Source organism: Pseudomonas viridiflava (assembly GCF_003702045.1).
Lineage (GTDB): Bacteria > Pseudomonadota > Gammaproteobacteria > Pseudomonadales > Pseudomonadaceae > Aquipseudomonas > Aquipseudomonas viridiflava_C.
In genome coordinates this window covers 113,572-228,914 of the sequence record NZ_RBTP01000076.1, presented here as the reverse complement: position 1 = coordinate 228,914, position 115,343 = coordinate 113,572, and the positions used below count along the sequence as shown (strand labels likewise).

General features: G+C 59.8%; 94 protein-coding genes, 2 tRNA genes, 1 pseudogene and 1 riboswitch (2 of these 98 only partly in view). Of the genes and pseudogenes, 62 read left to right on the top strand and 35 right to left on the bottom strand.

Going from position 1 to position 115,343, the window contains the following annotated elements; translation table 11 throughout:
- Positions 1 to 4,616, bottom strand: the 5' portion of a protein-coding gene (locus ALP40_RS23950) for a membrane-targeted effector domain-containing toxin (protein ID WP_122210611.1). The gene continues 1,447 nt to the left of window position 1, outside the view; only the first 4,616 of its 6,063 coding nucleotides appear in the window; the start codon lies at positions 4,614 to 4,616; the stop codon falls past the left edge of the window.
- Positions 4,617 to 4,924: 308 nt separating this feature from the next.
- Here ALP40_RS23950 and ALP40_RS23945 point away from each other — a divergent pair, with 308 nt between their 5' ends.
- Genes ALP40_RS23945 through ALP40_RS23915 form a run of 7 tightly spaced genes read left to right on the top strand, consistent with a single transcriptional unit; the run spans position 4,925 to position 13,043 of the window.
- Positions 4,925 to 6,682 carry a carbamoyltransferase gene (locus ALP40_RS23945; protein ID WP_083184104.1) on the top strand — a complete coding sequence of 586 codons (1,758 nt, stop codon included), beginning with the start codon at positions 4,925 to 4,927 and terminating at the stop codon, positions 6,680 to 6,682.
- Positions 6,666 to 7,796 (top strand): glycosyltransferase, encoded by a 1,131-nt coding sequence (locus ALP40_RS23940; RefSeq protein ID WP_122210610.1) that lies wholly within the window; start codon positions 6,666 to 6,668, stop codon positions 7,794 to 7,796. The genes ALP40_RS23945 and ALP40_RS23940 overlap by 17 nt, the downstream gene beginning before the upstream one ends.
- A complete protein-coding gene (locus ALP40_RS23935; RefSeq protein WP_122210609.1) occupies positions 7,796 to 8,692 on the top strand; it encodes an antimicrobial resistance protein Mig-14 in 897 nt (298 codons plus the stop codon). The genes ALP40_RS23940 and ALP40_RS23935 overlap by 1 nt, the downstream gene beginning before the upstream one ends.
- Complete coding sequence (locus tag ALP40_RS23930) at positions 8,689 to 10,098, top strand: PIG-L deacetylase family protein (RefSeq protein WP_122210608.1); 1,410 nt, start codon at positions 8,689 to 8,691, stop codon at positions 10,096 to 10,098. Before ALP40_RS23935 ends, ALP40_RS23930 begins: the two co-directional genes overlap by 4 nt.
- A 30-nt stretch (positions 10,099 to 10,128) precedes the next feature.
- Complete coding sequence (locus ALP40_RS23925) at positions 10,129 to 11,085, top strand: glycosyltransferase (RefSeq protein ID WP_122210607.1); 957 nt, start codon at positions 10,129 to 10,131, stop codon at positions 11,083 to 11,085.
- A gap of 31 nt (positions 11,086 to 11,116) precedes the next feature.
- The gene (locus tag ALP40_RS23920; protein ID WP_122210606.1) at positions 11,117 to 11,890 is read left to right on the top strand and encodes a glycosyltransferase family 2 protein; all 774 of its coding nucleotides are present in this window, start codon (positions 11,117 to 11,119) and stop codon (positions 11,888 to 11,890) included.
- Positions 11,880 to 13,043 carry an O-antigen ligase gene (locus ALP40_RS23915; protein WP_122210605.1) on the top strand — a complete coding sequence of 388 codons (1,164 nt, stop codon included), beginning with the start codon at positions 11,880 to 11,882 and terminating at the stop codon, positions 13,041 to 13,043. The genes ALP40_RS23920 and ALP40_RS23915 overlap by 11 nt, the downstream gene beginning before the upstream one ends.
- A 41-nt stretch (positions 13,044 to 13,084) precedes the next feature.
- Here the strand turns inward: ALP40_RS23915 and ALP40_RS23910 are convergent, their stop codons facing one another.
- Entirely contained in the window at positions 13,085 to 13,723 is a 639-nt protein-coding gene (locus ALP40_RS23910; protein WP_122210604.1) for a toluene tolerance protein, read from the bottom strand.
- Between the two features lie 116 nt (positions 13,724 to 13,839).
- Between ALP40_RS23910 and msbA the strand changes: the two genes are divergently transcribed.
- On the top strand, positions 13,840 to 15,642 hold the full coding sequence (gene msbA / locus ALP40_RS23905) for a lipid A export permease/ATP-binding protein MsbA (RefSeq protein ID WP_122210603.1): 1,803 nt from the start codon (positions 13,840 to 13,842) through the stop codon (positions 15,640 to 15,642).
- 182 nt (positions 15,643 to 15,824) lie between these two features.
- Entirely contained in the window at positions 15,825 to 17,246 is a 1,422-nt protein-coding gene (gene hldE, locus ALP40_RS23900) for a bifunctional D-glycero-beta-D-manno-heptose-7-phosphate kinase/D-glycero-beta-D-manno-heptose 1-phosphate adenylyltransferase HldE (RefSeq protein WP_122210602.1), read from the top strand.
- A gap of 38 nt (positions 17,247 to 17,284) precedes the next feature.
- On the opposite strand, the gene ALP40_RS23895 is transcribed toward hldE, so the two are convergent.
- From ALP40_RS23895 to ALP40_RS23880, 4 genes are read right to left on the bottom strand one after another with little or no spacing between them, the layout of a single operon-like run.
- Entirely contained in the window at positions 17,285 to 18,247 is a 963-nt protein-coding gene (locus ALP40_RS23895) for a metal ABC transporter ATPase (RefSeq protein WP_122210601.1), read from the bottom strand.
- 36 nt (positions 18,248 to 18,283) lie between these two features.
- Positions 18,284 to 19,099: an aldo/keto reductase gene (locus tag ALP40_RS23890; protein WP_122210600.1), complete on the bottom strand. Its 816-nt coding sequence runs from the start codon at positions 19,097 to 19,099 to the stop codon at positions 18,284 to 18,286.
- A complete protein-coding gene (locus ALP40_RS23885; RefSeq protein WP_122210599.1) occupies positions 19,096 to 20,271 on the bottom strand; it encodes an FAD-binding oxidoreductase in 1,176 nt (391 codons plus the stop codon). The genes ALP40_RS23890 and ALP40_RS23885 overlap by 4 nt, the downstream gene beginning before the upstream one ends.
- Positions 20,272 to 20,319: 48 nt before the next feature.
- Positions 20,320 to 20,652 (bottom strand): SMR family transporter, encoded by a 333-nt coding sequence (locus ALP40_RS23880; RefSeq protein ID WP_025993090.1) that lies wholly within the window; start codon positions 20,650 to 20,652, stop codon positions 20,320 to 20,322.
- A gap of 137 nt (positions 20,653 to 20,789) precedes the next feature.
- Between ALP40_RS23880 and waaA the strand changes: the two genes are divergently transcribed.
- Complete coding sequence (gene waaA / locus ALP40_RS23875) at positions 20,790 to 22,070, top strand: lipid IV(A) 3-deoxy-D-manno-octulosonic acid transferase (RefSeq protein ID WP_122210598.1); 1,281 nt, start codon at positions 20,790 to 20,792, stop codon at positions 22,068 to 22,070.
- Between the two features lie 97 nt (positions 22,071 to 22,167).
- Here waaA and ALP40_RS23870 read toward each other — a convergent pair whose 3' ends face one another.
- Positions 22,168 to 23,607, bottom strand: a complete 1,440-nt coding sequence (locus tag ALP40_RS23870; RefSeq protein WP_122210597.1) for a TolC family outer membrane protein — start codon at positions 23,605 to 23,607, stop codon at positions 22,168 to 22,170.
- A 163-nt stretch (positions 23,608 to 23,770) separates the two neighbouring features.
- Positions 23,771 to 23,875: riboswitch (TPP riboswitch) on the top strand.
- 152 nt (positions 23,876 to 24,027) lie between these two features.
- Between ALP40_RS23870 and thiC the strand changes: the two genes are divergently transcribed.
- Positions 24,028 to 25,917: a phosphomethylpyrimidine synthase ThiC gene (gene thiC / locus ALP40_RS23865; protein WP_122210596.1), complete on the top strand. Its 1,890-nt coding sequence runs from the start codon at positions 24,028 to 24,030 to the stop codon at positions 25,915 to 25,917.
- 216 nt (positions 25,918 to 26,133) lie between these two features.
- A complete protein-coding gene (cytX, locus tag ALP40_RS23860) occupies positions 26,134 to 27,423 on the top strand; it encodes a putative hydroxymethylpyrimidine transporter CytX (protein WP_122210595.1) in 1,290 nt (429 codons plus the stop codon).
- Here the strand turns inward: cytX and ALP40_RS23855 are convergent.
- On the bottom strand, positions 27,392 to 28,138 hold the full coding sequence (locus tag ALP40_RS23855) for an RsiV family protein (protein ID WP_122210594.1): 747 nt from the start codon (positions 28,136 to 28,138) through the stop codon (positions 27,392 to 27,394). The genes cytX and ALP40_RS23855 overlap by 32 nt on opposite strands.
- A gap of 208 nt (positions 28,139 to 28,346) precedes the next feature.
- Here ALP40_RS23855 and ALP40_RS23850 point away from each other — a divergent pair, with 208 nt between their 5' ends.
- The 9 genes from ALP40_RS23850 to ALP40_RS23810 all read left to right on the top strand — a co-directional run bounded on the left by ALP40_RS23850 (position 28,347) and on the right by ALP40_RS23810 (position 37,980).
- Positions 28,347 to 28,964 carry an NUDIX domain-containing protein gene (locus ALP40_RS23850; protein WP_122210593.1) on the top strand — a complete coding sequence of 206 codons (618 nt, stop codon included), beginning with the start codon at positions 28,347 to 28,349 and terminating at the stop codon, positions 28,962 to 28,964.
- Positions 28,955 to 29,407, top strand: a complete 453-nt coding sequence (locus ALP40_RS23845) for a DUF1249 domain-containing protein (protein WP_122210592.1) — start codon at positions 28,955 to 28,957, stop codon at positions 29,405 to 29,407. The genes ALP40_RS23850 and ALP40_RS23845 overlap by 10 nt, the downstream gene beginning before the upstream one ends.
- A gap of 444 nt (positions 29,408 to 29,851) precedes the next feature.
- Positions 29,852 to 30,658 carry a 3',5'-cyclic-AMP phosphodiesterase gene (gene cpdA, locus ALP40_RS23840; protein WP_122210591.1) on the top strand — a complete coding sequence of 269 codons (807 nt, stop codon included), beginning with the start codon at positions 29,852 to 29,854 and terminating at the stop codon, positions 30,656 to 30,658.
- Between the two features lie 87 nt (positions 30,659 to 30,745).
- Positions 30,746 to 31,363, top strand: a complete 618-nt coding sequence (locus ALP40_RS23835) for a YqiA/YcfP family alpha/beta fold hydrolase (protein WP_122210590.1) — start codon at positions 30,746 to 30,748, stop codon at positions 31,361 to 31,363.
- A gap of 75 nt (positions 31,364 to 31,438) precedes the next feature.
- Positions 31,439 to 33,343: a DNA topoisomerase IV subunit B gene (gene parE / locus ALP40_RS23830; protein ID WP_122210589.1), complete on the top strand. Its 1,905-nt coding sequence runs from the start codon at positions 31,439 to 31,441 to the stop codon at positions 33,341 to 33,343.
- Positions 33,340 to 34,317, top strand: coding sequence for an esterase-like activity of phytase family protein (locus ALP40_RS23825; protein ID WP_122210588.1), 978 nt, complete (start codon positions 33,340 to 33,342; stop codon positions 34,315 to 34,317). The genes parE and ALP40_RS23825 overlap by 4 nt, the downstream gene beginning before the upstream one ends.
- A gap of 38 nt (positions 34,318 to 34,355) precedes the next feature.
- Positions 34,356 to 34,835 (top strand): TIGR02281 family clan AA aspartic protease, encoded by a 480-nt coding sequence (locus tag ALP40_RS23820; protein WP_181114598.1) that lies wholly within the window; start codon positions 34,356 to 34,358, stop codon positions 34,833 to 34,835.
- Positions 34,836 to 34,845: 10 nt separating this feature from the next.
- Positions 34,846 to 37,101 carry a DNA topoisomerase IV subunit A gene (gene parC, locus ALP40_RS23815; RefSeq protein ID WP_122210586.1) on the top strand — a complete coding sequence of 752 codons (2,256 nt, stop codon included), beginning with the start codon at positions 34,846 to 34,848 and terminating at the stop codon, positions 37,099 to 37,101.
- A 183-nt stretch (positions 37,102 to 37,284) separates the two neighbouring features.
- The gene (locus ALP40_RS23810) at positions 37,285 to 37,980 is read left to right on the top strand and encodes a membrane integrity-associated transporter subunit PqiC (RefSeq protein ID WP_122210585.1); all 696 of its coding nucleotides are present in this window, start codon (positions 37,285 to 37,287) and stop codon (positions 37,978 to 37,980) included.
- A gap of 178 nt (positions 37,981 to 38,158) precedes the next feature.
- Here ALP40_RS23810 and ALP40_RS23805 read toward each other — a convergent pair whose 3' ends face one another.
- The gene (locus ALP40_RS23805) at positions 38,159 to 39,712 is read right to left on the bottom strand and encodes a HAMP domain-containing protein (protein WP_122210584.1); all 1,554 of its coding nucleotides are present in this window, start codon (positions 39,710 to 39,712) and stop codon (positions 38,159 to 38,161) included.
- A 130-nt stretch (positions 39,713 to 39,842) separates the two neighbouring features.
- On the opposite strand from ALP40_RS23805, the gene serB reads away from it, so the two are divergent.
- A complete protein-coding gene (serB, locus tag ALP40_RS23800; protein ID WP_122210583.1) occupies positions 39,843 to 41,057 on the top strand; it encodes a phosphoserine phosphatase SerB in 1,215 nt (404 codons plus the stop codon).
- Between the two features lie 42 nt (positions 41,058 to 41,099).
- On the opposite strand, the gene ALP40_RS23795 is transcribed toward serB, so the two are convergent.
- From ALP40_RS23795 to ALP40_RS23780, 4 genes are all read right to left on the bottom strand, one after another.
- Entirely contained in the window at positions 41,100 to 42,884 is a 1,785-nt protein-coding gene (locus ALP40_RS23795; RefSeq protein ID WP_122210762.1) for a molecular chaperone, read from the bottom strand.
- Between the two features lie 179 nt (positions 42,885 to 43,063).
- Positions 43,064 to 43,936 (bottom strand): archaetidylserine decarboxylase, encoded by an 873-nt coding sequence (asd, locus tag ALP40_RS23790; protein ID WP_122210582.1) that lies wholly within the window; start codon positions 43,934 to 43,936, stop codon positions 43,064 to 43,066.
- A 61-nt stretch (positions 43,937 to 43,997) separates the two neighbouring features.
- The gene (gene rhdA, locus ALP40_RS23785; RefSeq protein ID WP_122210581.1) at positions 43,998 to 44,813 is read right to left on the bottom strand and encodes a thiosulfate sulfurtransferase; all 816 of its coding nucleotides are present in this window, start codon (positions 44,811 to 44,813) and stop codon (positions 43,998 to 44,000) included.
- A gap of 45 nt (positions 44,814 to 44,858) precedes the next feature.
- Positions 44,859 to 46,391, bottom strand: coding sequence for an HDOD domain-containing protein (locus ALP40_RS23780; RefSeq protein ID WP_122210580.1), 1,533 nt, complete (start codon positions 46,389 to 46,391; stop codon positions 44,859 to 44,861).
- 207 nt (positions 46,392 to 46,598) lie between these two features.
- Between ALP40_RS23780 and motA the strand changes: the two genes are divergently transcribed.
- Both motA and motB read left to right on the top strand, forming a co-directional pair.
- On the top strand, positions 46,599 to 47,450 hold the full coding sequence (gene motA / locus ALP40_RS23775) for a flagellar motor stator protein MotA (RefSeq protein ID WP_004883544.1): 852 nt from the start codon (positions 46,599 to 46,601) through the stop codon (positions 47,448 to 47,450).
- A 3-nt stretch (positions 47,451 to 47,453) separates the two neighbouring features.
- The gene (gene motB, locus ALP40_RS23770; RefSeq protein ID WP_122210579.1) at positions 47,454 to 48,485 is read left to right on the top strand and encodes a flagellar motor protein MotB; all 1,032 of its coding nucleotides are present in this window, start codon (positions 47,454 to 47,456) and stop codon (positions 48,483 to 48,485) included.
- A gap of 74 nt (positions 48,486 to 48,559) precedes the next feature.
- On the opposite strand, the gene rsgA is transcribed toward motB, so the two are convergent.
- Positions 48,560 to 49,591, bottom strand: a complete 1,032-nt coding sequence (gene rsgA / locus ALP40_RS23765) for a small ribosomal subunit biogenesis GTPase RsgA (RefSeq protein ID WP_122210578.1) — start codon at positions 49,589 to 49,591, stop codon at positions 48,560 to 48,562.
- 108 nt (positions 49,592 to 49,699) lie between these two features.
- Between rsgA and orn the strand changes: the two genes are divergently transcribed.
- Together orn and ALP40_RS23755 are read left to right on the top strand one after the other, a co-directional pair.
- Positions 49,700 to 50,233: an oligoribonuclease gene (gene orn / locus ALP40_RS23760; protein ID WP_004883550.1), complete on the top strand. Its 534-nt coding sequence runs from the start codon at positions 49,700 to 49,702 to the stop codon at positions 50,231 to 50,233.
- 112 nt (positions 50,234 to 50,345) lie between these two features.
- A complete protein-coding gene (locus ALP40_RS23755; protein ID WP_122210577.1) occupies positions 50,346 to 50,957 on the top strand; it encodes a trimeric intracellular cation channel family protein in 612 nt (203 codons plus the stop codon).
- 224 nt (positions 50,958 to 51,181) lie between these two features.
- Here the strand turns inward: ALP40_RS23755 and queG are convergent, their stop codons facing one another.
- Positions 51,182 to 52,261 (bottom strand): tRNA epoxyqueuosine(34) reductase QueG, encoded by a 1,080-nt coding sequence (queG, locus tag ALP40_RS23750; RefSeq protein WP_122210576.1) that lies wholly within the window; start codon positions 52,259 to 52,261, stop codon positions 51,182 to 51,184.
- Between the two features lie 63 nt (positions 52,262 to 52,324).
- On the opposite strand from queG, the gene ALP40_RS23745 reads away from it, so the two are divergent.
- From ALP40_RS23745 to ALP40_RS23690, 12 genes are all read left to right on the top strand, one after another.
- Entirely contained in the window at positions 52,325 to 53,815 is a 1,491-nt protein-coding gene (locus ALP40_RS23745; RefSeq protein ID WP_122210575.1) for an NAD(P)H-hydrate dehydratase, read from the top strand.
- On the top strand, positions 53,803 to 54,273 hold the full coding sequence (gene tsaE, locus ALP40_RS23740; RefSeq protein WP_183136082.1) for a tRNA (adenosine(37)-N6)-threonylcarbamoyltransferase complex ATPase subunit type 1 TsaE: 471 nt from the start codon (positions 53,803 to 53,805) through the stop codon (positions 54,271 to 54,273). Before ALP40_RS23745 ends, tsaE begins: the two co-directional genes overlap by 13 nt.
- Positions 54,274 to 54,287: 14 nt before the next feature.
- Positions 54,288 to 55,712, top strand: a complete 1,425-nt coding sequence (locus tag ALP40_RS23735; protein ID WP_122210574.1) for an N-acetylmuramoyl-L-alanine amidase — start codon at positions 54,288 to 54,290, stop codon at positions 55,710 to 55,712.
- Between the two features lie 62 nt (positions 55,713 to 55,774).
- On the top strand, positions 55,775 to 57,679 hold the full coding sequence (gene mutL, locus ALP40_RS23730; RefSeq protein ID WP_122210760.1) for a DNA mismatch repair endonuclease MutL: 1,905 nt from the start codon (positions 55,775 to 55,777) through the stop codon (positions 57,677 to 57,679).
- Complete coding sequence (gene miaA, locus ALP40_RS23725) at positions 57,680 to 58,651, top strand: tRNA (adenosine(37)-N6)-dimethylallyltransferase MiaA (RefSeq protein ID WP_122210573.1); 972 nt, start codon at positions 57,680 to 57,682, stop codon at positions 58,649 to 58,651. It abuts the gene before it with no gap.
- Between the two features lie 90 nt (positions 58,652 to 58,741).
- Entirely contained in the window at positions 58,742 to 59,002 is a 261-nt protein-coding gene (hfq, locus tag ALP40_RS23720; RefSeq protein ID WP_122210572.1) for an RNA chaperone Hfq, read from the top strand.
- A 12-nt stretch (positions 59,003 to 59,014) separates the two neighbouring features.
- Complete coding sequence (hflX, locus tag ALP40_RS23715; protein WP_122210571.1) at positions 59,015 to 60,316, top strand: ribosome rescue GTPase HflX; 1,302 nt, start codon at positions 59,015 to 59,017, stop codon at positions 60,314 to 60,316.
- 96 nt (positions 60,317 to 60,412) lie between these two features.
- A complete protein-coding gene (gene hflK / locus ALP40_RS23710; RefSeq protein ID WP_122210570.1) occupies positions 60,413 to 61,588 on the top strand; it encodes an FtsH protease activity modulator HflK in 1,176 nt (391 codons plus the stop codon).
- A complete protein-coding gene (gene hflC, locus ALP40_RS23705; protein WP_122210569.1) occupies positions 61,588 to 62,457 on the top strand; it encodes a protease modulator HflC in 870 nt (289 codons plus the stop codon). The genes hflK and hflC overlap by 1 nt, the downstream gene beginning before the upstream one ends.
- A gap of 283 nt (positions 62,458 to 62,740) precedes the next feature.
- Positions 62,741 to 63,928, top strand: coding sequence for an ATP phosphoribosyltransferase regulatory subunit (locus ALP40_RS23700; protein ID WP_122210568.1), 1,188 nt, complete (start codon positions 62,741 to 62,743; stop codon positions 63,926 to 63,928).
- 54 nt (positions 63,929 to 63,982) lie between these two features.
- Positions 63,983 to 65,275 carry an adenylosuccinate synthase gene (locus ALP40_RS23695; RefSeq protein WP_122210567.1) on the top strand — a complete coding sequence of 431 codons (1,293 nt, stop codon included), beginning with the start codon at positions 63,983 to 63,985 and terminating at the stop codon, positions 65,273 to 65,275.
- 296 nt (positions 65,276 to 65,571) lie between these two features.
- Complete coding sequence (locus ALP40_RS23690; protein WP_122210566.1) at positions 65,572 to 67,506, top strand: methyl-accepting chemotaxis protein; 1,935 nt, start codon at positions 65,572 to 65,574, stop codon at positions 67,504 to 67,506.
- A 160-nt stretch (positions 67,507 to 67,666) separates the two neighbouring features.
- Here ALP40_RS23690 and ALP40_RS23685 read toward each other — a convergent pair.
- Together ALP40_RS23685 and ALP40_RS23680 are read right to left on the bottom strand one after the other, a co-directional pair.
- Positions 67,667 to 67,753 (bottom strand) — tRNA-Leu (locus ALP40_RS23685).
- 161 nt (positions 67,754 to 67,914) lie between these two features.
- Positions 67,915 to 68,001: transfer RNA gene (locus ALP40_RS23680), tRNA-Leu, on the bottom strand.
- 224 nt (positions 68,002 to 68,225) lie between these two features.
- Between ALP40_RS23680 and rnr the strand changes: the two genes are divergently transcribed.
- The 12 genes from rnr to azu all read left to right on the top strand — a co-directional run bounded on the left by rnr (position 68,226) and on the right by azu (position 86,037).
- The gene (rnr, locus tag ALP40_RS23675; protein WP_122210565.1) at positions 68,226 to 70,862 is read left to right on the top strand and encodes a ribonuclease R; all 2,637 of its coding nucleotides are present in this window, start codon (positions 68,226 to 68,228) and stop codon (positions 70,860 to 70,862) included.
- Complete coding sequence (gene rlmB / locus ALP40_RS23670; RefSeq protein WP_122210564.1) at positions 70,859 to 71,620, top strand: 23S rRNA (guanosine(2251)-2'-O)-methyltransferase RlmB; 762 nt, start codon at positions 70,859 to 70,861, stop codon at positions 71,618 to 71,620. Before rnr ends, rlmB begins: the two co-directional genes overlap by 4 nt.
- Positions 71,621 to 71,947: 327 nt before the next feature.
- Entirely contained in the window at positions 71,948 to 72,373 is a 426-nt protein-coding gene (rpsF, locus tag ALP40_RS23665; protein WP_004883583.1) for a 30S ribosomal protein S6, read from the top strand.
- 28 nt (positions 72,374 to 72,401) lie between these two features.
- On the top strand, positions 72,402 to 72,632 hold the full coding sequence (rpsR, locus tag ALP40_RS23660; protein WP_002551829.1) for a 30S ribosomal protein S18: 231 nt from the start codon (positions 72,402 to 72,404) through the stop codon (positions 72,630 to 72,632).
- A 39-nt stretch (positions 72,633 to 72,671) separates the two neighbouring features.
- Positions 72,672 to 73,568, top strand: a complete 897-nt coding sequence (locus ALP40_RS23655; protein WP_122210563.1) for a hypothetical protein — start codon at positions 72,672 to 72,674, stop codon at positions 73,566 to 73,568.
- Positions 73,569 to 73,587: 19 nt separating this feature from the next.
- Positions 73,588 to 74,034: a 50S ribosomal protein L9 gene (gene rplI, locus ALP40_RS23650; RefSeq protein WP_004883587.1), complete on the top strand. Its 447-nt coding sequence runs from the start codon at positions 73,588 to 73,590 to the stop codon at positions 74,032 to 74,034.
- 123 nt (positions 74,035 to 74,157) lie between these two features.
- Positions 74,158 to 75,552 carry a replicative DNA helicase gene (dnaB, locus tag ALP40_RS23645; RefSeq protein ID WP_004883590.1) on the top strand — a complete coding sequence of 465 codons (1,395 nt, stop codon included), beginning with the start codon at positions 74,158 to 74,160 and terminating at the stop codon, positions 75,550 to 75,552.
- Positions 75,553 to 75,805: 253 nt separating this feature from the next.
- On the top strand, positions 75,806 to 78,121 hold the full coding sequence (locus ALP40_RS23635; protein WP_122210561.1) for a YgiQ family radical SAM protein: 2,316 nt from the start codon (positions 75,806 to 75,808) through the stop codon (positions 78,119 to 78,121).
- Between the two features lie 357 nt (positions 78,122 to 78,478).
- Entirely contained in the window at positions 78,479 to 81,757 is a 3,279-nt protein-coding gene (locus ALP40_RS23630; protein WP_122210560.1) for a DUF2126 domain-containing protein, read from the top strand.
- A 90-nt stretch (positions 81,758 to 81,847) separates the two neighbouring features.
- Positions 81,848 to 84,355, top strand: a complete 2,508-nt coding sequence (locus ALP40_RS23625) for a circularly permuted type 2 ATP-grasp protein (RefSeq protein WP_122210559.1) — start codon at positions 81,848 to 81,850, stop codon at positions 84,353 to 84,355.
- Positions 84,355 to 85,245 carry a transglutaminase family protein gene (locus ALP40_RS23620; protein ID WP_122210558.1) on the top strand — a complete coding sequence of 297 codons (891 nt, stop codon included), beginning with the start codon at positions 84,355 to 84,357 and terminating at the stop codon, positions 85,243 to 85,245. The genes ALP40_RS23625 and ALP40_RS23620 overlap by 1 nt, the downstream gene beginning before the upstream one ends.
- 345 nt (positions 85,246 to 85,590) lie before the next feature.
- Entirely contained in the window at positions 85,591 to 86,037 is a 447-nt protein-coding gene (gene azu / locus ALP40_RS23615; protein ID WP_122210557.1) for an azurin, read from the top strand.
- A 202-nt stretch (positions 86,038 to 86,239) separates the two neighbouring features.
- Here azu and nadE read toward each other — a convergent pair whose 3' ends face one another.
- The 3 genes from nadE to ALP40_RS23600 form a co-directional block, all read right to left on the bottom strand.
- Positions 86,240 to 87,067, bottom strand: a complete 828-nt coding sequence (nadE, locus tag ALP40_RS23610; protein WP_122210556.1) for an ammonia-dependent NAD(+) synthetase — start codon at positions 87,065 to 87,067, stop codon at positions 86,240 to 86,242.
- A gap of 26 nt (positions 87,068 to 87,093) precedes the next feature.
- A complete protein-coding gene (pncB, locus tag ALP40_RS23605) occupies positions 87,094 to 88,317 on the bottom strand; it encodes a nicotinate phosphoribosyltransferase (RefSeq protein WP_122210555.1) in 1,224 nt (407 codons plus the stop codon).
- A 98-nt stretch (positions 88,318 to 88,415) separates the two neighbouring features.
- Entirely contained in the window at positions 88,416 to 89,321 is a 906-nt protein-coding gene (locus ALP40_RS23600) for a LysR substrate-binding domain-containing protein (RefSeq protein ID WP_122210554.1), read from the bottom strand.
- A gap of 502 nt (positions 89,322 to 89,823) precedes the next feature.
- Here ALP40_RS23600 and ALP40_RS23595 point away from each other — a divergent pair.
- The 6 genes from ALP40_RS23595 to ALP40_RS23570 all read left to right on the top strand — a co-directional run bounded on the left by ALP40_RS23595 (position 89,824) and on the right by ALP40_RS23570 (position 96,453).
- The gene (locus tag ALP40_RS23595) at positions 89,824 to 90,960 is read left to right on the top strand and encodes an ABC transporter substrate-binding protein (RefSeq protein WP_122210553.1); all 1,137 of its coding nucleotides are present in this window, start codon (positions 89,824 to 89,826) and stop codon (positions 90,958 to 90,960) included.
- Positions 90,961 to 91,131: 171 nt separating this feature from the next.
- Positions 91,132 to 92,046, top strand: a complete 915-nt coding sequence (locus ALP40_RS23590) for an ABC transporter permease subunit (protein WP_122210552.1) — start codon at positions 91,132 to 91,134, stop codon at positions 92,044 to 92,046.
- Positions 92,047 to 92,048: 2 nt separating this feature from the next.
- Positions 92,049 to 93,350 (top strand): high-affinity branched-chain amino acid ABC transporter permease LivM, encoded by a 1,302-nt coding sequence (gene livM / locus ALP40_RS23585; protein ID WP_122210551.1) that lies wholly within the window; start codon positions 92,049 to 92,051, stop codon positions 93,348 to 93,350.
- Complete coding sequence (locus ALP40_RS23580; RefSeq protein ID WP_004883618.1) at positions 93,347 to 94,222, top strand: ABC transporter ATP-binding protein; 876 nt, start codon at positions 93,347 to 93,349, stop codon at positions 94,220 to 94,222. Before livM ends, ALP40_RS23580 begins: the two co-directional genes overlap by 4 nt.
- Positions 94,219 to 94,935, top strand: coding sequence for an ABC transporter ATP-binding protein (locus ALP40_RS23575; RefSeq protein ID WP_122210550.1), 717 nt, complete (start codon positions 94,219 to 94,221; stop codon positions 94,933 to 94,935). Before ALP40_RS23580 ends, ALP40_RS23575 begins: the two co-directional genes overlap by 4 nt.
- Positions 94,936 to 95,688: 753 nt before the next feature.
- Positions 95,689 to 96,453, top strand: coding sequence for an SDR family oxidoreductase (locus ALP40_RS23570; RefSeq protein WP_122210549.1), 765 nt, complete (start codon positions 95,689 to 95,691; stop codon positions 96,451 to 96,453).
- Here the strand turns inward: ALP40_RS23570 and ALP40_RS23565 are convergent, their stop codons facing one another.
- The 7 genes from ALP40_RS23565 to ALP40_RS25640 all read right to left on the bottom strand — a co-directional run bounded on the left by ALP40_RS23565 (position 96,454) and on the right by ALP40_RS25640 (position 101,346).
- Positions 96,454 to 97,668: an AGE family epimerase/isomerase gene (locus ALP40_RS23565; protein WP_122210548.1), complete on the bottom strand. Its 1,215-nt coding sequence runs from the start codon at positions 97,666 to 97,668 to the stop codon at positions 96,454 to 96,456.
- A gap of 141 nt (positions 97,669 to 97,809) precedes the next feature.
- Complete coding sequence (locus ALP40_RS23560; protein WP_122210547.1) at positions 97,810 to 98,382, bottom strand: HupE/UreJ family protein; 573 nt, start codon at positions 98,380 to 98,382, stop codon at positions 97,810 to 97,812.
- Between the two features lie 22 nt (positions 98,383 to 98,404).
- Entirely contained in the window at positions 98,405 to 99,022 is a 618-nt protein-coding gene (ureG, locus tag ALP40_RS23555) for an urease accessory protein UreG (RefSeq protein ID WP_003347890.1), read from the bottom strand.
- A gap of 21 nt (positions 99,023 to 99,043) precedes the next feature.
- On the bottom strand, positions 99,044 to 99,718 hold the full coding sequence (locus tag ALP40_RS23550; protein ID WP_122210546.1) for an urease accessory protein UreF: 675 nt from the start codon (positions 99,716 to 99,718) through the stop codon (positions 99,044 to 99,046).
- On the bottom strand, positions 99,715 to 100,215 hold the full coding sequence (ureE, locus tag ALP40_RS23545; protein ID WP_004883631.1) for an urease accessory protein UreE: 501 nt from the start codon (positions 100,213 to 100,215) through the stop codon (positions 99,715 to 99,717). Before ureE ends, ALP40_RS23550 begins: the two co-directional genes overlap by 4 nt.
- Before the next feature lie 272 nt (positions 100,216 to 100,487).
- Positions 100,488 to 101,120: a TetR family transcriptional regulator gene (locus ALP40_RS23540; RefSeq protein WP_122210545.1), complete on the bottom strand. Its 633-nt coding sequence runs from the start codon at positions 101,118 to 101,120 to the stop codon at positions 100,488 to 100,490.
- 88 nt (positions 101,121 to 101,208) lie between these two features.
- Complete coding sequence (locus tag ALP40_RS25640) at positions 101,209 to 101,346, bottom strand: hypothetical protein (protein ID WP_183136081.1); 138 nt, start codon at positions 101,344 to 101,346, stop codon at positions 101,209 to 101,211.
- A 244-nt stretch (positions 101,347 to 101,590) separates the two neighbouring features.
- On the opposite strand from ALP40_RS25640, the gene ALP40_RS23535 reads away from it, so the two are divergent.
- Positions 101,591 to 103,657 (top strand): AsmA family protein, encoded by a 2,067-nt coding sequence (locus ALP40_RS23535; protein ID WP_122210544.1) that lies wholly within the window; start codon positions 101,591 to 101,593, stop codon positions 103,655 to 103,657.
- A 184-nt stretch (positions 103,658 to 103,841) separates the two neighbouring features.
- Here ALP40_RS23535 and ALP40_RS23530 read toward each other — a convergent pair whose 3' ends face one another.
- Both ALP40_RS23530 and osmE read right to left on the bottom strand, forming a co-directional pair.
- Positions 103,842 to 104,375 carry a bacterioferritin gene (locus tag ALP40_RS23530; protein ID WP_083181042.1) on the bottom strand — a complete coding sequence of 178 codons (534 nt, stop codon included), beginning with the start codon at positions 104,373 to 104,375 and terminating at the stop codon, positions 103,842 to 103,844.
- A 361-nt stretch (positions 104,376 to 104,736) separates the two neighbouring features.
- Positions 104,737 to 105,075 (bottom strand): osmotically-inducible lipoprotein OsmE, encoded by a 339-nt coding sequence (gene osmE, locus ALP40_RS23525; protein ID WP_083181043.1) that lies wholly within the window; start codon positions 105,073 to 105,075, stop codon positions 104,737 to 104,739.
- A gap of 272 nt (positions 105,076 to 105,347) precedes the next feature.
- Between osmE and ALP40_RS23520 the strand changes: the two are divergent.
- Positions 105,348 to 105,800, top strand: a pseudogene (locus ALP40_RS23520) (triacylglycerol lipase); the annotation flags it as partial.
- A 59-nt stretch (positions 105,801 to 105,859) separates the two neighbouring features.
- Positions 105,860 to 106,087 (top strand): hypothetical protein, encoded by a 228-nt coding sequence (locus ALP40_RS23515; protein ID WP_122210543.1) that lies wholly within the window; start codon positions 105,860 to 105,862, stop codon positions 106,085 to 106,087.
- Here ALP40_RS23515 and ALP40_RS23510 read toward each other — a convergent pair.
- The gene (locus ALP40_RS23510) at positions 106,084 to 106,965 is read right to left on the bottom strand and encodes a DMT family transporter (RefSeq protein ID WP_122210542.1); all 882 of its coding nucleotides are present in this window, start codon (positions 106,963 to 106,965) and stop codon (positions 106,084 to 106,086) included. The two genes, ALP40_RS23515 and ALP40_RS23510, sit on opposite strands and share 4 nt — an antisense overlap.
- A gap of 153 nt (positions 106,966 to 107,118) precedes the next feature.
- Between ALP40_RS23510 and ALP40_RS23505 the strand changes: the two genes are divergently transcribed.
- Together ALP40_RS23505 and ALP40_RS23500 are read left to right on the top strand one after the other, a co-directional pair.
- Positions 107,119 to 107,409, top strand: a complete 291-nt coding sequence (locus ALP40_RS23505; protein ID WP_122210541.1) for a PsiF family protein — start codon at positions 107,119 to 107,121, stop codon at positions 107,407 to 107,409.
- A gap of 187 nt (positions 107,410 to 107,596) precedes the next feature.
- Entirely contained in the window at positions 107,597 to 108,607 is a 1,011-nt protein-coding gene (locus tag ALP40_RS23500; protein WP_122210540.1) for an AI-2E family transporter, read from the top strand.
- A 176-nt stretch (positions 108,608 to 108,783) separates the two neighbouring features.
- Here ALP40_RS23500 and ALP40_RS23495 read toward each other — a convergent pair whose 3' ends face one another.
- The gene (locus tag ALP40_RS23495; protein ID WP_122210539.1) at positions 108,784 to 110,049 is read right to left on the bottom strand and encodes an Hsp70 family protein; all 1,266 of its coding nucleotides are present in this window, start codon (positions 110,047 to 110,049) and stop codon (positions 108,784 to 108,786) included.
- A gap of 311 nt (positions 110,050 to 110,360) precedes the next feature.
- On the opposite strand from ALP40_RS23495, the gene cbpA reads away from it, so the two are divergent.
- Complete coding sequence (gene cbpA / locus ALP40_RS23490) at positions 110,361 to 111,302, top strand: curved DNA-binding protein (RefSeq protein WP_122210538.1); 942 nt, start codon at positions 110,361 to 110,363, stop codon at positions 111,300 to 111,302.
- 152 nt (positions 111,303 to 111,454) lie between these two features.
- On the opposite strand, the gene ALP40_RS23485 is transcribed toward cbpA, so the two are convergent.
- The 4 genes from ALP40_RS23485 to ALP40_RS23470 all read right to left on the bottom strand — a co-directional run.
- Positions 111,455 to 112,585: a sensor histidine kinase KdpD gene (locus tag ALP40_RS23485; protein ID WP_122210537.1), complete on the bottom strand. Its 1,131-nt coding sequence runs from the start codon at positions 112,583 to 112,585 to the stop codon at positions 111,455 to 111,457.
- A 143-nt stretch (positions 112,586 to 112,728) separates the two neighbouring features.
- Entirely contained in the window at positions 112,729 to 114,429 is a 1,701-nt protein-coding gene (gene ureC / locus ALP40_RS23480; protein WP_122210536.1) for an urease subunit alpha, read from the bottom strand.
- 136 nt (positions 114,430 to 114,565) lie between these two features.
- Complete coding sequence (locus ALP40_RS23475; protein ID WP_122210535.1) at positions 114,566 to 114,874, bottom strand: urease subunit beta; 309 nt, start codon at positions 114,872 to 114,874, stop codon at positions 114,566 to 114,568.
- Positions 114,871 to 115,343, bottom strand: partial view of a GNAT family N-acetyltransferase gene (locus tag ALP40_RS23470; RefSeq protein ID WP_122210534.1) — the 3' portion only. The gene runs 61 nt beyond the window's last position; only the last 473 of its 534 coding nucleotides appear in the window; its start codon lies off the right edge, out of view; its stop codon occupies positions 114,871 to 114,873. The genes ALP40_RS23475 and ALP40_RS23470 overlap by 4 nt, the downstream gene beginning before the upstream one ends.

Sequence of the window (115,343 nt, the reverse complement as noted above, 5' to 3'; positions counted from 1 at the left end):
ACGCCGCTGGCCCCCTTGGTCACGCGAGTCGGACGGCCAGCGGGGATATCCCTGACGTGAATGCTGACGACGCCTTGCAGTTCAGCCATTCCGGGTAACTGGTGGTGAGTGGTGGCCAGTTGCTGATTAAGCAGCGCCACCCAGCGTCGTGTCGGATCCGTCACCGCGTCACTGCTAATCAGGGTATGGCCGAAGAAGTTGCTCATTTTCTGAGCCGCCGTCGGGTCGTTGGCAGCGCTTGCGACCGGGTGTACGTCAAACGGATAGCTGATCGACGAACTGAACGGACGTACTTCGATACCGTGACGGTGGGCTGCCTTGATCAGGTGGTAATAATCATAGTCAGTGCTGGCATTGTTCAGCGCGCCGCCGTTGACCCCGCTGAGGTAATACTTCAGTTCGTGGGAGCCCGATCGGCTCTTTTTACCCAGTTGACGATACCTCGCCAGTTTTTGCATGTGTTTGTCGGTCAGCAGGTGTTCGATGTAAATGACTTCAACGCGCTGCTCGACCAGCAGCGGCATGTTGAGCAACAGCAAGCGCTTGCTGGCGACCGATTTGGGCGCCTCGCTCAGCACCAGACCGTTGCTGTGCCTGAAGATGTGTTCGATCAGTGTATCGACGGTAATGGGTGTGCTCAGCCCCGGCAGTTGCGGCGCGGGTGGTGGGGTGAATCGGGTGAAGAAGTCGTGTGCGTCCTGATACAGCTTCTCTCGACGGGCAGTGAACGTCTGCCGCAGCTCTATGAAATAGCTTTCGAAATACGCTTCCATGCCCATGCCGGTAGGGTCGAAAAGTTCGTTGCTCAGGACCACGTCCAGGCGTGGACGCATCGCGTCGGGCATCTCGTATTCACTCAATGCGTCCGTCGTTGCGCCTTGCGGGGGCACAGGAGTGTAGTCATCGGGGTTTCCCGGCCTGCCACCGCGCAGGCGATGGGGGTCGATAACCTGCCACTGGCCCTGTTCGTCGAGCCGTACCGGTCGTTTGCCGAAGAACGCGAACGGGTTGTCGGGATCGATGATCTGCCAGCAGCGCAGCTGTGCGTCGTACTGGACGTGAAACGTACTGCCAGCCATTTCGATGCAGTAATGGCCATCGACCAGGCAGACGCCTTGCGCATGACCCTCGGTGATGCGTGGCACATCATGTAACGAGCGCTTGATCGCGGCAGGGGCGCGCGACGGTGCCAGCGGCTGCCATGCGCCGTCAGCGTTCGCGATGGCGAACTGGCCGGTCGCCTGCGCGTGTGTCGATGAGGCGCTGAGGTCATGAAAGACCGGGGCGTAGCCGTTTGCATCGGGTTTGCCGAGCAGAAACATCCGCTCTTGCAGTTCTGCTGGAAACAGGTCCGAGTAACGCGGCAGCGAAGATTGTCGCTGCAGGGCACGCAACACCGGTGTCGCTTGTGTTTGCGTGTCGAGGCGATGAAAGGCCGCGCCGAAGCCCTTCAGCCCGACCAGTAAATCGCTGCCAGCCCCAATGCCATTGAACAGGGCAGATACGATGTAGACGCCGGCACGCTGACTGTCGCCGTCGGTCAGCGCCTCCAGGGCTCGTGCGCTGTCCAGAAGCGAAATCAGGCTGCCCACGGCAAAGCTGGCAGGAGGGAACGGCAGGGTCAGCGCCGTAACGATGATCTCGACGCTGGTCCAGATCAGGCTGTTCAGCATGTCATTGCGGCCCCGGGTCGTCTCTTCGACATTTTGCAGCCTGCGTTCGAGCGGACGGTTGAAACAGACGTCGGCGAAGTCGGAAATGGCTGTTGCCGGGATGACCGGTGGCTTGTTGGCGTTGCCGCGTTGCATGTCACGCAGGAAGAACGACAGGGTACGGCCGGCCTTGATCCGGCATCGGTCCTTGTAATAATCGATCATGCCGTCAGCGTCGAGCGAGCGAACGAAGTCACTGAACAGTCGAAACTCGATGCCGTCGGGTGCCTGCGGTGTGTAAAGCAGCGCCGAGAGGCGGATCCGGGTTGGCAACAGCACTGAGCAGCCCAGCACGGTTTCGGTAAGGGTCAGCTGCGAGGCCGGAATGATCAGGTCATCGACGCCGTCCAGGCCTGATGCGATAAACGGCTTGTCGACATGCAGGTGTAACGGATAAAGCGCGCAGTCCGCTTGCGCGGTCGAGTCGTTCAGGTGAAGCCTGTCCAGGGCCGGTTTCAGCCAGGCGTAGTGCTGCGCATTGATGTCGCCTTTGAGTGCGCTGCGCAAGGCCGCCGCTTTCATGTGCAGTTGGGTGATGTAAACGCTGGCCTGGCGACGGTCGTCGTAACCGTCGCTTTGCGGGTCGAGCAAAGTGCGCCTGATCAGCGCAATGTAATCGTCCGCCAGCCATTTGCCACGCACCGAACCTGCAACGGTCTTGGGGGAAAGCGCGCTCAGGTCCACGTTCGGCGGGCCGACGAAGGTCGCCTGGGTGTCGGCGCTGGTGAGGATCGGGTTAATGCTGTCGTCATAACCGTTGAGCAGCATGTCGGTGTACGTCAGGGTTTCACGCTCGCTGGTGATCACGATCATGTCGGGATCTACCGTACCGACAGGCACGTTGAGCAGTGTGCAGAACTGTTCGCTGGCACGTTGATGCACGTAGACCTTGAACGACTGAATCCCGGTCGGATGGATGGCCTGATGGTTGCCGAGCGCACCACTGATAGCTTCTTCCAGCTCGAGCAGTTCCTGACGCTGCGTCCGGCTGGCGCGCAGATACCAGTCCGGTGTGTGGCGAGCCTGTTCGGAAAAGGTCACCTTGAGTTGTTCTTCGATAACGCCGTGCAAGGCAGCGTCGTTGTCAGGCTGATCGATCAGTTGAAGGAAGCCGGCCGATGGATAAGGCTTGAGCTTGAGGGCCAATAATTGCTGCTCCAGTTCCGGGCGCTCACCGACCTCGATCTGGTCGAGCACGTAGGCACACAAAGCGGGATTGCCTGTCCATCGCACCAGTTCGTGAAGCAGCTGAGTCTCGTTGTTGAAGGCCATGACGCACTGCGGCACGGGGGCGTCCAGCGCCACCAGAATCAGACGCTCCATTTCGCCTTCGCCATCTTCCTTGCGGTACACCAACAGCCTGGCCATCAGGTGGCGCTCGTTGAGCCTGATCAATTGCAGGCGTGCAGCAGCGTCATCGCAAACGCCTGTTGTCGCACATGCGGTCGCTTGGATGACAGCGCAGTCTTCGGGCCGGATATGACCTTGCATACTTGCCGTCCAGGCCAGCGCCGCGATACGGGTTTGAGCAAGGACACGCAATAGCTGTTTGCTGTGCTCCTGCTCAAGGGCGTTGCGTTGAAACGCGCCAAAGACCGCACGCAGGTCGAGTTCGTTGATCAGCCGGGCCAGATAGGCCGGGGTCAAGGCTGCATAAGCGGCGTCCAGGGGGGCGTCATCGAGCCGGATGACGGTCTGGTCGAGGAAGTCCGAGCCGGGAGCCGTGTCGTTCGGGTGCAAGCCGTAGAGCGCCAGGTCCGTCAGCGAGTGCTTCACGCTGTAGGTGTCGCTGGACGACGGCAATCGGCGGCAGGTTTCGATCATCAAGGCTCGCGGATCCAGGTCGTAGCCCAGGTCATCTGCCAGTCGCGTGCGCATGTGCAGCGTGGCGAATTGCTCAGGCGACGACGCGGCGCCCAGCACGCTCAACGCCGCACTTTGGGCGTCGTCGCACTGGCGCAGGTGCCTGGCGTAGATGTCCAGATCGTCTTGGCTGGCCATCTTGAGCCAGTCAGGCAAGCGGCGCCGATAGCGCTGGGCGCTCAGGCCCAGCTCTCGCAGTTGAAGCGTGGTCGCAGGGCCGATCAGGCCGGATAGGGTGATCGATTCCTGAATTCGGCTCCTCTGTGTCTGGCGATCAGCGTTGCCGGTTTGCCCGCAAGCGTAACGAATATCGGTGCGCTGTTTATTTAGCAAGCTGTCGAGCGCATGGGTAAAGGGCGACCCGGTAATCGACTGCAGCAGCACGTGATCGGTCCCGAACGGCTCAAGGTAAAGGTCGGGGTCTGCGTTCAGGTGCGCCACCAGATCCTGCTGCTGCAACGGCAGGCAGGCGAGTACCGTGTGTTGAGTGGCAGGTGTGTTGAGCCAATGTGCCAGGGTTGCTCGCAGTTCTGTTTGGGTGGCAAAACCCGTTATACCCAAACCCGGCAGCATCAGCAGTGTGCGCGCCTGATGAATCGACAGGGCCAATGCGCCGGCGATTTCTACCGGTTGCTCGTCGTTGAACTGCACGTGAACGGACATGCACGTAATCGACGGATCGTTCGCGTCGGGCAGGCAGGCAGCGTAGTCGCGGTCCAGGTCGTGCTCGTGGATCTTGAGCTGCACTTCGTCGTGCAGCATCTGTTGCAAAGCCATTGCGAGCGCATCATGTCGGCTTCCTCCGCCTTCACGGGGCTCTATCCAGTAGTCATCGATCCGTTGCAGCAGGGTGAAGGTTTCCAGTTCGCGTTCGGCAGCCTGCGACTCAGTCAGCGTGGCCAGCAACGCCTCATGAGCGGCAGGCAGCTTGTCCAGTTCTGCTGCCAGGGCGGCGGTCTGTCTGGCGAGTCGTTGCAGGGCGGCGGAGGCTGAGGGCCAGGTCTCTGTTGGCGTCAACGCCACAGGGGTGTGTGTTTGCATGATGTGTGTGCGTTCCGTTTAGCGCTTCAGCGCTGAGGATGGGGCGAAGGCCGTCGCGGCCCACGGTCATGGGCCCTAGTTCATCGGAAACGCTGGGCGGTGGGTCATAGATATATATTGCAGGCACGATGAAGGAGATTTCCTACACGTCTTGCGGGCACCTCTGGGTGACATTTCAGCCCCCCGAGCCAAATCCCCAGTCATTACGCTATAATCCCGCCCTTTAGCTGTCCCCAGCCCACTGTGCGGGGGCACACCTTTTCTCGGGCGCGCTGCGCCTGTATGCAGACTAAAGAGGCTAGACCCTAGTGGCATTGACGATCCTTGGCCTGTCCGGCGCCCTTAGCCATGATCCTTCCGCGGCGCTCTACATCGACGGCAAGCTGATCGCAGCGGCCGAAGAAGAGCGCTTCGTTCGCGACAAGCACGCAAAGAACCGCATGCCCTACGAGTCGGCGAAGTTCTGTCTGGAACAGGCGGGCATCAAGCCGTCCGACGTCGACGTGGTCGCGATTCCGTTTGCTCCTATCAGCCTGTTCGGCAAGGCACGCTGGCACTACGCCAAGCGTTACTGGTACGCGCCGGACCGTGCGCTTGACGCGCTGTTGATGGGCAATCGTCGTTACAAGCGCTATCGCAACAAGATTGTCTGGTGCCTTGAGCAGTTGGGCTTCGATCCGAAAAAGATCAAGATCGAGCCGGTCGAGCACCACTTGGCCCACGCTTCCAGCGCTTACCATTGCTCCGGTTTCACCGAGAAAACCGCGATCATGGGTATCGACGGCAAGGGCGAGTACGCCACGACCTTCTTTGGCTATGGTGAAAACGGCAAGATCCACAAGATCAAGGAATTCTTCGATCCGGATTCGTTGGGCGGCCTGTACGGCGCGATCACCGAATTCCTGGGTTTCGAAATGCTGGACGGCGAGTTCAAGGTCATGGGCATGGCACCGTACGGCGACGCCAGCAAATACGACTTCTCGCGCCTGGCCACGTTCGAGAACGGTGAGCTGATCATCAACACCGAGCTGGCCAACGTGATCGGCCTGCGCCGTTACAAAGAGAACGGCAAGGGCTTCTACTTCTCGCCGAAACTGATCGAATGGCTCGGTCCCAAGCGCGTCGGCGATGTGGCGGACGAGCCGTACATCCACTACGCGGCCAGCATGCAGGCGCTGTTCGAAAAACTCGCGCTGCAGATGATGGACCACTACCTGGGCGACATCCTCAAGGAAACCGGCAAGATTGCCTTCGCCGGTGGCTGTGCGCTGAACGTCAAGCTGAACCAGCGCATCATCGCCCGCCCCGAGGTCAAGGAGCTGTTCGTCCAGCCTGCGTCCGGTGATGCCGGTACGGCGGTTGGCGCAGCGGCTTATGTGTCCCATGCTCGCGGCGTGCCGGTCGAGAAGATGGAGCACGTCTACCTCGGCCCTGCTTACAGCAACGAAGATGTGATCGCTGCGTGCGCCCGTCACCCGAGCAAACCGGTGTGGCGTCAGATCGAAAACACGCCTGAGCGGATCGCCGAAATCATGGTCAAGGGCAACCCGGTGGCCTGGTTCCAGGGCCGCATGGAGTTCGGTCCGCGTGCGTTGGGTGGTCGTTCGATCATCGGCTGCCCGAGCGTGACCGGCGTGGCTGACCGTATCAACCATCAGATCAAGTTCCGCGAGCGCTGGAGGCCTTTCTGCCCGTCGATGCTCGACACTGTCGCGCCGCAGATGATCAAGATCGATCACCCGGCGCCGTTTATGACCTTCACGTTCGAAGTCGCTGAAGAGTGGAAAACCCGCGTGCCGGAAGTCGTCCATGAAGACGGCACTTCGCGTGCCCAGGTGCTCAAGCGCGAATACAACCCGCGCTACTACGACATGATGAAGGCGCTGGAAAACCTGACTGGCAACGGCGTATCGCTGAATACCTCGCTCAACCGCCGTGGCGAGCCGATGATCTGCTCGCCGACCGACGCGCTGAATATGTTCTTTGGCTCCGACCTCGAGTATTTGATCATGGAAGACATTCTGGTGGTCAAAGAGGGCGTCGAGACTTATGACACGCTCGGCTGAACGTCACGTGCTGCAGTTCTGCCACGGCTATGACGGGCCGTTTCTGGACTGCGCCCGTCAATACGCGAGCCTGTTCGCAGGCAAGGGCTATCGGGTCACCACTGTGTTTCTGACCGGTGCGGCCGACCCTGGAGTGGTCGCCGATTGCGGGTCCGATGAAGTGTTGTTCATGGAGTACAGTTCCAAGGCCATTCGTGGCTTGAAGCTGGGTGCCATCCGCGAACTGCGCAGCATCGTCGCCTCGCGCCATTTCAGCTTCTGCATCGCCCATCGATTCAAGCCTGTGTATATCGCGCTGTTGGCGACACGTTTGCCGGTGATCGGCGTGCATCATGCGTTTGGCGATTATCAGCGCCGCAGCCGCAAGCTGTTCGCCAACCTGTTTCGTAAGCGCCTCAGCCTGCTGGGGGTATCGGACTCGGTGCGTGATGACATGCGCAAGAGCCTGACCGCCTGGCCGGCCGAGCGTATCGAGACGTTGTATAACCGCATCGATGTCGAGCAATTGCAGGGCAGCCAGTTTTCCGCCGAAGACGCCCGCGTCGAGTTGGGGTTGTCTCCTTCTGCGTGGATCGTTGGCAATGTGGGGCGTCTGCACCCGGACAAGGATCAGGCGACCCTATTGCGCGGCTTTGCCCTGGCGTTGCCGAGCTTGCCTGAGCACAGTCAGTTGGTGATTCTGGGCAAGGGCCGGCTCGAAGACTCGCTCAAGGCGCTTGCCCGTGAACTGGGCATTGGTGCCAACGTGCTGTTCATGGGGCAGGTCGCCGATGCACGCCGTTACTTCAAGGCGTTCGACGTATTTGCCCTGAGCTCGGATCACGAACCGTTCGGCATGGTGTTGCTGGAGGCGATGGTGGCGGGTGTTCCTGTGGTCGCGACCTCCTGTGGCGGCGCACGCGAAGTGGTTGAAGACGTCGGCCTGATGTTTCCGCTGGGGGACGAGCAGCGTCTGGCCCAAGGCCTGATCCACCTGGCCGGGCTGGATGCCGACCAGCGCCAGGACTGCGCCGAACGAATGCTCCTGCGTCTGCGCGAGCGCTTTTCCGATCATGCGGTACGTAACGTCTTCTGGCGCTTGCCGCAAGTCACCCGCCTGGTTGCGGAGTCCTGATGCTCAACCGATTCAAAGGCTGGCGTGAACGTGGCTGGACCGAAATCGATGCCGCTGCCTATGCGCAGGCGTGGCACCGGTTTGGCGGTAGCGTGGCCACTCATCCTCAGGTTGTCGAACGGCTGTCCGTTTTCGCTGCCATTGCCGTGCGCTATTTGGGCTGGGAGCAGGACGGCGAGATCAAGGCGGCCATCGCCACTTGGGGGCGCTCGCTGGCGCTGTCCAAGGACGAACTCAAGCGCAACGGCAAAAAAGGCCTGTTCGATCTGGGCAATGCCGAGCTGATTCTGCCGATAGGCCAAGGTGTTCAGGTGCCCGTGCGTCATAAAGGACGTTATCTCTCGTCACTGAACGAAGGCCGTATCAGCACCTTCAAGCCACAAGCAGAATCACTGGCGATGGCGCGCACACCGGAAGAGCTGTCCAAGAAGTTCCGCTACAACCAGCGCCGAGAACTGCGTCTTCTGGAAGAGGCGGGTGGCACGGTCCGGCCGGTCAGCGAGTTCGGCAGCGCTGAACTGGCGCGCATGTATTGCGAACTGTTCCAGCGCCGTTGGGGCTTTGAGGCAACCGGTGCTGCGCACAAGGCCGAGGTGATTGAGCTGTTGCGCGACCTGCTGATCGGTTCGGTGGTGTTTCTCAACGATGCGCCCATCGCGATTCAACTGGTGTACCGCGTCGAAGCGCCCGAGTGGGTCAGCATCGAATACGTCAATGGCGGTGTCGACCCTGAAACCCGTGATTTCAGCCCCGGCAGCGTACTGAGCTTCGTCAACACGCAAAGCGCCTGGGAAGATGCAAGGGCGCTGGGCAAGTCGCTGCGCTTCTCGTTCGGCCGTGCCGACCGGGAATACAAGGATCGTTGGTGCAACCCTGTGCCGGTGTTCCGGATTTGAGCCGCAAGCAGGAGTTGCTCAAGCGCCATCGCCGTAACAAGCGGCTGGCGCTGCTGGGTGGGCTGTTGCTGCTGATTGCCCTTGGCGTGGCAGTCGCGTGGTGGTTGATGCCGGTTCTGGCGGTCGTTGCCTGGATCGCCCACGAAGCGTGGTTCGCTGATCATCTGTTCTATTCGCCGTCGGATGACTATCAATACCGCTTCGCTGCTGAAAACGAAGTGCCCGGGGTAACGTTTGAGAGTGGCCGACTGACGCTCGCTGAGCCATTGGCGCTGGCAGGTGGCGAAACGCTGGTGCTGGCGCTGAATGTCAAAAGCAGCTGGCTGGGACGTTTTCTGGACCCGGTCGTCGAGTTGCAAGGTGCGGGGCTTGTTGATCGCCAGGCATTCGAGCGTGGCGTGCGTGGCATGCGTTACCTGAACCTGACGGGGCTGGGTGAGCCGCTCGCTGCCAATGCGTTGAGCCTGCGTGGACGTTTCTGCGCTTTGACCGGCCAGCCACGGTTGTGGGTGTTTCGTCAGCCGGATCCGCGCCAGCAACGTGTGATGGTGATCGCGCCGCATGCCGATGACGCCGAACTGGCCGCGTTCGGGCTGTACAGCCAGGCCAGTGATGCGTGGATCGTGACCCTGACTGCCGGTGAGGTCGAGGCCGACCACTATCGGCAAATGGGTCTGGACACCGCTGAGGCGGCACGTATGAAAGGCCGGCTGCGTGCCTGGGACAGCATCGCCGTCGCCCGTTGGGGCGGCGTGCCGGAATCGCAGTGCGTGCAGTTGGGCTATTTCTGCCTGCAACTGCCCGCCATGCAGGCCGCGCCAGACACACCGGTGGGTTCTCGCGAGGCCGACCTGCTGGATACCCGGTTGTTCCGGCAGTTCAATACCCTGGCGCTGCCGGGCGATGATGGCCAGCCGACCTGGAACAATCTGCTGGCGGATCTGCGCGCCTTGATCCTCAAGGCCAGGCCGCAGGTGCTGGTCATGCCGCACCCGGCCATCGATCCGCACCCCGATCACATCTGCGCCCAAGCTGCGGTGCGTGAAGCGCTGGTGGGGCTGGAATGGCAGCCCCAAGTCATCCTCGGTTACGCCAATCATTTGCATGACAACGACCGTTGGCCGATGGGCGATGCCTACACCGGTATCAGCCTGCCACCGGTCTTCGATGCCGAATTGAAGCTTGAGCCCTACAGCCTTGAGGTGTCGGTGCCGACACAGCGAGACAAAGCGATGGCGCTGGGCATGATGCACGACCTGCAACCGCCGATGCCGCTCAAGCGGCGCGTGCGTCGCTGGCTGCAGCAGGTGTTGGCGGGGCGGCGATGGCCAGTTGAAGGCGAGAACGAATTTTTCCGAAAGGCTGTACGTCGACACGAGTTGTTCTGGCGCAGCCGTGATTTCTGATTCAGCAGGCGCAGTACTGCAAGGAAAACAATGAAAGTCCTACTTCTGGTTCAGAAAGAGCAGCGCGCGATTCTGGATCGTCTTTATGACGGCATCGCGGCGAGCTGCGAGTGCGACCTGCGCTGGCTGGACTCCAATGATCAGCGCAACCTGCGCAGCTACTTTCGACGCGAAGTCGATGTGAACCGCTACGACCGGATCGTTTTCTTTCTGCGCTTCAAGCAGGAGGTGCGTCAGGTGGCTTTCATTCGCACGATTCCCAACCTGGTCATCCTCGAACACGACGCCTACCAGAACTACATTGCCTGCAAGTACACCGGCAAGTTCAGCGCCCATTACCGCAAACTGCCGTGGGTGCGGGTGCTGTGCTCAGGATTCATGGTCAGCGAACGGCTGCGTGAAGAAGGGTTCGACGCGGTGTTCGTGCCCAAGGGGTACGATCAGACCCTGTTGCAGGGGCAGAACCGTGAGCGAGACATCGAACTGGCCTTCGTCGGCAGCACCAACAGCGTGGCCTACAGCGGCCGCAAGGCGTTGCTCGACGAGCTGGGCCAGCAGGAAAACCTGCTGGTCACGCGCACCAAGTCCGGCGAGGAATACTGTGACACGCTGAACCGCATTCGCTTTTTCGTCAGTGCCGACGTCGGCATGGGCGAATACATGATCAAGAACTTCGAGGCGATGGCCTGCGGTTGCGTGCTGCTGGCCTACGACCAGGGCGCTGAAGAGAATCGTGCCCTGGGCTTCGTGGACATGCACAACCTGGTGCTGTACCGAGACATCCCCCAGCTTCGCGAGAAGCTTGCGCAACTGCGCGCAAACCCCGCGCTGGCCGACGAGATCTCCCGTAACGGTCGGGCGCTGGTCGAAGAACGCTACACATTCCATGCCTTGGGCAACGCCATTGTCGAACACATGCGCCCGCCGCTGCGGCCTATGCCAGCTTTCAGCTGGGTTGACCGCCTGCGCTCACGCTGGTCGTGGTAATGCTTTTTGAACCTTTAATGATTGAGAACACATGATGGTATTCAGCGAAAATAGCGACATCACGCTGGTAGTGACCAGCTGTGGGCGATTCGACCTGTTGAAGCGCACCCTGGACACCTTCGACCGTTTCAACACTGCCGCCATCCGCCATGTACTGATCACTGAAGATTCAGGAGACGTTCAGGTCGAGGCCTGTATTCCTGAGCACTGGCGCGCGCATACCCGTTTCCTCATCAACAATCCCAAGCTGGGACAGATGCGTTCGGTAGACGCCGCTTATGCGCTGATCGAGACGTCTTGGGTGTTCCATTGCGAAGATGACTGGGAATTTTACCGCCCACACTTCATCGAAGAGTCGGTGATCCTGCTGGAGAATGACCCGCAGGCGCTGCAGGTCTGGTTACGCAGCTTCAATCATGATCTGCAGATTCACAGCCCGTACGTCTTTTTGAATGAGCGCGAAGTGGTTCAGGGCATTCCCTTCTACAAGTTGGGTTCGCACAAGCCTGAGTGGCAGGGCTTTTCGTTCAATCCGGGGCTGCGCCGTCTGGCCGACTATAAACAGCACGCGCCGTATGCCGGCCACGGTGGAGAGAAGAAGCTTTCACAATTGTTTGCATCGCAAAACCGGTACGCGCTGATTCTGGAAAACGATGCCGTGCTGCATACCGGTTTCGGTGAACATGTTGTATTGCCGCAGGAGCGGCTCGACAAACAGCGTCGCAAACGTCGTGACCGCATCAAGTTGCTTGTCGCGGTAATCATTGGGCTGGTAACAGGCTGGTTGCTTAATAATGTCAGTTGACCGAACCGGTATGCCTTCAAGCAAGGCACAGATCTATTTTGGTGCGATGCTTGTCGTCTTTTTGCTGAGTTTCATCCTGAACTCTTCTGCCAAGACGACCAATAATCTGTTCTACGCCCTGACAGCACTGCCGGGGTTGTTTTTCCTGATCAAATACCGTGGCGCCAGCGTGTTTGCGCAGCCGCTGGGTGTGGCCTGGGCCGTGTTCATGGCCTGGTTTCTGGTGCCCGCCTTCTACGGGCAGGACTTCCAGTTCTACAAACATGTGGCATACGTCAGCCTGTTCGTCTTTGTCGTGGCTGGGCTGATGGACAACGAATTCTTCCGGCAGGGCCGGTTCATCCGCAGCTTTTTCTGGGCGATATGCGCGTACATTCTGGTGGCCAGCATTCATAGCTGGATGACCGGACAGTTTGCCTTCGGCAAGCGCGTCGAGATATTGCCTGCGCGCATGGCCAACGTGATCTACGCCAGTGCCTGGCTGGTCTGCTGCCTGGCCCTTGCCTTGCCGGTCTGGCTCAAGGAGCGGCGCTGGATGGAAGCTGTCTGCGGGGTTGTTCTGACCCTTGTCGTCGCGGCCTTCATCGTGCAGACACGTACGGCTCTGGTAGGGGCGATCTTTCTTTTCGCGGCCATTACGCTGTATTCGGTGTATCGCTTTCCGAAGCGCACTCTGCTGACGTTGCTGGTACTGGCGATCGTCTGCGCGGCGGCGTTCTGGATAGTCAAAGATGAGGAGTGGATCAGGCTGCTGATGGTGCGCGGCGACTCTTACCGCATCGAGCTGTTCGAGATCATGACGGGCGAGTGGCGCAACTGCGGATGGATGCTGGGCTGTGGCGTTGATTTCTACACCACCAAGACCCTGACCGGGGGCATGGCGATTCAGCACCCGCACAACATCTATGTGTCGATGGGGCTGTATACCGGCGCAGTGTCGCTGGTGCTGTTTCTGGTCGTGATGGCGATGACGCTGTGGCACGCCTTGCGCCTTCGCGATGGCTGGGGGCTCTATCTGGCGTGCGCGCTGGTGATGCTCAATTTCGACGGTGCGAAGCTGGTGGGCAATCCTGACGAACTCTGGGTACTGGTGTTGCTGCCTGCGGCGATGGTGCTGGGACGGGTGGTTCAGGAACATCGGCTCAAGCAGTAAGCATCGATTGCTGAAATGGCCGCCTGCAAGCGGCCATTTTTTCAATTCATGGCTTGGGTCAGTTCGGCTGCGGTGCAAACGCTCTGGCCGCTCAGGTAGCCATTGAGGAACGCAGGGTTGGCGTCGCCCAGCAGCCACTGCCGGTCTTCCAGATAGCGCAGCATGTGCTTGAAGTTGCGCAGTCGCAGGTTTTTACGCAACGGTCGGCGGTAGGTTTTCAGGTCGGCAATGTCGATAAGGCCAAGGTGACCTTCCGGGGTGAGGATGACGTTGCCCAGATGCGCTGAGCGAAAATAGATGCCTTTTTCATGCAGGTTGGCGATGAAGCGCCCCAGTTGCATGCGAAGGTCATCATCGCTGGCGGCGTTGCCCAGCAATTGACGCAAGGTGTGACCAGCCAGTGGATCGTAATGCACCGCGTCGCGTGCGATCTCGGCAATCCGGTAGACCGTGCGAACATGCGGGCAGGGAATGGCGCGTTTGGCCAGGGTCAGGCAATTGTCAGCGAAGCGTTTTGCATAGGGATACCAGGCTGCAGAACTGATCAGCCGCTTGCGTCGAAACAGCTTCAACATTGAACCGTCATTCAGACGTAGTACTTTATCGCCCGTGCCGTCAGCTTCAAGCACTTCGGCACCTTGAACCAAGGCAAGGTAGTGGGCGTGGTCGAGCGCTTGCATCGATACTCCGGATTCTGCGCCCCAAGGGCTGTACGGGCCGCCTATGTTACCGCAGCAGGCCGTCGCGAAAACGGCTTGTGATACAATTCCGCTTCTTTTTAACACGACGGATTCTCATGACAACCTCCGAATCGTCCGCCACTTCCAGCGTGAAAATCTATTTCCGCCTGTTGTCCTATGTGCGTCCGTATGTGGGCATTTTCCTGCTCAGCATCCTTGGTTTCGTGATCTTTGCCTCCACCCAGCCCATGCTGGCGGGCATCTTGAAATACTTTGTCGATGGGCTGAGCAATCCGGAGGCGGTGCTGTTTCCCAACGTGCCTTACCTTCGGGACCTGCAACTGCTGCAGGCGGTGCCGCTGTTGATCGTGCTGATCGCCGCCTGGCAGGGACTGGGCTCGTTTCTCGGCAACTATTTTCTGGCCAAGGTTTCGCTGGGGCTGGTGCATGACCTGCGCGTAGAGCTGTTCAACAAGCTGCTGGTACTGCCCAACCGCTACTTCGACACCACTAACTCAGGTCATCTGATCTCGCGCATCACCTTCAACGTCACGATGGTGACGGGTGCCGCAACGGATGCCATCAAGGTGGTGATTCGTGAAGGGCTGACGGTGGTCTTCCTGTTCATCTACCTGCTGTGGATGAACTGGCAACTGACGCTGGTCATGCTCGCCATTCTGCCTGTGATCGCCATCATGGTCGGCACCGCCAGCAAGAAATTCCGCAAGCAGAGCAAGAAAATCCAGGTGGCGATGGGCGACGTGACCCACGTTGCCTCCGAAACCATCCAGGGCTATCGCGTGGTCCGCAGCTTCGGCGGTGAAGAATACGAGCAGGATCGCTTTGCGCGTGCCAGCAACAGCAACACCAAAAAGCAGCTGCGCATGACCAAGACCGGCGCGATCTACACGCCGATGCTGCAACTTGTCATCTACACCGCGATGGCCGTGCTGATGTTCCTGGTGCTGTTCCTGCGTGGCGATGCGACGGCGGGCGATCTGGTGGCCTACATCACGGCGGCGGGCTTGTTGCCCAAGCCGATTCGTCAGCTTTCGGAAGTCAGCTCCACTATCCAGAAAGGTGTGGCTGGTGCTGAAAGCATCTTCGAACAGCTGGATGTCGAGCAGGAAATCGACACCGGCACGATAGAACGGGATCGTGTTTCGGGACGTCTTGAAGTGAAGAACCTCAGCTTCTTCTATCCCGAAACCGAACGTCAGGTGCTGAACGACATCAGTTTCTCGGCAGCGCCAGGGCAGATGATCGCACTGGTCGGTCGCTCGGGCAGCGGCAAGTCAACCCTGGCCAACCTGATTCCTCGTTTTTATACCCACGAACGGGGTGAGATCCTGCTGGATGACGTCGAGATCAACGATTATCGCCTGCGTAACCTGCGCAAGCACATCGCTCAGGTCAATCAGAACGTCACGCTGTTCAATGACACCATCGCCAATAACATTGCCTACGGTGATCTGGCTGGCGCGCCGCGTGCCGACATCGAGGCTGCGGCTGCCGATGCCTACGCCAAGGAGTTCATTGACCAGTTGCCGCAAGGGTTCGACACGCCTGTAGGCGAGAACGGGGTGCTGCTGTCCGGTGGCCAGCGTCAGCGTCTGGCCATTGCCCGTGCGTTGCTCAAGAACGCGCCGGTGCTGATACTCGATGAAGCCACCTCTGCACTGGACACCGAGTCGGAGCGCCATATTCAGGCAGCGCTTGATCAGGTCATGAAGGGCCGTACGACGCTGGTCATTGCCCACCGTCTGTCGACCATCGAAAAAGCCGATCTGATTCTGGTCATGGATGCCGGTCAGATTGTGGAACGCGGTACGCACTCGGAGCTGCTGGCGAAGAACGGCTATTACGCCAGGCTTCATGCGATGGGGCTCGACGAGCCAGCGCCCGTCGGCGCCATCTGATCAAAGAGTCGCGCTGTGCTTTCGGCACCGCGCGACCCTTTGTCAGCGTTTGAATACACGCCTGTTTATACCGCTGGAATCGCTCGTTTTCGGCATCAGGGTTGAGGTTCTGAACAGCCTGTCTGTTAAAACCCCCTGTGCTAAGATTCCGCCCTTGTTCATTTTCTAGTACGGGTTGTTCGATGAAGTTATCCATGCCGCGCTTTGATCAGGCCCCTGTCCTGGTGGTTGGCGATGTCATGCTCGACAGATACTGGCATGGTGGTACATCGCGTATTTCCCCCGAAGCGCCGGTGCCTGTCGTCAAGGTCGACCAGATCGAAGACCGTCCCGGCGGCGCTGCCAACGTGGCATTGAACATCGCGGCATTGGGAGCGCCTGCCTCATTGGTAGGCGTTACCGGTGAAGACGAAGCGGCAGAAAGCCTGAGCAACAGCCTCAAGGCGGCCGGCGTACTGGCCCGCTTCCAGCGCATCGCCAGCCAGCCGACCATCGTCAAGCTGCGCGTCATGAGTCGCCATCAGCAATTGCTGCGCATCGACTTCGAAGAGCCTTTTGCTACCGACGCGCTGGCCCTGAGCGCAGAGGTCGAAGGCCTGCTCGATGGCGTCAAGGTGCTGGTGCTTTCCGACTACGGCAAGGGTGCCCTGAAAAACCATCAGGCGCTGATCCAGGCCGCCCGCGCACGCGGCATTCCAGTGCTGGCCGACCCTAAAGGCAAGGACTTTGCGATCTATCGTGGTGCGAGCCTTATCACGCCGAACCTCAGCGAGTTCGAAGCCATCGTCGGCCATTGTGTCGACGAGGCCGATCTGGTTGCCAAAGGCGCTCAGCTGATGAGTGACCTGGACCTGGGTGCATTGCTGGTGACCCGTGGCGAGCATGGCATGACCCTGCTGCGTCCCGATCAACAGGCGCTCCACTTGCCAGCCCGTGCGCGTGAAGTGTTCGACGTCACTGGCGCGGGCGATACGGTCATTTCCACCCTGGCTGCCGCCATTGCTGCGGGTGAAGAATTACCCCACGCCGTCGCGCTGGCCAACCTGGCCGCTGGTATCGTAGTTGGCAAGCTGGGTACGGCCGCGATCAGCGCGCCTGAACTGCGTCGCGCCATTCAGCGTGAAGAAGGTTCGGAGCGCGGCGTCTTGGTGCTGGAGCAACTGCTACTGGCCGTTGATGACGCGCGGGCGCACAAGGAAAAGATCGTGTTCACCAACGGTTGCTTCGATATCCTGCATGCAGGCCATGTGACCTACCTGGAGCAGGCGCGTGCTCAGGGTGATCGTCTGATCGTCGCTGTCAATGACGATGCCTCTGTCAGCCGTTTGAAGGGCCCTGGCCGTCCGATCAACAGCGTTGATCGTCGCATGGCGGTGCTGGCCGGTCTTGGCGCTGTGGACTGGGTGATCAGCTTCCCTGAGGGCACGCCCGAGAATCTGCTGACTCACGTCAAACCCGACGTGCTGGTCAAAGGTGGCGACTATGGCGTCGATCAAGTGGTCGGTGCCGAGATCGTTCAGGCGTATGGCGGCGAAGTGAAGGTGTTGGGCCTGGTCGAGAACAGCTCGACAACGGCCATCGTCGAGAAGATTCGCGGACAGTAATAGCGTGTTGCGTGCCCGGAGCGTTCCGGGCAAGCCTGCTACTTACTCAAACTGCCCCGTGCCAACCCCAACAATTCCTTGGCCTTGCTGGTCAATCGCTTGAAGCCTGTCTTTTTCGGCGCAGGGGTCAAACCTTGCTGCCGCAACCAGTCCTTCCACCGAATACGCTCTTCGCGCACCACCCAGCCATCCTGAGCCGCAAAGCTTTCTGCGAGATACAGCCCGCGTGTGCTTGCCGGGCTCAGCTTGTCGCGCTTGAGGGTGTAAAGCTCCGGCAGCGGCGATCCGTTCTCCAGCGGCATCAGGTACAGATCCGGCTTGCTCCGGTTCAGGCGAGCCACCAACTGGTCGTTTTCCAGCATTTCATCCACATGGAACAGGCTGATCGGACGCGCCTCCTTGGGGATCTCCAGGCGCATGTCGTAAATCAGTTGCAGCGAGGCGGTCGGCAGATGCACGTAGGCCCTTGGGCGTTCGAGCAGGGTAAGGTTGCCGGCTCGAACGGGTCTGGCTGCACCTGACAGCGGGCTCAGGTTGAACGGCATGGCCTCGCGATAATGCAGGGCCGCAGCGTAAGGTGCGGGTAGCCAGGTGTCCTTGAACAGCCCGCTCAGCCAGCCTTGTGGCGTCTCGATCATGCACTCCTCGGCCACCTCCTGAATGGCTGTGTGCAGCGGCAGCGTCAGTTCGTGGGCCGGGACGTAGCCGGAAATCAGCTTGAGCACCACGTCCCCACGGTCCTGGCGGCGCTGGCGGACCAACACCCAGTAGTCCCGATTCTGCCAACTGATGGTCAGGCGTACGGAGACGCCCAGATTGGCCAGTTCGGTGTCGAATCGTTCGGTGTCCGGCACCTCAATCTTGCGACGTCGCTGCAAGGTCTGGCTGAAGTTCATCGGCATGCCGACGCTCTGATAGCTGAGGCTTTCAGGCGTGGCTTCGACGAACAGCGGCAGGGTCTTGAAGTTGCTGGGGTTCTTGCGAATCAATGTGCGCGGCATATCGGCTCCTTCTTGCGTTGGGGTCGGCCGCCCAAATCAGGCTTGACGGCAAATCACGGCAGCAGCAGTGGCGACGTTGTGCGCCAGGTGCATGGGATTAATGGTCCCGACAATAGCACTGGCGACGCCCGGATGTTCAAACAGTAACTGGAAGCTGGCCTGGACCGGGTCGACCCCTGGTGTCAGGCAGACATGCCCGCTGGCCAGTGCTTTCTTGACCAGAATGCCCTTGCCGTTGGCGGCCGCGAAATCCAGCACCGGCTTTTCGCCCTGTTCATCGAGATTGTAGGTGACCATCGCGCAGTCCCCGTCACGCAGGGCCAAGAGCCCGCCCTCGACGGTTTTGCCGGAGAAACCGTAGCCTCGAATCTTGCCTTCTCGTTTGAGTTCGGCAAGCGTCTCGTACACCGCCGTATCGTTGAGAATCGCCAGATCGTTGCCATCTGAATGCACCAGTACAAGGTCGAGAAAGTCGGTTTCAAGACGTTTCAGGCTGCGCTCGACGGACAGGCGGGTATGCTCGGCGCTGAAGTCGTGGCTCGACCGCCCGTCCACGAATTCTTCGCCCACTTTGCTGACGATCACCCAATCCTGGCGCTGGCCGCGCAGCAGTGGGCCGAGACGTTCCTCGCTGGTGCCGTAGGCCGGGGCCGTGTCGATCAGGTTGATGCCCATGTCACGGGACATCTTCAGCAGCATCTGCGCTTGCTGGTCGTCCGGGATCTTGAACCCGTTGGGGTATTTCACCCCTTGATCGCGCCCCAGTTTGACGGTGCCCAGCCCCAGCGGCGAGACGATCAAGCCGGTGCTGCCGAGCGGGCGATGCAGGTCGTGCAGGGTTTTCAGGCTCATGGCAGCAATTGATCCCAGACAGGAACGGCGAGAGGCGGTTTGGGCACATCCGCCAGCGGTGGTTGCGGCGTCGGGTGGATGCCTTCTTTGGACAGGACTGACAGTACGCGGTCGGCAAAATCCGGTGCCAGCGCCAGTTTGGTCGGCCAACCCACCATCAGGCGTTTCTGGCTGTCCAGAAAGGCGTTGTCGGGGCGTACCAGACCCGATTGTGCAGGCTCGGCACGATCGACGCGCAAGGTCGCCCACTGCGCCTGGCTCAGGTCGACCCAAGGCAGCAGCGCTTCGAGTTCCTTGCGGGCGACGGCGATCTGCGCCGCTGGCTCGCGGGCTACACCGTCAGCCTCGGCCAGATCGCCACCCAGGTACCAGACCCATTGCCCATCCGCTGCCGGGTGTGTGGTCACGGTGATGCGCGGCTTGGTGCCACCCCCCAGGCAGTGAGCGTAAAGCGGCTTGAGGGTCGGCCCCTTGACCAGCACCATGTGCAACGGACGACGCTGCATCTGCGGTTGCGAGATGCCTACTGCATTCAGCAGATCGGCATTGCCACCGCCCGCGCTGAGCACGATGCGCTGGGCATGAATATCGCGGCCATCGACCCGAAGGCCAATCAGTTCGTCACCTTCGTACAGCGGTTCGATCTGTTGCCCGGCGAGCAAGCTGTCACCGGCCAGTTCTGCCAGGCGCTGAATCAGGCTTGGCACATCGACCACCAGTTCCGCCAGGCGGTAGACCTTGCCTTTGAATTTGGGGTTTTGCAGGGCGGGCGGGAGCTGCTCGCCCTTGACCTGATCCACGCGCCCACGCACGGCTTTGCTGGCGAAGAAGCTGGTGAGGTTGCCGGCGAGGGTGCCTGGCGACCAGAGATAATGGGCGTCCGACAACAGGCGCACGCCGGACAGGTCCAGTTCGCCCTTGCCGTCGAGGGCTTCACGCCAGCGACGCGGCATGTCGGCGATGGCTTCCGAAGCACCCGACAACGCGCCATGCAGCGCGTATTTGGCACCGCCGTGAATGATCCCTTGAGACTTCAGGCTTTGTCCGCCACCCAGGCTTGAGCTTTCTACCAGCACTGTCGAGAACCCTTGACGACGCAACCGGGCATTGAGCCAGAGGCCGGCAATGCCAGCCCCGACAATCAGGACGTCAGTGGAAATAACAGATGGCATGGGCACCTCAGTGAGTAAAGATTGCGGCCATTATAAGGGAACGGACTTTCAATGCCCGGCGGTTTTCGAGAACACCTGAATGACCACTACACCCGCCACGATCATGCCCATGCCCAGCAGCGCGGGCAGGTCGAGTTTCTGACCGTAGACCAGGAATGCTGCAATACTCACCATGACGATGCCCATGCCCGACCAGATGGCATAGGTAATGCCGACCGGTATAGTGCGCATCACCAGAATCAGCATCCAGAACGCAATCGCGTAGCCGCCGATGACCAGCAACAGGGGAAGTGGAGTGCTGAAGCCTTTTACTGCCTTCATCGAGGTGGTAGCGATAACTTCGGCGCAGATCGCGACGCCCAGCAGGTAATACGGATTCATGATGGTTTCCTTGTGTGGGACCGCGCATTCTAACGAGCGCCGGTGGCAGGCCTGATGATTTACACGCCGTCCGTCATCGTGTCTGCGTCTTCAGGTTGTTGTGGCATTGCGCAGGCGGGCTGATAAACTCCGCGCCCATGAATAGAACCCTCTACACCCTCCTGTTTCATCTCGGCCTGCCGCTGGTTGCCCTGCGCTTGTGGTTACGTGCGCGCAAGGCCCCGGCGTATCGCCAACGTATCGGCGAGCGTTTTGCGATCGGCCTGCCGCCGATGCGGCGTGGCGGGATCTGGGTACATGCCGTCTCGGTCGGGGAAAGCATTGCCGCCGCCCCGATGATCCGAGCCCTATTGGCGCAATATCCCGAACTGCCGATCACTGTGACTTGCATGACGCCCACAGGTTCGGAGCGAATCAAGGCGATGTTCGCTAACGAGCCGCGGATTCAGCATTGCTACCTGCCTTATGACCTGCCTTGGGCGGCGGGTCGTTTTCTCGATCACGTGCAGCCACAGCTGGGCATCATCATGGAAACCGAGTTGTGGCCTAACCATATTCACCAGTGCAGCAAACGTGGCATTCCTGTGGTGCTGGCCAATGCGCGGTTGTCCGAGCGTTCGGCGCGGGGCTATGGGCGTTTCGCGAAGCTCACCCAACCCATGCTCGGGCAAATGGCCTGGTTTGCGGTACAGACCGAAGCTGAAGCTCAGCGTTTTCGAGACCTGGGCGCGCGGCCTGAATGCGTCACGGTAACCGGCTCGATCAAGTTCGACCTGAGTATTGACCCTGCTTTGCTGGAGCATGCCGCTCAGTTGCGGGAGCAGTGGCAGGCGACGCAGCGTCCTGTCTGGATCGCAGCAAGCACCCATGCGGGGGAGGATGAAAGCGTGCTGGCAGCGCACCGCACGCTGCTGTCGAGTCATCCCGATGCGTTGTTGATTCTGGTGCCGCGTCATCCCGAACGCTTCGACAGCGTGCATGCGTTGTGTCAGCAGCAGGGCTTCGCCACGGTCCGCCGCTCCGCTGCACAGGCTGTCACGCCCGATGCCGCAGTGCTGTTGGGCGATACGATGGGTGAACTGCTGTTTCTGTATGCGCTGGCAGACAGCGCGTTCGTGGGTGGCAGTCTGGTGCCCAATGGGGGGCATAATCTGCTGGAACCAGCAGCACTGGCCAAGCCGGTACTGAGCGGCCCGCACCTGTTCAACTTTCTGGAAATTGCCGCCCTGCTGCACAGCGCAGGCGCGTTGGAAGAAGTCGGTGATTCAGCTGCTTTGGCGGCTGTTGTGCGGCGCTTGTTCGATCAGCCGCAGGTGGCGCAAGCAATGGCCGAAGCGGGGCTGGGCGTGATGAAGGCCAATCAGGGCGCGCTTCAGCGTTTGCTGGATGGGATCGGGCGGTTGATGCAACGGGTGTGACCCGGAACATGGACACGATACGCGCGCTCGTGAGCGTTACCACGCTCCTGCGTGGTAACGCTGCCAAGGACGCTCCGCTTCCGCTCCTTCAGCGTACTCAGCGTTGCGCAGGTCTTTCGAAGTTCTTGCGCGCCGCTGCAGCCAGATCCGGCGGCAGGAAGTCTTTGTCCGGGTTGTAGTCGGATTTCAGATAACGCGACAAGTCCTGCAGATCCCCCGGGTTCAGCGTGCCGGCAGCCTGTTTCAGGCGCAGGTTGTCGAGGATGTAGTCGTAGCGGGTGTTGTTGTAATCGCGCACCGACGCGTACAACTGACGCTGCGCATCCAGTACGTCGACGATGTTGCGTGTACCCACCTGATAACCGATTTCCGTGGCTTCAAGCGCACTCTGGTTGGAGATGATCGACTGCTTGCGCGCCTGAACCTGCTCCACATCCGTGTTCACTGCCCGGTGCAGGTTACGGGTGTTTTCCACCACCTGACGGCGCAGGCCCTCACGACGCTGCTCGCTCTGGCTCAGCCGTGAATACGCTTCGCGCACCTGCGAGTTGATCAGACCACCGCTGTAGATCGGAATGTTCAATTGAACACCGATAGTGCGCTGCTCGACATCACCGCTGTAATTCTGCCCGGTGAAGTTGGGGTTGTTGAAACCCAGCGCATCGTTGTCGCCGCGCTGGTAAGTGGCGACCGCATCAAGCGTCGGCGCATGCCCGGCCTTGCGTTGGCGCAGGGTTTCTTCCGCTGCGTTGACCGCGTAGTTGCTGGCCAGCAGGTTCAGGTTCTGCTGGGCGGCGGTATCGACCCAGGCCTTGGCATCGTTGGGCGTCGGAGCCAGCACCGGCAGGGTGTGGACGATGCCTTCAATGGAGTTGTATTCACGATTGGTCAGGGTAATCAACGCCTGAAACGCATCGTCCACCTGACGCTTGGCCAGGATGCGGCTGGCGCGCGAGGTGTCATAGCTGGCCTGCGCCTGCAGCACATCGGTCTTGTCCGAGAGGCCGACATCGAAGCGTTCGTTGGCTTGATCAAGCTGACGCCTGAACGCCGCTTCTTCGGCCTTGGTGGCCGCCAGATTGTCTTGGGCGCGCAGCACGCTGAAGTAGTTCTGCGCCGATTGCAGAATGAGGTTCTGCTCGGTCGCCGACAGTTCGAGGGCGGCCTGTTCGTTGACCGCTTCGGCTGCCTGAAGCTGGAACCAGCGGTCCGCACGGAAAATCGGCTGGCTCAGGGTCGCCTGATAGACCGTACCGCTGCGGGTTGCCGTCTGGCGCGGCTGGTCGAGGCTGGTGCGGGTGTTGTTGGCCTGTGCGCTGCCGGAAATATTGGGCAGCAGACCCGCCCGCGCCTGGGGTACGGCTTCCTTGCGCGCGGCGTAGTCGGCGCGGGCGGCGGCCAGATCGGCGTTGTTGTCGACCGCCTGCTCATAGACGTTCACCAGACCCGTCTTGGTCGGCCGCGGGACATCGGCTGCCCACGCTGCACCGTTGGACGCAAACGACACAGCCACGAGCAACGAAAGTTTGCGCAACATGAGGCATTCCCTGTTCATGAAGAAAATAGTCACGGTTTGATGAAAAAACCGGGATAGCGAGTGTAGAGCCAGACGCATGACGCAACAATCGGACATTTCAGCCATTTATCGATGCCCGCGCAATTAGGCTGGCTTTACAGCCTCGACGCGGCATAGACTGACGCCGTTCTTGTCGGGGTGCCTTGCTGTGAGGCTGAGATCGGTTAAACCGGATCCCGTTGAACCTGATCAGGTTAGCGCCTGCGTAGGGAACAAGATTTCTCGTCTCCCGGCGAGTCCTCTTGAGTGTCGTCCGGGGCCGATCGTTCAAAAAATGAACAGCGCGTCCTCCTCGATACTCAGCACGTTTTCAGTGCACCCGTCCGTCCCGATCAGGTTACTCCGACAATAAATCCACAGTGGATGTCTGGAGAGACCGTGATGAGCATAAAACCAAAAAACGCACCCCACTTGAGCGAGTCGGCGCAGGTCGATTCCGGATCGGTACAGCCGTTTACCCGTTCACAGAAGATTTATGTTCAGGGCTCGCGCCCGGACATCCGCGTGCCCATGCGTGAAGTGACTCTGGACATCACGCCAACCGACTTCGGCGGCGAAATCAACGCCCCGGTCACGGTCTATGACACCTCAGGTCCCTACACCGACCCCAATGTAACGATTGATGTGCGCAAAGGCCTGGCCGATGTGCGCTCGCCCTGGATCGACTCGCGCAACGACACCGAACGCCTGCCAGGGCTGAGTTCCAACTTCGGCCAACAACGCCTGAGCGATGCCGAGCTGACGGCGCTGCGTTTTGCGCACGTACGCAATCCGCGCCGGGCCAAGGCAGGCGCCAACGTCAGTCAAATGCACTATGCGCGTCAGGGCATCATCACCGCCGAGATGGAATACGTCGCCATCCGCGAAAACATGAAGCTGCAGGAAGCCCGTGCCGCCGGACTGCTGACCCAGCAACACGCCGGGCACAGCTTCGGTGCCAGCATTCCAAAAGAAATTACCGCCGAGTTCGTGCGCGAAGAGATCGCTCGCGGTCGGGCGATCATTCCCGCCAACATCAACCACGTCGAGCTTGAGCCGATGATCATCGGCCGCAACTTCCTGGTGAAGATCAACGGCAACATCGGCAACAGCGCGCTGGGTTCTTCCATTGAAGAAGAAGTCGCCAAGCTGACGTGGGGCATACGCTGGGGCTCGGACACGGTCATGGACTTGTCCACCGGCAAGCACATCCACGAGACCCGCGAGTGGATCATCCGCAACTCGCCAGTGCCGATCGGTACGGTGCCGATCTATCAGGCACTGGAAAAGGTCGGTGGCGCAGCCGAAGACCTGACATGGGAGCTGTTCCGCGACACCCTGATCGAACAGGCCGAGCAGGGCGTCGATTACTTCACCATCCACGCAGGCGTATTGCTGCGCTACGTGCCCCTGACCGCCAAGCGTGTGACCGGCATCGTCAGCCGCGGCGGTTCGATCATGGCCAAGTGGTGCCTGGCGCATCACAAGGAAAACTTCCTTTACACCCATTTCGAAGATATTTGCGAAATCATGAAGGCCTACGACGTCAGCTTCTCGCTGGGCGATGGCCTGCGTCCGGGGTCGATTGCCGACGCTAACGACGCCGCGCAGTTCGGCGAGCTGGAAACCCTGGGTGAACTGACCAAGATCGCCTGGAAGCACGACGTGCAAACCATGATCGAAGGCCCCGGCCATGTGCCGATGCAGTTGATCAAGGAGAACATGGACAAGCAGCTGGAGTGCTGTGACGAAGCACCGTTCTACACCTTGGGCCCGCTGACCACCGACATCGCACCGGGTTATGACCACATCACCTCAGGCATTGGTGCGGCAATGATCGGTTGGTTCGGTTGCGCCATGCTCTGCTACGTCACACCCAAAGAGCATTTGGGCCTGCCGAACAAGGATGACGTGAAGACCGGGATCATCACCTACAAGATCGCCGCTCACGCAGCGGATCTCGCCAAAGGGCATCCCGGCGCGCAGATTCGCGACAACGCCTTGAGCAAGGCACGCTTCGAATTCCGTTGGGAGGACCAGTTCAACCTGGGCCTGGACCCGGACACTGCACGGGCCTACCACGACGAAACCCTGCCCAAGGACTCGGCCAAGGTGGCGCACTTCTGCTCCATGTGCGGGCCGAAATTCTGCTCGATGAAAATCACCCAGGAAGTGCGCGAATACGCGGCCAATCAGCGGATCGAGGCGGTGGATGTAGACATCGCTCAGGGCCTTGCCGAACAGGCCGAGCGCTTCAAGCAGGAGGGGAGTCAGCTTTACAAGAAGGTCTGACCTGCCGAGCCGCGTTCGGATCCGCAGGCTGGCACAAACGAAGTGGGAGCGAGCTTGCTCGCGAAGAGGCCGTACGTTCCAGTTGAGGTGCTGTGTGTGAACTGGAGTCTTCGTGAGCAAGCTCACTCCCATGCACCTGCGTGGGAATGCCGCCTGGGAAGGTCCGCGTCCGAATCACAAGACGATACATCTCTTATTTCTTACCGAGTCAGAACCGTGAATACACCCGGCACTTATTCCCCCGATACACCCATCGCTGCCAGCCAGCGTGTGTTCGGCGGGCGCGATCTGTTTTCCCTGTGGTTCTCATTGGGCATCGGCCTGATGGTGTTGCAGACAGGTGCCTTACTGGCGCCTGGGCTGGGCATGTCCGGCGCGTTACTGGCGATCTTCCTCGGCACGCTGGTCGGCGTCGTGCTGCTGGCCTGCGTGGCGGTGATCGGCACGGACACCGGCCTGTCGTCGATGGCCGCACTGAAGCTCAGCCTCGGCAGCAAAGGCGCGTCGTTGCCAGCGCTGTTGAACCTCTTGCAACTGATCGGCTGGGGCTCGTTCGAGATCATTGTCATGCGTGATGCCGCCAGTCTGTTAGGCGCACGCGCTTTTGCAGAAGGCAGCCTATGGGCCAATCCGCTGCTCTGGACGCTGTTTTTCGGTGCGCTGGCGACCCTGTTGGCCGTCGGCGGGCCGTTGACCTTTGTGCGCCAGATTCTGCGCCGCTGGGGCATCTGGCTGTTACTCGCCGCCTGCTTGTGGCTGACCTGGAACCTGTTGACCAAGACCGACCTTGCCGCACTCTGGGCACGTACGGGTGACGGGTCGATGCCGTTTGCCGTGGGTTTCGATATCGCGATCGCCATGCCGCTTTCCTGGCTGCCACTGATTGCCGACTACTCCCGCTTCGGTCAGCGCGCACGCAACGTGTTCGGCGGTACGGCCGTGGGCTTTTTCATCGGTAATTTCTGGCTGATGGGGTTGGGCGTCGCCTACACCCTGGCGTTTGCGCCGAGTGGCGAAACCAATGCGCTGCTGTTGGCGCTGGCCGGGGCGGGTCTGGGGATTCCGTTGCTGTTGATTCTGCTGGACGAGTCGGAGAACGCGTTCGCTGACATTCACTCGGCAGCGGTTTCGACAGCGTTGCTGACACGGGTCAAGGTTGAGCACCTGGCGCTGTTCATCGGCATCGTCTGCACGCTGATCGCCTGCCTCGCACCGTTGGCGCAGTACCAGAATTTTCTGCTGTTGATCGGTTCGGTGTTCGCGCCGCTGTTCGGCGTGGTGCTGGTGGATCACTTCATCCTGCGTCGTCGCGGCAGTCAGGCGGTGGCGAGTGGCTTGCGCTGGATGAGTCTGCTGGCCTGGCTGGGCGGTATCAGCACGTACCACCTGCTGGCCAATCTGTACCCGGATGTCGGCGCAACACTGCCAGCGCTCATGGTCGCTGGCGTGTTGCAGCTGCTGATTGGCCGTGCGATTAACCGCGGCCGGGGAACAGTTCCGGCTTGAGGATGCCATTGAGCTGAGGGTAAGGAATCTTCAGCTCGATGTGGCCCATCGAATAAGGCGCAATGGTTTCCACCGGGTACTTGAGAATCAGGGCACCGTAGGTCAGCGCGATGTGCGGGGTGCGCTTGAACGGCCAGGTCTGTACGAAACTGGCGTCTTCAATCATCTTGCTCGACACTAGCCAGCCCTGATGAGCCAGTTCGGCTTTCTGCCAGAACTCCTGCTCCTTGCCCGGGATCACCATGTCGGCCAGTGTCAGGACTTTTTGCTGTTGGCGCGAATAGTTGATGAACGCCCGGCCGGGGTTGCCATGAGCGCCGCCAGCATCCAGATAACTGGAAAGCTCGACGACCACGATACCGTCATGCTGCTCGCGTACCTTGGCTTGCAGGTAGCTGCTGTTACGGCCCTGGGCGCGGCTTAAAAACTGCTCCTGATAGGCCTTGATTGACGCGGGCGGCGGCGTGCTGCTGTCGGCGACAGTCAGTTGCAGCAGCGTCTTCTGAACGATGGCGTCCAGCTTTGGTTCGTCAGGAAAATGCACGGTATCGATGTTCACCAGCGGGCAGTCGGCGGTGGTGCAACCCGGCTTGATCAGCTCGGAGGCATCACGCTGAACAGGCAACGGCGTGCGCATGTTGGGCGTGAAGAGGCTTTGGCAGGCGCCCAGCAACAGGGCCAGGCAAGCCAGTGAAGTGATCCTCAGTAACGACATGTTGATCCTTGGCAGAGTCAGTAAAGGCGGTCGTGTTGTGCGGTATGCAGGCTGGTTGGACTGCAAGCGTCCGGTTCGGTTCGCCACTGGGCGGATTAGAATTGTTTTACGTGGCAGCCGTCTACCTGCTTATTCAAGGGGGCTGCATCCAGTGGTCGATGCGCGTTAGGATGGTTGGGAGTTCAAGATAGCCGCAAGCGAGAAACCCATGACCCAGACCACCCGATCGGTACCGACGGCTTTTGAGATAACCCGGCGGGAAAACTGCTTTCAGGGCTTTTATAAACTCGACAAACTGTATTTGCGTCACGAACTGTTCGATGGCGGCACCAGCAAGGAAATCAGCCGCGAGCTGTTCGTTCGCCACGATGCCGTCTGCGTCCTGCCTTATGACGCCAAGCGTGATGAAGTGGTGCTGATCGAGCAGTTCCGGGTGGGCGCGGTCCAGAAGACCGGCAATCCCTGGCTGATCGAGTTGGTGGCTGGCCTGATCGACAAGGACGAGCAGCCGGAAGAAGTTGCTCATCGTGAGGCAGAGGAGGAAGCTGGCCTTGTGTTCGGTGCGCTTTGGCCGATTACCAAGTACTTCCCTTCACCCGGCGGCAGTGATGAATTCGTTCACCTGTTCATGGGGCAGTGCGACAGCCAGGGGGCGGGCGGCCTGCACGGGCTTGAATCCGAAGGTGAAGACATCCGCGTGACAGTCTGGTCGTTCGACGATGCGATGCAGGCCGTGGCTGACGGAAGAATCATAAACGCGGCAACGATCATCGCCTTGCAATGGCTGGCGTTGAACCGCGCTGAAATCAGGGGGTTATGGTCGTGAATCTACTGCGCGAGCGCTACCGTGTTGATCTTGCCGGGCTTCAGGCTGCGTGCGAGGCCAACTACGCGCGCTTGATGCGTTTGTTGCCGGACATGCGCAAAGAGCAGCGCTCACGCCGCGTTGCGGTGACGCAAGGTGACCAAATGCTCGGCGTGCTGGCGGTCGAGGTGCTGCTCGACTGCCCGTACACCACCACCCTGCAAGTGCGTCAGGAACACAGCCTGCCGTGGCTGCCGATACCCAGTCTGGAAGTGCAGGTCTACCACGACGCACGCATGGCCGAAGTCATTGGCGCCGAACACGCCCGTCGGTTTCGGGGGATTTATCCGTACCCCAACGCCGACATGCATCAGCCCGACGAAAAGGCCCAGCTCAACCTGTTTCTGGGTGAATGGCTGAGCCACTGTTTGGCGTGTGGGCATGAGTTTGAAGCGGTTCGCTGATTCATCTTTCGACACGTTTTAACCTGCTCCGCCGACCGATGCCGCTATCCCAGGGCGGCATTGTGCTGAATACGTTTCAGCCTTCAATCTTGAAATTTCCCGATACTTTTTGATGCTGGACGACCTCGCACCAGCGCTTAAACTCGCCGGCCGTTTTTCTTCTGTTTACGTTCAGCCAAGGTTTTCAGCCCGACTGAACCGCAATGCCCCAGCGCATGGATGCGTGATCACTGATACAGGGAGTTCACCAACTATGCCTTTTTTGCAGATTGGTTTGGCAAGTATGGCGTCGGGTGCTTTGATTGCACAGACAGTGGGAAAAGCTCGCGCCAAGAGCCAACGCATCCCCTGACATTCAGCAAATGTGACACACACCCACATTCCGGGTTTACCCGTATCGCTGGCCGTCACATAATCGCGCTGAATCCTTTCCAGGAGACGGCCTTGCCGAGCGCAGCCCCTTCATCGTCAGTTTTGCTGGTCCAGTTATCCGACAGCCACCTGTTTGCCGAGGCGGACGGCACGTTGCTGGGCATGAATACCCGTGACAGCCTGGAAAAGGTGGTCGAGCGGGTGCTGGCCGAGCAGTCGGATATCGATGTAGTGATTGCCAGTGGGGATATTTCCCAGGATGGCAGCGTGGAGTCGTATGAGGCGTTTCGTCGGATAAGCGAGCAGATTAAAGCGCCTGCACGCTGGTTTGCCGGCAACCACGATGAGCTGCCGCAGATGGAACAGGTGGCGCAGGGGGCCGGGTTGCTGGAACCGGTGCTGGATATTGGCCAGTGGCGGGTGACGTTGCTGGATTCGGCGGTGCCGGGTTCGGTGCCGGGGTTTCTGGCGGACTCGCAATTGAAACTGCTGGAACGGTCCCTGAGCGAAGCGCCGGACCGCCATCATCTGGTCTGCCTGCACCACCACCCGGTGGCGATCGGCTGTGAATGGATGGCGCCCATCGGACTGCGCAATGCCGACGCGTTTTTTGCGATTGTGGATCGATTCCCGCAGGCCCGTGCCGTGCTCTGGGGCCACGTGCATCAGGAATTCGACCAGATGCGTCAGCGCGTGCGGTTGCTGGCTTCACCCTCGACCTGCATTCAGTTTGCGCCGGGCAGCGAAGACTTCGCGCTGGACACTCTCGCGCCAGGCTATAGATGGCTAAGGCTGCATGACGACGGACACCTTGAAACCGGCGTTTCCCGGGTCGTCGGGATGGCGTTCGACGTCGATTATGGCGGCACGGGCTATTAATCGTCGTACGTAACTATTTCCAGTAAGGTGTTGTCGCGTTAGTCCCTGTAAACTGCGCGGCTTTGCTTTGCACCCAGGAGCGGCAGCGTGACCAGCGAAACCCCCTCATTGCTGTACATTCATGGCCTGAACAGTTCGGCGCAGTCGAAAAAGGCCTGCCAGTTGCTTGCGTTGATGAAATCGCTGGGCCTCGCTGAACGGCTGCAAGTCCCTGAACTGCATCATCATCCGCGTCAGGCCATGATCCAGCTGGCATCGGCCATCGATGCGCTGGGTCGGCCTTTGCTGGTCGGCAGCTCGCTCGGCGGCTACTATGCGACTCATTTGGCGCAGCGCCACGGCCTAAAGGCAGTCCTGATCAACCCGGCCGTCAACCCGCATCAGCTGTTCGACGGTTTTCTCGGTGTACAGCAGAACCTGTACACCGGCGAGCAATGGCAACTGACCCAAGACCATATTGACGCGCTGGCGGCGCTGGAAGTACCTGCCCCCCAAGACCCGCAGCAGATTCAGGTCTGGCTGCAGACGGGCGATGAGACGCTGGATTATCGCCGCGCCCAGGCTTTTTACCGGGCCTGCGCGTTGCGTATCCAGCCCGGTGGCGACCACAGCTATCAAGGGTTTGCCGAGCAGTTGCCCGCGCTGTTGAGTTTTGCCGGTTTTGCGCCCGGTCTGTTGCAGGGAATCGATCTTTCCGCGCTGTAAGTGACTGAATGCCAGCGACAGCAGTACAACACGTTGAACACCTGAAATTTAATGCACGATTGATAACGAGAACCTATGGCCAATCCCAGCGCTAGCTCTTATAACGCAGACGCCATCGAAGTCCTCTCGGGCCTCGATCCGGTTCGCAAACGTCCGGGCATGTACACCGACACCTCGCGGCCCAACCACCTGGCCCAGGAAGTCATCGACAACAGTGTCGACGAAGCGCTGGCAGGGCATGCCAGGTCGGTACAGGTCATTCTGCACGCCGATAACTCCCTTGAAGTGTCCGACGACGGTCGTGGCATGCCGGTGGACATTCACCCGGAAGAGGGCGTGTCGGGCGTCGAACTGATCCTCACCAAGCTTCACGCAGGCGGCAAGTTCTCCAACAAGAACTACCAGTTCTCCGGCGGCTTGCACGGCGTGGGGATTTCTGTGGTCAACGCGCTTTCCACCCAGGTTCGGGTGCGGGTCAAGCGTGATGGCAATGAATACGAAATGACCTTCGCCGATGGCTTCAAGGCTACCGAGCTGTCCGTTATTGGTACGGTCGGCAAGCGCAATACCGGCACCAGCGTCTATTTCGCGCCGGATCCGAAGTACTTTGATACCCCGAAATTTTCGGTCAGCCGCCTCAAGCATGTGCTCAAGGCCAAGGCCGTTTTGTGTCCGGGCCTGTTGGTCAGCTTCGAAGACAAAGCGACTGGCGAGAAGGTCGAGTGGCATTACGAAGACGGTCTGCGCTCCTACCTGCAGGATTCGGTCACCGAATTCCTGCGCCTGCCGGACGAGCCCTTCTGTGGCAGCTTTGCCGGTAATAAAGAGGCAGTCGATTGGGCCTTGCTCTGGTTGCCGGAAGGCGGCGACAGCGTTCAGGAAAGCTACGTCAACCTGATCCCGACCGCGCAGGGCGGTACCCATGTCAATGGTCTGCGTCAGGGTTTGCTGGATGCGATGCGCGAGTTCTGCGAGTTCCGCAACCTGCTGCCGCGCGGCGTGAAGCTGGCCCCGGAAGACGTCTGGGAGCGCATCGCGTTCGTATTGTCGATGAAAATGCAGGAGCCTCAGTTCTCCGGTCAGACCAAAGAGCGTCTGTCGTCCCGCGAAGCGGCGGCGTTTGTGTCCGGTGTCGTGAAGGACGCGTTCAGCCTGTGGCTCAACACTCACTCCGAGCTGGGCCTGCAACTGGCCGATCTGGCGATCAATAACGCCGGTCGTCGCCTCAAGGCCAGCAAGAAAGTCGAGCGCAAGCGCATCACGCAAGGTCCGGCGCTGCCCGGCAAGCTGGCTGATTGCGCAGGACAGGATCCGGCGCGCTCCGAGCTGTTTCTGGTCGAGGGTGATTCTGCGGGTGGCTCGGCCAAGCAGGCACGCGACAAGGAATTCCAGGCGATCCTGCCCCTGCGTGGCAAGATTCTGAATACGTGGGAAGTGGACGGCGGCGAAGTGCTTGCCAGCCAGGAAGTGCATAACATTGCCGTTGCCATCGGTGTCGATCCGGGTGCGGCCGACATCAGTCAGCTGCGCTACGGCAAAATTTGCATCCTGGCCGACGCCGACTCGGACGGTCTGCACATCGCAACCCTGCTGTGCGCACTGTTCGTTCAGCACTTCCGGCCGCTGGTGGACGCCGGTCACGTGTACGTGGCCATGCCGCCGCTGTACCGCATCGACCTGGGTAAGGAAATCTATTACGCGCTGGACGAAAGCGAGCGCGACGGGATTCTTGACCGTTTGGTAGCCGAGAAGAAACGCGGCAAGCCGCAGGTCACGCGATTCAAAGGCCTGGGCGAGATGAACCCGCCTCAGTTGCGTGAAACCACGATGGACCCGAACACCCGGCGTCTGGTGCAGCTCACGCTGGACGATTACGCCGCGACATCGGAAATCATGGACATGCTGCTGGCCAAAAAGCGCGCAGGTGACCGCAAGACCTGGCTCGAATCGAAGGGCAACCTGGCCGAGGTCATGATTTGATACGAGCCTGGCTCGCTGCCCTGTCCCTGGTGGTTGCGCCGGTTTTTGCGGCGCCGCTCGAGTCCCTGGCGTTGCAATCCGAGCATCCGGTAGACGGCATGGTCGGCGGCAATCTGTCGGGTCTTGCGTCGTGCAATGGCCAGCTATGGACAGTCTCCGACCGTGACGACAACCTGCTCTACAGTCTCGATGTGTCTGATCGCGTCTGGAAGGCCGAGCCCCATGTCATGGCTATGCCTGCGCCGCAGAGCTATCTGCCGCTGAGCCTGCGCACACTGGCCTACCTGTCGTCGATCGTGCGCGGCGGAAACATGGATTTCGAAGGCGTCAGTTGCGACGCGCAGGGCAACCGGTATCTGGTCAGCGAGGCTTACGGCACGGTGTTGAAAGTCCCGGTCAACGGTACGCCCGCGTGGCTGCCATTGCCTGCAGCGCTGGTAGAACAGGCACGCGCCAACGGTATGTTGCAGAACTTCAACGCGATTTTCGAAGGCATTGCGGTGAATGCTGAAGGCGACCGGGTATGGCTGGCCGCCGAGCGCGAAAAACGCGGGTTGCTGGTGGTGCGGCGTGACCAGGATCAATGGACCTGCGGCAAGAGTTGCGTGCTGCTGGCCGAAGCCGGGAAAGACACATTGCCCCCGGAGCAGAAGGGTAAAAAGGTCTCGACAGATTTTTCGGACATCTCGCTGTATAACGGCAAGCTGTTCACCCTGGAGCGCTCGGTGTATCGCATCTGTCGGCGTGATCTGGAAACCGGTGCACTCGAGCGTTGCTGGTCGTTTTCCAAGGAAGCCATGCTGCCGTCACGTCGCTATGATCAGCCTTATGGGCTGACCGAGGCGCTGGTCGTGGATGAGACGGGTGCCTGGGTCGGCATCGACAACAATTTTGGTGCCCGCGCCGATGGTGAAACGCGCCCGATCGTGTGGCGTTTCGCTGCACCTGCGGCGGGCTGGAGTGACGGCCAGTGACGCAGGCGGTGCCCGGCAAGCGTGCTGGCAAAGTCCTGATGATCGTAGCGTGGGCGGCCGGAATCTTTCTGGCCACGCGTTTTTTTGGCGACTGGGAAGACAAGCAGCAGAACCCCAACACCGTGGTTTCTTCGCAGCACGGCGACGGGTATATCGAAGTGAAACTGGCGGGCAATCGTCAGGGGCACTTCGTCAGTACCGGCCAGATCAACGGCCGGACAGTGGAGTTCATGATCGACACCGGGGCGACAGACGTCGCCATTCCCGGTGACATGGCCGACAGCCTCGGCCTGAAACGGGGTCTGCCGGTGATGGTCAGCACGGCCAACGGCAACAGTCAGGGTTTTCGGACCTCGCTCGACCGGCTGCAACTGGGCGACATCGTACTGACCCATGTGCGCGCGTTGGTAGCGCCGGGGCTAGAAGGCGATCAGGTGCTGCTGGGCATGAGTGCAATGAAACAACTCGAATTCACACAGCGTGGCGGCAATTTGCTGCTGCGCCAGTCAACACAATGATGAGGCCCGCATGAGCGACTCCCTTGACCTCAGCCTGGATGGCGTAGAACGCCGCTCGCTGGCTGACTTCACCGAACAGGCCTACCTCAACTATTCCATGTACGTGATCATGGACCGTGCCTTGCCGCATATCGGCGACGGCCTGAAGCCTGTGCAGCGCCGTATTATCTACGCCATGAGCGAGCTGGGCCTGGGCGCGGATGCCAAGCACAAGAAGTCGGCGCGTACCGTCGGTGACGTGCTCGGTAAATTCCACCCCCACGGCGATTCGGCCTGCTACGAAGCCATGGTGCTGATGGCCCAGCCGTTCAGCTACCGCTACACGCTGGTAGACGGCCAGGGCAACTGGGGTGCGCCGGACGACCCCAAGTCCTTCGCCGCCATGCGTTACACCGAGGCGCGCCTGTCGCGCTATTCCGAAGTGCTGCTCAGCGAGCTGGGCCAAGGCACTGCTGACTGGGTGCCGAATTTTGACGGTACGCTTGACGAACCGGCGGTTTTGCCTGCACGTTTGCCGAATATTCTGCTCAATGGCACCACCGGCATCGCCGTGGGCATGGCCACTGACGTACCGCCGCACAATCTGCGTGAAGTCGCCAGCGCCTGCGTTCACTTGCTGGATGAGCCCAAGGCGACGATTCAAGAGCTGTGTGAGCATATTTTGGGGCCGGATTACCCGACCGAAGCTGAAATCATCACGCCTCGCGCCGATCTGCTGAAAATCTACGAAACCGGTCGCGGTTCGGTGCGCATGCGTGCTGTGTATCGCATCGAAGATGGCGACATCGTGGTCACTTCGCTGCCGCATCAGGTGTCCGGCGCTAAAGTGCTGGAGCAGATTGCTGCCCAGATGCAGGCCAAGAAGCTGCCGATGGTGGCGGACCTGCGTGACGAGTCGGACCACGAAAACCCGTGCCGCATTGTGATCATCCCGCGCTCGAACCGCGTTGAACTTGATGAGTTGATGCAGCACCTGTTTGCGACCACCGAGCTTGAGTCCAGCTATCGGGTCAATATCAACATCATCGGTCTGGACGGCAAGCCGCAGCTCAAGAACCTCAAGACGCTGCTCAGCGAGTGGCTGACCTTCCGCATCGGTACAGTGCGCCGTCGCCTGCAATTCCGTCTGGACAAGGTCGAGCATCGCCTGCACCTGTTGGACGGTTTGCTGACCGCTTACCTGAACCTGGATGAAGTGATTCATATCATCCGCACGGCCGAGCACCCCAAGGCCGAGCTGATTGCTCGCTTTGATCTGTCGGAAATCCAGGCCGACTACATCCTCGACACCCGTTTGCGTCAATTGGCGCGTCTGGAAGAGATGAAGCTGCGTAGCGAGCAAGACGCGCTGCGCAAGGAGCAGGCCAAGCTGCAGGCGCTGCTGGGCAGTGAGTCCAAGCTGCGCAAGCTGGTGCGTTCCGAACTGATTGCCGATGCTGAAACCTATGGCGATGATCGTCGCTCGCCTATCGTGGCGCGTGCAGAGGCCAAGGCGCTGTCCGAAAACGAATTGATGCCGACCGAGCCGGTCACGGTCGTTCTGTCCGAGAAAGGCTGGGTGCGTTGCGCCAAGGGGCACGACATCGATGCCACCGGGCTCTCCTATAAAGCGGGTGACGGCTTCAAGACCTCGGCCATTGGCCGCTCCAATCAATTTGCAGTGTTCATCGACTCGACCGGGCGCAGCTATTCGGTTGCTGCCCACACGCTGCCGTCCGCACGGGGCCAGGGTGAGCCGCTCACCGGCAAGCTGCAGCCACCGCCGGGCGCGACCTTTGAGTGCGTGTTGCTGCCTGACGACGATGCGTTGTATGTCATCGCCTCGGATGCCGGCTACGGGTTCGTCGTGAAAGGTGAGGATTTGCAGGCCAAGAACAAGGCGGGCAAGGCCCTGCTCAGCCTGCCGGCCGGCGCCAAGGTCATTCTGCCCCGACCTGTCACAGACCGGGAGCAGAACTGGCTGGCGGCCGTGACGACGGAGGGTCGTCTGCTGGTGTTCAAGATCAGCGACCTGCCGCAGTTGGGCAAAGGCAAGGGCAACAAGATCATCGGCATTCCCGGCGAGCGAGTGGCCAGTCGTGAAGAATACGTCACCGACCTGGCAGTCATCGCACAAGGCGCTACGCTGGTTCTTCAGGCGGGCAAACGCACGTTGTCGCTCAAGCCTGAAGACCTTGAGCATTACAAGGGCGAACGTGGCCGTCGTGGCAATAAGCTCCCGCGTGGCTTCCAGAGGGTCGATGGCCTGCTGGTGGAAAATAGCTGAAAACGTTGATCTGACGCTGGTGTTCTTCGTTTTGCCATGAAGTACGATGCATAATCGCTGGAGTCATGGCGAATATTCACGGATGATATGGGGTCTTGGGGCGCAAGCGTGGCGCAGTGCCTGCATGGGTCTGGAAGTTATTTATACTGTGGCTTCCCGTGGGGCAGCCACCTGGATGGGACGATGAATTTTCTACGCCTTCCCCTTGTCCTGTTGATGACTGGCGTCCTGGGTCTGGCTGGTTGCAGTGTCAACCAGCCGACCGCGCTTTATCAACTCGACAGCGGTGAGCCTGGTCAGCCGAAACAGAGTAGTGGTCTGGCAGTCTTGCTGGGCCCTGTTTCGGTGGCCGACTACCTGCAACGCGAAACCCTTCTGCAACGACAGCCTGATGGCACCCTGACCGCTTCGCCCGATGGGCGCTGGGCGGGCAATCTGTCATCGGACATTGATCAATTGCTGTTACGCCAAATCGCCTGGAAACTGGACAGTCAGCGCGTTGTGCTGGCACCAGCCGTTGCCAACTTCTCGCCTGATGTTCAGGTGGTGTTGTCGATCACCCGTCTGGACTCCGGTGCCAAACAGCCTGCTGTGCTGGATGCGCAGTGGCGCTTGCTGGACCGCAAGGGCCACGTTCGTGACAGCCGACTGGTCCATCTTGAGCAGGTCCATGCCGGTAGCTCGTCCGATCAGGTGAAGGCGCAAGGCATTCTGTTGCAGCGTCTGGCCGATCAGGTTAGCACGGCGATCAAACCGATTTCCTGGCAGCCGCTCGAAGAACCGAAGAAGGCCCCGGTGGCCCGCGCCAAAGAGCCCGACAAGCCTCGTATCCCGATGGCTTCGCCAATCCGTACCGATCTGGAAGTGTTCCGCTTCTAACGCTCAGATAACAAAAAGCCCGCAGCGATGCGGGCTTTTTGTTGGGCGTCGTTCTGACACTGATAGGCACTTGTGAATGTGACGCAGGCCTACGCGGCAAGAAACCGTGGGAGCGAGCAAGCTCGCTCTCACAAAGATCACCGCCGCTCAGGACGCTCTGCGTCTGCTCTGGCGTTTGTCAGACCTTGTTCGTCTCGTGCATGCGCGCCAGTTGGCGTTCAAGCATGGACGGGTAGGGCTCCATCAGGCGCTCTACGCAGCAAGCGCCTTCGGGGCTGGCGATGGGGCGGATGCGGGCACGCTGGCGGATGAGGGCATCGTCGTTGACCTTGCGCTCGACCAGCAGTAGGTTGCGGCTGTGTTGCGACAGCGCCAATGCGTCCTGTGCGGTTTCGGTCAGCAGCAGATCAATCTGGCTCAGGCCGCTCAGGCCCTCGCCTAATGTCAGACCCAGTTGCAGTTGCAAGGTGATGCCGCTGTCGGCCACTTCAATCTGCAAGGCATGACTCAGTGCGCGCAGCAGCTCACCGCAGCAAATCGCGTTGGTCAGGTAGTCTTCGCCGCTTTCCTCGCTGTGGAACAGCATCAGGGTGCTGCCGTCGTTCAGGGTGTGCAGCTCGCTCTCGTACAACGAGGCTGCCTGATCAAGGCAGTCACGGTAGCGTTGCAGCAACTCGGTCAGGCGTGCGCGAGGCAGGCGGCGCAATTGGTCCTGCGCACCCAGCTGTACGGCCAGAACGGCACTCGGCTGCGGCTCGCGGGACACTACCGGCGCCGCAACAGTGCGAGCACTTGGCGCTGCACCTGTGTCTTCTGACGTGCTGCGCAACTCGGCGAACGGGTCATCGCCGTCGTCTTCTTCATCTTCTTCGGCAACGATGCGACGCTGCACCGGTGGCGCAGGCAGCCGAGGCTTGGCCACTGGCGCAGTGTCGCGCGCAGAGAAAGACGGGCTCGGTTTTTCTTCCGGCTCAAGGTACGGGTCCTCACCGTCGTCTTCTTCGTACTCGGGCTCCGGCACCGGCTCAGGTTCCGGAACAGGCGGCGCGAAAGAGGTGCGTAGCTGACGCGCAAGGTCGCCGATCTCATCCTGGCGATCAGTCGCAGGCGTGTACGGGTCGATGTCGCGCAGCCAGATCCGCATCTGCATCAGTGGCGTGGAAATATGCCGACCCAGACGCAAGCTCAGGGCCAGCGAGAGTGCCAGCAGAATCCCTGCCAATATGCCCATGCTTTGCAGGCTGATGGTCATGGGCTGCTGGAACTGCGACATGTCGAGGCTGATGCGCAGATGGCCCGCCATCACGTCCTGGAACGTGATTTTGATCTCGTACAGACCCTGTGCTTCACCCAGAAGCCCGTTTTTCGGGCGCTGGCCAGCCTCAGCGAGGATGCGGTTATCCACGCTGTAGATGGCGGCGTGCGCAACCAGCGGGTTCTTGACCAGATTGCCCAGCAGCACATTGAGACTGAGGATGTCGTTGGACACCAACAGCTCGGTGGCCGAGGTGGCGGTCTGGGTCGTAATGGCCTGCCCCAGCGCATCAGCCTGTTCATGCATGGCCTGCTTGAACTGCAGGCCCATGACACCGGCGTAGATCACCAGCGCCAACGCGACCAGGATCACGTTATGGCTGGCAATGCGCAAAGCAATCGGTACACGGCGATGACGCAGGGCACGAAAGATGAGCAGGAAGAAATTATCGGTTTTAACGGGCGTGGGCCGGTTCACAGAGCACGGCTCTTTCGAAGAAGTTGCCGCGCAGTATAACGACCGGCCCTGTAGCGGCAAAGCGCTGCCTGTGCCCGGTGGTCACTGAAAGTGGTTAGAATGCGGTTTTTTTCCACTGCGGGGGTGCGCCTTGCGCGAAATCGTCCTGATTAACATCACTGGCGTAGACCGTCCCGGTCTTACTGCGGCCATCACCGGCGTTCTCGCCCAGGGTGGCGTGAACATTCTCGATATTGGTCAGGCGGTGATTCACGACACCCTGTCATTCGGCATGCTGGTCGAAATTCCGGGCACCGAGCAGGGGTCTTCCGTCCTCAAGGACATCCTGTTCACCGCCTACAAGCTGGATCAGCAGGTGCGCTTCACGGCGGTGTCCGAAGAGGATTATCAACATTGGGTCGAAGGCCAGGGCAAGGCGCGTCATATCGTGACGTTGTTGACCCGCAAGGTGACCGCCGAGCAATTGCAATGCGTGAGTTCGATCACGGCCAAATATGGCTTGAATATCGATCAGATCGATCGCTTGTCCGGTCGCATGCCCCTCGATACGCCCGCCGATAAAGGCAAGGGTTGCATCGAGTTTTCCGTGCGCGGAGAGCCGGGTGACCTCAAAGCCATGCAGGCCGAGTTCCTCAGCGTGGCGCAGGACCTGAATGTCGATATCGCGTTTCAGCAGGATTCGCTGTTCAGGCGTAACCGCAGGCTGGCCGTGTTCGACATGGACTCGACCCTGATCGAAGCCGAAGTCATCGACGAGTTGGCCAAGGCCGCAGGCGTCGGGGAGCAGGTGTCGGAGATCACTGAACGAGCCATGCGTGGCGAACTGGATTTCAGCGCCAGCTTCAAGGAGCGTCTGGCTCTGCTCAAGGGGCTAGACGTCAGCGTGCTGGACGAAATCGGTGCATCGTTGCGCTTGACCGAAGGTGCCGAAACCCTGTTCGCCGAACTCAAGCGACTGGGTTACAAGACCGCGATTCTGTCCGGTGGCTTCACTTATTTTGCCAAGCAGCTGCAGGCCAAACTGGGTATCGACTACGTGTTTGCCAACGAGCTGGCAGTGGAAGATGGCAAGGTCACGGGCGTGGCCGTCGAGCCTATCGTCGATGCCAAGCGCAAGGCGGATCTGCTGCGTGAACTGGCTCACAAGGAAGGTCTGAGTCTTGAGCAGACGATTGCAGTAGGCGACGGTGCCAACGACTTGCCGATGCTGGCGATTGCGGGGCTGGGCGTTGCATTCCGCGCCAAGCCGCTGGTGAAGCAGTCGGCCAAACAGGCGATCTCGACCCTGGGTCTGGACGGGGTTCTGTATCTGTTGGGCTTCCGGGATCGCGAAGCACAACGCTGACCGCGTGCAGTACCGCCGTGATTGTTCAAGCGATTGCGGCGGCTACAGTGATCCCCACAACGAATCGAACTCCTGACCCGGCTTGGGCTTTTCGCTTTCCGCCGCCTTGGGCGCGTCGTAGATCTGGTACTCGAACTGGTTGTAGCTGGCGCTGCTGATGCGGCGATTGCTCAGCGTCGCACGTCGCTCTTCGCCACTGAAATTGATCATGACCTTGCTGTTTTCCTGAAACGGAAGACGGGGCGCGAGCACTGTCGCGGGCCTGTCCATCGCTCTGACTTCCGGCAGCATTAAGGTGCGCAAGTATTGGCTGTTCTGGGGTTCGCGAATCAACTGCATCCCGCAAGGCTGGGCAAAGGGTGCAATCAGCTCGATGCCCATTTGCGTTCCGCCACTGCGTACCTGCCTGACCCAACGAACGATCGCAATGCTCCAGCCCTGGCCGGAGTCGTCCTGAATGCCCACCAGTTCGCCGGCCTGCAACTGCTGAGGCACGTCCTTCGGCCACGCCAGGCAATAACCGCCAGGGCTGTGGTTGACGATGCTCAAGTCGAATGTCGGAAAGGTGTGCTGCGCGTTGGACGATGAATCGCCATCGCCATCGGTTTTCTGGTATTCGATTTCCTCATAGGGCAGCAGAACGGAAGACGTGTTGCCGCGCTGAGTGTCGAACGCCGACGACCAAGGGTCATCATCGTTCTCGTTGACCACCTTGAGCGCAAAGTCGGCAATGTGGCTGGCTGCGTTCAATTGCAGCAGTTCGCTGAATGATCTCTGGCCCGCCACGTAATAGTGCAGGGCGCTCATGCCGATGCACAACTTCAGCGTGCCTTGGCCAACGGTGCGCTGAAAGGTGCGCTCGGCCACATCACCCCAGGCCGCTGCCAGGTGCTGCAACAGATCCGTGTTGACGCCGGTCGGTATGAGCAATTGGGTAGGGCCGCGCTGGTTGTCCGGCAGGGCGAGGTAATGACTGATGGCATTCGCCAGCGCCAAGGGCTGGATCCCCAGCATCTTAGGCAACTGCTCGTCAGTGAACAGGGTGCGGTACAGCGGTGGTTTGTCAGCTGTCGGATCCAGTGCGAGCAGGCTCTGTTCGTCTGCTGGCAACTCCAGCGTTACCAGTGAACTCCAGGCTTCGAGTGCATCGGCCAGCTTGCCGATGTTCAACTGGCGCATCTGATTGCAGCGTGAACACCCCATCATCAAACCGATGATGTACGTCTGTTCGGGGCTGAGCGTCTTGACGTGATGAGCCAGGGGCTCGTCCACCGAGGTGCGGTGCAACTGAAATTGGCGAGCGATCTGGTAGAGCTGATGCAGTTCCAGCCAAAGGCCGTCCTGAACGGGACAATACAGTTGGTTGGCACGAATCAAAGGTCCGTTAAGTCCATGCAGCGCACGTTGCAGTGCGGTGGCCAACAGCGTGCTCTGATCCTTGCTGTAGCGTGGCGCAATGTGCTGAATGACTTGCTTGTAGCCGGTTGCCAGATGGTTCTGCAACGCCTGACACAGGTTGGCGACCTTGCGCGGACGCTCGTCGAGCACGATGGCTTGATTGAGGAAATGTCGCTCAAGGTGCTTGCAGACAAAATAGACCTCGGGACGCAACAGCTCCAGCATTTGGAGGCGGTTGTCGCTGGGGGTCATCAGTTGGTTGAGTTCTGTCAGCCCTTGATAAAGCTGGCGGGCCATCTCGCCCAGATTGGCTTTGGGCAGCCGGGAGATCCAGCGTTTGAGGTCGCGAGGCGTGGGTTCACAGAATGACAGGCTCGACTGCGTTGGCGTGGGGGCACGCAACAGCAGAGGAAGGCTCAAATTACTCATGTGACAGGCGAACTCCAACGACTCACTGGCCCGAACGGCGGCCTTCACATGGCAACCGGTCACATCCTGCACATTGATGTGTAACCCGGTGCCTATGAAAGTGCAACGTATCCTACGGCACCGATGGCCGGACTTTACCAGTATCGGGGCTAATGCGCAGCTATTATGGCCTCAGGCCATTAGACCTCTGAAAGCTGTGTCGGAACGCCGAGTGCCTGGCCCATCTGAACCTTGGAGAGGGCTTTCAGTGACTCGGACCATTTCACCTGGTTAGGTCCAAACAGCACGATGGCCGTGGAACCGAGCTTGAAACGGCCCATTTCGGCACCTTTTTCCAAATGGATCGGAGCGCGTGCAGCTTCGTCGTAGCTGAACGTCTTCAATTCGCGCTTGGGTGGCGTGACCAGCCCGGCCCAGACCGTCTCTACCGACGCAACGATCATTGCGCCCACCAGTACGACTGCCATCGGGCCTCGCTCGGTATCGAACAGGCACACGACACGTTCGTTGCGGGCGAACAGTTCAGGAACGTTTTCGGCCGTGGTCTGGTTGACTGAAAAGATTCGGCCTGGAACGTAGACCATCTCGCGCAGGGTGCCAGCCAGTGGCATATGGACGCGGTGATAGTCCTTCGGCGACAGGTAGACGGTCGCGAACTCACCGCCCATGAACGGGGCCGACAGTTTCGGATCGCCGCCCAGCAGTTCCAGCACGCTGAAGCTGTGGCCCTTGGCCTGGAAGATACGACCGTGATCGATCGAGCCCAACTGGCTGATCGTGCCGTCGGCAGGCGAAAGCACCGCTCCCGGGGAGGCGTCCAGTGGACGTGCATCGGCTTTGAGCGCGCGGGTGAAGAAGGCGTTGAAGTGCTCGTAAGCGGTCAGGTCTTCGACCAGCGCCTGCGACATGTCCACTTGATAGCGGCGAACGAACCAGGCGGTGAACGCGTTCTTGAACCAGGTCACGCGGCATTCGGCAACCAGGCCAGCCAAGCGCGACAGCAGGTGGTGGGGCAGCAGGTACTGACTGAGAATAAACAAACGATCTTTCATTGAGAGTCCTGAATCTTGATAGAGAAGCCGGCGGGGCTCACAACGATGAGCCTGGCCGTGGTCATTTTTCGACAGGTGTGTCCGGGTGATTGCCCCATTCGCCCCACGAGCCGGCGTACGCCTTGACCCTAGGGTAGCCCAGCGCTTTGGCCACTAGGTAGGTGAAGCCCGAGCGGTGATGGGTCTGGCAATGGGTAATCACTTCCTTGTCCGGGGTGATGCCCAGGTCTTTCAGAATCTTCGGCATGTCTTTGCGGATGCGCAGGTGGCGAGTCTTGTCCATGCCTGCGGTCCACTCGAAGTTGATAGCCCCCGGAACATGCCCGGCCTTGGCTGCCAACACTTTTTCGCCCGAGTACTCGGTCGGGCCGCGTGCGTCCCAGATCGCCAGGTCCGCAGCGCCCAGACGGCTTTGCAGGTACTCGCGGGTGGCTGTCGGTTCGTGGTTCACCTCAAGGGCCACCGGGCCGCCTGCCGCTGGCGGAACGTCTTGGGTCAGCGGCAACGACTGCGCTTCCCAGGCAAGCACGCCGCCGTCCAGGTAGTGATAACGATGATGACCAATGACATCCAGCAGCCAGATGAAACGACCGGCCCAGCCCCCACCCTCATCATCATAGACAACATAGACCGCGTCGGGGTTATGGCCCAGTTCGCCGAACAGCTTTTCCAGATCGGCGTGCGCAGGCAGCAGGCCCGGAGCAGGCGGCTGGCCCCATTGCGTGCGCTTGGGATCGACGAAGCGAGCGCTCGGGATATGCCCGGCCTCGTAACGGGCGCTGCTGGTCAGGTCCACCAGAATCAGTTCCGGGGCTTCAAGGCGCTCACGCAGATCGTTGGGCTCGATGATCAGCGGTAAGCCAGCGAATACGGACATTTGCAGCCTCCGATGTAAAGAAAGACGCGAATTGTACGCCAGCCCTCAGGCTTTGCGCTGACTAAAGATGCCCAGCGCCCGCTCAATACATTGCGCGGTTTTTCCGAATGCTTGAACGGAAATGTCTGACAGAACACCGCCGCCCTGATCGCCGATCACCAGCATCATGACTTTGCCATTGCTGCCCAGTGAGCGAATCAGCCAGTGCTGCCCGCTGAACAGGTTTCTAAGCGGCGCGGGCAGCAAAGCGGAAAACTGGGCGATGTTGGCGGGCGTCATGCGCAATTGAGTCGGTTGGGTCAAAAGCCGTTGCAGGACGGTGCTTTCCTTTAGGAACAGTTGCAGAGAAGCGGCCTCAGGCGGCAATCCGGCAGACTGATGCACGCGCAGCACAGCGCCCGTCTTGTCCAGCATCAGCAACATTACCCTCTGCATACCACAGGCGACAAACGCATCGCGTGCGGAAGTGGTCAGGTGGATGGCGTTGATGAAAGGCGTCGGGTCCTGCAGTAATTCGGCACATTGCTTGCGCCAGAGTTGCAGGGCGTCGGCCGAGGGCGGTGGTGCAGGTTCGTTGTCGCGTCTCACCCGGCGTGCATCCCAAGGCCAGATAAGCGATTCGGCCGGGTGCCACAGGTCCTTTTCATCATGCGAGCGTGCGCTGCTGGCCGCATTTTGATGGGCCTGCTGCTGCACTTCGCTCAGCGGCTGCTGCAAATAAAGGCTGGTCAAACGTTCCCAGCGCAAACAGTGCGGGCTGTCCCAGGCATGTTGAGCGGCGAGCGCGAGCCCGTTGCCCAGCAATACGGTATTGGCCGGCTGGTTCAGCCAGCGGCGCAGGTTCGGGTCGGCATCCATCAGCTGTTGTTGATGCAAAGGGTCGTCGTCACGCGCGATGCGCAGCACTTTGACCAGCTCTCGACGTTCGCCGAGCAGCAGTTTATAGCCACGCGTCACCCACACCGGGAGGCGCCAGAATTCGGCCAGTGCCAGGCCCAGCTCCAGCAGATTGACGCCGAACAGCTCCTTTTCAACGGTAATGCTGGAATGCCCTTTATGAATGACCCGAAGTTCCAGCTCTTCGAGCAGCTTGGGGTAGGCGAGGGCGATGGGCCAAAGCGGCGCGAGAAACAACAGGCTGCCCAAGTGAATGTCCTGCCACAAGCGCGCCAGACGGCTGGCGAACAAGCCGCTGGCCTGTTGTGTGGCGTGTTGGCTGATCAGGATCAGTTGCCGGAACGCCGCTGGAATCTCCTCGGGCGGCTTGGCGGGCAGGCGGCCCAGCAAGACTTCCGTGCGCGCCAGCCCCAGCCGGTTGATCGCGATTTCCAGGCTTTCGGCCTGCTCGGTGATCCCGTGCGTGTGGTGATTGGCTTCGCGCATCACGCTCAGTACCAGAGCTGGACTTTCCTGCATCATTTCCGCAATTTCACGCAGTGAGCGGCGACTGTCGTTCAGTGCTGCGCGGACGCGGTCGTGATTGGCTGCAGGCACTGGCAAGTCGACGCCATCGAGTAATCTGACCCAGGCGTCGAGCGTCTTTGGAACCGGCAGATGTGGAGCATGCGTTGTGGGCATTCGATGGCCTGTACAGCTGATTTTCGAGCTGGGAGGCTGCCAGCGTTCAGGGGCGCAACAGCCATTTTCGATTCCGCGATTCCGGGTCGAACTGGTTTTTTAGCGAGAACTGCCTATAGTCTGGCTCAGTTAGGCCGATAAGGAGAAGAAGAGTTTCAAGAACTTCCGGACTGTCCCTGAACCCGACTCAGTAAAGTATTTTCTCCTATGGCTAAAATTATCGGCATCATTGTCGTTTTCGCGAGTGTCCTCGGCGGATACGTCCTGTCTCACGGCAAGATCATGGCCCTGTTTCAGCCCTACGAAGTGTTGATCATCGGTGGCGCAGCGCTGGGTGCATTCCTTCAGGCCAACCCTGGCCACATGACGATGCACGTGTTCAAGAAGTCGCTGAAGATGTTCGGCACGCGCTTCACTCACGCCTATTACCTTGAGGTACTGGGCCTGGTTTACGAGATCCTCAACAAGAGCCGTCGTGAAGGCATGATGGCGATCGAGGGTGATATCGAGGAACCGGCTGCCAGCCCGATCTTCGCTAAATACCCTGGCGTGCTGAAAGATGAGCGCATGACGGCGTACATCTGCGATTACCTGCGCATCATGTCCTCGGGCAACATGGCTCCCCACGAGCTGGAAGGCCTGTTCGACATGGAATTGCTGAGCATGAAAGAAGAGCTCGAGCATCCGTCCCACGCCATCACCGGTATTGCCGACGGCATGCCCGGTTTCGGTATCGTCGCGGCAGTACTGGGTATCGTGGTCACGATGGCGTCCCTGGGGTCGGGCGACAAGGCGGCCATCGGTATGCACGTAGGTGCGGCACTGGTCGGTACGTTCTTCGGTATTCTCGCCGCTTACGGCTTCTTCGGTCCTCTGGCGACTTCCCTGGCCCACGATGCCAAGGAAGAAATGAACGTCTACGAATGCATCAAGGCGTCTCTGGTGGCTTCGGCCTCGGGCATGCCGCCTTCGCTGGCCGTCGAGTTCGGCCGCAAGGTCCTGTACCCGTTGCATCGCCCCAGCTTCAGCGAGCTGGAACAAGCGGTTCGCGGTCGCTAAGCCATGGAAAATAATCAGCCGATAATCATCAAGCGCGTCAAGCGCTTCGGTGGAGGGCATCACGGCGGCGCCTGGAAAATCGCCTTTGCCGACTTCGCGACGGCGATGATGGCGTTTTTTCTGGTGCTGTGGCTGATGTCGTCCGCAACGCCTGAACAGCTGATTGCAGTGGCTGGTTACTTCAAGGACCCGGTCGGGTTCTCTGACAGTGGCTCGCCGTACGTGATCGACCTGGGTGGCTCGCCCGAGATGTCGCCCAACCAGACCCTCAACCCCGAAGTGAAGACCACACCGTCTCCGGATACCGTGCCTATCGAGTCCGATAGTGCGGAGTCCAAGGCTGAGGAGGTCGAGCAGGAACGTCTGGAAATGCTCTTGCAGGAACTGCAGAACAAGGTTGAAGAAAACCCGCAACTGCAGAAATTCAAGGATCAGATTCTGTTCGAGATCACTCAGGACGGTCTGCGTATTCAGATTATGGATGCGGACAACCGACCGATGTTCGATTCTGGTAGTGCGCGTCTGAAACCGTATTTCGAAGACATCCTGCTGGCGATGGCGGACACGATCAAAAGTGTGCCCAACAAGACCAGCATCAGCGGCCATACCGACGCCACACCTTTTATAGGCAATGGCGGGTTTGGCAACTGGGAGCTGTCGGCCAACCGCGCTAACGCCGCACGCCGTGCGCTGGTTGCAGGCAGCTATCCGGATTCGCAGGTGGCACGAGTAGTCGGTTATGCATCATCGGCGCTGTATGACCGGGAGAACCCGACCAACCCTGTGAACCGCCGCATCGATATCGTCGTGCTGACCAAAAAGGCTCAAGCGCGTATCGAAGGGGCTCAAAACTCCGGTGGTGCGCCGCAAACGCCTGCGGAGCCCGCTGCTCCAGCAACGCCGGGTGCCGCACCGGGAACGTCGACCGCACCTGCGCCGGTCGATCCGCAAGCGTATGCTCAGCCTCATGAAATTCGGCAGAAGCTGAATATCTTCGAGCAGGGCACCTTGAAGGTCGAGCCGACGCAGAACTGAGCCGTAACGCACACAAAAATGCCGCGATCATCGCGGCATTTTTGTTTTCGACAGAAGGTCGTCTCAGGCAGCCATCAGTAGCTGTCTTCCGGCAGGCTGGCGATGATCGAACGATAGCTGTTCATGCGTTGCTGCTGCACGCGTCCGTCTTCCAGCCCCTTGAGCAAGGCACAGCCCGGCTCGCGGTCGTGTTTGCAATCGCGGAAGCGGCAGGTGCCGATCAGGTCGTTGAACTCGATGAAACCGGCTTCCACGTCGGCGCGGCTCACATGGCCCAGACCGAACTCGCGAATGCCCGGTGAGTCGATGAGATCGCCGCCTCGGGGGAAGTGGAACAGGCGTGCGGTGGTCGTGGTGTGCGTGCCTTGGCCGGACAGCTCGGACAAGGGCCCGACACGTGTGCCGACTTCGGGCAGCAGGCTGTTGACCAGCGACGACTTGCCCACACCGGACTGACCCACGAACACACTAATGTGGCCGTCCAGGCGCGCCTGTAACTGCTGCATGCCGTCGCCCTGGTGTGCAGACACTTCCAGCACCGGATAACCCAGCGTGCGATAGACCGCCAGCAGCGCATTGAGCGCAGGCGCGTTCTGCTCGTCGATCAGGTCGGCCTTGTTCAGCAGCAGCAGCGGATGAATCCCGGCATGCTCGGCAGCGACCAGATAACGGTCGATCAGGTTGGCGTGGGGTTCGGGCATGGGCGCGAAGACGATGACTATCAGGTCAACGTTGGCCGCGACAGGTTTGAGTTGGCCGCGTGAGTCCGGTCGGCACAGTTCGGTGGTGCGTGGCAATTGCGCGACGATCACGCCAATGCCTTGATTGCCGGCGCGCCACACGACGCGATCACCGGTGACAAGTGCGGGCAGGTTGGCGCGCAAATGACAGCGGAACACCTGGCCGATCTGTTCGCCTTCCTGGGCCTCGACTTCGACCTGAACGCCGAAGTGAGCGATCACCAGGCCGGTCTGTTCCGGGCCCAGATCACCGCCTTCCAGTGTTTCGAGCGCGACAGACTCGCGTTTCGCGGCGCGGGCAGCACGTTCGCCCTGAATCTTTTCGATGCGCCAGTTCTGACGACGATTGAGTTGGCGTTTGGCCATGGGTGTTCCGATGTGATGAAACTGATGAATAGGCAGTACGTTGAATCGGGCGGCAGTCTAGCACGGCCAGGTAAGCTAAACTGCGCGCCTACGCCGAGGAGTCGTCACATGCAGAACAAGCAGAACCTGATTTGGATCGATCTGGAAATGACCGGTCTGGACCCCGATACCGATGTCATCATCGAAATGGCCACGATCATCACCGATAGCGAGCTGAACACGCTGGCTGAGGGTCCTGTGCTTGCCATCCATCAGAGCGACGAAACGCTGGCACGGATGGACGAGTGGAATACTCGTCAGCACGGCGGATCGGGCCTGACCCAGCGCGTGCGTGAAAGCACGGTCACGATGGCGGACGCCGAAGCGCAGACACTGGCGTTCATCATGCAATGGGTGCCTGAGCGCAGTTCGCCGATCTGCGGCAACAGCATCTGTCAGGATCGTCGCTTCCTGTATCGCCACATGCCGACCCTGGAACACTACTTTCACTATCGCAACCTGGACGTCTCGACGCTCAAGGAACTGGCCGCGCGCTGGTCGCCAAACCTCAAGTTCCAGAAGGGCAGCACGCACCTGGCGCTGGACGACATTCGCGAATCGATCGCCGAACTGCGCTTTTACCGCGAGCACTTCATCAAGTAACTCGTGAGGTCCGTGCAGCGAACAAACCTTCGCTGCCCTCTTTCAGTGCATAAGCCTTTCGGCGCACAACGGCGCTGGTTAAACTGCGCGCCCTTGTCGCCGAGTCGTCACCATGTTGCTGATGCTTTATCTGATTGCCATCACTGCTGAAGCCATGACCGGCGCGCTGTCGGCCGGGCGACGCGGCATGGACTGGTTCGGCGTTGTGCTGATTGCTTGCGTCACGGCGCTGGGTGGCGGATCGGTGCGTGACGTACTGATCGGTCATTACCCGCTGACGTGGGTCAAGCACCCGGAATACCTGGTGCTGACCAGCATTGCGGCGCTGGTGACGATCTTTATCGCTCCGCTGATGCGCCACCTGCGCTCGCTGTTTCTGGTGCTCGATGCGCTGGGGCTGGTGGCTTTCACCCTGATCGGCTGCATGACTGCGCTGGAGGCCGGGCACGGCATGCTGATCGCCTCGGTGTGCGGCGTGATCACCGGCGTCTTTGGCGGCATCCTGCGGGACATTTTCTGCAACGACATCCCATTGATCTTCCGCCGCGAGTTGTACGCCAGCGTGTCATTCCTGGCGGCGTGGTGCTTTCTGTTGTGCGGGTATCTGGAACTGCCAGCCGAGCAAAGCGTGCTGATCACGCTGTTCGGGGGATTGCTGCTGCGCCTGCTGGCGATTCGGTTCCACTGGGAAATGCCCAAGTTCGTTTACAAGGATGAGCCTTGATCTGATGAGCCCGGGAGGCGAGTGGTGAGTGCAGATACCGTGGGGGGCCCACTACGGCTTCGACGTAGCGCTGTAGCCCAGCAATCGCAGGGCGTCGTGGGAGCGGACCGGGCGGCGTTCCGTTTGTCCGCGAATGCAGTATTTCAGCCACTGCCTGTGCGTCAGATGTGCCGGCTTTTTCGCGGACAAGTCCGCTCCCACGGATCGCAGGGAGGCGGCGGCGTTTAACGGCCATGCCTGCCCAGCGCCCACTCCACATGCTCCCTGACCATTTCTGATGGATACTCGCTTCGAGCTTGCAGTGCTTCGATCACCGGAATGGTCGAGGGCGCGTTACCGAGTCCAACTGCAAGATTACGCAGCCAGCGCTCGTACCCGGCACGGCGCAGGGGGGAGCCTTCGGTACGGCTGAGAAAGGTGTCTTCGTCCCAGAGAAATAGCTCGGCCAGTGCGGCGTTGTCCAGGTTGTGGCGTGGCTGAAAATCGCTCTGGTCGGTCGGGCGGGCGAAGCGGTTCCAGGGACAGACGATCTGACAGTCATCGCAACCGAACACCCGATTCCCAATCAAAGGCCGCAGCTCTTCGGGAATGGCGGTCTTCAGTTCGATGGTCAGGTAGGAAATACAGCGTCGCGCATCCAGCACGTAAGGGCCTACAAAGGCCGCTGTCGGGCAGATATCGAGGCAGGCTGTGCAGCGTCCGCAATGCTCGGTCGCGTGGGGTGCATCGACGGGCAGCGGGATGTCAACGAACAGCTCTCCCAGAAAAAAGAAACTGCCCGCCTTACGATTGAGCACCAGCGTATTCTTGCCGATCCAGCCCAGCCCGGCTTTTTCGGCGATGGCTTTTTCCAGAACGGGCGCGCTGTCGACGAACGCTCTGAACCCGAAGGGGCCAATAGCCTGCTGGATGCGATCAGCCAACTGCTGCAAGCGTTTGCGAATCAGCTTGTGGTAGTCGCGGCCCAGTGCGTAACGCGACACGTAGGCTTTTTCCGGCTCGGTCAGGCGGTGGGTCATCTCGGTGTCGCCTGGCAGATAATCCATACGCAGCGATACTACCCGTAGCGTTCCCGGCACCAGCTCGTCCGGATGGGAACGTTTGCTGCCGTGGGCTGCCATATAGTCCATTTCGCCGTGATAGCCCGCGTCGAGCCAGCGTTGCAAATGCTGCTCGTGCTCGGCGAGGTCCAGCCCTGCTATTCCGACTTCCTGAAAGCCAAGCTCACGGCCCCATGCCTTGATCGATTGCGCAAGGGTGACGAGGTCGTCAGAAGTGGGACGTTCAGCAGTAATAGCGGACATGCGCAGAGAGAAACCAGAACCAAGGTGCGTATAATTCTGCCAGACATCGGAGCCTAGAGACGCATGTTAGACACGAAATCCGTTTTACCCGACGCGCTGTACAGTGCTGCGCAGGTCCGCGACCTCGACGCTCGTCTGATTGCCGCCGGCACGCCAGGCTTCGAATTGATGCAGCGTGCTGCCCATGCGACATGGCGGGCGATCCGCAGGCGTTGGCCGGAAGCGAGTGAGCTGACGGTGCTAACGGGGCATGGCAACAATGCTGGCGACGGTTTTCTGGTGGCCTCTCTGGCGCACAAAACCGGCTGGCAGGTGCGGGTGCTGGCCGTCGGGGACCCGGCTGCATTGAAAGGCGATGCCGCACGGGCGTATGCCGCGGCGGCGGGTGTGAACATCCAGCCTTGGGCTGACCAGCCTCTGGCCGGTATCGTCGTGGATGCCTTATTGGGCACTGGGCTGAAGGGTGATGTGCGTGAGCCTTATCTGTCGGTGATCAAGACCATCAATGCCAGTGGTCTGCCGGTGGCCGCAGTGGATATTCCATCGGGGCTGTGCGCTGATACCGGGCATTGCCTGGGCGTCGCCGTTCGTGCCGACCTCACTGTGACATTCATCGGTCTGAAGATGGGCTTGCTGACCGGCGATGCGCCCGATTTGATCGGGCAACTGATGTTCGATGACCTACAGGCTGACAAAGCCATTGTTGCTGACGCTCCGCTGACCGCGATCAGACTCGGTGCAACCAGCCTGCCTGTCCTGGCGTCGCGTCCGCGCACGGCGCATAAAGGCATGTTCGGCCGGGTGCTGGTCATCGGCGGTGATCAGGGTTTCGGTGGCGCAGCTTTATTAAGCGCCGAAAGCGCGCTGCGCAGCGGGGCGGGCATGGTCACGCTGGCGACCCGCGCCGAGCATGTGCCCGCCGCACTGACACGCATGCCTGAAATCATGAGCGCTGGAATCGGCTCGGCCAACCAGCTCATGCCACTGATCGAAGCCGCCAGCGTTCTGGTGGTGGGGCCAGGTCTGGGGCAGCACAGCTGGGGACGCAGCCTGCTCTCGGCAGCGGCCAATGCGGACCGGCCTCAGGTCTGGGACGCCGATGCGCTGAATCGACTGGCGACCGGGCAGGTGGTTCTGCCTGAGAACAGCGTCATCACGCCCCATCCGGGTGAGGCTGCGCGTTTATTGGGTATCAGCACTCAGGAAGTCCAGTCCGACCGGGCTGCTGCGGCTCAGGCGCTGGCGCGCAAATTCAATGCCGTGTGCGTACTCAAAGGCTCGGGCAGTCTGGTGGCCAGTGCCGACGGGCGAATGGCGTTGTGCGATCAAGGCCATCCGGCGATGGCAACTGCAGGTCTTGGTGATGTGCTGGCCGGATTGATCGGCGCGTTAATGGCTCAGCACATGAACGCCTTCGATGCGGCCTGTCTGGCGGTATGGTTGCACGCCAGCGCTGGCCAGCAGGTGGGCGCGTCGGGGCGCGGCATGGCGGCAAGCGATATTATTCCCACCATTCGTCAGTTACTGGAGGCGCTGAAACCGTGTCTGATTTAACGCTGCATCTGATCGGCGAAGAGGCCATGATGGCTTTCGGTGCACGCCTTGCGCAGGCCTGCGAGGGCGTCGGCGTCATTTTTCTGGAGGGCGATCTGGGTGCGGGAAAAACCACGCTTTCAAGGGGATTGATTCGTGGTTTCGGGCACGCGGGTGCCGTCAAGAGCCCTACGTTCACGCTCGTCGAGCCCTACGAGATAGGGGCTATCAAGGTCTTTCACTTTGACCTCTATCGTCTGGTCGATCCTGAAGAACTGGAGTTCTTGGGCGTGCGCGATTACTTCGACGGTGACTCACTTTGTCTCATCGAATGGCCCCAGCGTGGTGCAGGCTTTTTGCCAAAGCCTGACCTGACCATTACCATTGGGCCGCACGGAGAAGGTCGTTCCGTGATATTGAGCCCCACGGGTTCGCGTGGCGAACGCTGGTGTGCCACTTTGGCTTTGGAATTCAAATAGATATGGGGTTAGGTATGCGCATGCGCGCGCTGGTTACTGTAGTAGGTCTGCTGTTGATGGCCTTGGCTGTCGAAGCGCTGGCCGCTACGCAAGTACGAAGTGTCCGCTTATGGCGAGCGCCGGATAACACTCGACTGGTGTTCGACCTCTCAGGACCTGTCCAGCACAGCGTGTTTACCCTGACTTCGCCTGATCGACTGGTGATCGACATCAATGGCGCGACGCTGGGCGGACCGCTCAATGTCTCGACTGCCAATACGCCGATCACCAGCATGCGTTCTGCGCAGCGCACCGCGACCGATTTGCGCGTAGTCATCGACCTGAAGAAGGCTGTGACGCCCAAGAGCTTCACCCTGGCGCCGAACCAGCAGTACGGCAATCGTCTGGTGGTCGACCTGTTCGACAACGCAGCCGATGCCAACCCCACACCTGCACCGACCATCGCAGATACCCCTGCGAACACGGCGCCAGCGGTTCCGATCAGCCCGTCCAAGCCTGAGGTGAAACTGACGCCGGTGCCCAACGGCAAGCGCGATATCGTGATCGTGATCGACGCCGGTCACGGCGGGGAAGACCCTGGCGCTTCCGGCAGGGGTGGTGAGAAAGAGAAGAACGTGGTGCTGTCGATTGCGCGTGAGCTGCAACGCCAGATCAATGCCGAAAAAGGCTACCGCGCCGAACTGACACGGACCGGCGACTACTTTATTCCGCTGCGAAAACGTACCGAGATTGCCCGCTCCAAAGGGGCCGACCTGTTTGTGTCCATTCATGCCGACGCCGCGCCGTCCACGGCGGCCTTTGGCGCTTCGGTGTTTGCACTGTCTGATCGTGGCGCAACGTCTGAAACTGCACGCTGGCTGGCGGACAGCGAAAACCGCTCCGACCTGATCGGTGGTGCCGGAGCGGTAAGCCTGGACGATAAGGACCGCATGCTTGCGGGTGTGCTGCTGGACCTGTCTATGACCGCATCGCTGTCGTCGAGCCTGAACGTTGGCCAAAAGGTCCTGAGCAATATTGGTCGGGTCACCTCGCTGCACAAGTCCCGCGTCGAACAGGCCGGTTTCATGGTGCTCAAGTCGCCAGACATCCCGTCGATTCTGGTGGAAACCGGTTTTATCTCCAACGCCAATGAAGCCAACAAGCTAAGTTCGACCTCGCACCAGCAAGCGCTGGCGCGTTCGATCAATTCTGGCGTGAAGCAGTTCTTCCAGCAAAACCCGCCGCAGGGCACTTACATCGCCTGGCTGCGTGACAACGGCAAGCTGGCCCAAGGCCCGCGCAACCACGTCGTACGTTCCGGCGAGACACTGGCCATGCTGGCAGCGCGTTACGACATGAACATCGCAACACTGCGCAGTGCCAATGCCTTGAAAACCGATGAGTTGAAAATCGGTCAGGACCTGCGAATTCCAAGCGCCGAGGTTGCCACACAGCCATGAATGATGAAGCCGTCAGCAGCGACCTTCCGCTCGAAGGCGTTGAGCCGCAGGTCGAGCAGGCCATCCTGAACGCCGCTCGCATCGAGTTGCTCAGCCCGCGGCTGGCCAACCAGATCGCCGCAGGCGAGGTGGTCGAGCGTCCCGCGTCGGTGATCAAGGAGTTGCTGGAAAACAGCCTGGATTCCGGTGCGCGGCGTATCGATGTCGACGTCGAACAGGCGGGAATCAAACTGCTGAAAGTACGCGACGATGGCAGCGGTATTTCATCCGACGACCTGCCGCTGGCGCTGGCGCGTCATGCCACGAGCAAGATTCGCGATCTGGAAGACCTTGAACGCGTCATGAGCCTGGGCTTTCGCGGGGAGGCGCTGGCCTCGATCAGCTCGGTTGCACGTCTCACCCTGACGTCCCGCACCCGCGATGCCGATCAGGCGTGGCAGGTCGAAACCGAAGGCCGCGACATGGCGCCACGGGTGCAGCCTGCTGCGCACCCGGTCGGTACGTCCGTGGAAGTGCGTGATCTGTTCTTCAACACGCCCGCGCGGCGCAAGTTTCTCAAGGCTGAAAAGACCGAGTTCGATCACTTGCAGGAAGTGATCAAGCGCATGGCGCTGGCGCGTTTCGACGTGGCCTTCCATTTGCGCCACAACGGCAAGACGATACTCAGCCTGCATGAAGCCCATGACGACACTGCCAGAGCGCGTCGCGTTTCGGCCATTTGCGGGCCGGGTTTTCTTGAGCAGGCCTTGCCGATCGAGATTGAGCGAAATGGCCTGCACCTGTGGGGCTGGGTCGGGTTGCCGACGTTCTCGCGTAGTCAGGCCGATTTGCAATATTTTTTCGTGAACGGCCGTGCGGTGCGCGACAAGCTGGTTGCCCATGCGGTGCGCCAAGCGTATCGCGACGTGCTGTTCAATGGTCGTCATCCGACCTTCGTGCTGTTTTTCGAGGTCGACCCGGCGGCCGTGGACGTCAACGTTCACCCGACGAAGCACGAAGTGCGCTTTCGTGACGGTCGCAACGTGCATGACTTCCTCTATGGCACCTTGCATCGAGCGCTCGGCGATGTCCGCCCGGAAGACCAGTTGTCCGGCAGTGCGCCGGTGACGGCGGTCGTACGTCCGACAGGTCCTGAAGCCGGGGAGTTCGGACCGCAGGGCGAGATGCGTCTGGCCAATAACGTGCTTGAGCAGCCGCAGGGTGAAACCTACGCGCGCCCCGCTGGCTCGGGCTCGGGCTCGGGTGGCGGCTATCAGTATCAATACACACCACGGCCAACCTCGGCGGGTGCGCCGGTGGCCGAAGTGCAAAGTGCGTATCGCGAATTTTTCGCGCCGCTGCCGGGTGCTACGCCTGCGTCGTTGCCTGAATCGCCCGCCGACATTCCGCCGTTGGGTTATGCCTTGGCGCAGCTCAAAGGCATTTATATTCTGGCTGAAAACGCCCACGGGCTGGTGCTGGTGGACATGCACGCCGCCCATGAGCGGATCATGTACGAGCGTCTGAAAATTGCGATGGCCAATGAGGGCTTGAGTGGCCAGCCATTGCTGGTTCCCGAGTCCATCGCGGTCAGTCAGCGTGAGGCGGATTGTGCCGAAGAGCACTTGGCGACGTTCCAGCGTCTGGGCTTCGAACTGCAACGCCTTGGCCCCGAGACGTTGGCGATCAGGCAGATCCCTGCCTTGCTCAAGCAGGCCGAGGCGAACCGTCTGGTCAGTGATGTACTGGCAGACCTGATGGAATACGGCACCAGCGACCGCGTGCAGGCGCACATGAACGAGTTGCTGGGCACAATGGCCTGCCACGGTGCCATCCGGGCCAATCGTCGTCTGGCGATTCCTGAAATGAACGGACTGTTGCGCGACATGGAAAACACCGAGCGTAGCGGGCAATGCAATCATGGGCGTCCTACCTGGACCCAGATGGGTCTCAACGACCTGGATAAATTATTCCTGCGCGGTCAATGAATGAATGCTTTACCTCCGGCCATCTTTCTCATGGGGCCAACCGCGGCGGGCAAGACCGACCTTGCCATCGAGCTGACCAAGGTGCTGCCCTGCGAACTGATCAGCGTCGATTCGGCGCTGGTCTATCGTGACATGGACATCGGTACCGCCAAGCCTTCGAAGGCGCAACTGGCTGAGTTTCCGCATCGCCTCATCGACATTCTTGACCCATCGCAGAGCTACTCGGCCGCCGATTTTCGCGCCGATGCCCTGGCCGCGATGGCTGAAATCACCGCCCGGGGAAATATTCCTTTGCTGGTCGGCGGCACTATGTTGTATTTCAAGGCTCTATTGGACGGACTGGCGGATATGCCAGCGGCCGATGCGCAGGTTCGGGCGCAGCTGGATGCCGACGCTCTGGCGCATGGCTGGCAGGCCTTGCATGATCGATTGGCGGTGGTCGACCCGGTGTCGGCGGCCCGTATTCACCCCAACGACCCGCAACGCTTGATACGTGCGCTGGAGGTCTACCAGGTCAGCGGGATGAGCATGACTGCACATCGCGAGCAACAAACTGCGCAAAGTACCGAAGCAGCCGCATCAGGGCGTCAGCAATTGCCCTATACTGTCGCCAGTCTTGCGATAGCTCCGGCTGATCGCAAGGTGCTGCATGACCGCATCGCACTACGATTTTTGCAAATGCTGGACCAAGGGTTTCTGGACGAAGTACTGGCATTGCGCTCACGGGGCGACCTGCATTCAGGTTTGCCATCGATACGAGCCGTCGGTTATCGCCAGGTCTGGGATCACCTGGATGGAAAGCTGACACGGGATGAAATGCAGGAGCGCGGCATCATTGCAACGCGGCAACTGGCCAAGCGGCAATTCACCTGGCTACGCAGCTGGGAGAATTTACACTGGCTGGACAGCCTGTCTTGCGACAATCTGCCACGCGCCTTGAAATACTTGGGATCGGCCTCCATATTGGGCTGAGTCCTTGCAATAGCCGTCTATCCTTGGGGGGTGGCCGGTCAGCCAATCGAATTCGATTTATTATTATTGATCCTTAAAGGAGTGCGGCACATGTCAAAAGGGCATTCGCTACAAGACCCTTACTTGAATACCTTGCGTAAAGAGAAGGTCGGGGTATCGATCTACCTGGTCAACGGTATCAAGCTGCAGGGCACGATCGAGTCTTTCGACCAGTTCGTCATTTTGCTGAAAAATACTGTCAGCCAGATGGTTTACAAGCACGCCATTTCCACCGTCGTATCGGTTCGTCCGATTCGTCTGCCTAGCGCTACCGACGCTGATGGCGGCGATGCCGAGCCAGGTAACGCCTGATAGGAGTCTGCCTTGTTCTTTGAGCGCCACAGTGGTGGTGAACGAGCGATACTCGTTCATCTGGATGGTCAGGACCCTGAGGCGCGCGAAGATCCGCAGGAGTTTCAGGAGCTGGCCATATCGGCGGGTGCTGATACCGTCGCGTTTATCAACGTGCCACGTCATCGGCCATCTGCCAAATACCTGATTGGCTCTGGCAAGGTCGAGGAACTTCGCGACCAGGTCAAGGCCGAGCAGGCTGACATCGTGATCTTCAATCACACCCTCACGCCCAGCCAGGAACGTAACCTCGAACGTGCGTTCGAGTGTCGCGTGCTTGACCGCACCGGTCTGATTCTCGACATCTTTGCCCAGCGCGCGCGTACCCATGAAGGCAAGCTGCAGGTCGAACTGGCCCAGCTTGAGCACATGAGTACGCGTCTGGTACGTGGCTGGACGCACCTTGAACGCCAGAAAGGCGGGATTGGTTTGCGTGGTCCGGGTGAAACCCAGCTCGAAACCGACCGTCGCCTGCTCAGGGTCCGCCTGCGGCAGATCAAGGGTCGCCTGGAAAAGGTTCGCAGCCAGCGTGATCAGGCCCGTCGTGGTCGCCGCCGTGCGGACATTCCTTCGGTATCGCTGGTGGGCTACACCAACGCCGGCAAGTCGACGCTGTTCAATGCCGTGACCGATTCGGACGTTTTTGCAGCCGACCAGCTGTTTGCCACGCTGGACCCGACCCTGCGTCGACTGCAACTCGACGATCTGGGTCCCATCGTGCTGGCCGACACGGTGGGCTTCATTCGCCACCTGCCGCACAAACTGGTCGAAGCCTTCCGTGCCACGCTTGAAGAATCGAGCAACTCCGATTTGCTGCTGCATGTCATCGACTCCCACGAGCCGGATCGCATGTCGCAGATCGAGCAAGTAATGGCCGTGTTGGGCGAGATCGGGGCCGAGGGCTTGCCGATACTTGAGGTCTATAACAAACTCGATCTGCTCGAAGGTGTAGAGCCCCAGATACAGCGCGATGCCGATGGCAAGCCGCAACGTGTCTGGTTGTCTGCCCGTGATGGTCGAGGGCTGGACCTGCTCAAGCAGGCGGTGGCCGAACTGTTGGGCAATGATTTGTTTGTCGGCACCTTGTGCCTGCCTCAGCGCCTGGCTCGATTGCGCGCCCAGTTTTTCGAATTGGGTGCCGTACAGAGCGAGACGCACGATGAGGAAGGTTCAAGTCTGCTGGCAGTGCGTATACCGCGCGTTGAACTCAATCGTCTGGTGACTCGCGAAGGATTGCAGCCGCTGGAGTTCATCGAGCAACACACTTTGCAATAAAAGCACGAGAAAGCCGTTGTACGGCTTTCACGGGCATTCTGTAGCATGGGGCGGCGCGCCGAAGGTGCGTCTTTGCTTTATCAGATGGAGAGCGCTATGGCTTGGAATGAGCCGGGTGGCAACTCGAATAATCAAGATCCCTGGGGTGGAAAACGCCGTGGCGGCGACCGCAAGGGACCACCTGATCTCGACGAGGCCTTCCGTAAGCTGCAGGAGAGCCTGAATGGGTTGTTCGGCGGCGGTAAGAAACGCAGTGGTGACGGCAGCGGTGGCAATTCAGGCAAAGGCGGCGGCTTCGGTCTGCTCGGCATTGCTCTGGTCGTGCTTGTCGCTTTCTGGCTCTACAGCGCCATTTACGTCGTTGACGAGCAGGAACAAGCTGTCGTGCTTCGTTTTGGCCAGTATCACGAAACCGTGGGGCCGGGACTGAACATCTATTTCCCGCCGTTCGATCGCAAGTACATGGAAAACGTGACGCGCGAGCGTGCCTATAGCAAGCAGGGTCAGATGCTCACCGAAGACGAGAACATCGTCGAAGTGCCGCTGACCGTGCAGTACAAAATCAGCAATCTTCAGGATTTCGTCCTGAACGTCGATCAGCCTGAAATCAGTCTGCAGCACGCCACTGAAAGTGCGCTGCGCCATGTCGTGGGCTCCACGGCAATGGATCAGGTGCTGACCGAAGGTCGTGAGCTGATGGCGAGCGAAATCAAAGAGCGCCTCCAGCGTTTCCTCGACACCTATCGCACTGGTATCACAGTGACTCAGGTGAACGTTCAAAGCGCAGCCGCGCCGCGTGAAGTGCAGGAAGCGTTCGACGACGTTATCCGTGCCCGTGAAGACGAGCAGCGTGCCCGCAACCAGGCTGAAAGCTACGCCAATGGTGTGATCCCGGAAGCCCGTGGTCAGGCCCAGCGCATTCTTGAAGACGCCAACGGTTACCGTGACGAAGTGGTTTCGCGCGCCAAGGGTGAGGCCGACCGCTTCACCAAACTGGTTGCCGAGTACCGCAAGGCACCTGAAGTGACCCGTCAGCGTCTGTACCTGGATACCATGCAGGAAGTCTTCAGCAATACCAGCAAAGTGCTCGTGACCGGTGACAAAGGGCAGAACAATCTGCTCTATCTGCCGCTCGATAAAATGATGGAAAACAGTCGCAGCAGCACCGGTAATGCTTCGAGTGCCGGTAGCTCATCCACGACTGCACCTGATGTCGGCGTGCGAGCGGTCGATACTCAGCAGCGCGATGCACGTTCCAGGGAGAGTCGCTGATGAGTAATAAATCGCTGATCACCCTAATTGTTGGCGTGGTACTGGCAGTCATTGCCTGGAACAGCTTCTACATCGTGTCGCAGACCGAACGTGCAGTGCTGCTGCAATTTGGTCGCGTGGTACAGGCCGATGTACAGCCGGGCCTTCACGTGAAGGTTCCTTATGTGAACCAGGTGCGCAAGTTCGACGGCCGTCTGCTGACCCTCGATGCCCCGACCCAGCGTTTTCTGACGCTGGAAAAGAAAGCCGTGATGGTGGATGCGTACGCCAAGTGGCGTGTGAAGGATGCCGAGCGTTTCTACACGGCGACTTCCGGTCTTAAGCAGATTGCCGACGAGCGTTTGTCGCGTCGTCTGGAATCCGGCCTGCGTGATCAGTTCGGCAAGCGCACCCTGCATGAAGTCGTGTCGGGTGAGCGTGACGCACTGATGGCTGATATCACCGGTTCCCTGAATCGCATGGCCGAGAAAGAGTTGGGTATTGAAGTGGTGGACGTTCGCGTCAAGGCCATCGACCTGCCCAAAGAAGTGAACCGCAGCGTGTTCGAGCGCATGAGCACCGAGCGTGAGCGTGAAGCCCGTGAGCACCGTGCCAAGGGTAACGAGCTGGCCGAAGGTATTCGTGCCGATGCCGATCGTCAGCGTCGTGTGCTGTTGGCTGAAGCCTATCGCGAGTCTGAAGAGGCGCGCGGTGATGGTGATGCCCAAGCCGCTGCGATCTACTCCAAGGCTTACGGTCAGGATCAGGAGTTCTATGCGTTCTATCGCAGCCTGCGTGCCTACCGTGAAAGCTTCGCGAACAAGACCGACATGCTGGTGCTTGATCCGAACAGCGAGTTCTTTCGCTATCTGGAAAAAGCCAAGCCGTAATATCAGGCTGTAATAAATCACCCGCCGGGCGGCAAAACCGTCCGGTGGGGTGATCGTTCGGTAAAACGTGTGTATCATGCGGCAGCCGGGAAATTCCCGGCTTTTTTGCGTCTGCACGATTGATTGGCCGGGGCCTGTATGGCGATCGGCAAGATTTTTCGAGGAAAGTGGTCTGCAAGGCCTGTCTCGGGCGTTTGTCGTGCCCGTCATACAGCGCATCACTTTCTGCTTCACTCAAGGCTGGCTTCAAGGCTGGCCGCCCGGATCACAGGGGAAAGGCGTAATGGCAACGGTTGACCGCTGGCTGCTACCAGATGGCATCGAAGAAGTACTGCCACCGGAAGCGGCGCGCATTGAAGTAGCGCGTCGTCAGGTGTTGGATCTGTTTCAGAGCTGGGGCTATGAGTTCGTCGTCACCCCGCATATCGAGTATCTGGAGTCCCTGCTGACTGGCGCAGGTTCGGATCTGGATCTGCGCACCTTCAAGGTTATCGATCCGCAGTCGGGTCGGCAGATGGGCTTTCGTGCCGACATCACGCCGCAGGTTGCGCGCATCGACGCACATACGCTCAAGCGTGAAGGTCCAAGCCGTCTGTGCTACGCAGGCAGCGTTCTGCATGCTCAGCCGCGTGCCTTGTCTTCCTCCCGCAGCCCGATCCAGCTCGGCGCCGAGCTGTATGGCGATGCAAGCCCGAGCAGCGATGTCGAAGTTATCAGCCTGATGCTCGCCATGCTGCAGATGGCTGACGTGCCGGATGTACACATGGACCTTGGGCATGTCGGCATCTATCGCGGTCTGGCGCGTGCTGCCGGTCTGTCGGGCGAAGTCGAGCAGCAGTTGTTCGATGCCATGCAGCGCAAGGCCATTGATGAAGTGGTAGCCCTGACGGCCAATCTGCCGCAAGAGCTGGCCTCGATGCTGCGTGCGCTGGTTGATCTGTGCGGCGGTCACGAAGTGCTGGCTGCGGCCCGTGATCGTCTGGCCGGTGCGCCTGCTCCAGTGCTGGCTGCGCTGGATGATCTGGTGAGCATTGCCGACCGCCTCGCCGCTCGCTTCCCGCAGTTGCCACTGTATTTTGACCTTGGCGAGCTGCGTGGCTATCACTACCACACGGGCGTCGTGTTCGCGGTGTTCGTGCCGGGTGTTGGCCAATCCATTGCTCAGGGCGGCCGTTATGACGACATCGGTGCCGACTTCGGTCGTGCCCGTCCGGCGACCGGCTTTTCCACTGACCTGAAAACCCTGGTAACGCTGGGGCAGGCAGAAATCGTTTTACCGTCCGGTGGCATCTGGATGCCGGACAGCACGGATGCGGCACTCTGGCAGCAGGTGTGCCAGTTGCGCAGCGAAGGTCAGCGTGTCGTTCAGGCATTGCCTGGGCAGCAGGTGAGCGCGGCGCGTGAAGCCGATTGTGACCGGCAATTGATTCAGCATGGCGAGCGCTGGCAGGTAATGCCGCTGGCTTCTTGAGTATTCCTGCCGGCCGCCGCCGGCACCAAGTTTGCGTGAATGAGGACGAGTGTTATGGGTAAGAATGTCGTAGTCCTGGGCACCCAATGGGGTGATGAGGGCAAAGGCAAGATCGTTGATCTGCTGACCGAACATGCTACCGCCGTAGTTCGCTATCAGGGTGGCCACAACGCGGGTCACACCCTGGTGATCGATGGTGAGAAAACCGTATTGCACCTGATTCCGTCCGGTGTGCTGCGCGAAGGCGTGCAGTGCCTGATCGGTAACGGTGTGGTGGTTGCTCCCGACGCACTGCTGCGCGAAATCATCAAGCTGGAAGAGAAGGGTATTCCGGTGCGCGAGCGCCTGCGCATCAGCCCGTCCTGCCCGCTGATCCTGTCCTATCACGTTGCCCTGGATCAGGCGCGTGAGAAAGCCCGAGGCGAGTTCAAGATCGGCACGACCGGTCGCGGCATCGGCCCGGCTTACGAAGACAAGGTTGCACGTCGCGGCCTGCGCATCGGTGACCTGTTTCATCGTGAGCGTTTCGCGTCCAAGCTGGGCGAGTTGCTGGATTACCACAACTTTGTGCTGGTCAATTACTACAAAGAGCCTGCGATCGATTTCCAGAAAACACTCGACGAGTGCATGGAATACGCCGATATGCTCGAGCCGCTGATGCTGGATGTCACCGCTACGCTGCATGACATGCGTCGCGACGGCAAAGACATCATGTTCGAAGGTGCCCAGGGTTCGTTGCTGGACATCGACCACGGTACTTATCCGTACGTCACCAGCTCCAACACCACCGCGGGCGGCATCGCCACCGGTTCGGGTTTCGGTCCGATGTACCTGGATTACATTCTGGGCATCACCAAGGCCTACACCACGCGTGTGGGCTCGGGTCCGTTCCCGACCGAACTGTTCGACGACGTCGGTGCGTTTCTGGCCAAGCGCGGTCACGAATTCGGTGCAACCACTGGGCGTGCCCGTCGTTGCGGCTGGTTCGATGCCGTTATCCTGCGTCGCGCCATCGAAATCAACAGCATCTCGGGCCTGTGTCTGACCAAGCTGGACGTGCTCGACGGTCTTGAAACCATCAATATCTGTGTGGGTTACAAGAACGAAAACGGCGCCGTCATCGAAGCGCCGACCGATGCCGACAGCTACCTGGGTCTGGAGCCGGTCTACGAGCAGATGCCAGGCTGGAGCGAATCCACGCTGGGCGCTCAGACGCTGGAGCAATTGCCCGCTAACGCACGCGCTTACATCAAGCGTGTCGAAGAGCTGGTAGGTGCGCCTATCGACATCATCTCGACCGGTCCTGATCGCAACGAAACCATCGTTCTGCGTCATCCGTTCGCGTAATGCGTCGCTAGCTGCAAAAAAGAAGGGTCGCCATGTGCGGCCCTTTTTTTGGCTTCAATTTGAGTGTGACGCTCAGCGCAACGGGCTGCATGCCCACGCGGAGCGATGGGCGCAATCCGTTGCAGGCACTCGATGATCGCTCTTCACGCGCTGCGCGGGAATGCTTCTCAGAGCGCTCCGCGTCCGATCCTTTAGGGACAAACAAAATGTGAATTGCATCACGGCACGGGCCTTGCTATACAAATGACAGAAAAGTGCCACTATTTTAATGGCGCTCAGGTTGGAGGGATTCTCCTGTGTCGGCTGTTTTATCTCTTTTGCAAAGTCGTTTGCTGCGCCCGGTGTTCATCGCGCTCGGTGTTGCCCTTTTGGTGCAGGTGGTGGTCGCGGTTGCGCTCACCCGGAGCACGGTCACCGCGCTTGAGGCGGATCTCGCCAACCGCCTAGGGGTAGATTCGCAACATGTGTCTTCCGAGCTTGAGCGGGCGAGTAATGAAGTGACATCCAGCCTGGATGCGCTTTCTGCCAGCACCCGTCAGCGTCTCAGCACCGGACTGTCCACGCGTCTGAAGGAGGAGCAGGCGCAACTGCGCGCCACGCTGGAAAAAGACCTAAAGGAATCCGCGACCGACATGGCCGAATTGCTGGCGGCGGTTGCGCCGCGAGCCATGTGGGATAACGACACGCCGACATTGTCTGAATTCGCCCGGCGCGCCCAGCGTAATCCCAATGTACTGTTCGTGGTGTATGACGATGCCGCTGGTGAGCACCTGACGCGTTACATGAATCGCGACAATCCACTGGTCAAAGCGCTGCTGGCCAAGGGGGAGGGCGAGCGGGCGATGGACAAGATTCTCAACGCGGCCAAAAACGATTCCTCGGTTTACTACGTCGAGGCTTCTATCAGCCCCAACGGTGTCGAGATCGGCAAGGTGCGCATGGGGGTTTCGACGGCCCTGGTCGAAGCAGACCTCGCCGCGCTGGACAAGCGCTTCGCTACGTTGATTACCAGTGGCGAGCAACTGGTTTCCGAAAGTCTTGCCGGTGCCTCTAAAGACAGTTCGGCAGCGTTGCGCACTCGGCTGGAGTCGGCGCAGACAGCTGCGACGGCAATGGCCAGCAATACCCGGTCTGCGGTTCAGCAGGCGGCGCAGGAGTTGCGCTGGAAAATCGGTGTCGGGCTGGCGTTGATTGGCTTGTGCGTGCTGCTGTTACTGGCCGTCGTGTTGGGCCGCCGCGTGGTCAGCAAGCTGCACCTGCTGATTGCTGCGCTCAACGACCTGGCCGCAGGCGAGGGGGACCTGACCCGTCGGGTCAAGCTCGACAGCAATGACGAGATCGGCGACATGTCGGCAGCAGTCAATCGTTTTATCGACAAGCTGCAGCCTATCGTTCGTGAGGCGGGGGAGGTGGCGCAGCTGACAGGTGTCGAGATCGGCGCCATGAGTCAGCGCAACGCGGGTGCCGACGCCGCTGCCGCCTTGCAGCGCGACGAAGTGGCTGCCAGCCTGCAGGCCTTGGCGCAGATGGCAGATGAAGCTCAGGCTGAGAGCCATGTGATGCAGGAGGCTCTGCGGCAGGTGATCGATATCAAGCAGGCGACCGATGAAAACACACGTACTTCCAATCAGGTGGGCGGGCTGATCGAGGCGCTGGCCGGGCAGGTCGATACCGGTGCGCAGGTCATTGAGCGTCTGGCGCAACAGAGCCAGCAGATCGAAGTGGTGCTGGAGGTGATTCAGAGCATTGCCGAGCAGACCAATCTGTTGGCCCTCAATGCGGCCATCGAGGCGGCGCGCGCGGGTGAAACGGGCCGTGGGTTTGCCGTAGTGGCCGACGAGGTTCGCGCCTTAGCCAGCAAGACACAGAGTTCCACCGGGGATATTCAGGAGCACATCACCAAGTTGCAGGCGGGTGCCAAGGAAGCGGTTGCAACCATCGGTCTGGCAGGCCGGCAAGCGAAAGAAGGCCTGGCCGTGCTGCGTGACAGCGCACGATTACAGCAGACCGTACAGGTTTCGGTCGAGCAGGTTCATGCGGCCATTGGCCTGGCGACACGTGCAGCCGAACATCAGGCTCAGGGCGCACAAGCTGTGCGAGGGCGTGTTGAGGTGATCCACGCGCAGGCCGAGAAAGCTGCTCAGGCGGTGGTAGAGACAACGGCGAGCGGGCGTACGCTGGACAAGCTCGCGGTGAGATTAAAGGCAAGCCTGGGGCAGTTCAGGGCTTAAAACATAGTGAACGCCTGGCGGGTGGCCATCCATCCGTCGGAGCGGTTACCGCTTCTGGGGCGATCAGGTTGCCTTTTCTGCATATCGCACTTGATACGGATGGGAGTCATCCGGATATCAGAAAGCAAAAAACCGAGCCAATGGCTCGGTTTTTTTGAATTGGTGCCCAGAAGAAGACTCGAACTTCCACGACCTTGCGGTCACCAGCACCTGAAGCTGGCGTGTCTACCAATTTCACCATCTGGGCAGCATCGACGACGTCTGCGTTGCCGATGGGGCGCACTATACGGCGATCGTTTTATTCTGTAAACCCCTGTTTTGATTTAATAATCAAAACCCCAGAATGCAAAAACCCGCTTTCGCGGGTTCTTGTGAAGCATCAACCTGTTGTAGGCTTCTGCTTTGAATTGGTGCCCAGAAGAAGACTCGAACTTCCACGACCTTGCGGTCACCAGCACCTGAAGCTGGCGTGTCTACCAATTTCACCATCTGGGCAAATCTTCAGGCATCAACCTGTCGATGGCGCGCACTATACGGAGCGTCTTTTGGGCTGTAAAGCCCGTTGATGAAAAAAAGCCCAAAAATTTCGCCAGCGGTGCGCAGCAGGCGTTTCAGGGCAGCTCGGTGTGCTTTTTAATGGGCTGTTTGAGCGTGAAATTTCCCGTTTCATTAGGTCTATGCCAAACTAACCCTCATATATACAAGGTGAAAACTATCTAATGGCCGATTGGCAGTCCCTCGATCCCGAGGCCGCTCGTGAAGCGGAAAAATATGAAAACCCTATTCCCAGCCGTGAGCTGATCCTTCAGCACCTTGCCGAGCGTGGTTCGCCGGCCAGTCGCGAGCAACTGGTCGAAGAATTCGGCCTGACCACTGAAGATCAATTCGAGGCCCTGCGTCGTCGCCTTCGTGCGATGGAACGCGACGCTCAATTGATCTACACCCGTCGCGGCACCTATGCCCCAGTGGACAAGCTCGACTTGATCCTCGGTCGTATTTCCGGCCATCGCGACGGTTTCGGCTTCCTGGTCCCTGATGACGGTTCCGATGACCTGTTCATGAGCCCGGCGCAGATGCGTCTGGTGTTCGACGGCGACCGTGCCCTGGCGCGCGTTTCCGGTCTGGATCGTCGCGGTCGTCGAGAAGGCGTGATCGTCGAGGTCATTTCCCGTGGTCACGAAACGATCGTGGGGCGTTATTTCGAAGAAAGCGGCATCGGTTTCGTGGTCCCGGATAATCCGAAAATCCAGCAGGAAGTGCTGGTCACGCCGGGTCGCAACAACGGTGCCAAGGTCGGTCAGTTCGTCGAGGTGAAAATCACTCACTGGCCGACCCCGCGCTTCCAGCCGCAAGGCGATGTGATGGAGGTGGTGGGCAACTACATGGCGCCCGGCATGGAAATCGATGTCGCGCTGCGTACCTACGACATTCCCCATGTATGGCCTGAAGCCGTACTCAAGGAAGCGGCCAAACTCAAGCCGGAAGTCGAAGACAAGGACAAGGAACATCGCGTCGACCTGCGTCACCTGCCTTTCGTCACTATTGACGGTGAAGACGCGCGCGACTTCGACGATGCGGTCTATTGCGAAGCCAAGCCGGGCAAGCTGCGCCTGTTCTCCGGAGGCTGGAAGCTCTACGTGGCGATTGCCGACGTATCGAGCTACGTGAAGATCGGCTCGGCGCTGGACGCTGAATCCCAGGTGCGTGGCAACTCGGTGTACTTCCCCGAGCGTGTCGTGCCGATGTTGCCTGAGCAGTTGTCCAACGGTCTTTGCTCGCTGAACCCGCACGTCGATCGCTTGGCAATGGTGTGTGAGATGACCATCTCCAAGACCGGCGAAATGACTGATTACGTATTCTACGAAGCCGTCATTCACTCCCATGCGCGCCTGACCTACAACAAGGTCAGCACCATTCTGGAACAGCCGAAAACCGCTGAAGCCAAGAGCTTGCGTGGTGAATACGGCGACGTGGTGCCGCACCTCAAGCAGCTTTATGCGCTCTACAAAGTGCTGCTGGGTGCGCGTCATGTGCGTGGTGCCATCGACTTCGAAACGCAGGAAACCCGCATCATCTTCGGTTCCGAGCGCAAGATTGCCGAGATCCGCCCGACCACGCGCAATGATGCTCACAAGTTGATCGAGGAATGCATGCTGGCGGCCAACGTTGCCACCGCTGAATTCCTGAAAAAGCATGAAATCCCTGCGCTGTACCGTGTGCACGATGGTCCGCCGCCAGAGCGTCTGGAAAAGCTCCGTGCCTTCCTGGGCGAGCTGGGTCTGACGCTGCACAAGGGCAAGGACGGGCCGACGCCAAAGGATTATCAAGCGCTGCTTGAAACCGTTCGCGACCGTCCGGACTACCATCTGATTCAGACCGTGATGTTGCGTTCGTTGAGTCAGGCTGTGTACAGCTCGGACAACAACGGCCACTTCGGTCTGAACTACGAAGCCTATACGCACTTCACTTCGCCGATCCGTCGTTATCCGGACCTGCTGACTCACCGTGCCATTCGTAGCGTGATCCGCTCCAAGCAAGACACGCCGCATGTGCGTCGTGCCGGTGCTGCAGCCATTCCCAAAGCGCGCATCTATCCGTACGACGAAGCGCTGCTGGAGCAGATGGGCGAGCAGTGCTCCATGAGCGAGCGCCGTGCCGACGAAGCCACCCGTGACGTGGTGAACTGGCTCAAGTGCGAGTACATGAAAGACCGCGTAGGCGAATCGTTCCCGGGCGTGATCACTGCCGTCACCGGCTTCGGTCTGTTCGTCGAGCTGACCGACATCTACGTTGAAGGTCTGGTACATGTTACGGCATTGCCGGGCGACTACTACCACTTCGATCCGCTGCATCACCGTCTTGCCGGCGAACGCACCGGGCGTAATTTCCGCTTGGGTGACACGGTTGAGGTGAAGGTCATGCGTGTCGACCTCGACGAGCGCAAGATCGACTTCGAGATTTCCGAGAAATCTGCCGCGACCACATCCTCGCCTGGGCGCAAGCGCCGCGGTCAGGAAACCGCAGCGCCTGCTGCTGCCGCTGAAAAGGAAAAGGCTCCGGCCAAATCCGGGCGTCGTACAGCGGCGACCAAAGAAGCGCCGGTCGAGGCTTATCGCCCGAGCGATGCCGCAGCGAAAAACGCAGAAGTGCGCAAGAGCCGCGAAATGAAAAAAGCCCTTCTGGCTGAAGCGAAGGGCGGTAGCAAGGCATCGTCGGGAAAGTCTGACAGGCCCGCGTCGGGCTCCGCGCCTGCTTCGGGCAAGACCAGTAAACACCGCAAAGGCGGCTCGTCGAAGACGGGCGCCGCGTCATCGTCCAAAGGCGGTAGCGTTCGTAAACCCAAGGCCAAGTCATGAGTCAGCTGGAAAAAATCTACGGCGTGCATGCCGTAGAAGCGTTGCTTCGTCATCACCCGAAGCGGGTCAAGCATATCTGGCTCGCGGAAGGTCGTAGCGATCCTCGCGTCCAGGTGCTGGTTGAGCTTGCAGGGCAGAATCGCGTCACTATTGGCCAGGCCGAGCGTCGCGAGATGGATGCCTGGGTAGAGGGCGTGCATCAGGGCGTTGTGGCTGATGTCAGTCCGAGCCAGGTCTGGGGCGAAGCGATGCTCGATGAGCTGCTGGATCGTACCGAAGGCCCGCCGCTGTTGCTGGTGCTGGATGGTGTGACCGATCCGCACAACCTGGGTGCCTGCCTGCGCACTGCCGATGCGGCGGGTGCGCTGGCGGTTATCGTTCCCAAGGACAAGTCTGCAACGCTGACACCGGCTGTACGAAAAGTGGCATGCGGCGCTGCGGAAGTGATTCCGTTGGTGGCTGTGACCAACCTGGCACGTACGCTGGAAAAACTGCAGCAGCGTGGCCTGTGGGTCGTTGGTACGGCGGGGGAAGCTGAGCAGGAGCTGTATCAGCAGGATTTGACCGGCCCGACCATTATCATCATGGGTGCCGAGGGCAAAGGGATGCGTCGCCTGACCCGCGAGCATTGCGATTATCTGGTGCGCCTGCCGATGGCGGGTAGTGTCAGTAGCCTGAACGTGTCGGTTGCCACCGGTGTGTGCCTGTTCGAAGCGCTGCGTCAGCGCAGCGCCAAGTCGGCTGGCAAGAAAGGCTGATAATCAGCTTTTGATTGATCGTGCCTACGCTCCGCGTGGGCATGCCTCCCCCCGTGACGCTCTGCGTCACATTCGGGCGCGGACGCGGAGCGTCCTGGGCAGCGTTACCACGCAAGAGCGTGGGAGCGATCATCTGCTCGCGTGGGTGGTGGTGATCTGCTCAAATAATCACCAATTGCCTTGCGCCTCCCTCGCCCCTTCTCTACAATTGCGCCCCTTGCTGTCATGGCAGGCGCTCACGTGCCTGTTCCTGAGCAAGACCAACAGTGTCATTCACTCCTTGTCTGACCGCTTTCAGCGGCAGGCTACAACCCGTAAGGAGCATTCATGCGTCATTACGAAATTATCTTTTTGGTCCACCCGGATCAAAGCGAGCAAGTCGGCGGCATGGTAGAGCGTTACACCAAGCTGATCGAAGAAGACGGCGGCAAAATCCACCGTCTGGAAGATTGGGGCCGTCGTCAACTGGCTTACGCAATCAACAATGTTCACAAGGCTCACTACGTGATGCTGAACGTTGAGTGCTCTGGCAAGGCTCTGGCCGAGCTGGAAGACAACTTCCGTTACAACGATGCTGTGATCCGTAACCTGGTCATCCGTCGCGACGAAGCCGTTACTGGCCAGTCCGAGATGCTCAAGGCTGAAGAAAACCGCAGTGAGCGCCGTGAGCGTCGTGACCGTCCTGAGCACTCCGACAGCGCCGATGGCGATGACGGCGACAACAGCGACGTTAGCGATAACGCTGACGAGTAATCCACGGACCTTTTGAGGAGCCAATTACATGGCACGTTTCTTCCGTCGTCGTAAATTCTGCCGCTTCACCGCTGAAGACGTCAAAGAGATCGATTACAAAGATCTCAACACTCTGAAAGCCTACGTATCCGAGACCGGCAAAATCGTTCCAAGCCGTATCACGGGCACCAAAGCACGTTATCAGCGTCAGCTGGCCACCGCTATCAAGCGCGCCCGCTTCCTGGCCCTGCTGGCCTACACCGACAGCCACGGCCGCTGAGACCAGGTAGTCGACAAAACGTAACAAGGGATAGAAAGCATGCGTGCCCTGGCTGAATTCATCATGCGCGGCCGCATGCAAGCCACTCTTGTAGTGGCTGGATGTGCGGCATTGCCGCTGTTTTTCTGGTTGAGTGCTGCCGCAGGTTGCCTTGTGCTTCTGCGGCGCGGGTTCAGTGATGCCGTTGGTGTCCTGTCCTGGGCTCTGCTGCCGGCTTTGGTCTGGTGGTATTTCGGTGAACCGCGTACAGCGATGGTGCTGGCCGGTTCGCTGAGCTTGGCAATGGTGTTGCGTGCCAGCGAGTCCTGGGTCCGCGTGCTGCTGGTCAGCGTAGCGTTGGGTGTGGTGTACGCAGTGGTACTGGGTGCGGTTTTTCGCGAACCCATTGAAGCGATGTCGCAGGAGTTGCAGAAACACCTGCCGGCAATGCTCTCTGGGCTCTACGAGCAAATGAACGTAGAAGAACGCGCGCGTCTGGGAGCGCTGATTGCACCTGTCCTGAATGGCCTGATAGCGGCCTTGCTGCAAATCGTCAGTGTGCTGAGCCTGATTCTTGGGCGCTACTGGCAAGCGTTGTTGTACAACCCAGGTGGTTTCGGGCGTGAATTTCGCGCCGTGAGACTCCCACTGGTGCCTTCGTTGGTGCTGTTGGTGTGCATGCTGGTCGGGCCGAATTTCGGTCCGCAGATGGCGATGCTGACACCGCTCTGCAGCGTACCGCTGGTATTCGCAGGGCTGGCACTGATACATGGTCTGGTCGCTGAAAAGCGTCTGTCCAGGTTCTGGCTGGTGGGGATGTACATCACGCTGCTGGTGTTCATGCAGCTGATCTATCCGTTGCTCGTGGTGATAGCCATTGTCGACAGCCTGATTGATTTTCGCGGTCGCCGGGTATCGAAAGATTCCGGCAATGGCCCTGCGAACGGTGAAGGTTAAAAGTTAAGAGGATTTCCACATGCAACTGATCCTTCTGGAAAAAGTCGCCAACCTGGGCAACCTGGGCGACAAAGTAAACGTTAAGGCCGGTTACGGTCGTAACTACCTGCTGCCTTACGGCAAAGCCACCGCTGCAACCGCTGCCAACCTGGCTGCGTTTGAAGAGCGTCGTGCCGAGCTGGAAAAACTGGCCGCAGACAAGAAAGCATCTGCCGAAACTCGCGCTGCCCAACTGGCTGAGCTGGAAGTGACTATCACTGCCACCGCTGGTGACGAAGGCAAGCTGTTCGGTTCGATCGGCACCCACGACATCGCTGATGCACTGACCGCCTCTGGCGTTGAAGTTGCAAAAAGCGAAGTTCGTCTGCCGAACGGCACTATCCGCAACGTTGGCGAATTCGACGTAGCCGTGCACCTGCACAGCGACGTAGAAGCGACCGTACGCGTTGTCGTAGTGGCTGCTTAAGCAGTACGTAATCGTCTGGCGGCATTGCCGTCAGAGGATTAACATCGGGCACGATCCTGTTCACAGGTCGTGCCCTTTGTTTTTGTGGCATCCCTATTCTGTAAACCTCGAATTCAAGTGGCCATGAACGAAATCTCCAGCCCTGAGCAATACGATCTGCAAACCGCTGCCCTCAAGGTACCGCCACACTCCATCGAGGCCGAACAGGCCGTTCTCGGTGGTCTGATGCTGGACAACAACGCTTGGGAGCGGGTGCTCGATCAAGTCTCGGACGGTGATTTCTATCGTCATGACCACCGCCTGATCTTTCGGGCTATTGCGCGTCTGGCCGACCAGAACAGCCCGATCGACGTCGTGACGCTGGCCGAGCAACTGGACAAGGAAGGGCAGACCTCGCAGGTTGGCGGCCTTGGCTACCTCAGTGAGCTGGCAAAGAACACGCCTTCGGTCGCCAACATCAAGGCCTATGCGCAAATCGTTCGTGCGCGGGCAACCTTGCGGCAGTTGATCGGTATTAGTACCGAAATTGCCGACAGTGCGTTCAACCCTGAAGGCCGCACCGCTGAAGAAATCCTCGATGAGGCCGAACGGCAGATCTTCCAGATCGCCGAAGCGCGGCCCAAGACCGGCGGCCCGGTCAGCGTCAATGACCTGCTGACCAAAGCCATCGACCGGATCGACACACTGTTCAACAGTGATAACGCGATCACCGGCCTGTCCACCGGTTATACCGATCTGGATGAAAAGACCAGTGGCTTGCAACCGTCCGACCTGATCATCGTCGCCGGTCGTCCGTCGATGGGTAAAACCACCTTCGCGATGAACCTGGTCGAAAACGCCGTGTTGCGCAGCGACAAGGTCGTGCTGGTCTATTCCCTCGAGATGCCAGGCGAATCGCTGATCATGCGTATGCTCTCTTCGCTGGGGCGTATCGACCAGACCAAGGTGCGTGCCGGTCAGCTGGATGACGACGATTGGCCGCGCCTGACCTCGGCGGTGAACCTGCTCAATGATCGCAAACTGTTCATCGACGACACGGCCGGTATCAGCCCGTCGGAAATGCGTGCCCGGACCCGTCGTGTGGTGCGTGAGCATGGCGATGTGGCCATGATCATGATCGACTACCTGCAGTTGATGCAGATTCCAGGTTCCAGCGGCGACAACCGGACCAACGAGATTTCCGAGATTTCCCGCTCGTTGAAGGCGCTCGCCAAGGAATTCAACTGCCCTGTCATCGCACTGTCGCAGCTCAACCGCTCTCTTGAGCAGCGCCCCAACAAACGCCCGATCAACTCCGACCTCCGGGAATCCGGAGCGATCGAGCAGGACGCCGACGTGATCATGTTCGTGTACCGCGACGAGGTGTATCACCCGGAAACCGAGCACAAGGGCATTGCCGAGATCATCATCGGCAAACAGCGTAACGGCCCCATCGGCACCACGCGCCTGGCGTTCATCGGCAAGTACACCCGCTTCGAAAACCTCGCGCCGGGCAGTTACAACTTCGACGACGATTGATGTCGGGTGACGACGAGTTCCAGTGGGAGCGAGCTTGCTCGCGATGGGTTCGTTACATTCACCGTATTCAGCGTCTGGATCGCAGCATTCGCGAGCAAGCTCGCTCCCACGGCGCAGGGGCAGGTTTATCAGAAGAGCGCGAGCATGAGTTGCTCGCTCCACTCAATTCCGACCACTGTCGTCGGATTTGATCAAAAAATGTGCTATATTCCGCGCCCGCGATTTTTCCAACGTGCAAACGTAGGTCCTGAACATGCAAGCAGCCAAGCCGTTATTTGACTATCCCAAGTACTGGGCCGAATGTTTCGGACCAGCACCCTTCCTGCCCATGAGCCGGGAAGAGATGGATCTGCTTGGCTGGGATTCCTGCGACATCATCATTGTGACCGGTGATGCGTACGTGGATCACCCCTCGTTCGGCATGGCGATCATCGGCCGTTTGCTCGAGTCCCAAGGCTTCCGTGTGGGCATCATTGCCCAGCCGAACTGGCAGTCCAAAGACGACTTCATGAAGCTCGGCGAGCCGAACCTGTTCTTCGGTGTCGCTGCTGGCAACATGGACTCGATGATCAACCGCTACACCGCGGACAAGAAAATCCGTTCCGATGACGCCTACACCCCCGGTGGCATGGCGGGCAAGCGTCCGGACCGTGCGAGCCTGGTTTACAGTCAGCGCTGCAAGGAAGCCTACAAGCATGTCCCTATCGTGCTGGGCGGCATCGAAGCCTCGCTGCGCCGCATCGCGCACTATGACTACTGGCAGGACAAGGTTCGCAACTCGATCCTGATCGACGCCTGCGCCGACATCCTGCTTTACGGCAACGCCGAGCGTGCGATTGTCGAAGTGGCTCAGCGCCTGTCCTACGGCCAGAAGGTTGAAGACATCACTGATGTACGCGGAACCGCGTTCATTCGTCGTGACACGCCGCAAGGCTGGTACGAAGTCGACTCCACGCGCATTGACCGTCCGGGCAAGATCGACAAGATCATCAACCCGTACGTCAATACTCAAGACACCGAAGCCTGCGCCATCGAGCAGGAAAAAGGCCCGGTTGAAGACCCGAACGAACCCAAGGTCGTACAGATTCTCGCCAGTCCGCGCATGACCCGTGACAAAACCGTCATCCGTCTGCCGTCCGTGGAGAAAGTCCGCAACGACGCAGTGCTGTATGCCCACGCCAACCGCGTGCTGCACCTGGAAACCAACCCGGGCAACGCCCGTGCGCTGGTGCAGAAGCATGGCGAAGTGGACGTCTGGTTCAATCCGCCGCCCATTCCGATGACCACCGAAGAAATGGACTACGTGTTCGGCATGCCTTACGCACGTGTCCCGCACCCTGCGTACGGTAAGGAAAAAATTCCGGCCTACGACATGATCCGTTTCTCGGTGAACATCATGCGTGGCTGTTTCGGCGGCTGCACCTTCTGCTCCATTACCGAGCACGAAGGCCGCATCATTCAGAACCGTTCCGAAGAGTCGATCATTCGCGAAATCGAAGAGATCCGCGACAAGGTGCCAGGCTTCACCGGCGTCATTTCCGACCTTGGCGGGCCGACCGCGAACATGTATCGCATCGCCTGCAAGAGCCCGGAAATCGAATCCGCATGCCGCAAGCCATCCTGCGTGTTCCCTGGCATTTGTCCGAACCTGAACACCGATCACTCGTCGCTGATCCAGTTGTATCGCAGTGCGCGTGCGTTGCCTGGCGTGAAGAAGATCCTGATCGCTTCGGGTCTGCGTTACGACCTGGCTGTAGAGTCGCCGGAGTACGTCAAAGAGCTGGTGACGCACCACGTTGGTGGTTACCTGAAGATCGCCCCGGAACACACCGAGGAAGGTCCGCTCAACCAGATGATGAAGCCGGGCATTGGCAGCTATGACAAGTTCAAGCGCATGTTCGAGAAGTACACCAAGGAAGCGGGCAAGGAGCAGTACCTGATTCCTTACTTCATCGCCGCCCACCCAGGCACCACCGATGAAGACATGATGAACCTGGCGCTGTGGCTCAAGGGCAATGGTTTCCGGGCCGACCAGGTGCAGGCGTTCTATCCGTCGCCAATGGCCACGGCCACGGCCATGTACCACTCGGGCAAGAACCCGCTGCGCAAGGTCACGTACAAGAGCGACTCGGTCACCATCGTGAAGAGTGAGGCGCAGCGTCGTCTACACAAGGCGTTCCTGCGCTATCACGATCCGAAAGGCTGGCCGATGCTGCGTGAAGCACTGGAACGCATGGGGCGCTCCGACCTGATTGGCTCGGGCAAGGATCAACTGATTCCATTGCATCAGCCTGCAACCGACAGCTACCAGAGTGCGCGCCGAAAGAACTCGACACCTGCTGGCAGCCACAAGGTTGCCAAGGCGGCCAAGACCACGCTGATCCAGACCCAGCATACCGGTCTGCCGCCACGTGGAAGCGACGGTAGCAAACCGTGGGACAAACGCGAAGAAGCCAAGGCCGCAGCGATGGCCCGCAACAAGCAGGCCGCCAAGGAGCGTATGGAAGCTGCCAAGGGCGGGAAGGGCAAAGGCGGCAAGCCCGCCCGCAAGCCTGTGGTGCCGCGCTAGGTCGCATGAAAACGTACTCGTGGCGTTAGATACGGGCCTGCCTCGACACTGATCGTGCCCACCGCTTCGCGTGGGCATGCCTCCCGGGACGCTCCGCGTCCCACTGGCATTGATCATTCGAATCAAGCCGCTACCCCCTGCACCTCCCGCTCAGATACTTCACCTCCCGCCCCATCCCTCTGCCACACTGTCTGCCACATTATCGTGCGACCCTTGCACGGTCGGCGTCGGCTGGCGCGATTTTGGTGCTTTGTCTAATTTGGGCACGTATTGCCAGCGTCGTGGGTGCAGGACTTTGGCCGGATGGCATAAGTCTTGCGCGGATCATTTACCGTTCAGGCTCGCAGGAGGCACGCCGTGTCGATTCATATTGCCTTGCACCACGTCACGCATTACCGCTACGAACGCGCCGTCGAACTGGGTCCGCAGATTGTTCGCCTGCGCCCGGCGGCCCATAGCCGCACGCGTGTGCTGTCCTATTCGTTGAAAGTGCAGCCTGAAAATCACTTCATCAACTGGCAGCAGGACCCGCAGGGCAATTACCTGGCGCGTCTGGTTTTCCCTGAGAAGACCAACGAGTTTCGCGTCGAGGTCGATCTGGTCGCCGAGATGGCGGTGTTCAATCCATTCGACTTCTTCCTCGAACCCTACGCCGAAAACATTCCGTTTCTGTACGCCAGCGAAGAGCAGCGCGAGCTGGCGCCGTACCTGGAAAAATTGCCGCTGACGCCCAAGTTTCAGGCCTATCTGGACAGCATCAGCCGAGAACCGATACCTGCCATCGATTTTCTGGTGGGGCTCAACCAGCGCTTGAGCCAGGACGTTGCGTACCTGATTCGTATGGAGCCGGGTGTACAGACGCCTGAATACACGCTGGAAAATGCCTCCGGCTCGTGCCGCGACTCGGCCTGGTTACTGGTGCAATTGCTGCGTCACTTGGGCATGGCCGCGCGCTTTGTCTCGGGCTACCTGATTCAGCTCAAGGCCGACGTGGCTGCCCTGGACGGTCCGTCCGGCACGGATGTTGACTTCACCGACCTGCACGCCTGGTGCGAGGTGTATCTGCCAGGTGCCGGCTGGGTCGGTCTGGACGCCACTTCCGGTCTGTTCGCAGGCGAGGGGCATATCCCGTTGGCGTGCAGCCCGGAACCGTCGTCTGCTGCGCCGATCAGCGGGCTGGTCGAACCGTGCGAAACGCAGTTCAGCCATGAAATGTCGGTTGAGCGTATCTGGGAAGCGCCGCGCGTCACCAAGCCCTATACCGAAGAACAGTGGCAGGACATTCAGGCCCTCGGTCATCAGATCGACGCCGACCTGCAACGCGACGATGTGCGGCTGACGATGGGCGGCGAGCCGACCTTTGTTTCCATCGATGACCGCGATGGTGCGGAATGGAACACCGCAGCGCTTGGTCCGAAAAAGCGTGAGCTGTCAGCCGAGTTGTTCCAGCGCATGCGCGCCCATTACGCCCCGCTGGGCATCGTGCATTTCGGGCAGGGCAAATGGTATCCGGGCGAGCAATTGCCGCGCTGGTCGTTGAACTGTTTTTGGCGCAAGGACGGTCAGCCGGTCTGGCGCAACAATGCGCTGATCGCCAGCGAGACTGAAGACTATGGCGTCACGGGCGAACTGGCTGGGCGTTTTCTTGCCAGCGTGGCCGAGCGGCTGAAGCTGCCGACCCGTTTTGTATTCCCGGCCTACGAAGACAACTATTACTACCTGTGGCGCGAAGGCGCGCTGCCGATTAACGTCACCGCTGAGGACTCAAGGCTCGGCGAGGAGATGGAGCGGGCGCGTCTGCGCAAGGTGTTCGCTCAAGGGCTAGACAAGGTTATTGGCCAGGTGCTGCCACTGGCGCGCACCGCCGACGGCGACAGCTGGCAGAGCGGGCGTTGGTATTTGCGCGACGACCACTGCCGTCTGGTACCGGGCGATTCGGCGCTGGGCTATCGCCTGCCGCTGGCTTCGCAGCCTTGGGTCAAGGCGGCCGAGTACCCGTTCATTCATCCGACGGACCATAACCAGGCATTTCCCGAACTGGCTGACAGCGATTCGCTGATCGCGCAGCTCAAGTCCTCCGACACCGACGCAGAACGCGTGCCCAAGATCGACGAGTCCGCCGATTGGCTGACCCGCACCGCCTTGTGCGCCGAGGCGCGTGACGGTCGTCTATACCTGTTCATGCCGCCGTTGCAGAAGCTTGAGCACTACCTGGAGCTGGTGGCGGTGATCGAGGCGACGGCCGAAGAACTCAAGTGCCCGGTGTTGCTGGAAGGCTACGAGCCGCCGAGCGACCCACGTCTGTGCAACTTCCGCATCACCCCGGATCCAGGTGTGATCGAAGTCAACGTGCAGCCATCCGCCAGTTGGGACGAGCTGGTAGAGCGCACCGAGTTTCTCTATGAGCAAGCGCGCCTGACGCGGCTGACCACCGAGAAGTTCATGATCGACGGTCGCCACACCGGAACCGGTGGCGGCAACCACTTTGTCATGGGCGGTGCAACGCCTGCGGATTCGCCATTCCTGCGCCGTCCTGACCTGCTGCGCAGCCTGATCAGCTACTGGCACAATCATCCGTCATTGTCGTACCTGTTTTCCGGCCTGTTCATCGGGCCGACCTCCCAGGCGCCGCGCATCGACGAAGCGCGCAACGACTCGTTGTATGAGATGGAAATCGCGTTCTCGCAAATGCCTGCGCCCGGCGAAGAGGTCGCACCGTGGGTGGTTGATCGATTGTTGCGCAACCTTCTGATCGACGTGACCGGCAACACGCACCGCGCCGAGTTTTGCATCGATAAGCTCTATTCCCCAGACGGTGCCACCGGCCGTTTGGGCCTGCTGGAACTGCGAGCCTTCGAAATGCCGCCGCACGCCCGCATGAGCCTGGCTCAGCAGCTGTTGTTGCGTGCGCTGGTCGCTCGCTTCTGGCGTGAGCCTTACGCACCCGCCAAGCTGGCGCGATGGGGCACGCAGTTGCATGACCGCTTCATGCTGCCGCACTTCATCGAGCAGGACTTCGCTGACGTCGTGGCCGATCTCAACAGCGCTGGCTATCCGGTGCGCGCCGACTGGTTTGCGGCGCATTTAGAGTTCCGCTTCCCGAAAGTCGGCGACTACGCCGTCAACGGCATTCAACTGGAACTGCGTCAGGCGCTGGAGCCTTGGCATGTGCTGGGCGAAGAGGGGTCTGGCGGCGGGGCGGTGCGCTACGTGGATTCATCGCTGGAGCGCCTGCAGGTGCATCTCACGGGGCTGCCGCCGCAACGCTACATGCTGACCTGCAATGGCGTCCCGGTGCCGTTACAGCCGACAGGGCAGGAGGGGGAGTTCGTCGCGGGCGTGCGTTATCGCGCCTGGCAGCCTGCCAACTGCCTGCAACCGACCATCGGTGTGCATGCGCCGTTGGTGTTCGACCTGCTCGACACCTGGATGCAGCGCTCGCTGGGCGGCTGCGAGTATCATGTCGCCCATCCTGGCGGACGTAATTACGAAACCCTGCCGGTCAACGCCAACGAAGCGGAAAGCCGTCGCCTGTCGCGTTTCTTCCGCATCGGCCACACGCCGGGCAAATTGGAGGTCCCGTCGCTCAACATTAACGACGAACTGCCGATGACGCTGGATATGCGCCTTCACTAAATCCGTACTGAAAAAGTGAGTCGGGTGCGCACGGACGCGCCACCTGACCGCGCCCACATGAAGTCCCTTTGCTGCCCTGCCGAGCCTCCCATGCCCGACTTGCTTGACCGATACCCGCTGTCCGAGGGTACCTACCACGAGATGCTCGATGCCGACGGAACGGTTCGTCCGCACTGGCGGCGGCTCTACGAGCACATGCGCCGCAGCTCGCCTGCGCAACTGACCCAGCGTCAGGCATTGCTGACCCGGCAGATTCAGGAAAACGGCGTGACCTATAACGTCTACGCCGACCCCAAGGGAGCCGACCGTCCGTGGGAACTGGACCTGCTGCCGCATATCATTCCGGCTGATGAATGGGCGCATGTGGCCGCAGGGATTGCTCAACGCGGACGGTTGCTCAATGCGGTACTTGCGGACTTGTATGGTCCGCAAACCTTGATCGCCAAGGGGCTTCTGCCTGCCGAACTGGTCTATGGGCACAACAACTTTCTGTGGCCGTGCCAAGGCATCAAGCCGCCTGAGAATACGTTTCTGCACATGTACGCCGTGGACTTGGCGCGCACGCCCGATGGCCGCTGGTGGGTGACCGCTGACCGCACCCAGGCACCGTCCGGCGCAGGCTATGCGCTGGAGAACCGCCAGATCGTCGCCCGGGCCTTGCCGGAAACCTACCGTGACCTGCAGGTGCGGCACTTGTCCGGTTTCTTCGGCGCTTTGCAACAGACGCTGGCGCGTCAGGCGCCCACCAGCAACGAAGCGCCGTTGATCGTGCTGCTGACACCTGGGCGTTTCAACGAAAGCTATTTCGAACATCTGTACCTGGCGCGGCAGTTGGGCTACCCGCTGGTTGAAGGTGGCGACCTGACAGTTCGTGACGCCACGGTTTTTCTGAAGACCCTCAGCGGTCTGCGCCGGGTACACGCCATCATGCGCCGTCTGGACGATGACTTCTGCGACCCGCTGGAATTGCGCACCGACTCTGCACTCGGCGTGCCGGGGCTGCTGGAAGCCGCACGTCAGGGCAATGTGCTGGTGGCCAACGCTTTGGGCAGCGGTGTACTGGAGTCGCCTGGGCTGCTGGGCTTTCTACCAAAAATCTGTGAGCACTTGTTCGGCGAAGCACTGATCCTGCCGTCCGTGGCGACCTGGTGGTGCGGCGAGCCGCCGGTACTGGCGCAGGCGCTGGAAAAACTGCCTGAGCTGCTGATCAAGCCTGCGTTTCCGTCGCAACACTTCGTGCCCGTTTTCGGCCGTGACCTGGACGAGGCGCAACGCAAAGCGCTGGCTGCCCGGATGCAGGCCCGGCCTTATGCCTATGTCGCGCAGGAGCTGGCGCAGCTGTCTCATGCGCCGGTCTTGCAGACCGATGGCGAGGCGTTGCAGCCACGTGCCATTGGCATGCGGGTGTATGCCGTTGCGGGGCTTGATGGCTACCGTGTGCTGCCTGGCGGCCTGACCCGCGTGGCGGCGGATGCCGACGCGGACGTGGTTTCCATGCAGCGTGGCGGTGCCAGCAAGGACACCTGGGTCTTGGGCGAACGCTCGTTTGCCGGAGAGCACCCCGGCGAGCCCTGGAAAGGCCAGCGCGCCCTGGGCGTCTACGACCTGATCCGGCGCGATCCCTATCTGCCGTCGCGGGTGGTGGAAAACCTGTTCTGGTTCGGACGGTACTGCGAACGCTGCGACGACAGCGCGCGTCTGCTGCGCATCATGTTCACCCGTTATGTAGACGATGACGATCCGCAGGCGTTGCAGGCCGCCGTCACCCTGGCCGAAAACCTGGGCATGCTGCCCGAGGCCGAGGAAGACGAATCGCTGCAGCATCGCTTGCTCACCGCACTGTTGGGCGAGGAGTGGCCGTTCAGCCTGCGGGCCAATTTGCAGCGTCTGCAATGGGCGGCCTCACAGGTGCGCGGCAAGCTGTCCAGGGAAAACTGGCAGGCGCTGGTGGAGTTGCAGCGCGAGGCGTTGAGCCTGGAGTCCGATGAGCCTGATTTTGGCGAGCTGCTGGATTTTCTCAACCGTCTGGTGATGTCGCTGGCGGCGCTGTCGGGCTTTGCGCTGGATGACATGACCCGGGATGAAGGCTGGAGCTTTCTGATGATCGGACGACGGATCGAGCGCCTGAAGTTTCTCAGCATGAGCCTGGCCGCGTTTTTGCGAGGCACGACGGTGTCGGATCAGGCGGATCTTGAGTGGTTGCTTGAACTGGGCAACAGCAGCATCACCTACCGCTCGCGCTACATGGCGGTGCCGCACTTGATTCCAGTCCTGGACCTGCTGTTGCTTGACGACCAGAACCCCCACGCGGTGCTGTTTCAACTCAAGCTGGTGCAGCGTTCGTTGCGCCGCCTGAGCGATAACTTCGACGCACCGCGTGATAACAGCCTGACCGTGCTGGCCCAGCGTCTGGCCAGCTTCGATCTGGGCAGTCTGGAAAATCCGCTGTTCGGTCAAAGCAGCATCGACGCGGTGCTGGATGGGCTCGCCGACTTGCTGCAAGGCATTGGCGAGAGCGCAGGTCAGGCCTCTGATCGTCTGGCGTTGCGTCACTTTGCTCACGTCGATGACGTCAGCCAACGCACGGTGTCTGTCTGATGAGCGCCCTTTACCAGATTTTTCACGACACGCACTACAAGTACGACAGCCCTGTTTCGCTGGCTCAGCAGTTGGCCCACCTGTGGCCGCGCAGCAGTCCGTGGCAGCGTTGTACCGAGCAGAGCCTGGAGATTTTTCCGACGCCGACGACACGCCGCGATGAGCTGGACGTGTTCGGCAATCCGCTGACCCGACTGGCTTTCGAGCGTCCGCATGACGAGCTGCAGGTCAACGCGCGCTTGCAGATCGAAGTGCTGGAGCGGCCCTATCTGGATTTCAACCTGTCCCCGGAATGGGAAGTGACCCGCAGCGCATTGACCTACAGCGCCAAGCCGATGACCGAAGACATTCTGGACGCCTGCCGCTACCGCTTCGAATCACCCTACGTGCACCTGAAACGGTCATTCGTCGAGTTCTCGCAGGATTGCTTCCCGCCCGGACGTCCCCTGCTGCTGGGCGTGCAGGCGTTGATGGAAAAGATCTTCGACGAATTCACGTTCGACAGCGAGGCGACACAAGTCGCGACGCCGCTGGTGGAGGTGCTGGAGCGGCGACGTGGCGTGTGTCAGGACTTCGCGCACCTGATGCTGGCGTGCCTTCGCTCTCGCGGGCTGGCGGCGCGCTATGTCAGCGGTTATCTGCTGACCCAGCCGCCGCCGGGGCAGCCACGGCTGATCGGCGCGGATGCCTCTCATGCGTGGGTGTCGGTGTTCTGTCCCGCGTCCGGCTGGGTCGATTTCGACCCGACCAACAACGTGCAGCCTGCGCTGGAGCACATCAGCCTGGCCTGGGGGCGCGACTTTTCGGACGTGTCACCCCTGCGCGGCGTGATCCTGGGCGGCGGCACGCATGATCCCGAAGTGCGTGTCACCGTCATGCCGGTCGCCTGACCGGCTTAATTCCTGCGTCCGCGAAACGTTCATTACTGGGGCAGCGTCGATCAATCAGACGCTGTGCCGAGCCCTGTCGTACGCGTCGTGTGGGCAACTGGCAGTGGCGCCACAGGCGTAAGCGGCAAACACACTGCGAAACAGGCTACTGAGCGGCATGAAGTCTTTCCAATGGGGAGGGCGATGTGCCGATGGTAAAGTGGCGCTCGATGTCTGGCTGTTTGATTGTTTCGATGGCACCGATAGTCCGGATGCGTTGCGCAGGCCATTGGAACCCAACTGCTTTTAGACGCTCTGTTTTCAATCGTCTCTTTTAAATCTGAAATACCTGCCCTGGAGATTCAAATGATCCGCAAGCTTTTAGCGATTTCCCTGTTGACGCTGGCCAGTGGTCAATTGCTGGCGGCCGAATGCTCCACCACCATCGATTCGACCGATCAGATGATGTTCGACAAGAAGTCCATCGAGATCGACAAAAGCTGCAAGTCCTTTACCGTCAACCTCACGCACTCCGGCAGCCTGCCGAAGAATGTCATGGGGCATAACTGGGTGTTGAGCAAGAAAGCCGACGCCCAAGGTATTTCGACTGATGGCATGAGCGTCGGTATCGACAAGGACTACCTCAAGGAAGGCGACACACGCGTGATTGCCCACACCAAACTGATCGGCGCGGGCGAGAAAGATTCGGTCACCTTCGATGTGTCCAAACTTGATCCGGCCGAGAGCTATGAGTTCTTCTGCACCTTCCCGGGCCACATCGCGATGATGAAAGGCAGTGTGACGCTGAAGTAACTGACCGCCGTGTGTTCGCCGCTGCCAAATCTTGCAACGAACACCGGACCGTGGGAGCGGATCGGGCGGCGTTCCGTTTGTCCGCGAAAAGGTCAGTACATCCGAAGAAGACTCGGCGACTGAACTGCAGCATTCGCGAACAAGTCCGCGCCCACAACCCAGTCTCCTCACCAGGTATGCGTCTACGTCGCTGCTTTACCGCCTACGGCGCGTAAGGCAGTTCGCGTTTGTGCTGGGTTTTAGCGTAGGTATCGCAGATGATCTTGAACGCTTCTTCGCGCACCGGCTGGCCGTGCAGGAATGCGTCGATCTCGGCGTAGGTCACACCGTGGGAAGCTTCGTCCGGTTTGCCGGGGGAGAGGTCTTCCAGGTCCGCCGTCGGCACTTTCTCGACCAGTGATTCCGGCGCGCCGAAATGACGTGCGATGGCCCGCACCTGGTTTTTCACCAGCCCGCTGAGCGGTGCCAGGTCGCAGGCGCCGTCGCCGAACTTGGTGAAGAACCCCATCACCGCTTCCGCTGCGTGGTCGGTGCCGATCACCAGGCCCTGATAGGCACCGGCGATGGTGTATTGCGCGATCATCCGCATACGCGCCTTGGTGTTGCCGAGCACGAAGTCCACGGCACTGGCCGGGTGACCTTCGAACGCCTTCACTTCCGCCGCGAGTGCCTTGACGCTCGGTCCGATGTTCACGGTATGGCGTTCATCCGGTTCGATGAAATCCACCGACGCCTGCGCTTCGTGTTCATCGGCCTGCACCATGTACGGCAATCGCACTGCGACAAAGCGATACGCGTTGTCTGCGGTACTTTCACGCAGTTCCTTGACGGCGCGCTGGGCAATCAGGCCGGCGGTCAGTGAGTCGACGCCACCGCTGATGCCGAGCACCAGCGTCTTCAGGCGAGCGTTTTGCAGGCACTGCTTGATGAAGTCGACACGGCGGGCGACTTCGGCTTCCAGGGCATTCTGGTCCGCGAACGGTGGCTGGACCTTGAGCTGTTCAGCAATCTGGCGCTGTACGGCGTGCATGATTCACTCCTCGTGGGTAGTCAAACTCAAACAGGTTTATCGGACGGCGGCAGGTCCGGCACTTTGAACACATGCCGCAGGTACGCGACGAAGTTGGGGTCCTTACATTGCGCCTTGCCTGGCTCGTCGGAAATCTTGGCCACGGGCTGGCCAGCGCACGCCGTCATTTTCAGCACCATATTCATGGGCGCAATGCCGGGGATGTCCGCCGTCAGGTTGGTGCCGATACCAAAACTGACATTGATGCGTCCGCGCAGTGCCCGGAAAATCTCCAGGGCTTTGGGCAGGTTCAGGCCGTCCGAGAACACCAATGTCTTGCTCATCGGGTCGATGCCCAGCTTCTGGTAATGCAGGATGCATTTTTCGCCCCATTTCACCGGGTCGCCCGAATCATGCCGCAAGCCGTCGAACAGCTTGGCGAAGTACAGATCGAAATCGGTCAGAAAGGCGTCGGTGGTGATGCAGTCCGTCAGTGCGATACCCAGCAGTCCTCGATACTCGCGAACCCAACAATCCAGCGCGGCAATCTGGCTGTCGATCAGGCGCGGCCCCAGTTGCTGGTGGGCCATGATCCATTCGTGAGCCATCGTGCCCAGGGGCTTGAGGTCAAGCTGGCGCGCCAGGTGGACGTTGCTGGTGCCCACGAACTGGCCCGGAAAGTCCTTTTTGAGCACACCGAGGATTTCTTCCTGAACCCTGTAAGAGAAGCGGCGGCGCGTCCCGAAATCCGCGACCTTGAGTTCGGCCAGCTCGTCCGGCGCAGCATGGGTGTTCAGCCATTCGAACTTGTCGTAGAGACGCTCGCGCGCCTGGCTGAGAAGGATTTTCGGGTAGCGATGACGATTGCGCACTTCACTGACAATCGCCAGCAGCGGCACTTCGAACAAAATCACATGCAGCCACGGGCCATGCAGGCGAATGCACAGCTCATCGTTCTCGATACTGGTCTTCACGTAACGGGTGTTGAAGCGGAACAACCCCAGAAAGCGCAGAAAGTCAGGCTTCATGAACGTGATGCGTTCCATGAACGCCAGATGCTCAGGGCTCAGCGACAGTTCGCACAACAGCTCGATCTGATGCCGTATTTCGTCCAGGTACGGACGAAGGTCTTCACCGTTGCGGCAGCGAAACTCCCATTCCACGTCGACGTTGGGGTAGTTGTGCAGAACAGCTTGCATCATGGTCAGCTTGTAGAAATCGGTATCGAGCAGGCTCTGCACGATGCGATTGGAGAAGGCGCTCTCGCTCATTAATTCGGGTCTCCAGAGCAGCCGGATAACAGGGGGCACGCGGCTTTACGTTTGTGTTCAGAAAAAGCCTGCGGCCTGCTGGGTGGGCATTGTCGCCCTTAAGTTGCCGGGTGATCCAACTGTTCGAGCATCCATTGCAGAAAAACCCGTATTTTGGGCACATCGGCGGTGTGCTCCGGATAGGACAGGTAATAGGCACTGTTGGTGCTGGGCAATGCGAATTCCCATGCAATCACCAGCTTGCCCTCAGCCAGTTCCTCTTCCACCAGGAAACGCGGCAGCAACGCAACACCGCAGCCGACCTGCGCGGCGCGGATGCACATGTAGAAGGTTTCGAAGCGCGGGCCATGATAGCTGTGATCGGTGTGATAGCCCTGGCGTTCGAACCACTCGTGCCAGGCCTGTGGGCGAAAGGCGTTCTGCAACAGCACCAGTTCGCTCAACTGCGTGGGATCGGTCAGCGGCTCCTTGGGCAGGCTGTCGGGCGCGCACACCGCAATGAGCTCTTCGCCAAACAGCTTCACGCTTTCGGCACCGGGAATGGCCGCCTGACCGAAATAGAACGACACGTCGCAGCGGCCCTTGATCAGATCATCCGATTCCTGCTCGTTGAGCAGGTCCAGATGAATGTGGGGATGACGCAGACGCCAGCCTTTGAGGCGTGGCACCAGCCAGCGCGCGCCGAAGGTCGAGGGTGTCGAGACGCGCAGCACTTCGGTTTCCCCGCCATAGGAGCGCAGGAAGTGCGTAGACATCTCGACCTGATTGAGGATCTTGCGCACCTCGGCCAGATACAACGCGCCAGCAGGGGTCAGTTGCAGGCGGCGGCGCACCCGCTGAAACAGCAAGTGCTGGACCAGTTCTTCCAGCTGCGCCACCTGCTTGCTCACCGCGCTCTGAGTCAGGTTCAGTTCCTCTGCCGCTCGGGTAAAGCTCAGGTGCCGGGTCACTGCTTCAAAGCATTGCAGCGCAGCGATTGAGGGCAAATGGCGTTTGTTGAGCATGGCAAGGCTTCTCTTGTATAGGTGCTGTGTGGGCATTGGCATCATGAATAATCGGAATGATATCTCGCCTAATGGTCGTTTGTTGCCCGCGTTCGGCCCGGTTATTACTACGGTGCGCCCAATTAAAGAGCCATGCGGCGGCCTGTGCGGGTGGATGTCATCTGACAAAGGCGTTTTCTGCGATCTCCACTAGCCTCAAATGGTGCGTCTCGTAGCGTTTGCGCACCGGCCGTGTGCACTTCGGTGACGTGGACTGTTACAGATCGGTTGCCCTTCAGTGGGCGGGTGGTTGCTGCTCTGTCGCGCTTCGGTTGCTCTTTCTGATGGCCGGGTTGCACCTTGTTTGAAAAAGCAGGTTGCACGGCCTTTGCGGGCGAGGAGTCGTCTCGCTGCGGTCAGAAAGCCATCCGTTTTTCTTCAACGAAAAACTCATGGCACGCGCCTTGCTCTGTGCTACGACGTAGTTGCTGTGCCAATTAAAAAAATTCCAGGAGCACCACTCATGTCGCATACGTTTTACAGGAAAGGTTTTCTGACAATCGCAGTGGCAACTGCATTGGGCGTGTCTTCGTTTGCTCAGGCTGACGTAAAAATCGGCGTTGCGGGGCCGATGACCGGTGCCAATGCATCGTTCGGTCAGCAATACATGAAGGGTGCGCAGGCTGCAGCGGATGCCATCAACGCGGCAGGCGGCGTGAATGGGGAAAAGATCGTGCTGGTCGAAGGCGACGATGCCTGCGAACCCAAGCAGGCCGTGGCCGTCGCCAATCGTCTGGTGGATCAGGAAAAGGTCGTGGGCGTGGTCGGCCATTTCTGCTCGTCTTCTACCATCCCGGCGTCCGAGATCTACAGTGATGCGGGCGTCATCGCCATCACCCCAGGCTCCACCAACCCGCAGGTGACCGAGCGCGGTCTGAAAGAGATGTTCCGCATGTGCGGCCGTGACGACCAACAAGGTGTTGTCGCTGGCGATTACATCGTGGATGTCCTGAAAGGCAAGAAAGTCGCGGTCATCCACGACAAGGACACCTACGGGCAAGGCCTTGCGGATGCCACCCAGACCCAGTTGAAAAAGCGCGGCGTCACGCCGGTGCTGTATGAAGGCCTGACCCGTGGCGAGAAAGACTTCAGTGCCCTGGTAACCAAGATCCGCGCCACCGGTGCTGACGTCGTCTACTTCGGCGGCCTTCACCCTGAAGCCGGTCCACTGGTTCGCCAGATGCGTGAGCAGGGCCTGAAAGACGTCAGGTTCATGTCCGACGACGGTGTCGTGACCGACGAACTGGTGACCACCGCAGGCGGCGCCCAATATGTGGATGGCGTGTACATGACCTTTGGTGCCGACCCTCGTCTGCTGCCTGACAGCAAGGCGGTCGTGGACCAGTTCCGTAAGTCCGGCTACGAGCCTGAAGGCTATACCCTGTACGCCTACGCTTCGGTGCAGACACTGGCAGCCGGTTTCAACGGTGCCAAGTCCACCAAGGGCGACAAAGCGGCCGAATGGCTCAAGGCCAACCCGGTCAAGACGGTCATGGGCGAGAAAACCTGGGATAGCAAAGGCGATCTGAAAGTCTCCGACTACGTGGTTTACCAGTGGGACAAGGACGGCAAATACCACCAGCTTGAAAAACAGAAATAAGACGGACCCTCGCCAGCCACGCTTGCCTTGGGTGAGCGTCGGCTGACAGGTGGATGGGCTCGCCCATGAGCGAGCCTGCATTTTCTGCTGCTTTCGGACCCGTTCACCGCGCCTCACGAGGGCTCGGCGGGCGGGATGCTGAACTGCCTTTCAAGTGTGTGAGCGTGCGTGATGGACGGTATCTTCCTGCAGCAAATGATCAACGGACTGACACTCGGGTCTGTCTACGGCCTGATCGCCATCGGCTACACGATGGTCTACGGCATCATCGGCATGATCAACTTCGCCCACGGCGACGTGTACATGATTTCCGCCTACCTGGCCGCGATCGGTCTGGCGGTTCTGTCTTTTTTCGGACTGGAATCCTTTCCATTCCTGATTCTGGGAACGCTGATCTTCACCATCGTGGTGACGGGCGTCTACGGGTTCGTCATCGAACGCGTGGCCTACAAGCCGCTGCGCAACTCCACCCGGCTGGCTCCGCTGATCAGCGCCATCGGCATTTCGCTGATTCTGCAGAACTACGCGCAGATCAGTCAGGGTGCTCGGCAACAGGGTGTGCCGACTTTGCTTGAGGGGGCCTGGCGCTTCGACATTGGCACCGGCTTCGTGCAGATCACCTACACCAAAATCTTCATCCTCATCGCCGCTTTCGTGGGCATGGGCGTGCTGACCTACATCATCAAGTACACCAAACTGGGCCGCATGTGCCGCGCCACCCAGCAGGACCGCAAGATGGCGTCGATCCTGGGGATCAACACCGACCGGGTCATCTCCTATGTGTTCATTATCGGTGCAGCTATGGCTGCGCTGGCAGGTGTGTTGATCACCATGAATTACGGCACCTTCGACTTCTATGCAGGCTTCGTGATCGGCATCAAAGCGTTCACGGCGGCTGTGCTGGGCGGAATCGGCTCGTTGCCGGGCGCGATGCTCGGTGGCCTGATCCTGGGGGTTGCCGAATCGCAGTTCTCCGGTCTGATCAACTCCGACTACAAAGACGTGTTCAGTTTCGGCCTGCTGGTATTGATCCTGATTTTCCGTCCCCAAGGCCTGCTGGGTCGCCCTCTCGTGGCGAAGGTATAAGTATGTCCGCTCCTATCGCAAAACCCGTTGATATCAAGAAAAGTCTGATCGATGCCGTCGTGGCAGGGTTGCTGGCGCTGATCGTGTTCGGCCCTATCGTCGGCATCGTGCTGGACGGCTACAGCTTCAACCTGCAACCAACTCGCGTGGCCTGGCTGGTAGCGATCGTCATGGTCGGGCGCTTCCTGATGAGCCTGTTCCTGCAAACGCCCCGAGGCGTGCGCATTTCCCAGAGCTTTGAAAGCTCGGGTTCGGGCGTGCATGTGCTCAAGCCTGATCACAAATCGAGCCTGTACTGGATCATTCCGGTGCTGATCGTGATTGCCATCGTGTTCCCGATCTTCGCCAACAAGTACCTGCTGACGGTGGTCATCCTCGGGCTGATTTACGTGCTGCTGGGCCTGGGCCTGAACATCGTGGTCGGTCTGGCCGGCCTGCTGGACCTCGGTTATGTGGCGTTCTACGCCATTGGTGCCTACGGTCTTGCGCTGGGCTATCAATACCTGGGGCTGGGGTTCTGGTCGGCGTTGCCTTTGGCGGCCATCGCAGCGGCGTTGGCGGGGTGCATCCTCGGTTTTCCGGTGCTGCGCATGCATGGCGACTATCTGGCAATCGTGACGCTCGGCTTCGGCGAAATCATTCGGCTGGTGCTCAACAACTGGCTGTCGTTCACCGGTGGTCCGAACGGTGTACCGGTGCCTGCGCCGACGTTCTTCGGCCTTGAATTCGGGCGCCGGGCGAAAGATGGCGGGATACCGATCCATGAATACTTCGGCTTCGATTACAACCCGGACCTGAAATTCCTGTTCATCTACACCGTACTGTTTCTCGTGGTGCTGGCCGTGCTGTTCGTCAAACATCGTCTGACTCGCATGCCGATTGGTCGCGCGTGGGAAGCGCTGCGAGAAGATGAAATCGCCTGCCGCTCGATGGGCCTCAACCACGTACTGGTCAAGCTGTCGGCGTTTACTATCGGTGCGTCGACGGCGGGGCTTGCGGGGGTGTTCTTCGCCAGCTATCAGGGTTTCGTCAACCCGACTTCGTTCACCTTCTTCGAATCGGCGCTGATTCTGGCCATCGTGGTGCTTGGCGGCATGGGTTCTACCGTGGGCGTGGTGATCGCAGCTTTCGTGCTGACCGTTGCGCCTGAACTGCTGCGCAGCTTCTCCGAGTACCGCGTGTTGCTGTTCGGGATTCTGATGGTGTTGATGATGATCTGGCGGCCACGCGGCCTGATTCGTATCAGCCGTACCGGGGTGGTTCCGCGCAAGGGTGCGCTGGTTAAAGAAGGAGCCACGCAATGAGCAACGAAGTGATTCTTTCCGTCGAGCACCTGATGATGCATTTTGGCGGCATCAAGGCCTTGAGCGACGTGAGCCTCAAGGTGCGGCGCAATTCGATCTTCGCCCTGATCGGCCCCAACGGTGCGGGCAAGACCACGGTGTTCAACTGCCTGACCGGTTTTTACAAGGCCACGGGCGGGCGCATCGAACTGCACACCCGCGACAAAACCACCAACGTCATCAAGCTGCTGGGCGAGCCGTTCAAGGGCAGCGACTTCGTGTCGCCGAAAAGCTTCCTGAGCCGGGTGTACTACAAGATGTTCGGCGGCACCCATCTGGTCAACCGGGCGGGGCTGGCGCGGACCTTCCAGAACATTCGCCTGTTCAAGGAAATGTCGGTGGTCGAGAACTTGTTGGTGGCCCAGCACATGTGGGTCAATCGCAGCCTGATCAGCGGGATCCTCAACACCCGCGGCTACCGCAAGGCCGAGGAAGACGCGCTCAACACGGCGTTCTACTGGCTGGAAGTTGTGGACCTGGTGGATTGCGCGAACCGTCTGGCGGGAGAGCTCTCTTACGGGCAGCAACGCCGTCTGGAAATCGCCCGCGCCATGTGTACGCGCCCACAGGTGATCTGCCTGGACGAACCGGCTGCGGGTCTCAACCCGCAGGAAACCGAAGCCCTGAGCGGCATGATTCGCCTGCTGCGCGACGAACACGACATGACCATCGTACTGATCGAGCATGACATGGGCATGGTGATGGGCATTTCCGATGACATTGTGGTGCTGGATCACGGCAACGTGATTGCCGCAGGCGGGCCGGAGCAGATCCGCAACGATCCAAAAGTGATCGCCGCGTACCTGGGCGCTGATGAAGAGGAATTGGTATGAGCAAGCCGATCCTCGAACTGAAAGAGATCGATGTTTTTTATGGGCCGATCCAGGCCTTGAAGAAAGTCTCGCTGCACATCGACGAAGGCGAAACGGTCAGCCTGATTGGCTCTAACGGCGCGGGCAAGTCAACGCTGCTGATGTCGATCTTCGGCCAGCCGCGTGCGGCGAGCGGGCAGATCATTTATCAGGGCACCGACATCACCCAGAAGTCCTCCCACTACATCGCCTCCAACGGCATCGCCCAATCGCCGGAAGGGCGGCGCGTGTTCCCCGACATGTCGGTCGAGGAAAACCTGATGATGGGCACCATCCCGATTGGCGACAAGCACTCGGCCGAAGACATGCAACGCATGTTCGAGTTGTTTCCGCGGCTCAAGGAGCGTCGTAACCAGCGCGCCATGACCATGTCCGGTGGCGAACAGCAAATGCTGGCCATTGCCCGTGCGCTGATGAGCCGTCCGAAACTGCTGCTGCTCGATGAGCCAAGCCTGGGCCTGGCGCCGATCATCGTGAAGCAGATCTTCGCCACCCTGCGTGAGCTGGCAGCCACCGGGATGACCATCTTCCTCGTCGAGCAGAACGCCAACCATGCCCTAAAGTTGTCCGATCGCGCCTATGTGATGGTCAACGGCGAAATCCGCCTCTCAGGCACAGGGCAGGAATTGCTGGTGAATGAAGAGGTCAGGAACGCTTATCTCGGCGGGCACTGAGTTCGCCAAAGGTGCGTTGTTTCAACTCTGCGCCCCGAGTGTCATGCACTCGGGGCGTGTTTTTCACAATTGTGGAAAACATTTTTGACGAACCTCAAACCTGCGACATAAAACCGCTGCAAATGGTTGTTTTGTCACAGTTTGGACTTGTTCACGTTTATTGTGGATCCGACTGTTAATAACTTGGGAGTATTTGCCTGAAGCCCTTGATGCATAAGGGTTGTAGCGGTGTGTTCAAAATTCGTACAGTGGATTTTCAGCGTTGATTCGAGCCATTTGTCAACAGGTGGAAGGCTGGTTGTTCATACAGTTTATTTGTTGTCAAAGCCTGTGGATAAGTCTGTGGGCAAGCGTTGGAAAGAGCGGGATAGAGGCCGCTGGGGTTGGGCTGTAGGCCATCATGCAATCTGTACACTCCTTGCCGCGATTTATCGTGCGCTTCAATGTCAAGGGAAAAACTTTGCGAGGACCGCTACACGCCCCGGTTTGCGCGTGCTGCAGGGTGACGGAGTTGCCCCCGGATTTTGTGGGTGTGACTGTGGATAACGTGGGCAAAACTGCCTGCAAGGCTTGCTGCGTATGGGTTTGCTTGATGTGTACGTTTTTTGTACAGCTCGCTGGCCGTATGGCGTGATTTATCCTCAGGCTTGCTCCAGAACGTTCGTGACGGGCATTCTTCCTTTTTTCGCTTTATTTATTAACAGGCTGCGCCGCTTCAGTGAGCCACAGGCCGCGCCATGTCAGGAGAACGAGATGACTTCCACCGTATTCATTACAGGCGCTACTTCCGGGTTTGGCGAGGCGTGCGCGCGCCGCTTCGCCGAGGCCGGTTGGTCGCTGGTGTTGACCGGTCGCCGCAAGGACCGCCTGGATGCGCTTAGCGCCGAGTTGTCGAAGCAGACCAAGGTTCATACGCTGGTGCTGGATGTTCGCGACCGTGTAGCGATGGAGAGCGCCATCGCCGACCTGCCTGAAGCGTTCGCCACGATCCAGGGCCTGATCAACAACGCAGGCCTGGCGCTGGGCATCGATCCGGCGCCCAAGTGCGATCTGGACGATTGGGACACCATGATCGACACCAACGTCAAAGGCCTGGTCTACACCACGCGTTTGTTGTTGCCACGCCTGATCGCTCACGGTCGCGGTGCCAGCATCGTCAACCTGGGTTCGGTGGCGGGCAACTATCCGTATCCGGGCGGTAACGTGTATGGCGGCACCAAGGCGTTCGTCGGGCAGTTCTCGCTCAACCTGCGTAACGATCTGGTCGGCACAGGCGTTCGGGTGACGAACCTGGAGCCGGGGCTGTGCGAAAGCGAGTTCTCACTGGTGCGTTTCGGTGGCGATCAGGCCAAGTACGATGCGACGTACGCCGGTGCAGAACCGATCCAGCCGCAGGACATTGCCGACACGATCTTCTGGATCATGAACACCCCGGCCCACGTCAACATCAACAGTCTGGAGCTGATGCCGGTGAGCCAGACCTGGGCCGGTTTTGCGATCGATCGTAATCGCGGCTGATCAACCTTTGTCGGGCGCGGGCGGTGGGAAGGCTGTGACGAAGCGGTTTTCCAGGTAGTCCGCCAGCCCGATGTAGCAGGTAGCCAGATGGTACGGCGTGGTCGACGGCATGTCGCTGCGGCTGACCGTGCCGTCGGTGTCGACACACTCATTCCAGCCCGTCGTGTGCAGGAAGCGCTGTTCGAAGTCGAGCAACTGCTGGCTCAGCGCTGGCTCGCATTCCGGCCGTAACGCCATCGCTCGCAAGTATTCGGCCTGTGCCCAGATGCGCTGAGTGCTGTCCTGCATCTTGCCGTCCAGGGTCAATGCTGCGGTGACCGCCCCATTCTGCGGATCGACGCCCTGTGCCTGCGCGTAGGCGAAGGCGCGGGTCATTGAGTCATGCAGCGGCCTGCCGTGCATCTCGGGTGCGGATTCCAGCAGGAAAAACCATTCGAACTGATGACCCGGCTCATACCAGTTATCCACAGCGCCCAGCGGTTTCTCCAGCATCACGCCCGTGGCTTTATCCACAAAGCGCTGCTGCATATTGACGGCCAGCGCATCCATCGCCGTCTGTGTCGCCGGGTCGGCGCGTACTGAAAGTGTCGCCAGAAAGGCCTCTGCCAGGTGCATCAACGGGTTCTGTAAGGGGCCGGTGCCGAGCGTGGACCAGTCTTCATTCCGTTGCGCTTCGTACAGGCCCTTGCCATCGGCAAAGCGTTCTGCGACCACGCTGAGTGCTGCGTTGAGTACGGACTCGGCGAGCGGGTCCTTCGACTTTGCCCAGTAGTGGGCGCAGGCAAAGATGATGAAAGCGTGTGTGTAGAGATCCTTGCGCCGATCCAGCGGTTTGCCCTGTGGGTCGATGCTGTAGAACCAGCCGCCATGCTCGCCATCGTGGAAGTGCTGCTGCAACGAGCGAAACAACGCACCGGAGCGAACAGCCGCGCTCGGCACATCCGGGTGACCGATCAGGCTGGAAAACAGAAACAATTGCCGCGCGCAGGCCATTGCCCGGTAGCGTTGCGGTGGCAGCGGTTGATGATGTGCGTCGAGGGCTTCGTAGGGCAGCGCCAGTTGCGCATTCCAGCCGGGACCTTGCCAGAGCGGCACGATGACCTTCATGAAGTGCGCGTGAAGGGCGGCGAAGACCGAGGTCATGTCAGGCGTGAGGGCGGAGCTGGAAGCAGGGGGCATCGGCTGTCGTCGCGGCTGGATCGAGATGCGCGCCATGTTAGCAGGATTGGTGCGCAAGTCTCGATGGGGCTTGCTGATCGCGCCCCCAGTGCAATCTCACGACTGGACGCGGAGCGTCCTGAGAGGCGTTCCCACGCGGAGCATGGGAACGATCAGTAGAGGCGTGATCAGGAAAAATCAGCCAGCCAGCAGCCACACACCGGTCGCAGCCGAAGCGGCACCCGCCAAGCGCACCAGAGGAGCAGCGGCCTGCGGAAGAGCGCGAACGACCGCGTAGCCAGCAGCGTGCAGCGCGGCAGTTGCGGCAACGAAACCTGCAGCGTAGGCCCACGGGCTAGACATTTCCGGCAGCTCAAGACCATGCGCGACACCGTGGAACAGCGCAAACATCGCGGTCGCTGCAACGGCCAGAGCCAAGGGTGGACGAACGGCCAGCGCGACAGCCAGACCCAGCGCCAGTACGGACGCTGCGATGCCGCTTTCCAGCGCGGGCAGGTTCAGGCCTTCGAAGCCCAGCACACCGCCGATCAGCATGGTGCCCACGAAGGTACACGGCAGCGCCCAGCGTGCAGCGCCTTGTTGCTGTGCGGCCCACAGACCGACGGCCAGCATCGCCAGCAGGTGATCCAGACCCCCAAGGGGGTGGCTTATGCCAGCGATCAAACCGTTGTCGCCGTGACCTGGATGCGCCAAGGCCAAGGTCGGGACCAGCAGCAGGGCGAGGGCGCCGAGGACTTTTTTGTAGTTCATCGAGGGTTTCCTTGTTGTGGGATCAGGCCGCCGCGTTCAGCAGGCCTTGGCGTTCAATGAAGGCAATGATCTGTTCCAGACCCTGACCGGTTTTCTGGTTGCTGAAGACGAACGGCTTTTCACCGCGCATCCGGCGTGTGTCGCTGTCCATCATTTCCAGTGAGGCCCCTACCAAGGGCGCCAGGTCGATCTTGTTGATGACCAGCAGATCGGATTTGCAGATGCCCGGACCGCCTTTGCGTGGCAGTTTGTCGCCCGCTGAAACGTCAATCACGTAAATGGTCAGGTCGGATAATTCCGGGCTGAAAGTTGCAGAAAGATTGTCGCCACCGGATTCAACGATGATCAAATCCAGGCCTTCGAAGCGACGGTTGAGCTGGTCAACGGCTTCCAGGTTGATGGACGCATCTTCGCGAATCGCCGTGTGCGGACAGCCGCCGGTTTCCACGCCGATGATGCGCTCAGGTGCCAGCGCTTCATTGCGCACGAGAAAGTCGGCGTCTTCGCGGGTATAGATATCGTTGGTCACGACCGCCAGGTTGTAGCGGTCACGCAACGCCAGGCACAGCGCCAGGGTCAGGGCGGTCTTGCCGGAGCCGACCGGGCCACCGATGCCGACGCGCAGGGGTTGGCTGTTCATTGAGTTCTCCATCAGTGCTGATCAGGACCGGAATAACCGGCTGTATTGACGTTCGTGGGCCATGCTCGCCAGCGACAGACCGAAGGCTGCGCTGCCGCAATGGCGTATGTCGTGCTCTGTGGCGTTGGCTTGCGCCTGCTGCAACAGTGGCAGCAACTCGCTGGTCAGACGCTGTGCAGCCTGCTGACCGAGCGGCAAGGTTTTCATCAGCACCGCCAGTTGGTTTTCCAGCCAGCTCCAGAGCCAGGCGGCCAGTGCATCCTGTGGGCTGATCTGCCAGGCGCGAGCGGCCAGCGCCCAGCCCAGTGCAAGATGCGGCTCGGCGGTTTGCTCCAGAAAGCGCCGGGCGCAGCGGTCCAGTTCCGGCAAGCCGTTAAGCAGCTGTTTCAGGGAATAGCCCATCTGCCGGCTTTCCAGATGCAGCTCGCGGGTTTCCCGACTGGCGCGATGCTGTTCGCTGACTTGCAGCAGTTGCCCCCAGTCTTCGTCGGCCGCCGCCTGGCAGTGCGCCAACAGCAGCGGGGCTTCGAAGCGTGCAAGGTTGAGCAGCAACTGGTCACCGATCCAGCGACCTGCGGTCTGCGTGTTGGTGACGATGGACTGTTCCACCGCCATCTCCAGCCCTTGCGAATAGCTGTAGCCGCCAATCGGCAACTGCGGACTGGCCAGGCGCAGCAGCGCCCAGGCGTTGTTCACGTGCGCACGCCGAATTGGTGCAGGCGGGGCGGATAATTGAAATCCTCTTCGCCAGCGCGTGAATGGTGATGGCCGCCCCCATAAGCACCATGTTCGGGCTGGAAGGGCGCTTCGATGGTTTCGGTGGTGGCCCCCAGTTGATCGAGCATGGCCTTGAGCACGTAGTCGTCGAGCAGCCGCAGCCATCCGTCACCCACTTGCAGCGCGACGTGGCGGTTACCGAGGTGGTAGGCCGCACGGGTCAGTTCGAAGGTGCTGGAGCAGGTGACGTGCATCAGCTTTTCGGGGCGGGCGCAGACGCGCACGATACGGCCGTCTTCGGCCTGTAGAAACTCGCCATCGCGCAAGGGCGATTGACCACGCTGCAGGAACAGCCCCACGTCCTCGTTTTCTGCACTGAAGCAGCGCAGTCGGCTTTTGCTGCGCGCTTCGAAATTCAAGTGTAGCTCGGCGGCCCATTCAGCCTGGGGTTCGATTCGGTTGTGGATCACCAGCATCAGATAGCTTCCAGCCAATTGCGATGCTTCAAAGCAGAGCAAGGGGCTTGCCAACAGTGCAGGGAGTGGGAAAAGACTGACGGAACGGGATTATCGATTGAATGGGGTGTGCTTTTTTGGTGCGTTAAATGGCGGGCGATTCAATGTGGTGCAGTCGAGTGGAGTGATAGGTCTGGCCATAGGTGTTGCGGCATATACGCCGGGACGCGGAGCGTCCTGAGAGGCATTCCCACGCAAAGCGTGAGGAACGATCATTACCAAACGCTCATTAATTACTCATGACTGCCCAAACCACGCCAATGCCGTGCGCCAATGAAGATGAAGCGCAGCTGCTGGGTGATCTTGGCTTGTGGGGTGAGGTGCGGTGCGAGCGAGGCGGGGGGCGGGTCGATCAGTTCGGGCAGCATCGCGAACACGCTTTTGACCACGAGGTCGGCGATGATTGACAGTGAGTCTGCATTCAAATGCTTCCATTTGGGCATTTTCGCGAGGTCGGCGGTCAAGTCGGCGCTGATGCCCTCACGCAGTGCGCCCAATGCCTGACGCACCTTGAGCGATCCGCCGTACTGCTCGCGGGCCAGAAACAGGAACTGCGAACGATTGGCGGCCACACGTTCCAGAAAGATCTGTACCGAGGCGCGAATCAGCCCGCCCATTGCGAACTCGTTATGCCGGACCAGCCGGATGGTTTCTCGAAAGGTCTGCCCGACCTCGCTGACCAGCACCAGGCCGAGCTGATCCATGTCTTCAAAATGACGATAGAAGCCCGTCGGTACGATGCCCGCAGTGCGTGCCACTTCGCGCAGGCTCAGGCTGCCGAAACCGCGTCCGCTCTCCATCAACTGGTGGGCGGCGTCCAGCAAGGCTCTTCGGGTCTGTTGTTTCTGTTCGGCGCGGGGCAGCATGGCTCAAACGATTCGTGGAATAGGCTGCGTCGCACTTTAACAAATGCGCTTTGCCTGCGTCGAAGGGCTTTTCAGGCAAGCAGGGCGATCAGACGCGTTGGTACTGCTGCACCAGACGGTCGGGGCCGCTTTCAGCCAGGCGTTGCTCGCGTTCCTGCGCTGGCGCTGCGTAGGCACCGGCGGCGAAGATCGACAGAAAAAGGCTCAATAACAGGTGGGGTTTCATGGCTGTGCTCCTCGAAAGAGCGGAAGATGGTGTAGGCATGCACTATGCCGCCGAGCCTGCGTGTAAAGAAGTTCATAAAGATGATGGTGGGAATCAACCAAAATGATTGAGCCGGGCCTGCAACCTCGGCAGGCCACTGGCTTATTTGCCCAACCCGATCAAACCCTCGACGCTTTTGTCAGTCGAACGGGCATGTCGTATTCAGTGCACCAAGGCCGGAGCACTGTTTTCTGGAGAGTCATGCATGACGCGCAGCCGTAGGATTTTCGCGTGGACAGGCGCCACTTTGTTGGTGCTATTGGCCGTGTTGATCATTGTGATCGTCACTTTCGACTGGAATCGCATCAAACCCACCCTCAATGAAAAGGTCAGCGAAGCGCTGCATCGCCCGTTCGCCATCAATGGCAATCTGGACGTTCAGTGGACGCGCGAGCCTGATCTGGGTGGCTGGCGGGCCTGGATTCCCTCGCCGCTGTTCATCGCTCAAGACCTGACCCTGGGCAACCCGGAGTGGTTGAAACAGCCGCAGATGGTCACGCTCAAACAGGTTGAGTTTCGCTTATCGCTACTGCCCTTGCTGGCGCAGCACGTGGTCATCCCGCGCATTGACCTGACCGGTCCGGAAGCAAAACTGGAGCGTCTGGCCGACGGGCGTGCCAACTGGGTGTTCGATCTGCCCAAGTCAGACCCCAATGCCGAACCGACGAAATGGGAAGTGGACATCGGTGCCATCAAGTTCGACAAAGGCTTGGTGGGCTTCAATGATCAGACCCTGAACACCCAGCTGGACGTGGTGATCGACATGCTCGGCAAGCCGATCCCCTTTGGCGAGATCGTCGGCAGCAAGGAGGCGAAGAAGGCCCAGGACAAAGGCGCAGTGCCGCAAGACTATGCGTTCGGTCTGGCCGTCAAAGGTCAGTACCACGGCCAGCAACTCAATGGCACGGGCAAAATCGGTGGCTTGCTGGCATTGAAAGACGCCGCGCTGCCCTTTCCGGTGCAGGCCGACGTCAAGGTTGGCGACACCCATGTCGTGATCGCCGGGACCGTGACCGACCCACAAAATCTCGGCGCCCTGGACCTGCGCTTGAAGCTGTCCGGTGCCAGCCTGAGCAATCTCTATCCGCTGACTGGCGTTACGTTGCCCGACTCACCCGCCTACTCGACGGACGGCCGCCTGATCGCCAAGCTGCATGACCCGGCGGGCGCCAGTTTCAGCTATGAGAAATTCAACGGCAAAATTGGCAAAAGTGATATTCACGGTGATCTGGGCTATGTCGCCAGTCAGCCGCGGCCCAAGCTGACGGGCGTGCTGGTGTCCGATCAACTGCTGTTCAGTGACTTGGCGCCGCTGATCGGGGCTGACTCCAACGCGGCTCAGAAGAAGCGCGGCGGGGAGAGCAAGCAGCCTTCAGGCAAGGTATTGCCGGTGGAAGAATTCCAGACAGACCGCTGGCGTGCGATGGACGCAGACGTCGAGTTCACTGGCAAGCGCATCGTGCAGAGCCCGGACCTGCCGTTCACCGACCTTTACACGCATCTGATTTTGAACGATGGCCAGCTCAGCCTTGAGCCGCTGCGCTTCGGCGTGGCCGGTGGCAAGCTGGACGCGGACATTCGTCTCGATGGGCGGGACAAGCCGCTGCTCGGCCGGGCGAAGCTGTCGGCGCGCAACTTCAAGCTCAAGCAGTTGTTCCCCACCTTCGAACCGATGAAAACCAGTTTCGGTGAGCTGAACGGCGATGCGGATATCACCGGTCGTGGCAACTCGGTCGCAGCGCTACTGGGCACGGCCAATGGCGAGATGAAGATGCTGGTCAACGATGGCGCGATCAGCCGTGGCCTGATGGAGATCGCCGGGCTTAACGTGGGTAATTACGTGGTCGGCAAACTGTTCGGTGACAAGGATGTGAAGATCAACTGCGCCGCATCCGATTTCGGTATCAAGGACGGTCTGGCGACCAGTCGCCTGTTCGTGTTCGATACCGAGAACGCGATCATTTACATCAGCGGCACGGCCAACCTGAAAACCGAGCAGCTGGATTTGCAGATCAATCCTGAATCCAAAGGCTTCCGGGTGTTCTCGCTGCGCTCGCCGCTGTACGTCAACGGACCGTTCGCCCGGCCTAATGCAGGCGTACAGTCAGGGCCGTTGTTGTTGCGTGGCGCGGGAATGGTTCTGCTGGGCGCTACCATCGGCCCAGCGGCAGGATTGCTGGCACTGGTCGCGACGGGCGACAGTGAGCCGAATCAGTGTGGCCCGCTGCTGGAGCAAATGCGCTCGGGCAAGGCGCCGAAGACCGTCAAGTAAACGCCCTGGCTTGAGATGTGACGCAGAGCGTCACAGGCGGCATGCCCACGCGGAGCGTCGGCACGATCAGTGTCGGGGCATACCTGATCGTTCCTCACGCTCCGCGTGGGAATGCCGCTCATGACGGGACAACGACCACAAAAAAGCCAGGATAAACATCCTGGCTTTGGCTTTCAGTCCCGAATCACAGGTCGTTCAGGATGTCCGCCATGTCGTCGGCGTGCTCTTCTTCCTGTGCGAGGATTTCTTCAAAGATGCGACGCGTAGTCGGATCGGTGTCGCCGATGTATTGAATGATTTCACGATAGCTGTCGACGGCAATGCGCTCGGCAACCAAGTCCTCGTAAACCATTTCCTTGAGCGTGGTGCCTGCCACGTACTGAGCGTGAGAGTTCTTCGACAGTGTGTCGGGGTTGAACTCAGGCTCGCCGCCCAATTGCACGATACGTTCGGCCAGCTTGTCGGCGTGCTCGGCTTCCTGCTGCGCGTGTTCCAGAAACTCGGACGCCGCGACACTGGCCTTCAGGCCCGTCGCCATGTAGTAGTGACGCTTGTAGCGCAGCACGCAGACCAGTTCGGTTGCCAGCGACTCATTGAGCAGGCGCAGGACTGTCTCGCGATCAGCGTTGTAGCCTTCAGTCACCGCACCATTCTCAACGTTCTGGCGCGCACGTTGGCGCAGACTGCTTACATCGGATAGCTGTGGTGCAGAAATCATGAGGTATCTCCAGATTCATCAGGTTGTGTGTCTCGCTCTATGTGTTGCCCGGCAAGATCATCAAGGGTTGTGAGTGACGAACGGCGAGAAAGTTTTATCTGATTTTGCAGGTTTCACGCTTTGCTGAACGCGTAAAAAATATAAGAAACGAGCGTGCCCGCCTGTGGTCCCAGCCTTGAGACCTATAAATCGTGGAGATTCACATGCTCAAGTTTCTGGGAAGCACCATCGGTATCATTTTCCTGATCGGCCTGATTGTGGTGATTGCATTGTTCAAGCTGGTGTTCTGAAGTTCGGACAAAAAACGTACACATAAAAAAGCCCGATGCGTCATGCATCGGGCTTTTTTGTATGCGCTGAGTTACATCGCGCGCTCATTCGCTTCGCGCTGTTCGCAGGTCATAAAACCTTTATTAGTCACGCGGCCGTCGCTGTTGAAGCTGACGTGGTAGACCTGCTTATGGCCATCTTTAGCCATCACGTAGTTGTTGCAGGTGCCGGTGTTGACCTTGCGGTCGATGGTCGACGATGGCTCGCCGCCGATGGTCAGGACCTGCTGGCGGGTCATGCCGTTCTCGACCTGCTTGACCAGTGGCTCGTTGCGGTAGGTGACGTAGTCCACCGGGTTCTGCACGGTTGTGTTGCTGCAGCCAGCCATCGTCGCCAATACAAAGGTTGCTGCGAGGATTTTGTTGTACATCTTTATTGCTCCACATGTCAGAGCCGGTCTTGGCCCGTTGCAGCTTGGAGCGAAGGAGGGGGGCAAGAGTTCGAAAAAAAGATGGCGATAAGGCAGCACTTCTGGTGGTCATGTTGTTCCGCCAGGCCGAAAACACACCGCTACTGTTGGAAAGGCTTAATCACTTCGGATCTGAGCTGGCGGACTATCTGGAGCGACATTTTCCACTCGGGACGCTGGGCGGGCGAGTCGTGAATGCGTTGATCGGGCTGCTCGCCTGGACGATCGTCGCGTTCGAGACCGGCTATCGCGGGCCGAAGTTGCCGATGGACATCACCGCCTCGCATCAGTCCCTGACCACCACCGGGTTTGCGCTGTTCAACAGGCAGTATCCCCAGGGTTTGCCGCAGTTTTGGGGTGAGAGTGGCGAAGAACTGGTCGATGGCGTGCGCTACTACTCCTGGTCCCGGGTCCTGAAACCGGGCGTAACCAATCACGGGCGCAACCTGATCGATGGCACCAACGTAACCTGTCGAATATTCGCTCGCACGTTCAGGAAAGAGCGAGGTCAATCTGATGGCATGGTCGGGCGTTTCAGTTCGCACCTGGGCACGGTCATCGGGGATGACTTTACGCTCGACCATTTTGACATCGTCAACCAAACCTTCGGGCTGGTCGGCAAAGGCGTGGATCCTGTACGCCTGTTCATAGCACACGCCGCGCGCCTCAAGGCTGCCGGCCTTTAACTCAATCAGGCAGTAATTCGTGATCAGCCGTTAATAGATGACGGCCAGGAAGTGATGCGATGGGCGATAAAGAACTGTATGAAATCGAGTACACCCTGCTGGGTGAGCACCATGTGGATGTCATCGAAGACCTGGACGTGCCGATCATTGAAATCGTGCATGAACTGGCGTTGAAGCATCACGTCGAGCTGGATGATCTTCCTGAAGTCGGTATGCCCCACGCTGCCGGTATCACCGACGTATCGATCCACAGCGTGGAGGGCGGTGAGGGCAGCGCGACGGCCTAGCCTTTTCTGAGTGGTAGCAGGGTCTTCCAGCGTTCTGCCAGGATGACGCCGCACAAAGTCAGCGCGCCGCCATACAGGTGATAAAGCGCCAGCTGTTCGCCAAGCGCCACGGCCGCAATGAGGGCCGTGGCGATCGGCATCAGGTTGAAAAATAGCGTGGTGCGGCTTGGACCCAGGCGCATGATCGAGGTCATCCACAGCCACGGCGCTAGCATGGAGGTAGGGATCGCTGCATACAGCACCAGGGGGATATTGCTCGCGTTCAAGCCGGTCCGCGGCGACAGAATGAACAGTGGAAACAGCACCACAATCGCGACCAGAATCTGCATGTACAGCAAGTGCAGGGGCGGCAGACGCAATTGCCATTTCTTCAACAGCATGCTGTAAAAGGCATAGGCTGCAGCAGCGACCAGCACAATTGCATCTCCTCGATTGACCCCTTGCTCGATAAGTCCGCTCAGATTGCCAGCGGCGACCACCACGATGACGCCCGCGAAAGAAATCACCGCGCCGAGCAGCGCGCCCCAAGTCAGCCTCGTGCCCAGACACGCTATGGACAGCCCCAGCGCCATGACTGGCACCAGCGACTGGATGATGCCCATGTTGGTGGCTGTGGTCATGCCAGCGGCGAAATACGCAAGGCTTTGATACACCGCCATGCCCAATGCACCCAGCACCACGATCTTGCCAATCAGCGGCTTGATGGCTGCGCGGTTTTTCCAGACCGGGATGAGCATGAAGGGCGTGAACAGGAGTCCTGCCAGCAACCAGCGATAGAAGCCTATTTCAGAGGGGAAGATTAGCCCGGACGCCGCTTTGGTGACGACGGTGTTGACGGACCAGATGAAGATGGTGAGCAGTGGAAACGCGTATTGCATTGGAAGGCCGACAGGTTAGCGAGGCGCAACTATCCGCCTCTTTAAAATGAATGCCAATCATGGCGCCTGATCATCCCTCATATTCTGCAACATTTTGACTACACTGATTTCGAGTCTGTGCCGACCGGTACAGCGGACCTGGAGAGTCGAACGATGAAGAAGATCGGTATTCCTTTATTGCTCGTTGGCCTGATGTTTTCCGCTCAGGGTTTTGCCGCGACGGCGCAGCAGAACAAGATGACCACCTGCAACGCCGATGCGAGTGCCAAATCGCTCAAGGGGGATGAACGCAAAACGTTCATGAGCACCTGTCTGAAAGCCGCGCCAGCTCCTGCCGCCACCCAGCAGGAAAAGATGAAGACCTGTAACGCGACCGCTTCCACTCAGGAGCTCAAGGGCGACGCCCGCAAGAGCTTCATGAGTGATTGTCTCAAGAAGAAATAATTTTCCAGCAGCGTTTACAGCCGCATGCGACCGGCGCGGGTGCAGTAAACACGGCACTTGCGTCGGGTTATTTCTCCGGTCATCCAATAGATGCTTGGGCTGCATGTTTTCCCGCTTCGGGATGACTGGTTCTCTGCTGCGAACGCTGGCAGACTGCCCACCTCTTCGTGCTGCCCTTTGAGGGTCTATGCCAACGTTTTCTGCGCGTCAGGTATTAATAGCCAGCTGGATTCTTGTATTCGGCGGTCTGCTGTTGGTGTTGCCTTTCAAGTTGTTGCCCAGCCTGCTGGCCGGTCTGCTGGTCTTCGAACTGGTTAATATGCTGACTCCCAAGTTGCAAAAGCTCATCTCCGGCGAACGTGCCAGGTGGTTGGCGGTTGCGCTGCTGGGCACCATCATCGTCAGTCTGCTGACCCTGCTGTTTGCAGGTGTCATCAGTTTTGTCCTTCATGAAGCCGAGAACCCCGGCGCGTCGCTGGACAAGTTCATGACGCTGGTCGACCGGGCCCGCGGTCAGCTGCCGCCCTTTATCGATTCTTACCTGCCCGCCAGCGCGGCCGAGTTTCAGGTGTCGCTGTTTCAGTGGCTGCAGAAACACATCGGCGAGTTGCAACTGATCGGCAAGGGCGCCGCCCATATGTTCGTGACCATGCTGATCGGTATGGTGCTGGGTGCGATCATTGCCTTGCAGCGGATTTCCGATGTTCATGCGCGCAAACCGCTGGCCTCGGCGCTGTTCGACCGGCTTTATCTGGTCAGCCGGGCGTTCCGCAACATCGTGTTTGCCCAGATCAAGATTTCCCTGCTCAACACCGCGTTCACCTCGGTATTCCTCGCCATCGTCCTGCCGCTATGCGGTATTCACCTGCCGCTGACCAAAACCCTGATCATCATGACCTTCCTGCTCGGGCTGTTGCCGGTAGTGGGGAACCTGATGTCCAACACGCTGATCTTCATCGTCGGCATGTCGATCTCGATCTGGGTGGCATTGGCGGCGCTGGGTTATCTGATCGTGATCCACAAGGTCGAGTACTTCCTCAACGCACGGATCGTAGGCGGGCAGATCAATGCCAAGTCGTGGGAGCTGCTGTTGGCCATGCTGCTGTTCGAAGCCGCGTTCGGCCTGCCGGGCGTGGTGGCCGGACCGATTTACTACGCGTACCTGAAGAGTGAATTGCAGAAAGAAGGGCTGGTTTAACAGCGATCTAAGGGCATTTCCATTCGCTTGAAATGTGACGCAGAGCGTCACNGGCTGCATGCCCACGCGGAGCATGTGCACGATCAGTTGTTTGAGATCCCTGATCGTTCCCATGCTCCGGCGTGGTAACGCCTCTCAGGACGCTCGGCGTCCGCTGGCACGATCATCAGCTACCTTCAGCCGTAGCGCTTCTTCGCTTCAATTGCCAGCCCGCTGCCGATGCTGCCAAAGATGTTGCCTTCCACGTGTCGCGCATTCGGCAGCATGGCCGAGACGCTGTTGCGCAGTGCCGGAATGCCGCTCGAACCGCCAGTGAAGAACACCGTGTTGACCTGCTCGACGCCCACGCCTGCCTGATTCAGCAGTTGAGTCACGCTGTTGCGGACCCGCTCAAGCTGCGCATCGATCGCGGTTTCGAACATTGCTCGACCAAGGTCAACCCTCAACCCCGGTTCGATACGGTCCATCAGCAAATGACGGCTGTCGGTCTGGGTCAGCTGGATTTTGGTTTCTTCCACTTCCATCGCCAGCCAGTGCCCGGCGCGTTGCTCGATCAATTTGAACAGCCGGTCGATGCCGCCGGTGTCTTCGATGTCGTAGCGCATGCTGCCCAGTGCAAGCTGGGATTTCTGCGAGTACACCGCGTTGATGGTGTGCCAGGTCGCCAGGTTGATGTGGTGGCTGGTGGGCATATAGGCGCCGCTTTTCATACGGCTGCCATAACCAAACAGCGGCATTACGCCTTGCAGACTCAGTTGCTTGTCGAAGTCGGTGCCGCCGATGTGGACGCCACCCGTGGCCAGGATGTCGTCCTGACGATCCTCATGCTCACGACGCTCTGGCGACAGCCGTACCAGCGAGAAGTCGGACGTACCACCGCCGATGTCGACGATCAGTACCAGCTCTTCCTGAGTGATGGTCGACTCGTAATCGAAGGCGGCCGCAATAGGTTCGAACTGGAACGACACGTCCTTGAAGCCGATCTTGCGTGCGACCTCTGCCAACGTGTCCTCGGCTTCCTGGTCGGCTTGCGCGTCGTCGTCGACGAAATGCACAGGGCGGCCCAGCACCACTTGTTCGAACTCGCGTCCGGCCGTGTTTTCAGCGCGTTTTTTCAGCTCGCCAATAAACAGGGCCAGCAGGTCCTTGAACGGCATCGCGGTGCCCAGCACGCTGGTGTCGTGCTTGATCAGCTTGGAACCCAGCAGGCTTTTTAGCGAGCGCATCAGGCGGCCTTCGTAGCCTTCCAGGTATTCGTGGAGTGCCAGGCGGCCGTAGACCGGGCGGCGTTCTTCCATGTTGAAGAACACCACCGAGGGCAATGTAATCTTGTCGTCCTCCAGCGCGATCAACGATTCCACACCGGGGCGTTGCCAGCCCACCGTGGAGTTGGACGTGCCGAAATCGATGCCGCAGGCACGGGCCGGGGATTGGTCAGTCATGTCTTTTACGTTCCAGTCAAAAAACGGCCGCGCAGTTTATGTCAGCGCGGGGCAATTGCGTAGGGCGTTGCGTCGCTTATTCCGGGTTATCGGTATTTGCACTCAGGCCTTGAACTCGCAGCCATTACCCCCAATCTTGATGGGATTCTCGGTAGACCTGGGTGTCGAACACCTGACTTGCCTGCAAAACGCGGCGAGCTGCCGATGTGTTTTTCGATGTGAAGTCTTTCAGGTGCCTCGCACACGAGGAGGCTGGGCGTGTTATACCAGCGCATCTGGCTGCGCTGGATAATTGGATGGGTGAGTGTTAGATGGATTTCAAAGACTACTACAAGATACTGGATGTCGAACCGACGGCTGACGACAAGGCGATCAAGACGGCCTATCGCAAGTTGGCGCGCAAGTATCACCCCGACGTCAGTAAAGAGGCGGGGGCTGAGGACAAATTCAAGGAAGCGTCCGAGGCTTATGAAGTCCTCAGCAGCCCCGACAAGCGCGCTGAATATGACGAGCTGCGCAAGTACGGGCGTCAGGGGCGACCTTTCCAGGCACCACCGGGCTGGCAGAGCCGCGCCGGTGCGGGCGGGTTTGGTGAAGAGACGGCGGACTTCTCGGAGTTCTTCAGCTCCATATTTGGCGGACGCGCCCAGCAGGGCGGCCGAAGCCGCACTCCGGGTCGCAAGGGGCAGGACGTGGAAATGGAACTCGCGGTCTTTCTGGAAGAGACCTTGTCGGCCGAATCAAAGCAGGTCAGTTTCAAGGTGCCGCAGCACAGCCCCAACGGGCAACGCATGAGCGACATCACCAAAACCCTGAACGTGAAGATTCCAGCCGGCGTGGTCGACGGCGAGCGTATTCGTCTCAAAGGGCAGGGTGCGCCAGGGATCGCTGGCGGAGCCAATGGTGATCTGTACCTGATCATCCGCCTTGCGCCGCACCCGATGTTCGAGGTGGAAGATCATGATCTGGTCATCACGGTTCCGCTGGCGCCGTGGGAAGCTGCATTGGGCACCAAGGTCGCCGTGCCGACCCTCACCGGCCGGATCAACCTGACCATCCGTCCTGATAGCCAGAACGGTCAGCGCCTGCGCATCAAAGGCAATGGCCTGATGACCAAGAGCGGCGAGCGCGGTGATTTGTATGCCCAGCTCAAAGTCGTCATGCCCAAGCATATTGATGAAGCCAGCCGGGCGCTGTGGCAGAAGCTGGCGGACAGCTCGGCGTTTGACCCAAGGGCGCAATGGGGCAGTTGATCGTGTCATGATCGTTTCCACGCTCCTGCGTGGTAACGCCGCTCAGGACGACGCTCCGCGTCCGCTCCCGAACGTTACGCAGAGCGTCACGGCTGCATGTCCAAGCGGAGCATGGGCATGATCGGCGCAGGGCACACTCACGGTCGTCGGCATCAGTGTTTAGGCAGCACCACAGTAAAAGTGGTGCCGTCGCCGATGGTCGAGGTCACGGTAATGCTGCCACTGTGTGCATTGACCACTTCCTTGACGATGAACAGACCCAGGCCCAGGCTGGTCGAGGTGGTGCGGCTTTCGCTGTTTTCGTCGGAACTGCGCACTAGCGGGTCGAAGATCGTGCCGATGGCGTCTTCGGCAATCGGCTTGCCTTCGTTATGAACGACCAGCTCCACCGTGTCCGGCCCCCCGTTGACGCGCACCGTGATCTCGTGACTGGCGGCACCGTGTTGCAGCGCGTTGCCAATCAGGTTCTGTAGCATCTGACTGATTCGCCCGCTGTCCCAGTGACCCTGCGTTTCGCCCTCGATACTCAGCACGGGGGCCGAACCGGGCTGCCCGGCGGTCGCTTCTTCCAAGGCTTCGCGACAGGCGTTGGCCAGGTCCATGAACTTGCGTTCCACCGGCAGGCTGGCGCCCAGGCGGCTGCGCACGAACTCAAGCAGATCACCAACCATCGTGCCCATGTGCCGGGTGCTGGTCTTGATGCGCGAAATGTAGCCTTGGGTTTTATCGTCCATGACCAATTTGCGAGCCAGCAGCTCGGTCGACATGCTGACCGCCTGAAGCGGCGCACGCAGATCATGGCCCAGAATCGCCAGAAAGATATCCCGTGAACGTGCGACACGCTCGGCATACGCCGCAGTGGACTCGGCCAATGCTTCGTCGATGGCCTCATTGAAGCGGATCACATCGCGAAAGTCGGCCAGTTGCGGGGTGGTCAGGCTGTCGACCCACAAACGGATAACGCTGGCGCGCAGGTGCCTGAATTCTGAAGTCATTTGCACCAGGTCAAACCCGACTTCATGGCGCAGTTCTCCATGACTGGTCGCGGCTTCATCCAGGCTCGGCGTCTTGTTCAGCTCCTCGCCGCGGGCTTTGGCGATCTCTTCGCTTTTGCTCTGTGCAGTCTTCATGTCCCGCGCAGCCGCCAGCAGTATCGACTGGGCGTGATCGCGCAGTTCGGCGGTATTCATCGTATCTGCAGCGGGTTTCAGTGTTCTGGCGAAGTTTTCCCATTCATCGACGATGCGATCCACGTGGAGAACGATGAATTCGGAGAGGCGCATGGCCGGTTACCTTGGGGGAGCTGATTGGAGATGGCGCATCTTACCGTCTTTACACCGAGCTACAAACACAGCGTTTACTGTCATATCTGTCAGTAGACGCTGTTTTTGTCAGGTGTTCGCGCGGTTTGGCGTTCAACCTGTTTTCAGAACAGAAAATACCGCTGCGCCATCGGCAAGACATCAGCCGGTTCACACCACAGCAACACGCCATCGGCCTTGACCTGATAGGTCTGCGGGTCGACATCGATGTCGGGCAGATAGTCGTTGTGGATCAGGTCTTTTTTCTGCACGGTGCGGCAGCCTTTGACTACGCCTATCTGTTTCTTCAAGCCCAATGATTCCGGCACACCTGCATCGAATGCGGCCTGGCTGATGAAGGTCAGGCTGGTGGCGTGCAGCGAGCTGCCATAGCTGGCAAACATCGGGCGGTAGTGGACCGGTTGCGGCGTCGGGATCGAGGCGTTGGCGTCGCCCATCAGGCTGGCGGCAATCGCGCCGCCCTTGAGGATCAAGGTCGGTTTGACGCCGAAGAACGCCGGACGCCACAGCACCAGGTCCGCCCATTTGCCCACTTCAATAGAGCCCACTTCGTGACTGATGCCGTGGGTAATGGCCGGGTTGATGGTGTATTTGGCGATGTAACGCTTGGCGCGGAAGTTGTCATTGCCGGGGCCGTCCTGAGGCAGCGGACCGCGTTGCTTCTTCATCTTGTCGGCGGTCTGCCAGGTGCGCATGATCACCTCGCCGACCCGGCCCATCGCCTGACTGTCGGAACTGAGCATCGAAAACGCTCCCAGATCGTGGAGGATATCTTCGGCAGCGATGGTTTCGCGGCGGATACGGCTTTCCGCGAACGCGACGTCTTCAGCGATGCTCGGGTCCAGGTGATGGCAGACCATGAGCATGTCCAGATGCTCGTCGATGGTGTTGCGGGTGAACGGCCGGGTCGGGTTGGTCGAGCTGGGCAGCACGTTCGGCGAGCCGCAGGCCTTGATGATGTCCGGCGCGTGGCCGCCACCGGCGCCTTCGGTGTGGTAAGTGTGAATCGTGCGATTCTTGAACGCCGCCAGCGTGGTTTCGACAAAGCCCGACTCGTTCAGCGTGTCGGTGTGAATCGCCACTTGCACGTCGTACTCGTCGGCGACGCTCAGGCAGTTGTCGATGGCCGCAGGCGTGGTGCCCCAGTCTTCGTGCAGCTTGAGGCCGATGGCCCCCGCCTTGACCTGCTCGATCAGCGGGCCGGGCAGGCTGACGTTGCCCTTGCCGGTCAGGCCGATGTTCATCGGGAAGGAGTCGGCTGCTTGAAGCATGCGCGCCATGTGCCAAGGCCCGGGGGTGACGGTCGTGGCGTTGGTGCCGGTTGCCGGGCCGGTGCCGCCGCCGATCATGGTGGTCACACCGCTCATCAATGCTTCTTCGATCTGCTGCGGGCAAATGAAGTGGATGTGCGTATCGACGCCGCCTGCGGTGAGGATCATTCCCTCACCTGCGATGACTTCGGTGGCGGCGCCGACGGCGATGGTCACGTCAGGCTGGATGTCCGGGTTACCCGCCTTGCCAATGGCCGCGATGCGACCGTTCTTGAGGCCGACGTCCGCTTTGACGATGCCCCAGTGATCGATGATCAACGCATTGGTGATCAGCGTGTCGACCACCTCGGCCGCCAGCAACTGCCCCTGGCCCATGCCGTCACGAATGACCTTGCCGCCGCCGAATTTCACTTCTTCGCCGTAGGTGGTGAAATCCTTTTCGACTTCGACCCACAGTTCGGTGTCGGCCAGGCGAACCTTGTCGCCAACGGTAGGGCCGAACATGTCGGCATAGGCTTGTCTGGAAATCTTCATGGTGATTCCTTGAATGCTTTATTGGCCCCACACTGATCGCTACCACGCGCTGCGTGGTAATGCCTCTCAGGACACTCTGCGTTCGTCGTGTGACGCGGAACGTCATGGGCTGCAGGCGTGCAGCCCATGCCGTCAATCAATCCAGTTTGCCCATCACACGACCGGCAAACCCGTACACCTCGCGCAATCCGGCGAGATCAACCAGCTCGATCTCCCGTGCCTGCCCTGGCTCAAAGCGCACGGCGGTGCCGGCCGGGATGTTCAAGCGCATGCCGCGACTCGCGGCGCGGTCGAAGGTCAGCGCGTCGTTGGTTTCGAAAAAATGGAAGTGCGAACCCACCTGAATCGGGCGGTCGCCACTGTTGGCGACGGTGAGACTCAGGGTGCGGCGTCCGGCGTTGAGTTCGATCTCGCCGGGCTGGATCTGGTATTGACCAGGGATCATGTCGGTTGCCCCAAGTTTTTGAAGTAAATGGCGGTCGGTCTGTAGCGACCGTCCGGTGTGGCGCAGTAATCGGGCAGTTCGCCTACGCGGGTGTAGGCTATCGAGCGGTAGAAGGACTCGGCCGTGGAGCCTGCTTCGGTGTCCAGGTACAACAGGCCGCGCTTGAGCCTCACGGCAGCCTGCTCGAGCGCTTCCATCAGTTGCCTGCCCAGCCCACGGCCCCGTGCCACTGGCAGCACCATCAGTTTCTGCACTTCAGCACGATTGAGCCCATTGGGCTTCTGACACAGCACGAGTTGCGCACTGGCCAGCACGCGTTCGTTGTCGACCACGACCCACAGCAGCAGGTTGCCTGACGCGACGTCAGCCCTTAAGTCGTCGCACCAGCTCAACGCCTGTCCCAGCGTCAGGTCGGCCATGAACCCAACCGATGCGCCATCGTGAACGGTGTCGAACAACAGCTGCGCCA

Excerpts from the sequence above, each read along its gene's own strand:
- ALP40_RS23635 (WP_122210561.1), top strand. The coding sequence starts at position 75,806 with ATGCAAGCAGCCAAGCCGTTATTTGACTATCCCAAGTACTGGGCCGAA.
- azu (WP_122210557.1), top strand. The coding sequence starts at position 85,591 with ATGATCCGCAAGCTTTTAGCGATTTCCCTGTTGACGCTGGCCAGTGGT.
- ALP40_RS23570 (WP_122210549.1), top strand. The coding sequence starts at position 95,689 with ATGACTTCCACCGTATTCATTACAGGCGCTACTTCCGGGTTTGGCGAG.
- motA (WP_004883544.1), top strand. The coding sequence starts at position 46,599 with ATGGCTAAAATTATCGGCATCATTGTCGTTTTCGCGAGTGTCCTCGGC.
- rpsR (WP_002551829.1), top strand. The coding sequence starts at position 72,402 with ATGGCACGTTTCTTCCGTCGTCGTAAATTCTGCCGCTTCACCGCTGAA.
- ALP40_RS23935 (WP_122210609.1), top strand. The coding sequence starts at position 7,796 with ATGCTCAACCGATTCAAAGGCTGGCGTGAACGTGGCTGGACCGAAATC.
- ALP40_RS23795 (WP_122210762.1), bottom strand. The coding sequence starts at position 42,884 with ATGAGTAATTTGAGCCTTCCTCTGCTGTTGCGTGCCCCCACGCCAACG.
- livM (WP_122210551.1), top strand. The coding sequence starts at position 92,049 with ATGTCCGCTCCTATCGCAAAACCCGTTGATATCAAGAAAAGTCTGATC.
- cbpA (WP_122210538.1), top strand. The coding sequence starts at position 110,361 with ATGGATTTCAAAGACTACTACAAGATACTGGATGTCGAACCGACGGCT.
- ALP40_RS23695 (WP_122210567.1), top strand. The coding sequence starts at position 63,983 with ATGGGTAAGAATGTCGTAGTCCTGGGCACCCAATGGGGTGATGAGGGC.
- msbA (WP_122210603.1), top strand. The coding sequence starts at position 13,840 with ATGACAACCTCCGAATCGTCCGCCACTTCCAGCGTGAAAATCTATTTC.
- ureG (WP_003347890.1), bottom strand. The coding sequence starts at position 99,022 with ATGAACAGCCAACCCCTGCGCGTCGGCATCGGTGGCCCGGTCGGCTCC.
- ALP40_RS23580 (WP_004883618.1), top strand. The coding sequence starts at position 93,347 with ATGAGCAACGAAGTGATTCTTTCCGTCGAGCACCTGATGATGCATTTT.
- ALP40_RS23780 (WP_122210580.1), bottom strand. The coding sequence starts at position 46,391 with ATGCCCACAACGCATGCTCCACATCTGCCGGTTCCAAAGACGCTCGAC.
- pncB (WP_122210555.1), bottom strand. The coding sequence starts at position 88,317 with ATGAGCGAGAGCGCCTTCTCCAATCGCATCGTGCAGAGCCTGCTCGAT.
- ALP40_RS23885 (WP_122210599.1), bottom strand. The coding sequence starts at position 20,271 with ATGCCATCTGTTATTTCCACTGACGTCCTGATTGTCGGGGCTGGCATT.
- orn (WP_004883550.1), top strand. The coding sequence starts at position 49,700 with ATGCAGAACAAGCAGAACCTGATTTGGATCGATCTGGAAATGACCGGT.
- ALP40_RS23510 (WP_122210542.1), bottom strand. The coding sequence starts at position 106,965 with ATGCAATACGCGTTTCCACTGCTCACCATCTTCATCTGGTCCGTCAAC.
- ALP40_RS23535 (WP_122210544.1), top strand. The coding sequence starts at position 101,591 with ATGACGCGCAGCCGTAGGATTTTCGCGTGGACAGGCGCCACTTTGTTG.
- ALP40_RS23575 (WP_122210550.1), top strand. The coding sequence starts at position 94,219 with ATGAGCAAGCCGATCCTCGAACTGAAAGAGATCGATGTTTTTTATGGG.
- ALP40_RS23870 (WP_122210597.1), bottom strand. The coding sequence starts at position 23,607 with ATGTTGCGCAAACTTTCGTTGCTCGTGGCTGTGTCGTTTGCGTCCAAC.
- ureC (WP_122210536.1), bottom strand. The coding sequence starts at position 114,429 with ATGAAGATTTCCAGACAAGCCTATGCCGACATGTTCGGCCCTACCGTT.
- ALP40_RS23475 (WP_122210535.1), bottom strand. The coding sequence starts at position 114,874 with ATGATCCCTGGTCAATACCAGATCCAGCCCGGCGAGATCGAACTCAAC.
- hfq (WP_122210572.1), top strand. The coding sequence starts at position 58,742 with ATGTCAAAAGGGCATTCGCTACAAGACCCTTACTTGAATACCTTGCGT.
- miaA (WP_122210573.1), top strand. The coding sequence starts at position 57,680 with ATGAATGCTTTACCTCCGGCCATCTTTCTCATGGGGCCAACCGCGGCG.
- thiC (WP_122210596.1), top strand. The coding sequence starts at position 24,028 with ATGAGCATAAAACCAAAAAACGCACCCCACTTGAGCGAGTCGGCGCAG.
- ALP40_RS23855 (WP_122210594.1), bottom strand. The coding sequence starts at position 28,138 with ATGTCGTTACTGAGGATCACTTCACTGGCTTGCCTGGCCCTGTTGCTG.
- nadE (WP_122210556.1), bottom strand. The coding sequence starts at position 87,067 with ATGCACGCCGTACAGCGCCAGATTGCTGAACAGCTCAAGGTCCAGCCA.
- parE (WP_122210589.1), top strand. The coding sequence starts at position 31,439 with ATGGCCAATCCCAGCGCTAGCTCTTATAACGCAGACGCCATCGAAGTC.
- ALP40_RS23590 (WP_122210552.1), top strand. The coding sequence starts at position 91,132 with ATGGACGGTATCTTCCTGCAGCAAATGATCAACGGACTGACACTCGGG.
- ALP40_RS23745 (WP_122210575.1), top strand. The coding sequence starts at position 52,325 with ATGTTAGACACGAAATCCGTTTTACCCGACGCGCTGTACAGTGCTGCG.
- ALP40_RS23560 (WP_122210547.1), bottom strand. The coding sequence starts at position 98,382 with ATGAACTACAAAAAAGTCCTCGGCGCCCTCGCCCTGCTGCTGGTCCCG.
- ALP40_RS23940 (WP_122210610.1), top strand. The coding sequence starts at position 6,666 with ATGACACGCTCGGCTGAACGTCACGTGCTGCAGTTCTGCCACGGCTAT.
- rhdA (WP_122210581.1), bottom strand. The coding sequence starts at position 44,813 with ATGTCCGTATTCGCTGGCTTACCGCTGATCATCGAGCCCAACGATCTG.
- ALP40_RS23925 (WP_122210607.1), top strand. The coding sequence starts at position 10,129 with ATGAAAGTCCTACTTCTGGTTCAGAAAGAGCAGCGCGCGATTCTGGAT.
- waaA (WP_122210598.1), top strand. The coding sequence starts at position 20,790 with ATGAATAGAACCCTCTACACCCTCCTGTTTCATCTCGGCCTGCCGCTG.
- ALP40_RS23920 (WP_122210606.1), top strand. The coding sequence starts at position 11,117 with ATGATGGTATTCAGCGAAAATAGCGACATCACGCTGGTAGTGACCAGC.
- rlmB (WP_122210564.1), top strand. The coding sequence starts at position 70,859 with ATGAGTCAGCTGGAAAAAATCTACGGCGTGCATGCCGTAGAAGCGTTG.
- hflC (WP_122210569.1), top strand. The coding sequence starts at position 61,588 with ATGAGTAATAAATCGCTGATCACCCTAATTGTTGGCGTGGTACTGGCA.
- ALP40_RS23530 (WP_083181042.1), bottom strand. The coding sequence starts at position 104,375 with ATGATTTCTGCACCACAGCTATCCGATGTAAGCAGTCTGCGCCAACGT.
- rplI (WP_004883587.1), top strand. The coding sequence starts at position 73,588 with ATGCAACTGATCCTTCTGGAAAAAGTCGCCAACCTGGGCAACCTGGGC.
- ALP40_RS23880 (WP_025993090.1), bottom strand. The coding sequence starts at position 20,652 with ATGAATCCGTATTACCTGCTGGGCGTCGCGATCTGCGCCGAAGTTATC.
- ALP40_RS23495 (WP_122210539.1), bottom strand. The coding sequence starts at position 110,049 with ATGACTGACCAATCCCCGGCCCGTGCCTGCGGCATCGATTTCGGCACG.
- ALP40_RS23565 (WP_122210548.1), bottom strand. The coding sequence starts at position 97,668 with ATGGCGCGCATCTCGATCCAGCCGCGACGACAGCCGATGCCCCCTGCT.
- ALP40_RS23890 (WP_122210600.1), bottom strand. The coding sequence starts at position 19,099 with ATGAGCCTGAAAACCCTGCACGACCTGCATCGCCCGCTCGGCAGCACC.
- ALP40_RS23485 (WP_122210537.1), bottom strand. The coding sequence starts at position 112,585 with ATGCGCCTCTCCGAATTCATCGTTCTCCACGTGGATCGCATCGTCGAT.
- ALP40_RS23515 (WP_122210543.1), top strand. The coding sequence starts at position 105,860 with ATGGGCGATAAAGAACTGTATGAAATCGAGTACACCCTGCTGGGTGAG.
- ALP40_RS23620 (WP_122210558.1), top strand. The coding sequence starts at position 84,355 with ATGAGCGCCCTTTACCAGATTTTTCACGACACGCACTACAAGTACGAC.
- ALP40_RS23810 (WP_122210585.1), top strand. The coding sequence starts at position 37,285 with ATGAATTTTCTACGCCTTCCCCTTGTCCTGTTGATGACTGGCGTCCTG.
- ALP40_RS23500 (WP_122210540.1), top strand. The coding sequence starts at position 107,597 with ATGCCAACGTTTTCTGCGCGTCAGGTATTAATAGCCAGCTGGATTCTT.
- rsgA (WP_122210578.1), bottom strand. The coding sequence starts at position 49,591 with ATGGCCAAACGCCAACTCAATCGTCGTCAGAACTGGCGCATCGAAAAG.
- ureE (WP_004883631.1), bottom strand. The coding sequence starts at position 100,215 with ATGCTGGTGATCCACAACCGAATCGAACCCCAGGCTGAATGGGCCGCC.
- rnr (WP_122210565.1), top strand. The coding sequence starts at position 68,226 with ATGGCCGATTGGCAGTCCCTCGATCCCGAGGCCGCTCGTGAAGCGGAA.
- hflK (WP_122210570.1), top strand. The coding sequence starts at position 60,413 with ATGGCTTGGAATGAGCCGGGTGGCAACTCGAATAATCAAGATCCCTGG.
- ALP40_RS25640 (WP_183136081.1), bottom strand. The coding sequence starts at position 101,346 with ATGAAACCCCACCTGTTATTGAGCCTTTTTCTGTCGATCTTCGCCGCC.
- ALP40_RS23540 (WP_122210545.1), bottom strand. The coding sequence starts at position 101,120 with ATGCTGCCCCGCGCCGAACAGAAACAACAGACCCGAAGAGCCTTGCTG.
- dnaB (WP_004883590.1), top strand. The coding sequence starts at position 74,158 with ATGAACGAAATCTCCAGCCCTGAGCAATACGATCTGCAAACCGCTGCC.
- ALP40_RS23600 (WP_122210554.1), bottom strand. The coding sequence starts at position 89,321 with ATGCTCAACAAACGCCATTTGCCCTCAATCGCTGCGCTGCAATGCTTT.
- ALP40_RS23895 (WP_122210601.1), bottom strand. The coding sequence starts at position 18,247 with ATGCCGCGCACATTGATTCGCAAGAACCCCAGCAACTTCAAGACCCTG.
- ALP40_RS23655 (WP_122210563.1), top strand. The coding sequence starts at position 72,672 with ATGCGTGCCCTGGCTGAATTCATCATGCGCGGCCGCATGCAAGCCACT.
- ALP40_RS23915 (WP_122210605.1), top strand. The coding sequence starts at position 11,880 with ATGTCAGTTGACCGAACCGGTATGCCTTCAAGCAAGGCACAGATCTAT.
- motB (WP_122210579.1), top strand. The coding sequence starts at position 47,454 with ATGGAAAATAATCAGCCGATAATCATCAAGCGCGTCAAGCGCTTCGGT.
- parC (WP_122210586.1), top strand. The coding sequence starts at position 34,846 with ATGAGCGACTCCCTTGACCTCAGCCTGGATGGCGTAGAACGCCGCTCG.
- asd (WP_122210582.1), bottom strand. The coding sequence starts at position 43,936 with ATGAAAGATCGTTTGTTTATTCTCAGTCAGTACCTGCTGCCCCACCAC.
- ALP40_RS23820 (WP_181114598.1), top strand. The coding sequence starts at position 34,356 with ATGATCGTAGCGTGGGCGGCCGGAATCTTTCTGGCCACGCGTTTTTTT.
- ALP40_RS23700 (WP_122210568.1), top strand. The coding sequence starts at position 62,741 with ATGGCAACGGTTGACCGCTGGCTGCTACCAGATGGCATCGAAGAAGTA.
- ALP40_RS23595 (WP_122210553.1), top strand. The coding sequence starts at position 89,824 with ATGTCGCATACGTTTTACAGGAAAGGTTTTCTGACAATCGCAGTGGCA.
- ALP40_RS23755 (WP_122210577.1), top strand. The coding sequence starts at position 50,346 with ATGTTGCTGATGCTTTATCTGATTGCCATCACTGCTGAAGCCATGACC.
- ALP40_RS23625 (WP_122210559.1), top strand. The coding sequence starts at position 81,848 with ATGCCCGACTTGCTTGACCGATACCCGCTGTCCGAGGGTACCTACCAC.
- ALP40_RS23845 (WP_122210592.1), top strand. The coding sequence starts at position 28,955 with ATGGTCGTGAATCTACTGCGCGAGCGCTACCGTGTTGATCTTGCCGGG.
- rpsF (WP_004883583.1), top strand. The coding sequence starts at position 71,948 with ATGCGTCATTACGAAATTATCTTTTTGGTCCACCCGGATCAAAGCGAG.
- ALP40_RS23735 (WP_122210574.1), top strand. The coding sequence starts at position 54,288 with ATGCGCATGCGCGCGCTGGTTACTGTAGTAGGTCTGCTGTTGATGGCC.
- ALP40_RS23910 (WP_122210604.1), bottom strand. The coding sequence starts at position 13,723 with ATGCAAGCGCTCGACCACGCCCACTACCTTGCCTTGGTTCAAGGTGCC.
- hldE (WP_122210602.1), top strand. The coding sequence starts at position 15,825 with ATGAAGTTATCCATGCCGCGCTTTGATCAGGCCCCTGTCCTGGTGGTT.
- queG (WP_122210576.1), bottom strand. The coding sequence starts at position 52,261 with ATGTCCGCTATTACTGCTGAACGTCCCACTTCTGACGACCTCGTCACC.
- osmE (WP_083181043.1), bottom strand. The coding sequence starts at position 105,075 with ATGTACAACAAAATCCTCGCAGCAACCTTTGTATTGGCGACGATGGCT.
- ALP40_RS23505 (WP_122210541.1), top strand. The coding sequence starts at position 107,119 with ATGAAGAAGATCGGTATTCCTTTATTGCTCGTTGGCCTGATGTTTTCC.
- ALP40_RS23850 (WP_122210593.1), top strand. The coding sequence starts at position 28,347 with ATGACCCAGACCACCCGATCGGTACCGACGGCTTTTGAGATAACCCGG.